Annotated in this window: 120 protein-coding genes and 6 pseudogenes; 68 read left to right on the top strand and 58 right to left on the bottom strand. The window is 62.0% G+C overall.

From position 1 onward, the window contains the following. Positions 1-375 precede the first annotated feature (375 nt). Entirely contained in the window at positions 376-549 is a 174-nt protein-coding gene (locus tag FJ417_RS33180) for a hypothetical protein (protein ID WP_181183269.1), read from the top strand. A 78-nt stretch (positions 550-627) separates the two neighbouring features. Continuing rightward, positions 628-1,986 (top strand): phospholipase D-like domain-containing protein, encoded by a 1,359-nt coding sequence (locus FJ417_RS21585; protein ID WP_140784834.1) that lies wholly within the window; start codon positions 628-630, stop codon positions 1,984-1,986. 309 nt (positions 1,987-2,295) lie between these two features. On the opposite strand, the gene FJ417_RS33825 is transcribed toward FJ417_RS21585, so the two are convergent. From FJ417_RS33825 to FJ417_RS33940, 3 genes are all read right to left on the bottom strand, one after another. Further along, positions 2,296-2,427, bottom strand: a complete 132-nt coding sequence (locus FJ417_RS33825; RefSeq protein WP_264296151.1) for a hypothetical protein — start codon at positions 2,425-2,427, stop codon at positions 2,296-2,298. Positions 2,428-2,510: 83 nt separating this feature from the next. Continuing rightward, positions 2,511-2,780, bottom strand: coding sequence for a hypothetical protein (locus FJ417_RS33945; protein WP_348639946.1), 270 nt, complete (start codon positions 2,778-2,780; stop codon positions 2,511-2,513). 29 nt (positions 2,781-2,809) lie between these two features. Further along, positions 2,810-2,998, bottom strand: coding sequence for a hypothetical protein (locus FJ417_RS33940; protein ID WP_348639945.1), 189 nt, complete (start codon positions 2,996-2,998; stop codon positions 2,810-2,812). A gap of 508 nt (positions 2,999-3,506) precedes the next feature. On the opposite strand from FJ417_RS33940, the gene FJ417_RS21570 reads away from it, so the two are divergent. Both FJ417_RS21570 and FJ417_RS21565 read left to right on the top strand, forming a co-directional pair. After that, a complete protein-coding gene (locus tag FJ417_RS21570; protein WP_140784832.1) occupies positions 3,507-3,692 on the top strand; it encodes a hypothetical protein in 186 nt (61 codons plus the stop codon). Positions 3,693-3,725: 33 nt separating this feature from the next. Beyond that, positions 3,726-3,929, top strand: coding sequence for a DUF3606 domain-containing protein (locus FJ417_RS21565; RefSeq protein ID WP_140784831.1), 204 nt, complete (start codon positions 3,726-3,728; stop codon positions 3,927-3,929). Between the two features lie 352 nt (positions 3,930-4,281). Here FJ417_RS21565 and FJ417_RS33820 read toward each other — a convergent pair. After that, positions 4,282-4,404, bottom strand: a pseudogene (locus FJ417_RS33820) (DUF6471 domain-containing protein); the annotation flags it as partial. Positions 4,405-4,635: 231 nt separating this feature from the next. Between FJ417_RS33820 and FJ417_RS21555 the strand changes: the two are divergent. Further along, complete coding sequence (locus FJ417_RS21555; protein ID WP_140784829.1) at positions 4,636-4,728, top strand: DUF3606 domain-containing protein; 93 nt, start codon at positions 4,636-4,638, stop codon at positions 4,726-4,728. Between the two features lie 309 nt (positions 4,729-5,037). Here the strand turns inward: FJ417_RS21555 and FJ417_RS21550 are convergent, their stop codons facing one another. Continuing rightward, complete coding sequence (locus tag FJ417_RS21550) at positions 5,038-5,262, bottom strand: hypothetical protein (RefSeq protein ID WP_140646297.1); 225 nt, start codon at positions 5,260-5,262, stop codon at positions 5,038-5,040. Positions 5,263-5,702: 440 nt separating this feature from the next. On the opposite strand from FJ417_RS21550, the gene FJ417_RS33590 reads away from it, so the two are divergent. Then, positions 5,703-6,053 (top strand): hypothetical protein, encoded by a 351-nt coding sequence (locus FJ417_RS33590; protein WP_246672458.1) that lies wholly within the window; start codon positions 5,703-5,705, stop codon positions 6,051-6,053. Between the two features lie 1,002 nt (positions 6,054-7,055). Here the strand turns inward: FJ417_RS33590 and FJ417_RS21540 are convergent. Further along, on the bottom strand, positions 7,056-7,514 hold the full coding sequence (locus tag FJ417_RS21540) for a hypothetical protein (RefSeq protein WP_140784828.1): 459 nt from the start codon (positions 7,512-7,514) through the stop codon (positions 7,056-7,058). A gap of 151 nt (positions 7,515-7,665) precedes the next feature. On the opposite strand from FJ417_RS21540, the gene FJ417_RS21535 reads away from it, so the two are divergent. Beyond that, entirely contained in the window at positions 7,666-8,418 is a 753-nt protein-coding gene (locus FJ417_RS21535; RefSeq protein ID WP_140784827.1) for a hypothetical protein, read from the top strand. A gap of 44 nt (positions 8,419-8,462) precedes the next feature. Then, on the top strand, positions 8,463-8,792 hold the full coding sequence (locus FJ417_RS21530) for a hypothetical protein (protein WP_140784826.1): 330 nt from the start codon (positions 8,463-8,465) through the stop codon (positions 8,790-8,792). Positions 8,793-8,794: 2 nt separating this feature from the next. Here the strand turns inward: FJ417_RS21530 and FJ417_RS21525 are convergent, their stop codons facing one another. The 3 genes and pseudogenes from FJ417_RS21525 to FJ417_RS33585 all read right to left on the bottom strand — a co-directional run. Continuing rightward, positions 8,795-9,388 (bottom strand): SOS response-associated peptidase, encoded by a 594-nt coding sequence (locus FJ417_RS21525; protein ID WP_140784825.1) that lies wholly within the window; start codon positions 9,386-9,388, stop codon positions 8,795-8,797. A 42-nt stretch (positions 9,389-9,430) separates the two neighbouring features. Then, on the bottom strand, positions 9,431-10,255 hold the full coding sequence (locus FJ417_RS21520) for a Ku protein (RefSeq protein ID WP_140784824.1): 825 nt from the start codon (positions 10,253-10,255) through the stop codon (positions 9,431-9,433). 246 nt (positions 10,256-10,501) lie between these two features. Next, a pseudogene (locus FJ417_RS33585) lies at positions 10,502-10,606 on the bottom strand (ATP-dependent DNA ligase); the annotation flags it as partial. A gap of 133 nt (positions 10,607-10,739) precedes the next feature. On the opposite strand from FJ417_RS33585, the gene FJ417_RS21510 reads away from it, so the two are divergent. Next, positions 10,740-10,925, top strand: coding sequence for a DUF3606 domain-containing protein (locus tag FJ417_RS21510; RefSeq protein ID WP_140784823.1), 186 nt, complete (start codon positions 10,740-10,742; stop codon positions 10,923-10,925). A gap of 176 nt (positions 10,926-11,101) precedes the next feature. Here FJ417_RS21510 and FJ417_RS21505 read toward each other — a convergent pair whose 3' ends face one another. Continuing rightward, positions 11,102-11,305: a KTSC domain-containing protein gene (locus FJ417_RS21505; RefSeq protein WP_140784822.1), complete on the bottom strand. Its 204-nt coding sequence runs from the start codon at positions 11,303-11,305 to the stop codon at positions 11,102-11,104. 711 nt (positions 11,306-12,016) lie between these two features. Here FJ417_RS21505 and FJ417_RS21500 point away from each other — a divergent pair. The 3 genes from FJ417_RS21500 (at position 12,017) to FJ417_RS21490 (ending at position 12,901) form a co-directional block, all read left to right on the top strand. Further along, a complete protein-coding gene (locus FJ417_RS21500; protein WP_140646303.1) occupies positions 12,017-12,208 on the top strand; it encodes a hypothetical protein in 192 nt (63 codons plus the stop codon). Between the two features lie 193 nt (positions 12,209-12,401). Beyond that, positions 12,402-12,587 (top strand): hypothetical protein, encoded by a 186-nt coding sequence (locus tag FJ417_RS21495; RefSeq protein WP_140646304.1) that lies wholly within the window; start codon positions 12,402-12,404, stop codon positions 12,585-12,587. Positions 12,588-12,706: 119 nt separating this feature from the next. Next, positions 12,707-12,901: a hypothetical protein gene (locus FJ417_RS21490; protein WP_140784821.1), complete on the top strand. Its 195-nt coding sequence runs from the start codon at positions 12,707-12,709 to the stop codon at positions 12,899-12,901. 69 nt (positions 12,902-12,970) lie between these two features. Here the strand turns inward: FJ417_RS21490 and FJ417_RS21485 are convergent, their stop codons facing one another. Further along, positions 12,971-13,348, bottom strand: a complete 378-nt coding sequence (locus FJ417_RS21485; protein ID WP_140711025.1) for a hypothetical protein — start codon at positions 13,346-13,348, stop codon at positions 12,971-12,973. Positions 13,349-13,415: 67 nt separating this feature from the next. After that, positions 13,416-13,628: pseudogene (locus FJ417_RS21480) on the bottom strand (transposase); the annotation flags it as partial. Positions 13,629-13,636: 8 nt separating this feature from the next. Here FJ417_RS21480 and FJ417_RS33580 point away from each other — a divergent pair. From FJ417_RS33580 to FJ417_RS21450, 5 genes and pseudogenes are all read left to right on the top strand, one after another. Further along, positions 13,637-13,877 (top strand): annotated as a pseudogene (locus FJ417_RS33580) (IS1 family transposase); the annotation flags it as partial. A 342-nt stretch (positions 13,878-14,219) separates the two neighbouring features. Then, positions 14,220-14,495 (top strand): hypothetical protein, encoded by a 276-nt coding sequence (locus FJ417_RS21475; RefSeq protein ID WP_140784820.1) that lies wholly within the window; start codon positions 14,220-14,222, stop codon positions 14,493-14,495. 374 nt (positions 14,496-14,869) lie between these two features. Then, complete coding sequence (locus tag FJ417_RS21470) at positions 14,870-15,178, top strand: hypothetical protein (RefSeq protein WP_226892165.1); 309 nt, start codon at positions 14,870-14,872, stop codon at positions 15,176-15,178. A gap of 1,031 nt (positions 15,179-16,209) precedes the next feature. Beyond that, a complete protein-coding gene (locus FJ417_RS21455) occupies positions 16,210-16,485 on the top strand; it encodes a hypothetical protein (RefSeq protein ID WP_140711024.1) in 276 nt (91 codons plus the stop codon). Between the two features lie 62 nt (positions 16,486-16,547). After that, entirely contained in the window at positions 16,548-17,498 is a 951-nt protein-coding gene (locus FJ417_RS21450; RefSeq protein WP_140784819.1) for an IS481 family transposase, read from the top strand. Between the two features lie 265 nt (positions 17,499-17,763). On the opposite strand, the gene FJ417_RS33170 is transcribed toward FJ417_RS21450, so the two are convergent. The 16 genes from FJ417_RS33170 to FJ417_RS21370 form a co-directional block, all read right to left on the bottom strand. Then, on the bottom strand, positions 17,764-18,147 hold the full coding sequence (locus tag FJ417_RS33170; protein WP_181183268.1) for a hypothetical protein: 384 nt from the start codon (positions 18,145-18,147) through the stop codon (positions 17,764-17,766). Positions 18,148-18,499: 352 nt separating this feature from the next. Continuing rightward, positions 18,500-19,267 (bottom strand): SDR family NAD(P)-dependent oxidoreductase, encoded by a 768-nt coding sequence (locus FJ417_RS21435; RefSeq protein WP_140784818.1) that lies wholly within the window; start codon positions 19,265-19,267, stop codon positions 18,500-18,502. Continuing rightward, a complete protein-coding gene (locus tag FJ417_RS21430) occupies positions 19,264-20,229 on the bottom strand; it encodes a sugar kinase (protein WP_140711023.1) in 966 nt (321 codons plus the stop codon). Before FJ417_RS21430 ends, FJ417_RS21435 begins: the two co-directional genes overlap by 4 nt. 21 nt (positions 20,230-20,250) lie before the next feature. Further along, positions 20,251-21,237, bottom strand: a complete 987-nt coding sequence (locus FJ417_RS21425) for an ABC transporter permease (protein ID WP_140711022.1) — start codon at positions 21,235-21,237, stop codon at positions 20,251-20,253. Continuing rightward, complete coding sequence (locus tag FJ417_RS21420; RefSeq protein ID WP_140646313.1) at positions 21,234-22,265, bottom strand: ABC transporter permease; 1,032 nt, start codon at positions 22,263-22,265, stop codon at positions 21,234-21,236. The genes FJ417_RS21425 and FJ417_RS21420 overlap by 4 nt, the downstream gene beginning before the upstream one ends. After that, entirely contained in the window at positions 22,262-23,401 is a 1,140-nt protein-coding gene (locus FJ417_RS21415; protein WP_348639944.1) for a sugar ABC transporter ATP-binding protein, read from the bottom strand. Before FJ417_RS21415 ends, FJ417_RS21420 begins: the two co-directional genes overlap by 4 nt. Further along, positions 23,398-23,787: an ATP-binding cassette domain-containing protein gene (locus FJ417_RS33575; protein ID WP_246687507.1), complete on the bottom strand. Its 390-nt coding sequence runs from the start codon at positions 23,785-23,787 to the stop codon at positions 23,398-23,400. Before FJ417_RS33575 ends, FJ417_RS21415 begins: the two co-directional genes overlap by 4 nt. 68 nt (positions 23,788-23,855) lie before the next feature. Then, on the bottom strand, positions 23,856-24,857 hold the full coding sequence (locus FJ417_RS21410) for a sugar ABC transporter substrate-binding protein (protein WP_210240661.1): 1,002 nt from the start codon (positions 24,855-24,857) through the stop codon (positions 23,856-23,858). Positions 24,858-24,919: 62 nt separating this feature from the next. Then, positions 24,920-25,579, bottom strand: a complete 660-nt coding sequence (locus FJ417_RS21405) for an L-fuculose-phosphate aldolase (protein WP_140784817.1) — start codon at positions 25,577-25,579, stop codon at positions 24,920-24,922. Between the two features lie 27 nt (positions 25,580-25,606). Continuing rightward, positions 25,607-26,383, bottom strand: a complete 777-nt coding sequence (locus FJ417_RS21400; RefSeq protein ID WP_140784816.1) for an SDR family oxidoreductase — start codon at positions 26,381-26,383, stop codon at positions 25,607-25,609. A gap of 202 nt (positions 26,384-26,585) precedes the next feature. Further along, positions 26,586-27,422, bottom strand: coding sequence for a GntR family transcriptional regulator (locus FJ417_RS21395; protein ID WP_140784815.1), 837 nt, complete (start codon positions 27,420-27,422; stop codon positions 26,586-26,588). A 90-nt stretch (positions 27,423-27,512) separates the two neighbouring features. Further along, the gene (locus tag FJ417_RS21390; RefSeq protein WP_140784814.1) at positions 27,513-28,757 is read right to left on the bottom strand and encodes an MFS transporter; all 1,245 of its coding nucleotides are present in this window, start codon (positions 28,755-28,757) and stop codon (positions 27,513-27,515) included. Then, positions 28,754-29,206 carry a MaoC family dehydratase gene (locus FJ417_RS21385; protein WP_140784813.1) on the bottom strand — a complete coding sequence of 151 codons (453 nt, stop codon included), beginning with the start codon at positions 29,204-29,206 and terminating at the stop codon, positions 28,754-28,756. The genes FJ417_RS21390 and FJ417_RS21385 overlap by 4 nt, the downstream gene beginning before the upstream one ends. 1 nt (position 29,207) lies before the next feature. Then, complete coding sequence (locus tag FJ417_RS21380; protein WP_140784812.1) at positions 29,208-29,642, bottom strand: zinc ribbon domain-containing protein; 435 nt, start codon at positions 29,640-29,642, stop codon at positions 29,208-29,210. Further along, positions 29,642-30,793 carry a thiolase family protein gene (locus FJ417_RS21375; protein ID WP_140784811.1) on the bottom strand — a complete coding sequence of 384 codons (1,152 nt, stop codon included), beginning with the start codon at positions 30,791-30,793 and terminating at the stop codon, positions 29,642-29,644. The genes FJ417_RS21380 and FJ417_RS21375 overlap by 1 nt, the downstream gene beginning before the upstream one ends. Next, on the bottom strand, positions 30,790-32,736 hold the full coding sequence (locus FJ417_RS21370) for an acetoacetate--CoA ligase (RefSeq protein WP_140784810.1): 1,947 nt from the start codon (positions 32,734-32,736) through the stop codon (positions 30,790-30,792). Before FJ417_RS21370 ends, FJ417_RS21375 begins: the two co-directional genes overlap by 4 nt. Positions 32,737-32,870: 134 nt before the next feature. On the opposite strand from FJ417_RS21370, the gene FJ417_RS21365 reads away from it, so the two are divergent. Next, the gene (locus FJ417_RS21365) at positions 32,871-34,046 is read left to right on the top strand and encodes an acetyl-CoA C-acetyltransferase (protein ID WP_140784809.1); all 1,176 of its coding nucleotides are present in this window, start codon (positions 32,871-32,873) and stop codon (positions 34,044-34,046) included. A gap of 251 nt (positions 34,047-34,297) precedes the next feature. On the opposite strand, the pseudogene FJ417_RS33375 reads toward FJ417_RS21365, so the two are convergent. From FJ417_RS33375 to FJ417_RS21350, 4 genes and pseudogenes are all read right to left on the bottom strand, one after another. Beyond that, positions 34,298-34,624 (bottom strand): annotated as a pseudogene (locus tag FJ417_RS33375) (tyrosine-type recombinase/integrase); the annotation flags it as partial. A gap of 96 nt (positions 34,625-34,720) precedes the next feature. After that, entirely contained in the window at positions 34,721-35,677 is a 957-nt protein-coding gene (locus FJ417_RS21360; RefSeq protein ID WP_246687506.1) for an alpha/beta hydrolase, read from the bottom strand. Between the two features lie 59 nt (positions 35,678-35,736). Beyond that, entirely contained in the window at positions 35,737-36,018 is a 282-nt protein-coding gene (locus FJ417_RS21355) for a hypothetical protein (protein ID WP_140646323.1), read from the bottom strand. 55 nt (positions 36,019-36,073) lie between these two features. Next, entirely contained in the window at positions 36,074-36,397 is a 324-nt protein-coding gene (locus FJ417_RS21350; protein WP_140711011.1) for a DUF768 domain-containing protein, read from the bottom strand. Between the two features lie 291 nt (positions 36,398-36,688). Here FJ417_RS21350 and FJ417_RS21345 point away from each other — a divergent pair, with 291 nt between their 5' ends. The 4 genes from FJ417_RS21345 (at position 36,689) to FJ417_RS21330 (ending at position 40,601) form a co-directional block, all read left to right on the top strand. Next, entirely contained in the window at positions 36,689-37,015 is a 327-nt protein-coding gene (locus FJ417_RS21345; protein WP_140711010.1) for a low affinity iron permease family protein, read from the top strand. 415 nt (positions 37,016-37,430) lie between these two features. Then, a complete protein-coding gene (locus FJ417_RS21340) occupies positions 37,431-37,640 on the top strand; it encodes a hypothetical protein (RefSeq protein WP_140784807.1) in 210 nt (69 codons plus the stop codon). A gap of 322 nt (positions 37,641-37,962) precedes the next feature. Further along, positions 37,963-40,077, top strand: coding sequence for a catalase (locus tag FJ417_RS21335; RefSeq protein ID WP_140784806.1), 2,115 nt, complete (start codon positions 37,963-37,965; stop codon positions 40,075-40,077). 260 nt (positions 40,078-40,337) lie between these two features. Continuing rightward, positions 40,338-40,601 (top strand): hypothetical protein, encoded by a 264-nt coding sequence (locus tag FJ417_RS21330; RefSeq protein WP_140784805.1) that lies wholly within the window; start codon positions 40,338-40,340, stop codon positions 40,599-40,601. A gap of 28 nt (positions 40,602-40,629) precedes the next feature. Here FJ417_RS21330 and FJ417_RS21325 read toward each other — a convergent pair whose 3' ends face one another. From FJ417_RS21325 to FJ417_RS21315, 3 genes are read right to left on the bottom strand one after another with little or no spacing between them, the layout of a single operon-like run. Next, on the bottom strand, positions 40,630-40,842 hold the full coding sequence (locus FJ417_RS21325) for a hypothetical protein (RefSeq protein ID WP_140784804.1): 213 nt from the start codon (positions 40,840-40,842) through the stop codon (positions 40,630-40,632). 49 nt (positions 40,843-40,891) lie between these two features. Then, positions 40,892-41,491, bottom strand: coding sequence for a hypothetical protein (locus FJ417_RS21320; protein ID WP_140784803.1), 600 nt, complete (start codon positions 41,489-41,491; stop codon positions 40,892-40,894). A gap of 14 nt (positions 41,492-41,505) precedes the next feature. After that, the gene (locus FJ417_RS21315; RefSeq protein WP_140646331.1) at positions 41,506-42,234 is read right to left on the bottom strand and encodes a DUF4142 domain-containing protein; all 729 of its coding nucleotides are present in this window, start codon (positions 42,232-42,234) and stop codon (positions 41,506-41,508) included. Between the two features lie 415 nt (positions 42,235-42,649). Between FJ417_RS21315 and FJ417_RS21310 the strand changes: the two genes are divergently transcribed. Both FJ417_RS21310 and FJ417_RS21305 read left to right on the top strand, forming a co-directional pair. Continuing rightward, positions 42,650-43,246 (top strand): isochorismatase family cysteine hydrolase, encoded by a 597-nt coding sequence (locus FJ417_RS21310; RefSeq protein ID WP_181166806.1) that lies wholly within the window; start codon positions 42,650-42,652, stop codon positions 43,244-43,246. Positions 43,247-43,624: 378 nt separating this feature from the next. Beyond that, complete coding sequence (locus FJ417_RS21305) at positions 43,625-44,542, top strand: hypothetical protein (protein WP_140784801.1); 918 nt, start codon at positions 43,625-43,627, stop codon at positions 44,540-44,542. 106 nt (positions 44,543-44,648) lie between these two features. On the opposite strand, the gene FJ417_RS21300 is transcribed toward FJ417_RS21305, so the two are convergent. From FJ417_RS21300 to FJ417_RS21290, 3 genes are all read right to left on the bottom strand, one after another. Beyond that, on the bottom strand, positions 44,649-45,659 hold the full coding sequence (locus FJ417_RS21300) for an HWE histidine kinase domain-containing protein (RefSeq protein ID WP_181166807.1): 1,011 nt from the start codon (positions 45,657-45,659) through the stop codon (positions 44,649-44,651). A 59-nt stretch (positions 45,660-45,718) separates the two neighbouring features. After that, positions 45,719-46,462: a Crp/Fnr family transcriptional regulator gene (locus FJ417_RS21295; protein WP_140654302.1), complete on the bottom strand. Its 744-nt coding sequence runs from the start codon at positions 46,460-46,462 to the stop codon at positions 45,719-45,721. A gap of 449 nt (positions 46,463-46,911) precedes the next feature. After that, positions 46,912-47,130 (bottom strand): hypothetical protein, encoded by a 219-nt coding sequence (locus tag FJ417_RS21290; RefSeq protein ID WP_140710575.1) that lies wholly within the window; start codon positions 47,128-47,130, stop codon positions 46,912-46,914. A gap of 369 nt (positions 47,131-47,499) precedes the next feature. On the opposite strand from FJ417_RS21290, the gene FJ417_RS21285 reads away from it, so the two are divergent. From FJ417_RS21285 to FJ417_RS21270, 4 genes are all read left to right on the top strand, one after another. Then, positions 47,500-47,715, top strand: a complete 216-nt coding sequence (locus FJ417_RS21285) for a hypothetical protein (protein ID WP_140784799.1) — start codon at positions 47,500-47,502, stop codon at positions 47,713-47,715. 216 nt (positions 47,716-47,931) lie between these two features. Next, a complete protein-coding gene (locus tag FJ417_RS21280; RefSeq protein ID WP_140784798.1) occupies positions 47,932-48,312 on the top strand; it encodes a response regulator in 381 nt (126 codons plus the stop codon). A 198-nt stretch (positions 48,313-48,510) separates the two neighbouring features. After that, positions 48,511-48,690 carry a hypothetical protein gene (locus FJ417_RS21275; protein WP_140784797.1) on the top strand — a complete coding sequence of 60 codons (180 nt, stop codon included), beginning with the start codon at positions 48,511-48,513 and terminating at the stop codon, positions 48,688-48,690. Positions 48,691-48,697: 7 nt separating this feature from the next. Beyond that, positions 48,698-48,952 (top strand): hypothetical protein, encoded by a 255-nt coding sequence (locus FJ417_RS21270; protein ID WP_140654187.1) that lies wholly within the window; start codon positions 48,698-48,700, stop codon positions 48,950-48,952. A 9-nt stretch (positions 48,953-48,961) separates the two neighbouring features. Here the strand turns inward: FJ417_RS21270 and FJ417_RS21265 are convergent, their stop codons facing one another. The 3 genes from FJ417_RS21265 to FJ417_RS21255 all read right to left on the bottom strand — a co-directional run bounded on the left by FJ417_RS21265 (position 48,962) and on the right by FJ417_RS21255 (position 50,402). After that, positions 48,962-49,285 (bottom strand): DUF982 domain-containing protein, encoded by a 324-nt coding sequence (locus FJ417_RS21265; RefSeq protein WP_246682873.1) that lies wholly within the window; start codon positions 49,283-49,285, stop codon positions 48,962-48,964. Positions 49,286-49,375: 90 nt separating this feature from the next. After that, positions 49,376-49,900, bottom strand: a complete 525-nt coding sequence (locus FJ417_RS21260) for a gamma-glutamylcyclotransferase family protein (RefSeq protein WP_246687505.1) — start codon at positions 49,898-49,900, stop codon at positions 49,376-49,378. Positions 49,901-50,090: 190 nt separating this feature from the next. Continuing rightward, positions 50,091-50,402 (bottom strand): hypothetical protein, encoded by a 312-nt coding sequence (locus tag FJ417_RS21255; RefSeq protein ID WP_140654189.1) that lies wholly within the window; start codon positions 50,400-50,402, stop codon positions 50,091-50,093. On the opposite strand from FJ417_RS21255, the gene FJ417_RS33935 reads away from it, so the two are divergent. Beyond that, on the top strand, positions 50,401-50,850 hold the full coding sequence (locus tag FJ417_RS33935; RefSeq protein WP_348639943.1) for a DUF2934 domain-containing protein: 450 nt from the start codon (positions 50,401-50,403) through the stop codon (positions 50,848-50,850). The genes FJ417_RS21255 and FJ417_RS33935 overlap by 2 nt on opposite strands. Positions 50,851-50,934: 84 nt before the next feature. On the opposite strand, the gene FJ417_RS21245 is transcribed toward FJ417_RS33935, so the two are convergent. Then, positions 50,935-51,537, bottom strand: coding sequence for a diguanylate cyclase (locus tag FJ417_RS21245; protein ID WP_140646340.1), 603 nt, complete (start codon positions 51,535-51,537; stop codon positions 50,935-50,937). 453 nt (positions 51,538-51,990) lie between these two features. Here FJ417_RS21245 and FJ417_RS21240 point away from each other — a divergent pair, with 453 nt between their 5' ends. Next, positions 51,991-52,566: a response regulator gene (locus FJ417_RS21240; RefSeq protein ID WP_226892159.1), complete on the top strand. Its 576-nt coding sequence runs from the start codon at positions 51,991-51,993 to the stop codon at positions 52,564-52,566. 52 nt (positions 52,567-52,618) lie between these two features. Here the strand turns inward: FJ417_RS21240 and FJ417_RS21235 are convergent, their stop codons facing one another. Continuing rightward, positions 52,619-53,050 carry a hypothetical protein gene (locus FJ417_RS21235; RefSeq protein WP_140784796.1) on the bottom strand — a complete coding sequence of 144 codons (432 nt, stop codon included), beginning with the start codon at positions 53,048-53,050 and terminating at the stop codon, positions 52,619-52,621. A gap of 334 nt (positions 53,051-53,384) precedes the next feature. On the opposite strand from FJ417_RS21235, the gene FJ417_RS21230 reads away from it, so the two are divergent. The 3 genes from FJ417_RS21230 to FJ417_RS21220 are packed head-to-tail and all read left to right on the top strand — an operon-like array spanning position 53,385 to position 58,375. Further along, entirely contained in the window at positions 53,385-54,440 is a 1,056-nt protein-coding gene (locus FJ417_RS21230; RefSeq protein ID WP_140646343.1) for a chemotaxis protein CheB, read from the top strand. Then, positions 54,394-57,966, top strand: coding sequence for a CheR family methyltransferase (locus FJ417_RS21225; protein WP_140784795.1), 3,573 nt, complete (start codon positions 54,394-54,396; stop codon positions 57,964-57,966). The genes FJ417_RS21230 and FJ417_RS21225 overlap by 47 nt, the downstream gene beginning before the upstream one ends. Positions 57,967-58,000: 34 nt before the next feature. Further along, a complete protein-coding gene (locus FJ417_RS21220) occupies positions 58,001-58,375 on the top strand; it encodes a response regulator (RefSeq protein ID WP_140646346.1) in 375 nt (124 codons plus the stop codon). A gap of 11 nt (positions 58,376-58,386) precedes the next feature. Here FJ417_RS21220 and FJ417_RS21215 read toward each other — a convergent pair whose 3' ends face one another. Further along, positions 58,387-58,767: a response regulator gene (locus FJ417_RS21215; protein WP_140784794.1), complete on the bottom strand. Its 381-nt coding sequence runs from the start codon at positions 58,765-58,767 to the stop codon at positions 58,387-58,389. A gap of 284 nt (positions 58,768-59,051) precedes the next feature. Next, entirely contained in the window at positions 59,052-59,543 is a 492-nt protein-coding gene (locus FJ417_RS33165) for a hypothetical protein (protein ID WP_181166809.1), read from the bottom strand. A gap of 210 nt (positions 59,544-59,753) precedes the next feature. Between FJ417_RS33165 and FJ417_RS21205 the strand changes: the two genes are divergently transcribed. Then, entirely contained in the window at positions 59,754-60,077 is a 324-nt protein-coding gene (locus tag FJ417_RS21205) for a hypothetical protein (RefSeq protein WP_140654202.1), read from the top strand. Between the two features lie 210 nt (positions 60,078-60,287). On the opposite strand, the gene FJ417_RS21200 is transcribed toward FJ417_RS21205, so the two are convergent. Further along, complete coding sequence (locus FJ417_RS21200; protein ID WP_140646352.1) at positions 60,288-60,494, bottom strand: hypothetical protein; 207 nt, start codon at positions 60,492-60,494, stop codon at positions 60,288-60,290. 162 nt (positions 60,495-60,656) lie between these two features. On the opposite strand from FJ417_RS21200, the gene FJ417_RS21195 reads away from it, so the two are divergent. The 3 genes from FJ417_RS21195 (at position 60,657) to FJ417_RS21185 (ending at position 62,997) form a co-directional block, all read left to right on the top strand. After that, positions 60,657-61,442 carry an SDR family NAD(P)-dependent oxidoreductase gene (locus FJ417_RS21195; RefSeq protein WP_140784793.1) on the top strand — a complete coding sequence of 262 codons (786 nt, stop codon included), beginning with the start codon at positions 60,657-60,659 and terminating at the stop codon, positions 61,440-61,442. 77 nt (positions 61,443-61,519) lie between these two features. Then, positions 61,520-62,698, top strand: coding sequence for a zinc-dependent alcohol dehydrogenase (locus FJ417_RS21190; protein ID WP_140784792.1), 1,179 nt, complete (start codon positions 61,520-61,522; stop codon positions 62,696-62,698). Between the two features lie 59 nt (positions 62,699-62,757). Then, on the top strand, positions 62,758-62,997 hold the full coding sequence (locus FJ417_RS21185; protein WP_140654208.1) for a hypothetical protein: 240 nt from the start codon (positions 62,758-62,760) through the stop codon (positions 62,995-62,997). 95 nt (positions 62,998-63,092) lie between these two features. Here FJ417_RS21185 and FJ417_RS21180 read toward each other — a convergent pair whose 3' ends face one another. Continuing rightward, a complete protein-coding gene (locus FJ417_RS21180) occupies positions 63,093-63,362 on the bottom strand; it encodes a hypothetical protein (RefSeq protein WP_140646358.1) in 270 nt (89 codons plus the stop codon). Positions 63,363-63,551: 189 nt separating this feature from the next. Here FJ417_RS21180 and FJ417_RS21175 point away from each other — a divergent pair, with 189 nt between their 5' ends. From FJ417_RS21175 to FJ417_RS21135, 9 genes are all read left to right on the top strand, one after another. After that, positions 63,552-64,658, top strand: a complete 1,107-nt coding sequence (locus FJ417_RS21175; protein WP_140710557.1) for an SDR family NAD(P)-dependent oxidoreductase — start codon at positions 63,552-63,554, stop codon at positions 64,656-64,658. Then, positions 64,655-65,728, top strand: coding sequence for an NAD-dependent epimerase/dehydratase family protein (locus FJ417_RS21170; protein ID WP_140710555.1), 1,074 nt, complete (start codon positions 64,655-64,657; stop codon positions 65,726-65,728). The genes FJ417_RS21175 and FJ417_RS21170 overlap by 4 nt, the downstream gene beginning before the upstream one ends. After that, complete coding sequence (locus tag FJ417_RS21165; protein WP_140784791.1) at positions 65,725-67,017, top strand: TIGR04295 family B12-binding domain-containing radical SAM protein; 1,293 nt, start codon at positions 65,725-65,727, stop codon at positions 67,015-67,017. Before FJ417_RS21170 ends, FJ417_RS21165 begins: the two co-directional genes overlap by 4 nt. Next, positions 67,002-68,102, top strand: a complete 1,101-nt coding sequence (locus FJ417_RS21160) for a glycosyltransferase family 4 protein (protein ID WP_140654214.1) — start codon at positions 67,002-67,004, stop codon at positions 68,100-68,102. Before FJ417_RS21165 ends, FJ417_RS21160 begins: the two co-directional genes overlap by 16 nt. 2 nt (positions 68,103-68,104) lie before the next feature. Then, positions 68,105-69,232 carry a glycosyltransferase gene (locus tag FJ417_RS21155; protein WP_140784790.1) on the top strand — a complete coding sequence of 376 codons (1,128 nt, stop codon included), beginning with the start codon at positions 68,105-68,107 and terminating at the stop codon, positions 69,230-69,232. After that, positions 69,229-70,323 carry a glycosyltransferase gene (locus FJ417_RS21150; RefSeq protein ID WP_140654218.1) on the top strand — a complete coding sequence of 365 codons (1,095 nt, stop codon included), beginning with the start codon at positions 69,229-69,231 and terminating at the stop codon, positions 70,321-70,323. Before FJ417_RS21155 ends, FJ417_RS21150 begins: the two co-directional genes overlap by 4 nt. Next, a complete protein-coding gene (locus FJ417_RS21145; RefSeq protein ID WP_140710545.1) occupies positions 70,320-71,429 on the top strand; it encodes a glycosyltransferase in 1,110 nt (369 codons plus the stop codon). The genes FJ417_RS21150 and FJ417_RS21145 overlap by 4 nt, the downstream gene beginning before the upstream one ends. A gap of 23 nt (positions 71,430-71,452) precedes the next feature. Then, positions 71,453-72,487 carry a UDP-glucuronic acid decarboxylase family protein gene (locus tag FJ417_RS21140; RefSeq protein ID WP_140784835.1) on the top strand — a complete coding sequence of 345 codons (1,035 nt, stop codon included), beginning with the start codon at positions 71,453-71,455 and terminating at the stop codon, positions 72,485-72,487. 78 nt (positions 72,488-72,565) lie between these two features. Then, positions 72,566-72,751 carry a hypothetical protein gene (locus FJ417_RS21135; protein ID WP_140646372.1) on the top strand — a complete coding sequence of 62 codons (186 nt, stop codon included), beginning with the start codon at positions 72,566-72,568 and terminating at the stop codon, positions 72,749-72,751. Here the strand turns inward: FJ417_RS21135 and FJ417_RS21130 are convergent, their stop codons facing one another. Next, a complete protein-coding gene (locus FJ417_RS21130; protein ID WP_140784789.1) occupies positions 72,752-74,500 on the bottom strand; it encodes a hypothetical protein in 1,749 nt (582 codons plus the stop codon). It abuts the gene before it with no gap. 173 nt (positions 74,501-74,673) lie between these two features. Between FJ417_RS21130 and FJ417_RS21125 the strand changes: the two genes are divergently transcribed. The 11 genes from FJ417_RS21125 (at position 74,674) to FJ417_RS21075 (ending at position 83,567) form a co-directional block, all read left to right on the top strand. Next, complete coding sequence (locus FJ417_RS21125; protein WP_140654226.1) at positions 74,674-75,777, top strand: inositol-3-phosphate synthase; 1,104 nt, start codon at positions 74,674-74,676, stop codon at positions 75,775-75,777. Then, positions 75,774-76,370: a histidine phosphatase family protein gene (locus FJ417_RS21120; protein ID WP_140646378.1), complete on the top strand. Its 597-nt coding sequence runs from the start codon at positions 75,774-75,776 to the stop codon at positions 76,368-76,370. The genes FJ417_RS21125 and FJ417_RS21120 overlap by 4 nt, the downstream gene beginning before the upstream one ends. 14 nt (positions 76,371-76,384) lie before the next feature. Next, positions 76,385-77,482, top strand: a complete 1,098-nt coding sequence (locus tag FJ417_RS21115) for a glycosyltransferase (protein WP_140784788.1) — start codon at positions 76,385-76,387, stop codon at positions 77,480-77,482. Beyond that, positions 77,482-78,285, top strand: coding sequence for a sugar phosphate nucleotidyltransferase (locus tag FJ417_RS21110; RefSeq protein WP_140784787.1), 804 nt, complete (start codon positions 77,482-77,484; stop codon positions 78,283-78,285). Before FJ417_RS21115 ends, FJ417_RS21110 begins: the two co-directional genes overlap by 1 nt. Positions 78,286-78,287: 2 nt before the next feature. Beyond that, positions 78,288-79,049, top strand: a complete 762-nt coding sequence (locus FJ417_RS21105; RefSeq protein WP_140784786.1) for a TIGR04290 family methyltransferase — start codon at positions 78,288-78,290, stop codon at positions 79,047-79,049. Continuing rightward, positions 79,042-79,977 (top strand): beta-xylosidase, encoded by a 936-nt coding sequence (locus FJ417_RS21100; RefSeq protein ID WP_140646389.1) that lies wholly within the window; start codon positions 79,042-79,044, stop codon positions 79,975-79,977. The genes FJ417_RS21105 and FJ417_RS21100 overlap by 8 nt, the downstream gene beginning before the upstream one ends. An 18-nt stretch (positions 79,978-79,995) precedes the next feature. After that, the gene (locus FJ417_RS21095; protein ID WP_140710535.1) at positions 79,996-81,057 is read left to right on the top strand and encodes a glycosyltransferase family 4 protein; all 1,062 of its coding nucleotides are present in this window, start codon (positions 79,996-79,998) and stop codon (positions 81,055-81,057) included. After that, on the top strand, positions 81,057-82,049 hold the full coding sequence (locus FJ417_RS21090; protein ID WP_140710533.1) for a GNAT family N-acetyltransferase: 993 nt from the start codon (positions 81,057-81,059) through the stop codon (positions 82,047-82,049). Before FJ417_RS21095 ends, FJ417_RS21090 begins: the two co-directional genes overlap by 1 nt. A 49-nt stretch (positions 82,050-82,098) precedes the next feature. Next, entirely contained in the window at positions 82,099-82,959 is an 861-nt protein-coding gene (locus tag FJ417_RS21085) for a class I SAM-dependent methyltransferase (protein ID WP_246677299.1), read from the top strand. Positions 82,960-83,018: 59 nt separating this feature from the next. Next, complete coding sequence (locus FJ417_RS21080; RefSeq protein ID WP_140710529.1) at positions 83,019-83,237, top strand: hypothetical protein; 219 nt, start codon at positions 83,019-83,021, stop codon at positions 83,235-83,237. 192 nt (positions 83,238-83,429) lie between these two features. After that, positions 83,430-83,567 (top strand): hypothetical protein, encoded by a 138-nt coding sequence (locus tag FJ417_RS21075; protein WP_319023005.1) that lies wholly within the window; start codon positions 83,430-83,432, stop codon positions 83,565-83,567. Positions 83,568-83,866: 299 nt separating this feature from the next. Here the strand turns inward: FJ417_RS21075 and FJ417_RS21070 are convergent, their stop codons facing one another. Together FJ417_RS21070 and FJ417_RS21065 are read right to left on the bottom strand one after the other, a co-directional pair. Beyond that, positions 83,867-84,448, bottom strand: a complete 582-nt coding sequence (locus FJ417_RS21070; RefSeq protein WP_226892156.1) for a sigma-70 family RNA polymerase sigma factor — start codon at positions 84,446-84,448, stop codon at positions 83,867-83,869. Positions 84,449-84,581: 133 nt separating this feature from the next. After that, a complete protein-coding gene (locus FJ417_RS21065; RefSeq protein ID WP_140784785.1) occupies positions 84,582-86,507 on the bottom strand; it encodes an APC family permease in 1,926 nt (641 codons plus the stop codon). A gap of 1,168 nt (positions 86,508-87,675) precedes the next feature. Between FJ417_RS21065 and FJ417_RS21055 the strand changes: the two genes are divergently transcribed. The 10 genes from FJ417_RS21055 (at position 87,676) to FJ417_RS21010 (ending at position 96,846) form a co-directional block, all read left to right on the top strand. Next, positions 87,676-88,398, top strand: a complete 723-nt coding sequence (locus FJ417_RS21055) for a heme-binding protein (protein WP_140784784.1) — start codon at positions 87,676-87,678, stop codon at positions 88,396-88,398. A 92-nt stretch (positions 88,399-88,490) separates the two neighbouring features. Continuing rightward, positions 88,491-90,269 (top strand): methanol/ethanol family PQQ-dependent dehydrogenase, encoded by a 1,779-nt coding sequence (locus tag FJ417_RS21050; protein ID WP_181175578.1) that lies wholly within the window; start codon positions 88,491-88,493, stop codon positions 90,267-90,269. Between the two features lie 46 nt (positions 90,270-90,315). Further along, on the top strand, positions 90,316-91,119 hold the full coding sequence (locus FJ417_RS21045) for a substrate-binding domain-containing protein (RefSeq protein ID WP_226892155.1): 804 nt from the start codon (positions 90,316-90,318) through the stop codon (positions 91,117-91,119). Further along, the gene (locus FJ417_RS21040; protein ID WP_140654249.1) at positions 91,116-91,649 is read left to right on the top strand and encodes a c-type cytochrome; all 534 of its coding nucleotides are present in this window, start codon (positions 91,116-91,118) and stop codon (positions 91,647-91,649) included. The genes FJ417_RS21045 and FJ417_RS21040 overlap by 4 nt, the downstream gene beginning before the upstream one ends. Next, a complete protein-coding gene (coxB, locus tag FJ417_RS21035; RefSeq protein WP_181166811.1) occupies positions 91,646-92,659 on the top strand; it encodes a cytochrome c oxidase subunit II in 1,014 nt (337 codons plus the stop codon). The genes FJ417_RS21040 and coxB overlap by 4 nt, the downstream gene beginning before the upstream one ends. Continuing rightward, positions 92,656-94,632, top strand: a complete 1,977-nt coding sequence (ctaD, locus tag FJ417_RS21030; RefSeq protein WP_140710523.1) for a cytochrome c oxidase subunit I — start codon at positions 92,656-92,658, stop codon at positions 94,630-94,632. Before coxB ends, ctaD begins: the two co-directional genes overlap by 4 nt. After that, the gene (locus FJ417_RS21025; protein ID WP_140710521.1) at positions 94,629-95,234 is read left to right on the top strand and encodes a cytochrome c oxidase subunit 3; all 606 of its coding nucleotides are present in this window, start codon (positions 94,629-94,631) and stop codon (positions 95,232-95,234) included. Before ctaD ends, FJ417_RS21025 begins: the two co-directional genes overlap by 4 nt. A gap of 1 nt (position 95,235) precedes the next feature. After that, entirely contained in the window at positions 95,236-95,577 is a 342-nt protein-coding gene (locus tag FJ417_RS21020) for a hypothetical protein (protein WP_140646416.1), read from the top strand. After that, positions 95,574-96,452, top strand: coding sequence for a cytochrome c oxidase assembly protein (locus FJ417_RS21015; protein WP_140784783.1), 879 nt, complete (start codon positions 95,574-95,576; stop codon positions 96,450-96,452). The genes FJ417_RS21020 and FJ417_RS21015 overlap by 4 nt, the downstream gene beginning before the upstream one ends. Then, positions 96,433-96,846 (top strand): c-type cytochrome, encoded by a 414-nt coding sequence (locus FJ417_RS21010; protein ID WP_140646420.1) that lies wholly within the window; start codon positions 96,433-96,435, stop codon positions 96,844-96,846. The genes FJ417_RS21015 and FJ417_RS21010 overlap by 20 nt, the downstream gene beginning before the upstream one ends. A 240-nt stretch (positions 96,847-97,086) precedes the next feature. On the opposite strand, the pseudogene FJ417_RS21005 reads toward FJ417_RS21010, so the two are convergent. The 8 genes and pseudogenes from FJ417_RS21005 to FJ417_RS20970 all read right to left on the bottom strand — a co-directional run bounded on the left by FJ417_RS21005 (position 97,087) and on the right by FJ417_RS20970 (position 102,043). After that, positions 97,087-97,596, bottom strand: a pseudogene (locus FJ417_RS21005) (DUF892 family protein). Between the two features lie 76 nt (positions 97,597-97,672). Then, positions 97,673-98,479, bottom strand: coding sequence for a hypothetical protein (locus FJ417_RS21000; RefSeq protein WP_246672470.1), 807 nt, complete (start codon positions 98,477-98,479; stop codon positions 97,673-97,675). A 56-nt stretch (positions 98,480-98,535) separates the two neighbouring features. Beyond that, positions 98,536-98,928 (bottom strand): phage holin family protein, encoded by a 393-nt coding sequence (locus FJ417_RS20995; RefSeq protein ID WP_140646422.1) that lies wholly within the window; start codon positions 98,926-98,928, stop codon positions 98,536-98,538. Continuing rightward, entirely contained in the window at positions 98,925-99,539 is a 615-nt protein-coding gene (locus tag FJ417_RS20990; RefSeq protein WP_140784782.1) for a hypothetical protein, read from the bottom strand. Before FJ417_RS20990 ends, FJ417_RS20995 begins: the two co-directional genes overlap by 4 nt. A 161-nt stretch (positions 99,540-99,700) precedes the next feature. Next, positions 99,701-100,030, bottom strand: coding sequence for a PRC-barrel domain-containing protein (locus tag FJ417_RS20985; protein ID WP_140646425.1), 330 nt, complete (start codon positions 100,028-100,030; stop codon positions 99,701-99,703). A 2-nt stretch (positions 100,031-100,032) separates the two neighbouring features. Beyond that, positions 100,033-100,392 carry a hypothetical protein gene (locus tag FJ417_RS20980; RefSeq protein ID WP_140646427.1) on the bottom strand — a complete coding sequence of 120 codons (360 nt, stop codon included), beginning with the start codon at positions 100,390-100,392 and terminating at the stop codon, positions 100,033-100,035. Further along, positions 100,392-101,612: a divalent metal cation transporter gene (locus FJ417_RS20975; protein ID WP_140646429.1), complete on the bottom strand. Its 1,221-nt coding sequence runs from the start codon at positions 101,610-101,612 to the stop codon at positions 100,392-100,394. Before FJ417_RS20975 ends, FJ417_RS20980 begins: the two co-directional genes overlap by 1 nt. Further along, the gene (locus FJ417_RS20970) at positions 101,609-102,043 is read right to left on the bottom strand and encodes a hypothetical protein (protein WP_140710513.1); all 435 of its coding nucleotides are present in this window, start codon (positions 102,041-102,043) and stop codon (positions 101,609-101,611) included. Before FJ417_RS20970 ends, FJ417_RS20975 begins: the two co-directional genes overlap by 4 nt. Positions 102,044-103,123: 1,080 nt before the next feature. Between FJ417_RS20970 and FJ417_RS20965 the strand changes: the two genes are divergently transcribed. Next, a complete protein-coding gene (locus FJ417_RS20965; protein WP_140646431.1) occupies positions 103,124-103,642 on the top strand; it encodes a ferritin-like domain-containing protein in 519 nt (172 codons plus the stop codon). Positions 103,643-104,300: the final 658 nt, after the last annotated feature.

Below are 104,300 nucleotides of genomic sequence, written 5' to 3'. Positions count from 1 at the left end.
ATGGTTGCGGTCCCCTTTTCGACGACGCGGACTACCCACTCAGTGCCGGCAGATTTCACCCGCACGTCGTCCGGTTCGCCGCCCACCATCCCATGCCACCGTGATACGAATTCAAGTCAGTACTGCTGACAACCAGCTATGGTGTGGATTTTGTCAATCCAACCCTTTTTAATGGTTGATATTCATATAGCTAATGACAACGAAAACACTCAATAAAATTGGAATTCGCGGCCTTTTACCAAGAAATAGACCATCTATAAGCCGCCACAATCAATGTTCTGGATCAGAGTTTTCAGTCATTTGGCCCAAACATCTCTGTTCTTTTATTACTGCTATGCGTTGACTTCGTAGCTCTTGATCACACCTGACGCGACTATGGCCAAGTCCATCAGGATCGCGACGGACATTACGCCGGTCCAATTTGACCATCGCTTTCAGGTGAGGGAAAAGCTCGTGTTGACGACCGCTTTGCGGCGCAAAGCGGCCATGTCTGTTGTCGGCCGCAAGCGGTCGGACCGCTTCCGCCGCTGCAGCATTCATGTGTGGTGAATTGCGCGGGCGCAAAGGATAGCGGCCCTCGTCCGCAGCTCGGAACCTCCCGTCGCACTCGAAGTTCTTGTGTTGCACATGGCCACCATCCACAGCGCGGGCGGCACGGGGTGTAAGGGTTTGACTCGGGAAAAGCCGACCGTACTCAGAGGAAAGATCGGTCGTTGGTTCAACGTACTTAAGTATGTTGCCATCGCGATTGTCGTGAGTTCGATCACTGTGATCGTGATGAACTTGATCCCCGATTCCCGGAGTATCCGCGCAATCGTTCCCCACCGTTTTGACGCAGCCGATCCTCAATTCGCGAGGAGCATGACCAGCTATTCCCAGGGACAAATGTTCGACGCCAACGCGGTGCAGACGCTGGTCAATGGCGATGAGATCTTTCCAGCAATGCTGGAAGCCATCCGCACTGCGCGTTCGACCATCAACATGGAAACCTACATCTATTGGTCGGGAAAGGTGGGCTACGAGTTCGCCGCGGCCTTGGCGGCGAAAGCCCGAGAAGGCGTCGAGGTTCGTGTGCTCGTCGACTGGGTCGGCAGTCTCCCCTTCGATGAAGAACTGATCCACATCATGACGAGTGCTGGAGTGCGGTTCCAGCGCTACCGGCCCATCTACTGGTATACCCTGGATCGCGTGAACAACCGAACGCATCGCAAACTGCTCATCGTCGACGGTCGGATAGCGTTCACCGGCGGTGTCGGCATTGCGGACAATTGGCTCGGAGACGCTCGCAATCCGACAGAGTGGCGTGACACGCACTACCGCATCGAGGGACGTGCCGCAGCCGCATTCCAGGCGGCATTCGCCGAAAACTGGCTGGAGACCGCGGGCGAGCCGTTGCAGGGCGAGAAGTTCTACCCGCCGCTCGCAGCTGCGGGGAACCTGAGCGCTCAACTTATCTTGTCTTCGCAACCAAATGGCTCCGAAGACATGGAGCTGATGATGTTGGCTGCGATGGCTGCTGCCAAGGATCACTTGCGGATCGGAATGGCTTATTTCGTTCCGGACGACATCGCCCTGCAGCAGATACTGGATGCCCGAAAAAGGAGCGTGATCGTCGATATCATCGTCCCCAACTCGCTGACGGATGTTCCTATCGTTCGAAAGGGCTCGCGCTACTTCTGGGGCGAATTACTCAAGGCGGGCGTGCGGATTTATGAGTTCCAGCCCACGATGTACCATCCTAAGCTGCTGATCGTCGACGACGTCTGGGCGAGCTTCGGTTCCGCCAACCTTGATGAGCGATCCCTTGGTCTTAACGATGAGGCCAATCTGAATATCTATGGCAAGGACTTTGGACAAACCCAAATCGATCTGTTCAACCGGGACCTAGCACGGTCTAAGCGGATCAGTCTCGAGGAATGGCAAGCCCGCCCCTGGACTGAAAGGGTGACGGATTGGATGGCTAGCCGACTGCATTCCCAGCTTTAGCACACGATCGCCGCCCGATCGGGTAAGACCGTCGGAAGGTGGTCGTCGGCTGGAGGCCAGGAGATGCGAAGGAATCTGGCGGGAGCGGTCGCTATCGGCTGATCGGGTGATGTCTGCTTTCGTTGAAGCTTGTTAGGTGCTTGTCGAGCGCTGCGGCAATGCTCTGTAGAAAGCTGATCCACTCAGACGGGAATGATCTGGGGATCACCTTCAAAGTCCATGCCGTGCGCCTCTTCACAAGCCACGTGCCGCCGAAGAGAAAAACACCGCGCATCGACAAGCCTTGTGAGGACTGGAGCGCCGCTCAGCCTACCGATTTGGACGGTCTTCCGCCATGACGTTGTAGAGCATGAGGAACGCCAACAGGCAGACGATACCGCCTAAGAGATCGGCCCCTGTCAGTTGGCAGAAATAGACGAAATCAAACGCTAGCACGGCCATCGCTCTATCCTCGGAAAACGCACTAGGATCGGAACCGTTAGACAAGCCTAATGTTCCGCTCCGAGGGAGCAGCGCCGGCACGCCTACGTTTCCTTGAAATCCTTCAGCGAGACGAGGCGCAGCATCTCCTCGCCCTTCAGGAATTTCACTCGTCCGACGAGCTCGGGCCGCAGCCACTCGGCCTTTTCCTTCGCCAGCCCCTTCGGCGGCGGCGCGCCGGTCAGGCCCTGCACCTGGTCCCAAAGCCGCTGCCGCCGGTCGAGCTTGAAGTTGAGGACAGCGGTCCCGACGTACCGGCCCTTGTCGGCCATCAGCACGCGCGCGGCTTGCCCAGGATCGCGCTGGTGGCCCATGATGTCTACCGTCTTCAGCTGGAAGCATTTCACCTTGTGCCAGTCAGTGGTCGGGCCGCTGCGGTAGCGGCTCCCCTTCCGCTTCGAAACCATGCCTTCGACGCAGGCCATGTCGACCAGGTGGAACACTGCGTCGCCAGGCCCGCCATCGCTTCGCTGAACTGGATGCGATTGCCGGCGGGGATCAAGGCCTGGAGGATATCGCGGCGCCTTTCCACCGGCTCGTTCCGGAGATCCTTGCCATTCAGATAGATAAGATCGAAGCGACCAGATAAATGTCCCGAGCTTTTCGGATGCTAACAGCTTTTTAGAGCGCTTGGAAATCGGCGAGGCCGGCGGCATTGATCTTGATCGTTTCGCCCTCAGGAATGAAGTTTTCGGCTCGGATCGCGGTCGCCGCGGCCGCCAACTCGGCAAATATGCCGGTCCAGTATAGTCCCTTTTGGTGAAAAGCCGGATGCCGTCGCGGTCCTTGAGAATCTGCGTTCGGTACCCGTCCTGCTTGACCTCATGAATCCAGTCGTCGCCCTTCGGAGGATCCCTGAAGAGCTTGGGCTTCATTGGATGGATAATGGGCAACCGTTCACCGTCGGCGCGCTCAAGCATCACAGCCCCAACTCTACGATTTCACTCAATAACGCGATGAAGTTTCAGTTCCATTAGCATTCGCTGGAACAAGTCTTCCCGAGAATCGGTTATAAGCCAGCATGGCCTTGGAGATATCCGATGGGGAAGAAGGCGATCCTAATTACCGAGAGCGTTTCGGAGGAGCGGCTGCTTGAGGCCGATTTTTACGCCCGGCGATGTGGGCTACCACGCGACGAAGTGCTTCAAATCATCGAAAGCGCCTACAGCGCGACGGGCTTCAAAAAGCAGGACAAATCTAAGCACCGCAAGCGTTCGAAACGGTAAATCGGAACGTTGGGCAATACGACATGATTCCTCCTGACCAGGAGAAGGCCATGGCAGACGACAAGAGCAAAGCGCGACTTCCGCGACGGCGATCGGGTTTCGGCCGAGGAAGACTATGAGGTTGAGCATTTCGCCCAGAAGGTCGGGTTGACGTCGCAGCAGGTGCGCGAGTTGATCCAGAAGCACGGCAACCAGCGCAAGACCCTGGAGCGCGAGGCGAAGGCCCTAAAGCTTTGACGCGAGACAACTCAAGGGCGTGAGAGCCCGCCCTGAGGAGACGGGCTCTCGCCGGAACGGTCGCTATCGTTCCGACACGGCGCGCTGTCTCGGCGGAAGCTGCGCCGTGCAAGAGCAATTTCAGAGGCGGCGGAATGTTCCATTGGCCACCGCTTGACGAGCCCCGCCACCGCCCCAGACTATTCGGATGAAGAACGATCCCGAGTGCCGCGCGGCGACGATTGAGGAGCACTGCGGTATTATGGCGCAAACGCCACGGGCGCGGCGACAGAACTAAACCCACATGCCACCGGGTGGCTAGCATGATCGGCGCGGTTTTCTTCGGCAACATATGGATGGCCTTTGTCTCTTTGAAGCCGTGTGCCTTCATACGCTCGGCCAGCTCGTCATATGTCAGATCGGCCCGCGTTAGTTCGACCTTCAGATGACGCGCCGCCCGTTCGGCCCATTCTTGTTCCGTAGTTGCGAATCCGATGGGGAAGAAAGCGATCCTTATTACCGAGAGCGTTTCGGAGGAGCGGCTGCTTGAGGCCGATTTTTACGCCCGGCGATGTGGGCTACCACGCGACGAAGTACTTCAAATCATCGAAAGCGTCTACAGAGCGACGGGCTTCAAAAAGCAGGACAGATCTAAGCACCGCACGCGTTCGAAACGGTAAATCGGAACATTTGCAATATACATGGTTCCTGCTGACCAGGAGAAGGCATGGCAGACTACAAGAGCAAGCGCGACTTCCGCGACCGCGATCGGGTTTCGGCCGAGGAAGACTATGAGGTTGCCCACGCCGCCTTAGGGTGATCCCCTAATTGCAATGAAGGGACCAGCCCACTCTGATGGAGAGTTCTGAAATGTGTTCGCAGACGGAACTTATGAGTTCCAGTGTGGGACGTTCGTCTCACGTCCAATACAGCTGACCAGCAAGGGGCAGCGATGCGCGGAACGACGCAGAATTTCCGTAGTTCTCGCACTGCCTGCCGCGCACGCCTTGCGCGGCAGGCTACTTCCCGGCTGCCCATCGGCATCGGTCGACGGGCCTTTGATTGGGCGGAAATTTACCATCCCTGGCGGCGGGTAGCCGTGCCAACGTCGGGAGGGATGGCCGTGCTCTCAGGTCAGCGTCGGTTCGCCCACCGTCATCTCGGTGAGAAAAGACGCGGCGATCAAGTCGTCCGCGTCGATGCGTAAGGAACCTTCTCCGCGCGCCATGATGGCCGCGACCTTCTGGAAGGTCTTGATCTCATGGTCGGTGATGCGGGCGTCCCGCATCCTGGCTTTGAGATCGGCGACACGCATTCCGAGCGAACGGGATGTTCCGATTTCTCGATTCGACATTTTGGTCAGTCCTCCTCCCCCCGCCCGTGCCTGTTTCGCCGCCGCCCGAATCCGCGGCCTGCCACAGTCTGATGTTTGCAGTTGAGGAGCATCAGCATGCCCGCTTATGAGAATCCGCTGATATTATGAATGAAGGATGAATGACACGCAGCTGTATTTCAGCCCTCGGCTGTTTCCCGTCCACAGCTCACCGTGAGTTGTTTGCCTACCGTGGCAACAATGGGGATGGAACATAAGCCACATCACCGGCTTAGTCCGTCGGGTAGCTCACCTCGCCAGAGGGTCGCGCTGCCTTCGGGCTGCCCACAGCCCGAGAGCCCGCTATCGTCCCTCAACGGTGGCGGGCTCAAATCGGAGCTTCTCCTATCAGCGGAACCTAATGTTCGCCTGCCGCTTATGGCGAGATGAGCACTCGCGGGATAAATTTCTTCGACAAATGGATGGCAGAGCATCTGCCGGATGCGGTGACCGACGACCCGGCCGCGATAAACGATCTAGCCGACCAGGCTATGGAAGCCGCGGACCGAGAGGGCATCGCGATAAGCGAAATCTATGAGGAAGTCGGCAGCGTCTTCGAAGTGATCGCGGCGGCGATGCAGCATCGCGATGGCAGCTTGCTCGAGGCAGATCCCGCCACCTTTGATCTCTTGGCAGACCGGTTGTCCCGAGAAGCAAACATCTCCAACGAGCAAGCCCACGATCTTATTGGGCGTTTCGGCACCGATTGGGAAATGCTGCTCAACGAAGCCCATTTTATGAAAGAGCTTGAAGGCCGGCTGGCGAAGGAATGACAAAGCGCGGGCAATTCGTTAGGGCTGCCGAAGCAGCAAGCGTCCACTGACACGAAGCGCTCTAACGAAATGCTCCAGGGGTGCTTAAGACTGGGCCGGATCAAGCGCGGTAGCGCATCAGAGTCACGTCGCAAGCGAAAGCGCGGATCGCACAGCGAGAAACAAGAGAGCAATGGTTTCCAAGGTAGCCAATAGCCTTGGTGTCAGAAATGCTTTAGCGTACCCTTCTGTACTAGTTTGCAAGGGATGGGATAATGCAAGTTGATCGTTTTCGAAAGATGCTTCGGGAGTTTTCGAGGCAGGCTAGAACCGGTCAGATAGCGACTAACACCATCACGGGCAATGCCGTCGCTAACATTGCCGACCAGTTAGAGCGCGACTTGGGAAACTCCATCGCAAATCGCCGGATAAAGAGCGACACCACAATATCGTTCGCTCCTGATATTTGTCCCTGTTGCGGTAAGTAACCCGAATGACGGGATGTATGTGGTATCTCCGTATCCCAAAATGCGGAGCACCCGGCGCCGACGGCGTGAACGTCACGCCGTCGAACGCGGCCGGTCCACGTAGGTTATGGTGTTACAGCGGGCCAGAATATAAAAGCCAACAACACCACGAATATCACCAAGGCTGCAACAGCGCCCCACATTAGAACATTTCGAGTGCCGCGCTGCTCTTCGTGTCGGGAAATATTGTTGGGCATTGTCGAATCCTGGTGACGTCGGTTTCATCAGCAACGCTAGCTTCATATGCTGGTTCCGAGGCCTTCAGCGAATTGGCCTCATGAGCCAAGCGCTCCGCTTCCGCTCGCGACAGCCCGATAAGCAAACTGTCGTAGCGGAGTGCGGGCAAATCCGTCGACCGGTCATATACCAGCCACTCATCGGCTGGATCACACATTGTCTCGAACCTCATCGCCGCGCTCCCATGCGTTAGGGTGTCCTAATCTTCGCTTGCCACCGTTGTTCCAACCTCAACCTGGAAAGTCGCTGTCCAAGCCGTTCATCGAGGCAGCGACAGGATTTCGAGGCGAACTGGTCCACCTCGATTACAACTTGTGCAAAAAAGCGCCCGCTCCACAGAACTGAACAGCGCGGCCTTGCCATAGCGTTTGATGAGCGCCTCGGGTTTCACCGATGCATGATGCGAGCAGTTTTTGCACCAGGCCCGAAGCGTGTGCCAGCTTCGGAGATCGCCAAGCGCCACATCGAGACCGGCGTGGATGCTACCGTCCACTATCGCCTCAAGAGGAACGGTTGGCTCGCCAGGCGTGAGCAGCTTCTCCATTGCGTGATCGGCGTTTCGGTGAATGAGCAGCATTCCCGGCCGACGCCGAATTGCCGCCTGCCATCCGGCCTGCGACACGACGAAATCCGGTGATCGCGATATGGTTTCGATAAGGGCGACCTCGTCGCGATCCCACACCTCGATTCGGAAATTGTCCTCTGCTGTTTTCCCCATAGCTCCGCAGCCGGACGCTTGGGCGACCGCCTATTCCTCCGAAGTGCTGATCCCCTTTGAATAGAGAACAAATTCCTAGCCGGTCAATGGCAGCTTGACAGTTTTGTTCCTATTTTGTTCACTTCTTGCATGATAGCCACAGGAGGCAGGAATGCCGCTTCGACTGGTGATTGAGAATGCAACCTGGGAAGAGTTGTGCCGCGACGTCGCGGCCGCGGAGGCTGTTTTCGCCCGCTCGGGAATTTCATACGAAGATGCTGTCAACGGGATGCTGGCAGCCGATCCCTGGATGAAAGAGAAACTTCCTGACTTTCCAGAGCCCAGCAAGAAACAGGAGACGGCAGCCAGCGTCTGGTACGAGGCCGAACGCGCCGCTTGCCAAGCTTGCTGTGCGGGATGGTCCGAAGACAAGGTCGTTCGCCCGCACCGGGTTTTGGGGATCGGTCCAGGTGAACCGAGGGTGAAGACGGCGAACCTTGCTACATGGCCGGACAGGCAGAGGCGATACCGGGAGATCATCGAGCGCTTGGAGACGGCCATCGGACCCGACCGGCAACTCGATATCGATACCTGTTACGTGATGGGCTGGATCGATGGGCCGTGCACACCCGAAGAAGCGGCCGAAATGGAGCTCCCCTGTCTCACGGGCAACCTGGCACAGATTTTGGAGATCACGAAAAAATCCCTTCCCAAATGGACGATCGAAGTCGACCACGAACCATGCGATGCTCGCATCATCGAGCCGGATCGCGACAGGGATGAGCACGACGATTTGAGCGTGGCTGCGTGGCGTTGCTCAGATGGCTATCAACACATGGAGAAGCCTCCTGCCAACGCGGCAATTGCACTTACACTCGCGGCAATGCGCCTGCAGGCTGACAGTTTTCTGTCCCCGGCATGGTGAGACGAAATCGCAGTATTCCGCCGCCAACGGTCATCGATCGCGAGATGCCGCACCAGGTCGCCCTGCCCGACGACATCTGCACAGCATACAACTTCACGCTGATCCGACGGTTTCTCGAGGAGCAAGGGCTATCATGCCGGACGCGATCGGTGATTGCGATCTGGGAAGACGGCAAGCAGGAGCAATGGCGACTGCACTGTTTCGCAGATCGCGATGCCGCCGCCGCCTTCCTTGACCACTTCGGCGGGTTCATGTTCGATCCCAAGCATGACCGTGAGAATGGCCGAGCACGTGGCGCCTGGCGCCGCAACGGCATCTATCAGCGGATCTTCGCGATTGGACCGCTCAATGTGCCGGAAATCCTGCGGAACTGAACTCAGGCGCGCTCTGGCCGCACCGTTTCAACGGATAATGATCCCGCCGGCAAGGGTCGCAACAACTCGCTTTCCGGTCTCGACAGATCGAGCCAGCCTCTCCAATTCTCAGGCCGAAGAACGACCACCTGCCGATTGTGATACGGCGCGACATCCGGCCCAGGATCGGTCGTCAACATCGTGAAGGTGGGCGGCTTGTTGCCGGCCGCCTCACGCCAGAGCCCGGCAATGGTTAGGAATGGAGCACCGTTCAACGTGAAGCGGTGTTTGGCTTTTGGATATTTCGTGCCCGTGAACTCGAAGAACGCCGATGCCGGCACGAGGCAGCGTTTGCTGTCAGCAAAACGACGCCCTTCGGACCGGAAGTTGAACACCGGCCCTCCCTTCGGGCCGGCCGGCGGAAAACCAAACGTCATCGACGCAAGTTCAACGCCGTCCCCGGCAGCACGCATGATCGGCGCCGGATCGTTGATGCGAATGTCGTCAGCTTGGGGAAGATCAAGCTCGGTTTGAGGGGTCGGGATATTCAGCGCCAACGATTCCATCATCCGGCAATATTCTGCCCAGGCGACGTGCTGCTCGTAGTCGTTGCACATGGAGTTTCCCGCGGAAACGACGAAGATGATCTTGGGAAGCTACTAGGCCGATTTTCGTGCAGGCTTCGACTTTGGCGCCGGCCTAATGCCCTCCTTGGCGAGGCTCTTCTTCAGTACGGCGGCGAGGTCGACAACATTCTCCTCGGGTTTCGGTGCCGGCTTGGGCGGCTTCTTGCCCTTGCGCTTGGCGTCGATCATTGCGATCAACGCATCCTCATAGGTATCTTCGAACTTCGATGGGTCGAACTTAGTCACCTTCTTGTCGATCAGGAGCCCGGCAATTTCGAGCAAATCCTTGTCGTACTTCGGGCTCTTCAGATCGTCGAAGACGCTGTTTTCCGAAATCATCTCGTTATGCGTGCGCAGTTCGGTCAGCAGCATTCCCTTGCCGAATGGCTGAATAATCACCTCCCTGCCGCGCTGGTAGAGGACAACGCAGGATCGCGCCGCGACCCGCTTCTTGACCATGGCTTCACGCAGCACCGAAAACGCCTCCACAGCGGCGCCGTCGGCCGGAATGACATAATAGGGCTTTTCCAGATAGCGCGTGTCGATCTCGTCAATCGAAACGAACCCTTCAACATCGAGCGTGTGCTGCGACGTGAGCTTCAGTTTCTTGATTTCGTCCGGCTCGATTTCGAGAAACTCGCCCTTCTCCACCTCATAGCCTTTGATCTGGTCTTCCGCGGGAACCACGTCGCCTGTCTGCTCGTCGACATAGGCGCTCTTGACGGGAAGTCCGTCCTCGCGGCTCAGGATCTTGAAATGGACCTTGCCGGCCTCGGTGGTCGCCCCGACCAGCTTGACCCCGCAAGTCACCGATCCGACCTTGAGGAATCCTTTCCATACCGCGCGTGGTGCCGCCATTTGGTCAACTCATGATTTGTGGAACATCCTGACGGGGGAAACTTGGCCTCGCCACAATGGTTCCGCGTCGGCTCAAAGACGCGCAGATGCAAGAAGATGCCCGTCGTCGGAAGGAAATGCAGCGACGGGCATCTGGCCTGAGCCAACGGCGGCGAGAGGGGAACGCGTCCGCCTGGAACACAGGCCGGCAGGGCCAAACTTGTTCCCAGGTGAGCCGTGGTCCGCACTCCAATCCTCTCTGAGCTACTGAGAGCGGTAGCCGTCGAACTTGAGCTCGTGCATCCAGCCATCGCCTTCTGGCGGCTTGTCCACGAGCGTCGGCATCAACGGCGGTATGAACGTCAGACGCACCGAGGTTACCCCGACGCCATTTCGAATTTGATTCAATATGGCATGGCCGTTTCCGTTCCATTAGCGATTGATGAAAAGCCGCCCGGAACATTCGCCGGCACAGGATGTTTCCTGTTCACCAGGAGGAACATCAATGGCAGACGACAAGAGCAAGCGCGATTTTCGCGAACGCGATCGGCTTTCGGGCGACGAGGACTACGAGGTTCGCTATTTTGCCAAGCAGCACCGGATCAGCCCAGAGCAGGTTCGTGATCTCATCAAAGAGCACGGCAACGACCGAAAGGCTTTGGGGCGCGAGGCAAGGAAGCTTCGAGGATGACAAGGCTGTCCGAGTTCGGCCCTCCGAAAGCGGTGACGGTGCACTGCCCGCCGGGCGCAAAGGACGATTCAGACTTCTATCAATGCGAGATGTGCGGCCAAGTCCGATCTCAAAGACATGCGACAGGTCATGTGGCACCAGTTGTAAGAAGAGCACGAGCCGCTTGAACTAGACAGCTAGTCCGGAATGCGGCGATAGCGGAAGTGATTGCGAATGTGGTCGTTGAAAAATCGGCCTTTGACAAACGCCGACCGGAACGCGGCGTAAGTCTCCGGAGGCACCCGCTCGAAGTCGTAGCGCTTGCCGCTTGCCACGAACCAAACGGAGAGAATCCTGGTAGAAGGATCGTACTCGGTTTTCTTGATCGAGGTGGATGGCATGGCGCCCCACGCTGGTTTGCTAGTCGCAAACGATCGGAACGCAGCTTTTGTTTCAGAAACACGGATCTGTAACACCTCTCTGAAGGCGACTGCGACTTACGATTCGGAGACGGGCATATTCACCCTGGAAAGGAATGTGGCGCGAACAGTCTGGTAGGCAGGCAAACGGCCCTTGCCGCTTCATGAGGTCAGGCGGCGCAAGATGCGGCCTGATCGCAAGATTAATACCGGCGATTCCGAAGAGCCGGTGAACGATGCACTAGGAGCGTGGCGAAGTCGCCACCCCTGGCCAACGAAGCGGGGCGGGCTACTTTTTCAGCAAGAGCGCTTCGCGAACCAGCGACGGCAGATTGCCCACGCCGAGCAACGGCACGTCGGATAACTCCAAGGGCCGGTACAGCCCCGCCGAATGCACTGGCGCGCGTAAGGAGAGGATCCGAGGCAATCCAGACATCAAGCATGTCGCACGTGTTCTGCGGAGCGCCAGAACCTTACCATGCGGATGCATATGCGCCGCTTCACGCGCCTGACCAACGGCTTCTCAAAGGGCGATTATCTGGTTGAAAACCCAAAGCGAAATAGGAATATAATCAGCACGGGCCGGCAAGCTATCTCTTGGTATGAAAACGTACAATCGAATCAGCTTGAACAACCGATCTCGACGGAATTATAAAAATCGACGTTACCCTTGCTCTCTGGGGAGGCACTGCGATGGATAACGTGGTTCTATTCCGCAGCCCGGCCGCGCGGGTCGAACTGGCGGAAGTCTCTGGCGAATGGCTCGTCCGCGTCATCGAAAACGACCAAGAACTCACCCGATCATTTGAAGTGGAAGAATATGCGCTATCCTACGCGGAAGGACAGCGCATGCGCCTAGGTCTGAATAACGTCACACGGTCTTAACAACGAAAAAGTCCCGGCGCTGAGGGGTCGGCGCCGGAGCTTTTGGGGCATGCAAGCCGCATCAGCATGACCTTGCGTTAGCTTGCGCTAAGTGAAATGGGAATATGGTCCTCGACAGGCCGCACAGCCAAAACTTTCGACTGGATTGGAACCTTCCTGGCTAACGGGAGATCCGATTCGGGGACGAAATCTCATGGCACAAAAGGCTAGCGGCGAAGCCATCCGCTCGATGATCCGAGACGAGCAAAACCGCCGCGCATTACACAAGCTTTTAGGGCTGGAAATCGATCCGGTGTTGCCGCTTAACTTCGTCTCGCTACTCAAGGCTCTTGAGGAAGCGGAGGAAGGCGAAGGGGATGACGACGACTCGACGCATTAGTGGCATCGTTGGCCCGCTCCTCGCTCATGCAACGGTGAGACTCGCGAAATAGGTCGTGTAGGGATATAAATCGCTCATTCGCGGGGGATGGTTTTCGCCCCGCCATCTATGAGGGGACAATGGCGAAACGCGGCCTATCTCCATTCGATGCCGACATCTTGCGGACGGCCTTCCATAAGGCCGTGAAGGACGAGAGCACGCCGGAGAGCAAGTGGCGAGAATTGGCCGCGCAGCTGATTGCTACATATACCGGCTCATCGACTGTCGATCCCGACTTGGTGGAATGGATAGTGCAAAGCGAAAGTCGCCAGTAGGCGGCCGACGCTGTACCGGCATGACCTTACGTTAGCTTGCGCTCATATCGCGAACGAAGGGTGATTGCCTTAGCCCTTGGCCTTGTCGCGCTTCCGGCGCGCCAGTTCCTTTATCTGCTCGTTGGTGAGCTTGGGCGCGTGGGCGATCTTATTGACGGCAGCCTCAAAGGCTTCGTCGGATTGGTCGGTGCCGAGTTCGCGCGCAGCCTCCTCGAATTTCTCTTTTTGGGTTTTTTCTTTCATGATCCCTAATGCTTCGATGGCATCAGCCCTTTGATTTTTTCCAGCTTTTGAATGAACTCCGACAGATCGTCGGCGTTGTCGAATTGGTAGTGACCCGACACGGTTTCCATATCGAAAACGGTTGGTTTTAACGTCGGCTGAGCCGGCGGGGGGCGGGGTCTGCGGGAATGGGTCCCAAGCTGGCGATTGGTTTTTGTTTTCCATGACTTTACCCTTATCAACTTCGGGGTCAGGCTTGCCTGCACCCTCATCGGTTTCGGGCGATTCTAGAGTGCGTCACGACATCATGCGAGGCGAATTCCTGGCCAACGCGGCGATACATGCCAGCCTCGTCCGTCATCAACGCGCTTTCCTTGGCGATGTTGGCGCGGACAATCGGCATGATCGTGCCAATGCGGGCGGTATCAACGTGGAAGGAACGGGCGCGCCCACCACGCTCTACCAGCGTGACAAAGGTATTCTTGTGAGAGCCGCCGCCGGGCTTCACACCTCTCAAAGAAGGTGGAAGCCCACGTCAACGCGGTAGCGCTGCACTTCATGTATTACAACTTTGTTCGCATCCACGCCTCACTACCGCATGACGTCGGCAATGGCCGCTGGTGTGACTGACAAGCTTTGGGAGATTGGCGATATCGTCGCGCTAATCGAGGCTAAGGAAGTCGAGAAGACGACAACTCGGTGTCCTTACAAAAAGCGCGTTGCCGAAATAGGAACTGAGAGCCGCAACCATTAACATGGCTGGGTGGTTGGGCATGTAGTGGTCCCGGTTGCATCTTCGCTCATCGGGAAAAGCCGGAGTGAGGGTATGCCGGAGGCGCCTTCGGCTCTTCCTTTTTTTAAGGGAGTGACTGATGGAACGCGATCCCCTTACCGTCATCGGTAACCAGGAAGTCCGCGCGCAAGTGGCGAGCTACATCCATTCTTTCTGGTGCCGACGGATTGGCCAGAGGAGATTGATGCGCTTTTGAAGAGCCTGCACTGATCGCCGTCAAATTTCAAACTGACCCACTACCCAATCTCGGGAGAAACAAAGTTGCGCTGAGAGCGTTGGAGCTTGTTCACGGGCCAGAGCAGCATGACCAGATACTATTTCCACGTTGACAACGGCACCTTCGTCCCCGACCCTGAAGGGGTCGATCTCCCGGATTTAGACGCGGCGCGGCAGGAAGCAGTGCGCACTGCTGGCGAGATGATAAACGACAGCAAGCAGTGTTTCTGGGAGCATATGACGCCTTGGATCATGAATGTGACGGATGATGAGAATCATCTCCTGTTCACGCTTCAGTTCGCGGCGAAAGTGCCTTCAGGCGATGCGCTCTACATCCCGCGCATGGAGGCTGAGCGCGACTAGGGTTGAGCCCGACAAAGAAGCCCGCCGGCCAAAGCCAGCGGCAGAGTTACTGGAGTAGGGTTCGCTAAGTGGAAAGATGCGCGACAGGCTGGTCGGGGGACAGCGGAAAGCAGCGCGAACTCGGCAGCGAAACCGGTGGAAAGACATAAAAACTTATGTCAATGCAATTATGCTAATTTAGCTTCCGATTAGCCGACTCTCCCCTACGAGTCGGTTAGGCCCGGCGGTTTAACCCACGCACCCCAACGCGGAACTGTCGGGCCGCTAGCTTGGGGCGGCGTCCAGGCTTTGCGCCGCCAGGAAGGCAACGAATGAGCAGGCAGCGAGAATATTAGCGAAGGCTTGACGAACCCAGCCGTCGCACACTCAAGGGCATGGCGAAGGGTAACATCAACATTGGCGACGAGGTCGCGATCATGGCGACGGTGCGCCGGCGAGTCACCCGAGGATCGCGTCAGCGTCGCAATCCCTGGCTACAACCAGCCGCATTCGATCCTCGACCGGACATCGAAGGTCAGCAAGGGTCGGCCGATCGAGCTGGTGGCGATGTCACGCATGTCGATGGGGCAAAGGTCACCGTGAACCTCGGCATTCGTGTCACCGTCGATGCCGAAATAGTCACTCTGAAGACGCGCTATGTGCCTCCGAAGCGGAAGGCGCCGCTCATCGACAAGGCGTCCTAAAAGAAAACCCGCCGGCCGGAACCTGGGGGATTATGCAGTTCGCCTGATCGGTGATAGATCAAGCCGGCTCAGGCGGAGGCACAGACGGTCCGGCAACGATAACGGAAAGTTTGCCCTTGCGAACGAGGACGGGCTTCTCGTAGGTCTTCTTCGCTGAAAACTCCCCCAAGGTTGAAGATCCCTCAAACGCGGTGAAAATGACCGGCGCCACCGCTGGTTGTCAAGACAAGAAAGCCCGCCGGCCAAAGCCAGCGGGCAGTTACTGGAGTAGCCTGGGCGCGCAAACTGGCAACGTGCGCGGCAGGCTACTCAGCAACAGCGCAAAACCCGAGTAGTTCCCTCGACACCTGTGTCTTGCTCCGTCAGTCGTAATATCCGTCGGACGAACGTCTTATCCGCCAACTCATAAGTCCCGAAGGCGAAACATCTTCCGCAGATCTTCATTAGGAGGTGCTGGCGAGCATAGTCCCTTCGTCGCCAGGTCATGGATGCCCGCCACTACCTGCGATGATGGTGGGCATCCATCATTCAAAAGGTGCCGGATTGCCGCTTCCTCAAGAACTTGAAGACGAATATCTCACCTTTGAATGCCCACGATGCGAACGCGCGATCGTTCGAAAAGGCATATGGTTCAAGACCATTTCCTCATTCAAATGCCTGTCCTGCAAGGCGGCGGTGAGGCTTGGATACGCCGAGAAGCTACACCTCTTCGAGAAGCACAGGCATCTGATAGCGACCCGACAAACCGATGATGTAAAAGCCTCGCCGGCCGGAGCCGACGGGCGCTAAAATGCGGTGTCGTCAGCCTGGCGGCAGGACGACTACAACAGACGCCGTTGCAACGACTGCGGAAAGCTTGCCCTAGCGCACCAGCATGGGCTTCTCGCAGGCCTTCTTCATGGGAATTCCCCCGGTTTCGGTTGATCCCTCAAACACCATGACACTGTCCCCTGGCCTTCTTTGGTTGCCAAGCTGGGAGAAACAAAGTTGCCCCGCAACAGTTTGGGCCTGTCCAACAAGGGCAAAGCATCATGACAACCTATTATTTCCACGTCGACAACGGCGAATTCATCCCCGACGGAGATGGTGTCGATCTCCCGGATCTGGACGCGGCGCGGCAAGAAGCCGTGCGTGCTGCGGGCGAGATGATAAACGAGAGCAAGCGCTCTTTCTGGGAGGGTATGACGCCTTGGATCATGAATATGACGGACGATGAAAATCATCTCCTGTTTACGCTTCAGTTCGCGGCGAAAGTGCCTTCAGGAAACGCGCTCTACATCCCGCAAACGGAGGCTGACCACGCCTAGACTATGTGTTTCATCCCGACCTTTAATGGTGCATTATTTTCCTTGGAGTGGAAGGAGGCACTATGGGCCAGGTTCTGCATGGGCGCGCCACGACGACAGAGGCAATCCGTCGAGCAATACAAAATAGTCAAGAGAGCCTGAGGAAGCTGTCCAAGCGCTACGGGATCGACCCGAAGACGGTTGCCAAGTGGAAGGGGCGCACTTCGGTCGCCGATCTGCCGACTGGACCCAAAGACCCGAAGTCGACGGTGCTGTCGATCGAGGAAGAGGCCGTCATCGTCGCTTTCCGCAAGCATACGCTGCTACCGTTGGATGACTGTCTCTACGCGCTCCAGCCGACGATCCCGAACCTGACGCGTTCGTCATTGCATCGCTGCCTGCAGCGTCATGGCATTTCGAGGCTGCCTGATGTCGAAGGCGACAAACAGCCCAAGAAGAGGTTCAAGGCCTATCCGATCGGCTACTTCCATGTCGACATTGCCGAGGTGCAAACCGCCGAGGGCAAGCTCTATCTGTTCGTGGCCATAGATCGCACCTGCAAGTTCGCCTATGTCGAGCTGCACAAGCGGGCAACAAAAATGATCGCAGCCGACTTCCTGCGCCACCTCATCGAGGCGGTCCCCTACCAGATCCACACGATCCTCACCGACAACGGCGTCCAGTTCAAAAATCGCGAGCAAGATCGCACCGCCATGGAGCACATTTTCGGGCGCACCTGCCGCGACAACGGCACCGAGCATCGCACGACCAAGGTGAAGCATCCCTGGACCAACGGGCAGGTCGAGAGAATGAACCGAACCATCAAGGAAGCCACCGTCAAGCGCTTCCATTACGACGACCATGACCAACTTCGGCAGCACCTTGCCGACTTCATGGCAGCTTACAATTTTGCCCGGCGACTGAAGACCCTCAAGGGCCTCACGCCCTATGAGTTCATCTGCAATATCTGGACAAAAGAGCCTGAGCGATTCAGACTCAATCCAATCCATCAAATGCCGGGACTAAACACTTAGGCCACCGCCCGACAAAAAACCCGCCGGCCGGAGCCGGGGTTGGAGGTAGGTTTGAAATGACCAGGAGCCATCCTGGCAATTCTCAAGTGGCAGGTGTCAAAGGTTCCGTCAAGGGACGCGGCGCCGAGCCAAGCGGTGCGCTCAAATATCAAATGAAAAAGCCCGCCGGCCAGGGCCAGCGGGCAAAGGTTGGCTATGGTCTCGACCCACCAAAGGGACGAACCAACACAATACGCGCAGCGGGCGGCGAGCGCTTTCACAAATGTTAAGGCACTGCTTGCTTCAGTTGACGCTGTTCCAACTGGTCAATCCGCTCAGTCAGGCGTTTGATGTAATCGGATAGGGTGTAGGTATTCCCGAATCGCTTGCCGGTTCCGCTCGCAAGGCCAGCCTCGCGCTTGCTCGTGAACTCCTCAACGTAGCCGTGCCGTCCGACGATGACACCACGGACGAACCGGACAACTTCCGCCCGCCATGCCCATGCTGTGACGGCCGCATGATCGTGATCGAGGTGTTCGAACGATGGAGGCAGCCGCGCGAACCGCCACACGGTTCCCGGTCGACCGGGAGCAGCACGCCATGTCCCGGCATGGAATGGTTCAGCCTTCAGCTGCGGGCACTCAGCCTCCGGCAGCGGATCGACACACATCTATGGTGATGATCGACTCCGACAGAGCCGCGCCCGGCCGCCCACCGTCCCGACAACACCGCGCGGAGGCGCAACGAAGCGGTCTGTCCGTATTCACCCCAGAGTTCCCCGGTCGCGCCATTGCCGACATCTGCCAAAATCCGAAATCCCCATAGCCATCACCTGTGGCCCACGGGTTCCTTCCTCGGGGACTTTCGTACGCTTGCCGGCGCCCGAAACTCTTCACGGAAGCGGAAGGTCCGGTTAGGGGATGGTTGAGGTAAACTACGAAGCCGATGTTCCAGCCCGCATAGTCTCGACGGCTTCGGAGCGAAGCGGATATGGCGACCGCGCGGGCCAACTCAGCGAGCGGTCAGTGATAGTAAATGCCGCCGTCGACGTTGAGCGCCTGGCCAGTGACAAAGGCCGAGAGATCGGAGGCGAAGAACAGCGCCGGGCCTATGATATCCTCCGGCGCGCCGAGGCGCTTCAGCGCGGCGACGTCCTCCCAGTGGCGGATGGCGGCTTCGCTGCCCAGATTGTTCTTGCCCATTTCGGTCAGGATGATGCCGGGGCAGATCGCGTTGACGGTGACCCCGTCCATGCCGACCTCCTGCGCCAGCACGCGGGTGAGCGTTATCACCACCGCCTTGGTCGCGGCGTAGTGGCCCTGCGTCGGCACGCCCTGCCGGCCGGCGATCGACGCGATGTTGATCACCCTGCCCGACTTCCTGGCGCGCATATGCGGCAGCACCGCCTGGCACATCATCAGCACGCCCTTGGCGTTGACGTCGAAATGCGCGCCCCAATTGGCCTCGTCGAGATCCTGCAGCAGGCTGGGCTTGAGGATACCGGCATTGTTGACCAGCACGTCGATGCTTCCGGCAGCCTTGAGCAGCGCCTGCGCGGTGGCTTCGATGTCCTTCTTCTTGCTGACGTCCATCGTGTAGACATAGGCCTTGCGGCTGGCCGCCTCGATCTCGCCTTTGGTCACGTCGAGCTCGGCCGCCTGCGATTGCAGATCGGTGATGGCAACGTCGAAGCCCGCTTCGGCGAGCCCCTTTGCGAGCGCCCTGCCGATGCCACGGCTGGCGCCGGTGACGAGAGCCGTCTTGCCCTTGGCCTCAGGAAGAATGGTCATGCTGCTTCCACCTTTGATGTCTTGACCGGAAGCGAGTTCATCGCCGCGATCGTGTCGTCGAACGAAACGAGTTTGCCGTCGGAGCCGAGCCCCATCGCCACCTTGGCGGCGACGGCGCTGGCAAAGCGTGCGGACTGCCTCAGGTCCCAGCCCTTGACGATGCCGACGATGATGCCGGCGGTGAAGGAGTCGCCGCAGCCCGTGGTGTCGAACAGCTCGACCTCGAAGGCCGGCAGATGGAAATCGTCGCGATGCTCGGGCGAGACATAGACGCCGCCGGCACCGAGCGTGAGGATGCAGTTCTTCACGCCCCTCGCCTTGAAGAAGGCAGCGACGCGGGCCGGATCGCGGTCATGCGCCATCTCACCGGCCTCGTCGATGCTGGGCACGAAATAGTCGATGTAGGGCAGGCACGGCTCGACCAGCTTCCAGGTCTCCGGCGTCGCCTGGATGAGATCGAAAGTGGTGACGCGGCCAAGCTCCTTGGCGCGCTTCAAGAGCCTGACGGTCGGCTCGCCATCAAAGCGCTTCAGCAGGCCGGTGCCGCCGACATGGACGACGGTGGCGTCGAGCGCCGCGTCGAGATCGGCATCGGCGACCTCGAACAGGGTGGCGGTGCCGGGAACATGCAAGGCTGGCCGCTCGCCGTTCGGCCGCACCGGCAGGATGGTGGATGACGTCTGAACGCTGCCGTCACGGCGCACAAGGCTCGTCTCCAGCCCATATTTCTGAAGTTTGGCCAGGAACCAGTCGCCCATGTCGTCGGTGCCGAGCGTGGTGACCGCCCGGGTCTTCAGGCCGAGGATGGCGCAGTCCATCCCGGTCGCGCCGGCCGTGCCGGCGACAGTCATGCGGATTTCCTCAATATAGTCGGCGCGGCCGCCTTCGGGGATGCGCGAGACCGGCCGTCCCAGGATGTCGAGGACGTAGAAGCCGATCGAGCTGACGTCGAATTGTGGCATGGCTGACTGGACCTTTCGAACTCAATGGGCGGCGCGGCGCAGGCCGAAGCTTGCGGCCAGCACCAGGAAGACGAGCACGCCGATGCCGACCTGCTGCCAGTAGAAATTCCAGCCGACGAGCAGCAGCCCGTTCTTGACGATGGCGAGCAGCAGCACGCCGAGCAGCGTGCCGATCACCGAGGGCTTGCGCTCGCGGCTGAGCGTCGTGCCGATGAAGGTGGCGCCGATCGCGTCGAGCAGGAAAGCGTTGCCCGACAGCGGCACGTAGGACTTCACCGTCGCGGACAACAATATACCTGTGATGCCGGCAAGCAGCGCGCACAGCACATGCACCATCGACAATTCGCGCGGCACGCGGATGCCGGAATACCAGGCGACGCCGGGCTGGGCGCCCATGGCCTGGACATAGCGGCCGAAGACCGCGCGATGCAGCAGGAGATGGACCGCGACCGCCAGGACGATCAGCACGATGACCGGCGTCGGTATTCCGAACATAGCGGTGCGGGCAATGGCGTTGAATTGGTCTGCTGCATAGCCGCTTGTTAGATAGATCGGCTGGCCACCGCTGGTGGCGAGCTGCTGCGTGCTCTGCCCGATGAAGAGCACGCCGAGCGTCGCCAGGAAGGGGCTGATGTTGAGCCTGGTGATGAGGATCGCATTCAGCAGGCCGACGATCAGCGCGGCGCCGAGCCCGCCCGCGACGCCGACCGCGCCGCTGTAGCCGGCGGCCAGCAGCATGACGAAGATCATGCTTGCCATGTCGACGGACACGCCGACCGAAAGGTCGATGCCGCCCGACGAGATGACGATGGTCAGCCCCAGCGCCACGATCGCCAGCATGACGACGTTGTTGACCAGCACGTTGAAGAGATTGGCCGGCGTCAGGAAGGTCGGGCTCGCCACCGAAAAGAAGATGACGATGGCCGCGAAGGCAATGAGCACGCTGTATTTGGCGAGGAAGCCGCGCAGGCTCGCCTTGGCTGCGTTCTCGTTGGCCGAGACGCTCATCGCGAACCCTCCGAACCGCGGGCAAAGGATGTGATCGCCACCACCAGCAGGATCAGCGCGCCCTGCACCCCGTTGACCCAATAGCTGGAGACGTTGAGCAGTTGGAAGCCGTTGGCCAGAAGGCCGATGAACAGCACGCTGAGCAGCGTGCCGCCCATGGTCGGCACGAAGCGGCGGGAAAAGACCGTGCCGAGCAATGCCGCCGCCAGCACTGACAGGAGCAGCTCGCCGGAACCGGGTGTGCTGGCCGACAGGCGAGAGACGGTGAGGATGCTCGCTACAGCAGCACAGAAGCCGCTGAGGATGTACGTGAAGGAGACGTAGAACGGGACGCCGATACCGGCCGCCCGCGCTGCCTCGGGATGACCGCCGACAGCGTAGAGCCTGAGCCCGAATGCCGTGCCGTGGACGACTGCGATCATGATAGCGGAGAAGACGATCAGCGCCCAGGCAAGCGCCGAGATGCCGAGGAAGCTTCCCGAAACCAGCACGCCGAGCAGCGGCGAGGATGCGCCGACGACCGTGTTCTGGGTGAGCGTGAGTTCCATGCCGGCCGCGACATTGAGCACGGCAAGCGTCGCAAGCAGGGGAAGGATGCCGAGGCCGACCACGGCAAGGGCGTTCAACGCGCCGACCGCCATGCCGACGGCGATGGCCGCGAGCACCGAAAGAAAGTCGCCATAGCCCATCGACAAAAGTGTCGCGTAGACGGCGGCGCAGAGCCCCATATTGGCGGCGATCGACAGGTCGATGCCGCCTTCGGTGACATCGGAGCCGCCGCCGATGATGACGGCCGTCATGCCATAGGCGAGCACGCCTAGGATCGCCGACTGCTCGACGACATTGATCAGGTTGAAGGTCGAGGTGAAGCCCGGCGCGAAGATGACGAAATAGGCCATGATCGCGGCGAAGGCGGCGATCGCGCCAAGCCGCACGACCAGCGCGCCGAAGCGCCGGCCCGCGCTTTTGACGGCGGCTTGCTTTTCATCGGACGCGCCGACTTCGGTGTGGAGAACAGTCGCGCTCATGCGGCCACTCCACCGGTGATCGAGCGCGCACCGGACGAAGCGGCGAGCAGCGCGTCGCTGTTCATCGAAGGACCGGAGAAGCTGCCGGCGAGCCTGCCGCGATAGACGACCAGAACGCGGTCGCAGACGCCGACCAGTTCGAGCAGGTCGGAGGACAGAAGCAGGATCGCCGCGCCCTCTCCCGCCAATCGGTTCAACAGATTGTAGATCTCGACCTTGGCGCCGACATCGACGGCGACTGTCGGCTCGTCCAGCACATAGACGCGCGACTGGCAGCTCAGCCATTTGGCCAAAGCCACCTTCTGCTGGTTGCCGCCAGAGAGCTCGCGCACCAGCGCGTCGCGATGCGGCGTCTTGATCGACAGTTCCTTGATCAGGCCGTCGACCGCCTTGTTCTCCAAGCCGCGGCTGACCATGCCGCTCCTGGAGTAGCGGCGCAGGCTGGCCAAAGAAATATTCTCGCGCACCGACAGGCCAAGCGCCACTCCATGCGCGCGGCGATCTTCCGGCAGCATCGCAATGCCGTCGCGCACCGCCTTGACCGGCATCGACAACGCAAGCTCCCTACCCTCGACCTTGACCTGGCCGCCATCGGCGGTCTTGAGGCCGAACAGACACTGGACGATTTCCTTGGCGCCGGAGCCGAGCAGGCCGGTGAGGCCGACGATCTCGCCGGCGCGCACGTTGAAGCCGATATTCTCGAAGCTGCCGCCGAGGCGGAGGGAGGAAACCTCCAGAACCGGGGCGCCTAGAGTGACCGAGCGCTTCGGGAACATCTCGCCGACATCGCGGGCGATCATCATCGAGATGATCTCGTCGATCGACGTCTGGCGCGGATCGACCGTGCCGACATCGGTACCGTTGCGCATCACGGTGACGCGGTCGCAGAGCTTCTCGATCTCCTGCATGTAGTGGGAAATGAAGACCACGGCGATGCCGTCGTCGCGCAGCCGGCGCAGCACGTCGAACAGGCTGTCGACCTCGCGTTTGACCAATGCCGCGGTCGGCTCGTCGAGCACCAGCACCGACGCTTTCTGAGCCAGCGCGCGGGTGATCTGCACGACCTTCTGCTGCGCGGTCGTCAGGTCTTTCACAAGAGTTCCCGCTGGCAATTCCATGCCGAAGAAGCGCTTCAACAGGTCCGCGGCCCTGCGCTCCAGGCGCGGCGGCTGACGAACGGGCCGAGGCCGATTTCGTGGCCGAGGAAGACAGCTTCGCCGACGGTCGCGGTCGGCACCAAAAGCCTGTCTTGGTGGATGAAATGCACGCCGAGCTTTTCGACCGAAGCCGGCGTCAGCGTGCTGACGGTCTCGCCGTTGATGAGGATGGTGCCGCTGTCCGGCTTGATGATGCCGGCCAGCACCTTGATGATAGTCGACTTGCCGGCACCGTTCTGGCCGACAAGGCCGAGGATCGAGCCGCGCGCGATCTCGAGGTTGGCGTTTTCCAGCGCGCGAACCGGTCCGAACCGCTTCGATATGCCCGTCATCGATACAGCAATGTCACGCTTTGCTGTCTGCATGGCCGTCAATCCTGGTTGGATATGACGGGCAGCCACAGTCGTTGGGCTGCCCGTCGTTTCGTTCCGTCCTATTTAACGCCAGCCTTCTCGGCGGCGTCGAGGAACGGCTTTCCTTTTTCGGCGGCGTTTTCCTTGTTGATCAGCACCGAAGGCACGAAAGTGAAGGGCGGCACCTTCTGGCCAGCCAAGTATTTGGCGACGTTGTCGACCGAGGTCTTGCCGATCTCATAGGGCTGTTGCGCTGCCACGGCGCCGGCGGACGACTTCGGATCCATCACCATCTTGATGACTTCCGGGCTGCCGTCGATGCCATAGGTCTTGACTTCGTTGCGGCCGGCGGCTTCGACCGCCTGCGTGGCGCCGATCTGCGGCACGTCCCAGCAAGCCCAGACCGCGCCGATCGAGCCCTTCTCGGGCGACTTGGTCAGCATGTCGGTGACGTTGGAATAGGCGCTCTGCACCGTATTGGGGATAACGTCGCGCAGCTCGGGCTCGACGATCTTCACATCCGGGAACGAGGTCAGCACATATTTCAGCTGGTCGTAGCGGATCTTGCAGACCGGCACGCTGTAGAAGCCGTTGAAGACCAGCACATTGCCTTTGCCGCCCATGTCGGCGACCATCTGCAAGGCGATCTCGGCGCCGATATTGTAATTGTTGGAGGTGGTGTTGTTGATGGCGTGCGGGGTGGCGGTATCGACCGTGAACAGCGGGATGCCGGCATCGCGGATCTTCTGCAGCCACGGGTTCAGCACTTCGAGATTGCCGAGCTGCTCGATGATGGCATCGGGCTTCTGCGCGATCAGCGTCTGCAGTTGCGCGATCTGCTGCTGGTCCTTGCGACCGGCGTCGAGCGCGATGACTTCGCCGCCGAGCTCCTTGACGCGGTCCTGGATGCCTTTGAAGGCCATCAGGTCCCAATAATGGTCCGTGCCGATGGCCGAGACGCCGATGCGCTTGCCCTTGAGCGACAGCTCCTCGGCGGTTGCGCCCGAGACGGCGGCAAGGCTGCAAGCCGCCGCCAACGCCAGGGCGAGTGCCTTGACGAGGCCTTTCATGGATCTGGTCATTTCATTTCCTCCCTTCTTGATCGCTCCGGGCCTTCCGGAGGATTCTGCCTGATGGCCGCCGCTCAGGCAGCGGCCTCCTCGTCGCGCAGACCGTAGCTCGCCATGCGCTTGATGACGTTTTCGATCTCCTCGTCGGACAGCACCGGCGGCTCTCCGATCTGCAGGGCGCCGTGATACTGGCGCGCCAACGTCTCGACCTCGACGGCAAGCCACATGGCCTGAGCGAGGCTCGATCCGACAGCAATCATGCCGTGCTGGGCAAGCAGGCAGGCCTTGCGGTCGCGCAGCGCCTCCACCGCATACGCCGAAAGCTCTGCCGTGCCGAAGGTGGCGTAGGGCGCGCAGCGTATGTCGCTGCCGCCGGCGACCGCGACCATATAGTGGATCGCCGGTATCTTCCTGCCCATGATGGCGATCGTGGTGCAGTAGGTCGGATGGGCGTGAACGACGGCGTTGACCTCCGGCCGCGCCTTCATGATGTCGAGATGGAAGCGCCATTCGCTGGACGGCGGCAGGCGCCCGTCGACCTCGCCGTTCCACCCCATGAAGACGATGTCCTCCGGCTGCAGCGTGTCATAGGGCGTGCTGGTCGGCGAGATCAACATGCCCTCGCCATGGCGCCGGCTGATGTTGCCGGATGTGCCCTGGTTGATGCCCAGCGCGTTCATCTGGATGCAGGCATCGATGATGGCCTGGCGCGCCTCTAGATCCGAAACGGTCATGCGATATACCAATCCTTGCGAGGCCAATTACCAGGCCGTGTAACCGCCATCGATCGACAGGATCGCGCCGGTGACGTAGCTCGAGGCCGGTGAGGCCAGGAACAGGATCGCCGAGGCGATCTCCTTCGGCGTACCCAGCCGGCCCATCGGCGTCATGTCGATCCAGGTGTTGAAGAGCTCGGGACGCTCGCGCATCTTCAGCGTCATCTCGGTGCCGACATAGCCCGGCGCCAGCGCGTTGACGCGCACGCCCGATTTCGCCCACTCGACCGCGAGCGCCTTGGTCATCATGTGCACGGCGCCCTTGCTCACCATGTAGGACGGCGCCGTCTGCGGGCGGTTGATGATCAGGCCCGACATCGAGCCGAGATTGACGATGGAACCCTTGTTGCGGTCGACCATCGAGCGGCCGAAGGCGCGCGAGGCCCAGTAGACGCCGTTGACGTTGACATCCATCACCAGGCGCCATTCCTCGTCCGGCGTGTCGAGCGCGGTGTTGAGGCGCGCGATGCCGGCGCTGTTGACCAGGATATCGACCTTTCCGAAGTCAGCTACGACCTTGGCAGCCATCGCCTCGACGGCTTCCGGATTGGTGACGTCGAGCACGCGGCCATCGACGCTTACGATACCGGCGGACTCGAGCGCCTCGGCGCCGGCCTTCAGCCCATCCGCATTCATGTCGAGCAGGACGATATTCGCGCCGCAAGTTCCGAGCGCCTTAGCGGCCTCCAAGCCGATGCCGCTGGCGCCGCCGGTGACGACGGCGACCTCGCCCGTCAGGTCGAATTGCGACCGGTAATCCATGCACGTCCTCCATCAGGACAGGCTCGAGCGCGGGCAACATTTCGCCCTCGCCGCCGAGGCAGCGCCGCAAGCCGACCGGTCCTGATAATGCCTCCGGGGTCAGGCTCCTCCCGACCCCATGGCGAGCACGTTACAGAAGCTTCCGGGGTCCGTCAATCTGGTTATAACCAGAAAACAGCAATCTTTTTTGAATGATCCATGATCAGGTGCGGTCGACGCCATTCACCGTCGCCGAAGGCTGCTCGACCGCCATGTGGATGCGAGCCACGGAGGAGTTGTAGAAGGCCTCATAATATTCGAGCGCGGCGCCGTCGGCGTCATAAGCGATCGACTCGATCTCGATCAGCGGCGTGTTGGCGGCGACGCCCATCTCATCGGCCTCTTCCTTGGTGGGCAGGGCGGCGCGCAGCCAGCGGTCGGCGCGCTTCACGGTCAGGCCGAAGACGGCGCGGATGGTGCCGAAGATCGACTGGTTTTCCGACAGGATGTTCTCCAGGCCCGGTACCCGATGTCCCGGCAGGCTGATGCGCGTCATGGTGATCGGCGCGCCGTCGGTCATGTAGACGCGGCTGATGCGGACCACGCTGCCATTGGCGGGAATGCCGAAAACCTTCGACTCCTTCTCGTTCGGCGGGCAGCGGTAGATCTCCAGCGTGCGGGTCGAGACCTTGTGGCCTTTGGCGGTCAGGTCGTCGAACACACCGAGATTGGCGGTCATGAAGTCGACATGCTCGCGGGGTGCCGCGACGAACATGCCCTTGCGCGGCATCTTGATGATGCGCCCTTCGTTGGAAAGCGAGCCGATCGCAGCGCGCACGACAGGGCGCGAGACGCCGAAGAAATCGCAAAGCGCCTGTTCGGAGGGAATGCGCGAATTGGCGGCCAGCAGGCCGGTGTTGATCGCTTCCTCGACCTGGTTGCGCAACTGCACCCAGAGGGGTGCGGCCTCGTCGCGGTTGAGCTTGACCTTGGAGCCGATCGAGCGGAAAGCCTCGGCCGCCTCGGCATCTTCCTGGTCGTAACGAGGACGCCCGCGCATTCTGGTTGCTTGTTCCATCATCGGTCTTCAGGCTGCGGGCAAACCGCCCGGTATGAATGTTTGCCGCGATTCAACGCGCAGCAGCGGCTCCTAACGGAGCCCGCCAGCCATTTTCTCGCTCTCCGGCAAGTTTCGCAACCATAGCATCGCGGCTGCTCCCAGCAGCGGTCCGGGAACCAACAGCAGGAAGGCCCAGCGCCAGCCGCCCATGAAGTCGGCGAAGCGCGGCGTCAGCCAGATGGCGAGCACCGTCAGCGCGAAACCGGCGCCCAGTTGCACCGAGAGCGCTGTGCCGACGAAGCGGCGGTCGGCAAGCTCGGTGACGGCGGCGGAAAACTGCGCCGAATCGCCGATCACCGAAACGCCCCAGACGATAGCCACCAGCATGAACAGCCAGAGCGGACCGGTGAAAAGGAAGCCCATCAGCAATGCGCAGCCGCCCGACACGATCATCATGCCGGCGGTGGTCGCCGTGCGGCCGACGCGGTCCGAAAGATAGCCGCCGAGCAGGCAGCCGAGAATGCCGGACGCGACGACGAAGAAGGTCGAGAGCGAAGCGGCAGCCGCCGTGCCGATCGCCTGCGCGTCGAAGGCCGCCCGCGTATAGGCAAGCAGCCATGCCCACATGGCGTAGAGCTCCCACATGTGACCGAGATAGCCGAGATTGGCGAGCAGCAACGGCTTTTCGCGAAACACCTGGCCGATGCGCGAGGGCTCGAAGATAGCCTTGCCGAAGGGATAAGGGCCTTCCTTGGCGAACAGTAGGAACAGCAGCGCGCCTGCCGCCGTCGCCACGCTGGCGGCGGCGACCACCGGCCGCCAGTCGAGCGCGGTCGAGACGGCGCGGAAGAGATGCGGCAGCGCCGAGCCGATGGTGAGCGCGCCGATGACCGCGCCGAGCGCAAGGCCCCGGTCGCGGGTGAACCAGGTGGCGACCAGCTTCAGTGCCGGCGGATAGACGCCTGCGAGTGCCACACCGGTGACAATGCGGGCGGCAATCACGCCGCCCGGCCCAAGATGAAGCAGCAGGCTTGCGTTGGCGAGCGCGGCCACCAGCGCCGCCACTGCCATCAGGCGGCCGAGCCGCACAAGGTCCGGCAGATTGACCAGGCTCGCCGCCAGCGCGCCGATGACGAAGCCGAGTTGGACACCGTTGGTGAGCCAGGCCTCGGCACTCGCGCCCAGCGCCAGCTCCCGCTTCAGTTCGGGAAGGATCGCGGTGGCCGAAAACCAGGTGGTCAGCGACAGGACGACCGCCAGGCAAAGCAGCGACAGCACCCGCCAGCGCTCGCTGTCGGCCGCCATGCCAAGCCGGCCATCGCCGACCGTGCTCATGCGCCTTGCAGCGGTACAGTGAAGACCGTCGCCGAGCCGGTGAGGCAGAGCTCGCCCTGGCCGTTGCGCACGCTGGTCTCGATCTTGCAGATCGGCTTGTCGGGGCGCACTTCCTTGACCTCCACGCGTCCGGTGATCTCCTCATCAACGCCGACGGCCTTGACGAACTTCCAGGCCACTTCGAGGAACACGGTTCCGGGCCCGGGCAGATCCTCGGCGACCAGCGCGTTGAGGATGCCGGAGGTAACGCCGCCCTGGACGATCAGCTTGCCGAACACCGACTTCTCGGCCAGCGCGCGATCGTAATGCAGCGGATTGCGGTCGCCGGTGATGTCGGTGAAGGCCTCGATGTCGCTCATCTTCGTGCGGCGCGTGCGCTCGGCGAAGGCGCCAACCTGCGGGCGGCCCTTCACGACACCCACCCAACCGTCTTTGGTCTCGGTGCTCATTTCAGCTTCTCCTCTGCTCGGGTTCGACTGGTTTGAAGGCCGGCAGGACGCGGCCACCGATGGCTATGGGCGCAAGCCGGAGCATGGCCCCGACCTGTAGCGGCCGTGTGCCGGGCAGGATGAAGCTCAGTATCGTCGGGCCTTCGGCCAACTCGACCAGGCCGACCACGTAGGGTGCCGCCGGCAGCCAGCCGGGATGCCCTGGCTTGTGCACTTCCGAAAAGGATTTCAGCCGTCCCCTGCCCGATGCGTCCTTCCAAACCAGACGCCCGCTCCAGCAATGCGGGCAGATCGGGCGCGGATAGAAGACAGCCTTGCCGCAATCCTCGCAGTGCTGGATGGTCAGCCGGCCTTCGGCGGCGGCATCCCAGAACGGCTTGGTCAGCGCGGTGATCGTCGGGCCGGCGGTCTTGAGCGTGTTCAAATCGACAGACATCAGGCGGCTCCCAGCACGAGCGCTGTGGCTTCGCTCATCGTCGCGCCATTGCCGGTGACCAGCGCGAGCCCGGCCTCGCCGATCTGGCGTTCGCCCGCCTCGCCGCGCAGCTGGCGCGCCGCCTCGACAACATGGGTCATGCCGCCGGCGAGATCGGGCTGGCCGAAGCCAAGCTGGCCGCCATGCGTGTTCAGCGGCTTGTCACCCTTGTGGGAAAGGTCGTGGTCGCCGAGCCACGCGCCGAACTGGCCCGGCCCGCAGAGGCCGGCATCCTCGATCGTCGTCGCGACCATGTTCGTGTAGCAATCATAGAGCGACAGAAGATGCATCTCGTCGGCATGCGTGCCGGACTGCGCGAAGGCCCGCGCCATGGCGCCCTTCAGCGGACCGGAGGTCAGGCTCGGCGCCTGGCTCACGGCGCGATGCGTGACCTTCTCGCCGGCGCCGAACAGATGCACGGGCAGCTTGCGCAACGACCGCGCGCGCTTGGCAGACGTGACGACGACCGCTTCACCGCCGGCGACCGGCATGACGATTTCGAGAAGATGCAGCGGCGAGGCGATCATCGGCGAGGCCAGCACCGCTTCCACATCGGCAGGCTTGCCGAAGAAGATCGCGTCCGGATTGAGCTGCGCGTTGGCTCGAGCCGCCGCGGCGATCATGGCGAAATCCCGCGCCGTCGAGCCGTATTCCGCCATATGCGCCTGCATCAGCAGCGCGTAGGAGATGTTGGCGCCCGAGGCGCCGAAGGGCACGTCGAACTCGCGGATCGGATTGCGATTGGGCGAGCGGGGTGCTGCCTCCTCTCGGTTGTTGGCGAGCACGCACAGCACCGTCTCGCACATGCCGGCCTCGATCGCGGCCGCCGCGCGCCAGACCATGCCGGCGCCGGACGCGCCGCCGAGATCGACGACATTGGCCATGTTCGGCGCCAACCCCAGATACTCTGCGATGGTTGCCGGGACATGCTGCGGCGTCTCGCCAACCTGCGGCCCGACCAGCAGCCCGTCGATCGCGCCCGGCTCCAAGCCCGCATCGAGCACCGCCAGGCGCGAAACCTCGGCGATCATCTCCAGCGTCGTCACGCCGCGGGTCAGACGTTGCGGCTTCAGTTCGCCGATGCCGACGATTGATCCTTTTGATCGGCTCATGCCGCCTCGCTGCGGTGGAGCATACGGTATTCCTCGAGGCATGCGGGATTGGCGAGCGAAGCCATGTTCTTCACCGGCTTGCCTTCGAGCGTCGTGCGAGCGGCGCCCTCGACGCGCTTGCCGTTCAGCGTATAAGGCACGGCCTGCACCGCGTGGATGCGATGCGGAACGTGACGCGGCGACGCGCCATCGCGGATCGCGCGGCGGATCTGAGCGGCAAGCTTGGGCGTCAGCGCGTAACCGTCGTTGAGCTTCACGCAGAGCACGATTTCTTCGTCGCCCTCGACCGGCGCCCCAAAGACTAGGCAATCCTCGATCTCGGCGAAGTTCTCGCAGGCCGCGTAGATCTCGGCGGTGCCAATGCGCACGCCGCCGGGCTTCAGCGTCGTGTCGGAGCGGCCGTGGATGATCCCCGAGCCATAAGCCGTTATTTCGGCGACGTCGCCATGCGTCCAGATCTCGCGGCGGACGGCGAAGTAGGTGGCGTGATAGCGCGCGTCGCCGTCCTTGCCCCAGAAGGTCAGCGGCATGGACGGGAATGGCTCGGTGCAGACGAGATCGCCCTGCCGGCCGATGATCGGCGCGTTGCGCTCGTCCATCACCCCGACCGCGAGGCCGAGCCCTTTCACGGTCAACTCGCCACGCCGCACAGGATGTATCGGCGATCCGAGCAGAAAGCAGCCGATGATCTCGGTGCCGCCGGAGATGGAGGCGAAGATCATATCGCGCTTCACATGCTCGTAGACCCAGTCGAACTGTCCGGGCGAAACCGGCGCGCCGGCCGACAGCAGAGACCGCAGCGACAAGAGGTTGTGCAATCGTCCAGGCGCGTAATTTTCAACGGCGAGTGTCGCGAGATACTTCGGACTGGTGCCGAAATGCGTAACGTTGGCGCGCTCCGCCATTGTCCAGAGCGGACTGGGATCGAGGCCAGCGGGCGATTCCAGGATCGGCGCGCCGTCATAGAGCACTACCGTCGCCCCGCAGCCAAGGCCTGAGATCAGCCAGTGATACATCATCCAGGCGGTGTTGGTGTACCAGCTCATGACGTCGCCCGGACGGACGTCCCCGTGCAGCAGGTGCTCCTTCTGGTGCTGGAGCAGAACGCCGCCAGTACGATGGACGATCGCCTTCGGCGCGCCAGTCGTGCCGGAGGTGTAGAGCACATAGGCCGGATGGTCGAAGGGCACACGCTCGAAGGTCAGCGGGCCGTCGCCGCCGAAATCGTCGAACGCAACGCAATCTGCCGCGCAGTCCGGCCTGAGGCCGGGTTCGCCGGTCAGCACCAGCGTCGTCACCGTCGGCATCGCGGCGACGATCTCGGCCAATCTGCCGGAGATGTCGTGCTCCTTGCCCGCATAGCGATAGCGAGGTGCTGCGAACAGCACCTTGACGCCGATCTGGCCAAGACGGTCGGCGATCGCGGTGGCGCCGAAATCCGGCGAGCAGGACGACCAGACGGCGCCGACGGAAAGCGTCGCCAGCAATGCGACGAGACCTTCAACGCGATTGGGCAGGATGCCGCCGACACAATCGCCCTTGGCGATACCGGCCGCGCGCAGGCCGTCGGCCATTCTAGCCACGAGCCGGCGCAATTCGGCAAGCGTGACGGTCCGGAAATGGCCGCTCTCGTCGGCCTCGATCACTGCGACCCTCTCGCCGTCGCCACACAGCAGGTTTTCGGCAAGATTGAGCGATGCCCCCGGCAGGAAGCGGCTCCCGGTCATCGGCGCATTGTCGTCGCGCAGGAAGGCGATCGCGCCGGACTCGCCGATGACCTCGGCGAAATCCCACACCGCGCGCCAGAACGCGCCAGGATCGCCGACCGACCAGCGATGCAGCGTCTCGTAGTCGCGCGGGTCGAAGCCGTTGGCTATCGAAAAGCGCGCAAGGTTGGACGATTGGAACGCGGCCGGCGCCGGCGTCCAAAGCACGGATGACATGGATTTCCTCCCGCAACGCAGGCCCGGCTCGACACCGCAGCCTTGCCTGCCGATGCGTTTCAGATTATTGGTTATAACCAGAATGTCAAGCTGCGATCGCGACCACGTGGACAGCGCTGGCGGAGGAGCAGACTATGGATGCCGTGCATATCGTTGCCGCGAAGCGGACTCCCATCGGCAAGCTGAACGGCGCGTTCGCCAGCCTTTCGGCGGCGGAGCTGGGGGCGCAGCTTATCCAGGCGATGCTGACGGCAACGCAGCTCGCGCCCGATGCCGTCAGCGAAGTGATCATGGGCCAGGTGCTGACCGGCGGCGCCGGGCAGAATCCGGCGCGACAGGCCGCGCTCAAGGCAGGCCTGCCGGTCAGCGTCCCCGCCATGACGGTCAACAAAGTCTGCGGCGCCGGCCAGAAGTCGATCCATCTCGCCGCGCAGGCCATTCGCTGCGGCGACGCCGATTGCGTGATCGCCGGCGGGCAGGATTCGATGACCTCGGCGCCGCATTTCATTCACGGCGCCCGCGCCGGCATCCGCATGGGCGACCGGACCGTCAAGGATTCGATGATCACCGACGGGCTGTGGGACGCCTTCCATCAGGTGCATATGGGCGTAACCGCCGAAGCGCTGGCGCAGCGCTACCAGATCACCCGCGAGGAACAGGACCGCTTCGCGCTGCGCTCGCAGGAGAAGGCGGACGCCGCCATCCGGGCTGGCAGGTTCGACGACGAGATTGCGCGGGTGTCGATCAAGGCCAGGCAAGGTGACCTTGTCGTCGAGCGTGACGAGCATCCCAATCCTTCCATCACCATGGAAGGCCTCCGCCGGCTGAGACCGGTCTTCGATGCGGCGGGAACGATCACGGCAGGCAGCTCGTCAGGCCTCAACGACGGGGCAGCGGCGGTGCTGGTGATGTCGGAGACGCGGATGAAGGAACTCGGCCTGACCCCCCTCGCCCGCATCGCGTCTTATGCTTGCGCCGGTGTCGAACCGATGGACATGGGCCTCGGACCGGTGGCGGCCTCGCGCCGCGCGCTCGACAAGGCCGGCTGGCGGGCGTCCGACCTCGACGTGATGGAGATCAACGAGGCCTTCGCCGCGCAGGCCATCGCGGTCAATCGTGAGATGGGCTGGGACGAGGACATTATCAACATTAACGGCGGCGCCATCGCGCTTGGACATCCGCTGGCCGGCTCCGGCTGCCGCATCGTGGTGACGCTACTGCACGAGATGGTCCGCCGCGACGCGAAAAAAGGATTGGCATCGCTCTGCATCGGCGGCGGACAAGGAGTGGCAATCTGCCTGGAGCGGTGAACCTGACACTCTGAGCAGTAATTGCCTGAGGGAATTGGGCAATGGGCTTGGCCACGACAGCTTTTGGTCAACGATAGAGCGCAAGAGTACGGCCAACATAGGCGTTGCCGCCGAAGCTCGTTGCCACATGCAGGGCAGCTTTCCCGGGGTGATCGCCCGAAACCTGCACCTCCGCTTCCCACCCGACGACAAGCAACGTAGTCTCGGGAGCTGAAACGGTCATCCGCGCTGCGACGGATGACCGCCCAGCGTCAGATTTCGGTCCGCTCTGCCAAGAGCAGTGCGTCCTCCACGTCGACGCCAAGATATCGGACAGTATTCTCAATCTTTGAGTGGCCGAGTGCGATCTGGATGGTGCGGATATTGCCCGTCGCCTTGTAGATCATCGAAGCCTTCGCGCCGAAGCGAATGAGTGCCGTACTCCTCTGGACGCAGACCGATCGTAGTCACCAATTCGTCACGAGACGGGCGTACTGCCTTGTCCTCATGTGGTGTGCGAGATCGACCCGGCTCGGGAAAGCATCGTCCTCGACCGTGCCACCACGCCGTTCCAGCCAATCCAGCAGGCTTGCTCTCGAGGTCCTGCCTCAAGCCATCCGGGATTTATGCGCTGGCCTGCTGCAGCCACCCGGTTCCTGACCGGATGGCTCGTCGCAAGGCGACGCGGACGTGTCTTAGGAACCGGAGACTTGAATAGGGGCCCCAGAGACCGGGTCGGCAACGCTCGCGAGAGCGGCAACCTTGTCGATCATTGCTAGAACCGCCTGCGGCTTGCTTTGATGCACCATATGTCCGGCATCCCGGACGATATCGACCAACGAGTGGTCTATCTCGGCGTGCAGCCGTAGCGCCTCGGCCTTGGCATCAAACAGCTGATCACCTGCGCCGGCAATTATCCCGACAGGAATGCCGATGTCGGCATATCGACGATTGGGGAACAGAGCCGACGCCAGCATCAGGAAGGATTCCGCAGAGATGGACCGCAGTTGCGAGGGGCGGCTCGCCAGCCCGCTTGTCGTTGCCGCGAAAAGGGTCGCGACCCTTGCCGGGTGGAATATCTTCTCCATCGCCCAGCGCCAGTTCAGCCTGACCAGCGAAGGCAGTATGGCGTGACGCAATACCGTCCCGATCAGCGGGACCGCCGGCAGCGCGGAGATGGCTAGCGCCAGCCTTGGCGGCGGATAGTGATAGCCAGCGACAACGACAACACCGGCGACGAATCGGGTGTGCCGACGTGCCATCTCGAGCGCCACGGCGGCTCCCCATGAATGCCCGACAACCACATAGCGCTCGACGCCGAGTTTTTCGGCCGCGGCCTGGATGAGATCGGCCTGGGCGCCGGCGGTCCAAAATCTGCCCACCGGGCGTGGGCTCAGGCCGAAACCGGGTCTGTCAAAGGCAAGCACACGATACTTGGCAGCGGCTTTGTCGAAGATGCCGCTTGTCGTGAAGTCCTCCGCCGAAGCGCCGTTGCCGTGCAGGAGCAGCAACGGTTGCCCGTCTCCCGCTTCCAGGAAATGCAGCTTGGTTCCGCGGAGGTGGATGAAACGCCCGAGCGGGCGTCCGGCCAATGCCCGTCTCGCGAGAAGATTGTTGTAGAGCGCCAGCCCAGCCGTTGCCGCTGAAAGCAACAGGAGCAGGTTCCGCTTGGACCTTGTTGTCACGAGAGCAGTCGCGTCGCTGCTCGCGATCAGGCCGACCCTTTCTGAGGCAGCTCGGTCTCTTCCTCGACCTGATCCCGCAGCGCCTGTCGTCCGGACTTTCGATCTTCAGCCCCAGGCGAGCGCTTTTGCCGTTCCAACTCGCGATCCACCGTCTTGCGCGATCCTTCCGCGGGGTCTTGCTCCGGCAATGTCTCTGTTTGCCGCTTCGCCTGATTATTGCTTGATTCCGACCCGACAGGATCGCTCTTTCCAGGGGACTTCATCATCGTATGCGTCTCTGTTCGTCGGAAGGGCTGCATGGCTGCCATGGACAAATCGGTGCCAAACCCTTGGCATCAGCCTTTGTTCCGCCGCTGCTGACCCTCACCGCAGGCCCTCGGCGTCGTCCGGCGCCTCGTGGTTGGGATCGGCAGCTTCCAAGGCATCGATAACCGGTGCCAGTGAATTCTCCTCATCGGAATTCGAGTCGGTCTTCGCATTTTCCGCGCCGGTTTTATCAAGCGCGCTTTGGATGGCTTCTTCGATGTTGCCGACCTCCTGCTCCCGCACTTCGCGACCGTAGCCGGCGGCGTCGGCGTCCTGCTCGAACTGCTGCGCCAGCATCGGAACGCTGACCGCGGTATCGGCGAGCAAATTACCGACATTCTCTTCCAGCCAGCTGCGCAGGAATTCCTTCGTCGCATTCATGGAGCATCTCCTCGCAGCGAGGATAACCGGACCGTGGCACTGAGGTTCCCGCTAATCCGAAACCGCGAGGAACGAACGGATCGATGGACGGTTGGGAACCCGAACATCCCGCGAAATTCCATGACTCGACGATGAACACGGTCAGCTTCTTCCTGGGTCGCCTGGAGACCGTGCGCCCAACGGACTTAACAAGTAAGCCTCCCCTGGCTTGGCGACGCGTGGGGAGGCACTACACCTCCCGCCGCCAGCCGCTTTTGCGGGAACCCGCATTGCCCTCAGCCGTTCGCACGCATGGCGACATTGCAGCTTCGAGAAGCGCTGACCAAGGTCGGCACGTTGACGTCCCGGCCAGCGGCATTTTTGATTCTGGGCGGTTATACTGTTTGTTGGCTTGTCCTTGAACGGGAAACGCTTGACTGGCACGGCGCGGCGACGCTGATCACGTGGGCAATGACGCTGCTTATCCAAAGGGCCGAGCATCGCGACACTCAAGCCCTCCAAGCGAAACTCGATGAGCTGATCAAGGCGAACGATGACGCTCGCAACGAGATCGCCGAAGTGGACGACAAAGAGCCGGAAGAAATCGAGGAAATGCGAGGCTCCGGCGAACGAAGCTGACAAACCGTCGAGCCGCGCGGGCACCCTGCCGAGCCCGCCCCCCCGGGCCGAAAGCAATTTCATCAACAAGATCAACGGTTGCAGTGGGCCCGGAGGGTGCTAAAGAAAATCAACGGGTTAGCGGATGGTTAGCCAACCCATACCCTTCGTATGATCTCGTATGGTCCGGCGAACTAAGGTAGCCGCTGTCGGCTCCTTGCCTGCCCGGAAGCTCAATTGTTCGTTCGATTTGGAGGATCTTATGAACGATCGGATGTTCGACAGCCCTGTTTTCGTAAAAAGTGGAAACAGCCTCATCAAGGCGAATTGCTGGCGAGAGGTTTTGGGCCTCGTCGAGGGCGGAACGTCGTCGGCGGGAACCTTTTTTTCCCCAATGGGTTAATCTGCTGTCGTTAACTTATGTTAGGAAGAGGCAGTGGCACGGAAGGTTGATGAAGTGCTCAGTCCGGAAGAGTTGTCTTCCGACACCACAAAAGTGGAGCGCGAAATAGCCGTGGCTTTGGATGCGTTGGCACACCAAGAAGCGCCTTCTCGAATGCTGGAACTGGCGCGAAAGCTGGACGCTGCGATCACGTTGCGTGCGCGCAAAGCCCGTCCGAATCGACGGCCAGTGACGACGTTCTGATCGCGCCGCCTCCGGAACAATCATGGCCGGAATTGTTCGCCTGTGAAACCTTCCATGGGCAATCGGATGAAGAGCTAATTCAAAGGCCGAGTTCCTGCAGCGCTGGTGGCGCCGAAATCTCTTACCTGGCACCGAGAGAGGGTGCCGGCTCGCGCATCCTCTCGGACAACCCGGGCCGTCCCCAAGCCAGCGGAGCAGAGGAAGGATCGGACGCTGTTCCAAGCTAGCTCACGCCACGGCATGCCTCGCTAAACCGGCTGGAACATTCGCCCATATTGCTCGTTCGGCAACATCATTTCAGCGAGCACAAGGGACACCGACAATGCCGAAGAAAGCTTCCCCGGCCGACGCTACGACCGTGGCTGAGATTCATGACCAGGAACTTGTCCGCGGCAATGGCGGCGAACTGCATCAGGTGGCCGAAGGCGAGGTCGAGGTGCAGACGACGGCGCTTGGTACGCCGATCGCGGATGACCACAACACGTTGAAGATCGGCGAACGTGGTCCCACGCTGATCGAGGATTTTCATTTCCGCGAAAAGATCTTCCACTTCGATCATGAGCGCATCCCCGAACGCGTGGTCCACGCGCGTGGCTACGGCGCCCATGGCTTCTTCGAGACGTATGAGTCACTCGCCCAGTATACGAAAGCCGATATCTTCCAGCGGGCCGGCGAAAAGACACCAGCCTTCGTTCGTTTCTCGACCGTCGCCGGCAGCAAAGGGTCTTTTGATCTGGCGCGGGATGTCCGGGGCTTCGCCGTGAAGCTCTACACCAAGGAGGGGAACTGGGATCTGGTCGGCAACAACATCCCGGTCTTCTTCATCCAGGATGCGGTCAGGTTTCCGGATATGGTCCATGCCGTGAAAGAGGAACCAGACAGGGCGTTCCCGCAGGCCCAATCCGCGCACGACAATTTCTGGGATTTTATCTCGCTGACTCCGGAATCGATGCACATGATCATGTGGATCATGTCCGACCGCGCCATTCCGCGGTCCTTCCGGTTCATGCAGGGCTTTGGCGTGCACACGTTCCGTCTGGTTAACGCCAAGGATGAATCGACCTTCGTGAAATTCATCTGGAAGCCGAAACTCGGCATGCAGTCGGTGGTCTGGAACGAGGCCGTGAAGATCAACGGCGCCGATCCCGATTTTCACCGTCGCGACCTCTGGAACGCCATCCGGTCCGGCGATTTTCCGGAATGGGAGCTCTGCGTGCAGCTCTTCGACCAGGATTTCGCCGAGAGTTTCGACTTCGATATCCTCGATCCGACCAAGATCATTCCAGAGGAGGTCATCGAGCCGCTGCCGGTCGGCCGCCTTGTTCTCGATCGCATGCCGGAGAATTTCTTCGCAGAAACCGAGCAGGTCGCCTTCATGACGCAGAACGTGCCGCCGGGCATCGATTTTTCCAACGATCCCCTGCTGCAGGGACGCAACTTCTCCTACCTCGATACGCAGCTCAAGCGTCTGGGCAGCCCCAACTTCACCCACCTTCCCATCAACGCGCCGAAATGCCCGTTCCATCATTTCCAGCAGGACGGCCACATGGCGATGCGCAACCCGGCTGGCCGCGCCAACTATCAGCCGAATTCCTGGGGCGAGGGGCCGCGCGAGGCGCCTGAGCGGGGCTTCCGCTCCTTTGCCGATGCGGAGGAGGGACAGAAGGTCCGGCTGCGGGCGGAGAGCTTCGCCGATCACTACAGCCAGGCCCGGCAATTCTTCCTCAGTCAGACCGAGCCTGAGCAGCGTCACATCGCGATGGCTTTGACGTTCGAACTGAGCAAGGTCGAGACGCCAGTCGTCCGCGAGCGAATGATCTCCCATCTGCTCAACATCGACGAGACGCTGGCGGTCACTGTCGCCGACAAGCTCGGCATCAAGACGATGCCTCCCGCGGCCGATGCCGCCGTGCCGACTCGCGATGATCTCGAGCCGTCACCCGCACTCAGTATCATCAATAACGGGCCGGACAGCTTCAAGGGCCGTAAGATGGGCGTGCTCGTCAGCGACGGCATCGATTCCGTCCTTCTGCAAGCGGTGCGGGATGCGGCGCACGCGGAGGGCGCCAAGGTGGAAATCGTGGCGCGCAAGGTGGGGGGTGTCGAGGCCGGGGATGGCAGCTGGATCGAAGCCAACCACATGATCGACGGCGGACCGTCGGTTCTCTTCGACGCGGTCGTGCTGCTCGTATCTGAGGAAGGCGCCGAGATGCTGTCCAGAGATGCTGCCGCAAAGGACTTCGTGTCTGACGCCTTCGCCCATCTGAAGTTCATCGGCTTCGTCGCGGAGGCCGGACCTCTGCTGGCAAGCGCCGGGGTAGCGACCGATGCGGACGAGGGGCTCATCGAGCTCAATGGCGGCGGTTCCGCGCGCTCGTTCGTCGAGGCTTGCCGCAGGTTGCGGCTATGGGCGAGGGAAGGTGCCGTGAAACTCTGACGTGTTCATCCGACCAATAGAAATACAGGACTTTGCCGGAACATTTCGAGCGCATGCCGGTTCGAGAGAAGATCGCCCTCCCTCCAGCGATCCGGGGTCCCATCAAGGCCCATGAGGGCCCGTTGCCGCATGCAGCATCGGGCCCTTCTTCGTCTGCGGATATTCGGTTGCGGCGAATCTCGCGAAACCGGGCGCGGCGGGAACAAGCGGGATGTCTTCCGGGTTCTTTCGAGAGAGGAAACCGTCGACAGGAGGCCGCAATGAGCGAGGCTATGACGACCTCAAATCACGAAGTGATCCGAGCATGGATCGAGGCGCGCGAGGGCAGGCCAGCCATCGTCGCGGCGCCGGGGAAGGCCGCGATGCTGCGGGTCGATTTCGGCGGAGGCGATGAAGATCTGAAGCCGATCGAATGGGAAGATTTCTTCAAAGTGCTGGACGACAACAACTTAATGTTCGTTCACCAGGACATGACCTCGGAGGGCAGCACCAGCCGCTTCAACAAATTCGTCCCGCGAGAGTAGCGATCCGGGAAGTGACGGACTTCGACAATTACTGAACTCCCGGCATTTTGCTGGCGTCCTGGAGATTCTTCGTGATGCCGGCGGCTGGCGAGGTATCCTGCGGCGCATTCCCGCCTTGGTTTTGTTCTGGTGTGCGTTTGACGGGCGCTGTTTGCCAGCCGGTGCCGACATAGACGAAGGCCGAGTAACAGAGCGCCATGATCATAATCAGCAGCAGCAGCGGCAAAAGCACCCGTTTCATGCCGAACTCCTGACGGGCTTTGCTGTTGCACCGCAGGCACCGACGACGCTCATGCTTCCCGCCGTCGCGCAGCCTCGCGCTCGACATCTTCAGCCGAATAATCGCCAGCAGCCGGGTCGAACGCTGCCCATCCGCCCGCCTGGTATTCACTACGGCGGTCGGCGATGTTGACTGACGCGGAGCTGCGGAGAACTTCCCGGGCTTCCGAGGCGAGGTCGTCCTCGACGCGAGCCGTCACCAGCGTGCCGCCGCGGCGGACGCCTTCGGCATAGACATGCGCGTCTTCCTCCGGCACGCCCGCATCCGTCAGGCTGCCGATGATGCCGCCGGCGGCGCCGCCCACAATCGCTCCGGCGACGGCGCCCGCGGCTGTTGCCGCCAGCCAGCCCGCCGCGACCACCGGCCCGACTCCCGGTATCGCCATGGCGCCCAGGCCTGTTGCCAGGCCGCCAGCGCCACCCACGACCGCGCCGATGCCGGCGCCGCTTGCGGCATCCTCGGAGGCTGGGGAATGCGTGTTCTGGTACCAGCCGCGGGCATTGTTGGCCATGATGCTGATGTCGGATGACGGGACGCCGATGGACTCCAGCGCGCCCACGGCGTCAGCGGCGTCGTCATACTCGTCAAACAGAGCGGTGATCGTTTGCATGTCGGTTCTCCTGTTTATTGTTGGCTGGCAAAGACGTTGCCCTGATAGTCGAGCGCAACGGCGGTGCCCTTGCCGTCCTTCGTCGCCTGACCGCGCCAGATGCCCTGTTCGTCCTTGGCGAGCGCCGAGACGTCCCCGTAGCCGGCATCCTCGATGCGCTTCTTCGCCTGCGCTTCGGTGAAGCTGTTCGCGCCGGGGACAGGAGCGGATGGTTTGGGCGTCGATGCCGATTTAACCGCCGGCATGCCCGCGCTGCCGCCGGCGATCTTCTCGATCATGTCCTGATGCATCTTCAGCGTCGGCAGCGTCTCCGCCGCGAAAGATTTGAGGGCGGGATTGTCTCCATCCTTGGCGTACGCCTCGAACAGGCCGACTGCGTCTGCATGCGCTTTGCGCTGCATCTCTACGTAAGGCTGGTCCAGTGAGGCCGTCGTGCTCTGCAATCGTTCCAGATCGCTCTTATGCTTGGCATCGGATTGCGCCGGTACCTGCAACTTCTGCTCGCCGGCGATCTTCTGCAGCTTGGCGTTCGCCGCGCCGTGATCGGTGATCATCCGCTTGGCGAAATTCTTGATCTGCTGATCCTTCGCGTTGTCCTGCGCGATTTTGCTCGAATCCACTTCGAACATCCCGCCGATGGCTGCCTTGTTGACGAAGGTCTGCGCGTCGTCGGCCGCGAAGGCCGGAAAGGCAAGCATCAACGCAGCGGCCGCCGATGGGATAAAGAATGTCCGCGTGCTCATGGGGCAAGGCTCCTTTGGTCTTGGTGGCACCGAACAACCGTTCTTGCCCTTTGTTCCCCAGGCGCCTCATTCCAGGCTCTGAAAATAGCCCGGCCGCGGCCGGGCGGATCGTGAGTTGGATCCGTTTGGTGTCGAAGTGGCTTGGACGGCAAGTTAGATGCTTCAGCCAACCCGTTGGGCTCTGCCTCCGCGAGCTGGAGGGCGCGGCGTGGGTTTGTACCCTCCATGATCTCGCGCCTTCTCGAACGCGAACGGTGCGCGGCCATGGCCAAGGCGCACGCGAGGGAATTCGAACGCATCAAGATGTATCGTTCGCACGCGCAATACGCGTCTTAGCCTGTCGCATCAAAGAGTCCAGCCCGACGCGGGATTTCGACACGCGAACTGCTTCTCGCGATTTCGAACGCGCCGCGATTTGAAGGCAAAATACTTTGGCAGCGCTCTCACCGATCTCGGAGAAAGCCGTCCATATCTCCGTAAACATGCAGCAGATGTCACGCCGCTGGGGCCTTGGGCGGTCGAATGGCTGCCTGCCACAAGTTCACAGGCTGGTGCGCAAGCGACCGGAAGCCACGATCTTCACCAGGTTCATCCCGGCGTGGAATCCGGGCAAAGGCCATGGTCAGTGGAATATGAGCCTCTGGCGGAGATGACGATCGCAAGGGCCGGCAAGGAGATGGTCGAACTTCTGCCCGAGCTTGCCATCCACATCCCGCCGGCGTGCCTGTTCGATAAACCGATCTATTCACCGTGGCTGAGCGGCGAACTTGCTCGCGTGCTTCAGTCCGAAGGCGTCGAGGAGGTCATCGTCAGCGGCGGCGAGGCCGACATGTGCGTTCTGGCGAACTTGCTCGGCTCTGTCGATCTCGACTATCGAACGATCTTGGCGGAGGACGCCATTTGCAGCACGTCCGATGAAGCCTATGAAAACATCCTGAAGCTCTTCACCAAGCGCTACTCCCACCATGTCGAGGTGGCGCCGGTAGACGCTATTCTTGGATACTGGCATTAGCCGCCTTGAGCGATGTTGGTACGGCCATTTTGACTGTCCTGATTGCTGAGTTCTCCGGGAATATCTAGGCAAAACCTCAGTTCGACCGGCGATGGCGCATGTCGCGTCCCCATGCGCCATCTCAGGCCTCAATTGTCTGATCGAGGCCCGCCCGCTCCCCTTTGCGGGCGGGCTTTGCCCGCTGAAGCCCCCAGCTTTGGATCAAGTCGGCGCTTCATCCGTCGAAAGGAACGAAAGCCAAATCCGGGAATTAGGTACAAGCATCTGAACATGATTTCCAGGAGGAAGAAATGGGACGAGGTATTCTGCTCTGGCTGCTCGGCGTTCCAATCCCGATCATCATTCTTTTGATGCTTTTCGCGCGTTAGGAGCCCGACGATGACCAATGCATTTTCCGGGGTCGATGAACCGGCCGCAATCGAAACGTCGAGCTCCGCGGTCAGTTGGGGTCCCATTGTGGCCGGCGCTTTTGCGGCCTCAACCTTTACAGTCGTCCTGATGCTCGTAGGGTCCGGGCTTGGCCTGACCATGATGTCGCCCTGGGGCAGCGCCTCCCTGACGACATTTGCGGTCTCGACCGCGATCTGGCTTGTCATCGTGCAATGGCTCTCATCCGCGCTGGGAGGCTATATTGCCGGGCGGCTTCGCACCAAATGGGTCAACGTCCACACCGACGAGGTGTATTTCCGTGATACGGCGCATGGCTTCCTCGCTTGGGCCTTGGCTACCTTGCTGGTGGCGACCGTCCTTGGTTCGGCGATCTCGGGGATTGTCGGCGCAGGCACCCAGGCCGCGACCGGCTTGTTGAGCGGCGCCGCCACCGGCGCGGCTTCGCGGGCCTCGGCGCAGTCGCCATCCGCCAATGACTTGGCCGGATACTTCGTCGACTCGTTGTTCCGGCCGGCCGACAACGCAGCCGCTGCCGCGCCTCCCGCGGCTGGCGCGCCCCAGAACAACGCGGACACCACGGCCCAGGCATCACGCATACTGGCGGTCGGCGCCGCGAACGGGGAAATGAGCGCGGACGACAAGGCTTATCTCGCCCGCCTGGTAGCATCGCGCACGGGTCTTCCACAGGCTGATGCGCTGAAGCGGGTCGACGACGTCTTGGCGCGGATCGAGGATGCCAAGAACAAGGCCAAGACGGCCGCCGATAAGGCTCGCAAGGCAAGCGCCACGACCGCGCTGATCGGAGCTTTGTCTCTGGTAATCGGCGCCTTCATCGCGGCCGTCGCCGGAGTGCTTGGTGGCCGCCAGAGAGATGAGGACGAGGCCCGCTTTTTGCGAAACGGCTGACGGATATCGCCGGGCCTGGAGCATTCCAGGAAAGTGTGAGCGGCTTTCCTCTCGGAATTGTTTTGAAACAAAGAATAGAAGGGCAATTCAGCCGCCGCCCGTGGTGCTACTGGCTGCCGATGGCCTCAAGCGGGATGACAGCCATGAAATTGAGACCGCTCGGAGCGATCCGCAAATCCACCGTCGCTCCGAGCTCGTAAGGCAAGGTGTGCTCCAGCACCTCCAGGCCGAAGCCGCGCCGCTCAGCGGGGCTGAAATCATGGGGACTGCTTTCTGTCCATGTGAAGCGGAGCGTGTCTTCTTCCAGCTGCCATTCGATGTCGATGCGGCCCGCGCGACTTGAAAGTGCTCCGTACTTCAGGGCATTCGTCGCCAGCTCGTGAATGGCCAGCCCCATTGTCTCGGCGGCCTTGGGCGCCAGAGCGACGGACGGACCTTTGATCATCAGGTTCTCGTCTTCCCGGCCACCTGCGGCGCGCAATTCTTCCGCGACGATCGACGCCAGATTGATGCCGATGGACGGGCGCCGCGTGATGGCTGCCTGCACACGGGCGAAAGCGTTGATGCGACCCTCCAGATGAGCCGCCGCCTCGTCCAGCGATTCGCTCTTTTCCATCGTACGCCGCACGATCGAACGGATGACCGCCAGCGTGTTGCGCGCATGATGCTGCAATTCAGCGAAGCGCGCCTGCTGCCGTTCCTCGGCTTCCCGCTGACGCGTGATGTCCTGGCCGACGCCACCGATATGGGCGACCTTTCCCGCTTCATCGCGCATCGGAAAATCGGCATCGCGCAGCCAGCGTATCTCGTTGTCGGCCGGCCGGCATATGCGGTATTCGAAGGTCGCGCGTTCGCCCTCGCGAATGCGCTCGATCTGGCCCAGCACATACTCGCGATCTTCGGGCACGATAAGCTCGATCCAGGTGGCGAAGTGGTTGCCGGCCAAGGCCTGTTCACGGCTCATCCCGTAAATGGCATCGAAGGCGGGCGTCAGGTATTCCCACTGCAGCGTCTCGGCGTTGCGGATCCACAATACGTCCGAGGCGGCCTCTCCGAAATCCTGCAGGTTCTCCTCGCCGTCACGCAGTCGGGCCTCGGCACGCGCATGCTCGCGCATGGCCGCGTTGACATTGGCCAGACCGCGTTCAAGCGGCTTGTCGGGCGGGCCCTTCGACATCACTCCTCATTAGCATCGAGATGCCTGCCTTCGCGATCGAGATGCAAATAGTTGGGATTGAAAAGCGCGACGTCCTGCAATGCCTGGAGATTGGGAATGGTGAGCGTCCTGTCCTTCAGCACAATGAGGTTCGAAGCGCGCAACTCCTGCAGCGTACGATTGACGTGAACCGTCGACATACCCAGCGTCTCGCCCAACTCCGTCTGCGTCAACGGGAATTCGCAACTGCTATTGCTTGTGCAGCCGGCAGCCTCCAGCCGGATGAACAACTCGCATAACAGATGCGCCATCCGCTCGAGCGCATCGCGCTGGCCGAGGTTGACCGTCCACTCGCGCTGGATGGCCGCCGCGACGAGCAATTCCCACCACAGTGCCTGAGTGATGCGCGGGTGCCGGATCATCATCTCGTCGAAAGCGGCGCGTGAAATTTCCGAGACTACGACCGGCGTGATGGCACCGATCGAGTGGTCCATTTCCTTGAGGATGAAGACGTTGAGATCGCACAGATCGCCGGGGAGGAAAAACGCAATGATCTGCCGGCGTCCGTCTTCGAGGGTCTTATAGCGGTAGGCCCAGCCCTCGTTGATCAGGTTGATGAATTCAGGTTTCTCGCCTTCATGGATAATGTCTTCTCGGGCGGAGAAGCGCCGGACACGTTGCGCCGCGATTTTGACCAGCATCTCCTTGTCGGCATGCGAAAGCCGCGTGAATTTCTCGAGCTTGCGGATCAGAGGTCGCCTCATCCTTATCCTCTTGTCCCGTGGTACACAGAATGATCCGGCGGCGACCTTACCTATGTTAATGTCCAGCATGGGCGCGGCGACTCGCCGTCGGGGGAGGCAGGCCAATGGATTAGAAGGTCGCCGGTGCTCGCGTGCTCGAGATGGAAGACAAGTATTTTTCTGGGCCAGGATATCACCAAAGCGCTCGCTGCGCTCGGTCTGGCTGTCATCGGTCCTGTCGCGACCAACTATGAAGCGATGGAAGCCTGCCATGATCGCGTCGACGCCGCCGTCCTCCCTCTGGACCTCGCCACCGTCGACTTTGCCGGCGGCTGCCGCTGGTTTTCGCCACCGGCTACGACGCGAAAGTCGCAGACCTGAGAAGCCTTACGATCCTATGGAACTGGCGCGTCACATACCGGAAATGACACGCCAGCCATTGCCGGCACCGCTGAAGGTTCGTCGCCGGATCAGATGCCCATCAAGTCGAAGCTCACGACATGGCCGTGCTTTACGGCCGATCGCGCGATCATGTTGCTCAATTGCGGGCTCTCGACCGAGCAATCCGGCATGACCGTCAAGATGGCACGCGTGGCCGCGGCCACGGACACCGGCGAGCGGTTCGAGGAACGCGTTTCCATGTAATGTTCGATGAGTTCGTTGAGCCGCACAGGATGATATTTGATCACGCCGCAACCTCCCTTAGCCGCGCTTTTGCTGTCTTGCAGTTGATAATTGCGCCCGGCCTCGCGGCCACGCATTAACCCATGAGAGGAAGGCGGAAATTCTTTGGAAGCTTCGGCGCGGCAAGGGTCCGATCAGGAGAAAGGGCCCGCCTCGCCTTGGGGGTAGAGTTAGGCGGGCCCTCCGGCTCTCTTTGGCTGCCGCCGTTTTGTCAAGCCAGGGCTGAGATTTATCCGAACCGGGAAAGAGTCGCTTTAACCTGCGTTATGTCGGGCACCGGCGCCGAGCGCAGATATCTTCAGCGTCACCGGCGGACCCGGTCGAAAGCCCGGGATCGCCCGCGATGCGTCCAGCCGAACAATAAGAAGGATAAAATGATCTCCGCTCCCAACGGCTCTGGTTTTTGCGATATCACGGCTGTAGCGCGTGAGCTCTCGCTGTCCGATCTGGCGGTGCCGATCGAGGACATCGTCCGGTCGCTTTACGAAAATCTCCACGAGGGCGAACCCTGCCCCCCGGCGTTGATCGAGGCCTTCAAGCAGGCGTTGCAGAACCCGGCACGCGAGGAAACCGACGCAAATGGTATCTGAAGATGCGCTGCCATTGAGATTTCGCGACGCTGAGCCATATTCCTTTCCGCTCCGACATGCGTCGACCAGTAATATCGTCATGCCAATATTGGAGCGGGAGGCTGGATTGCGGAAAGATGGCAAAGGGAGTCATCCGCCGCGTCAATTTGGCGGTCGCCAGGGGCAGCAAGAAGCGCTCCTAAGGGTGACACGGTGTTTGGAGGAGCACTGGCTGTGATGGGAGGATCTGATCTCGGCGGCCGCACTGTGCTGGTCGTGGAGGACGAATATTACATCGCCCTCGAGGCGGCGCGCGCGTTGCGCTGCGCCGGCGCCGAGGTCATCGGGCCATGTCCATCCGATCGGGCTGCAAGGGCTGAACTCGAAGAGCGGCGCCCCCATGCGGTTCTACTCGATATCAACCTCGGGCCCGGGCCGTCATTCAGCCTGGCCGATTCCCTCAAGGATATCCGTATCCCGTTCGTTTTCATCACCGGCTACGATCAGGAGGTGATCCCCGACCGGTTCGACGACATCGAGCGGCTGCAGAAGCCGGTGCAGCTCCGGCAAATCGTCGGCGCCATTTCCAAGGCGCTGGGAGACGCTCAAACGCAATAGCAGCCTGTTGCCGTTTTGCATGGCTGCCTAAGGTCGACAGCGGCTTTGGAGGGACGGCGACGGGTGCGCGCCTAGCGCTACCATGCGGGATTTACAAAGCGGGTTCGTGAGCGGCAACGCGGGGTGTCTGCCACTCTCATCGCCAGAGCTCTGACGAATGCAGCGGCGCCTGCATCGCAACCATGCCTGGATGGTGCGTTGGAGCTGATGATCGCCTGGCAGAGCGAATTTTTGTCGACAGGCGTCCTGGTGCTGTTGGCTATCTGGCTGAGAGCAAGCCAGTACATGCGCCACATGCGAAACGGGGTACTGACAGCCGGGGCACCACCGTTCGCCGTGATCGCCTGTCTGCCTGATGACTACGGGCTTATCGACTGAGTGGAACATGCGGCTTGCTTCGCTGTTCGGCGCTATGGATGAATTTCGCTCGCATAGCATTCAATTGTACCTGGAAGACCTTCTCCGGACACGCATGCGCGCGGAGCGTCTGATGGATGAAACCGGCTCGGCCATTGCCCAGGCCCAAATTCTGCTGCAGCAATCCCGCGTGCTGCTGGACAGGATCGAGAGAGACAGAAGCCTTTATCCGCTCTGGCGAAATGCTCAAGGCGCCGGGAGAGGGGCTCGCAGGCGAAAATAGCGGCCGACCTTAAGTCTGGTCGCCAAGGAAAATCCTTGCGTCTTTTGCGGCGGCGACGAAGGCCTGGCGTGCCACGCGTGGAGGCTTTCCGTCCCGCAACACCGACAAACATGCCCTGATTGCATGATGTCGCGCGCTGGAGTCCGGTTGCGGCCAAGTATGCAGAAGGATGTCGGCAGCATCCAGCACAGTGACCACCACCCGATCACGATCGACCCTGCCGGGCTGCACGATAACCGGTTTGCGAAAACGTTTGATGCGTTCTGTGCGCATGATCGTTTTGCCGCTGACGATTTCGCACAAAAAGAAGCGCGTAATTGCCGCCGCAATCAACAACCTATGTTAACGCAGTGCCGTCATTCATGGGGCAATGTTGATTTGGCCTTTGTGCCCTCACCTAGGCTGGGCCCGGCCCCGCATGTGTCACGGACAACATCGCGGGCCGGGCTTTGCCGGGTCCTCCCGGATGAAACGCCGATCCTCGTAGCGGTCGAGCAATCCGGATTGGATCGGATCGGCAAGGCTGCGAGACTTCATGTAGACATGTGCCAGCGTGCTTGACCCGTCCGCGACAGGATCGATCTCGATCAGAATGCGAAAGTTCCCCGGTTTGCCGATTGACTCAATGCTATCGAGCTTCGCCAGAACGCATTCATCGACGATATAAAGCTCGCCGCTGACATGAAGGCCGCTCCCGGGCTCATTGAACATCATCGGGGCGAAGCGTGGCCCTGCGATCAGCATCGGATATCGCTGTTTGGTACGGCACGGGCCGATAAATCGCGCGCCCGACAGGCCTTCATCGTGGAGCGGAAAGCCTCTTTTCAAAGTGCCGAACACGAACACGTTCTCGGCCAATGGTCGGCTGGACATCTCAATCGACGGGCTTTGACTGGCGGCGAAGCCTGTCGCGTTGGTCGAGATGCACCCGTTGGTTGTCTCCAGCAAGTAGCGAAGGCGGCCCAACGGCCGCCGCCCGTTCTCGCAGGTACTCGCGTGACGCTGCTTTGTTCATAGTATCGATTCGCGGGCGGCTCCGGACGGTTCCAGAGCCTCACAATCCGCCGCCGGATCGTCGGCGGCGGCAGTCCCTGAACTTAGAAGTCATGGCTATGTTCCGCGACGACCGCGGCGCAGTTCATTCCTTCACGTAGGCGCCGGACTGACGACCACTCCTCGGCGCCTTGGCGTCCTTGGAATGCTCCGCGACAGAGGGACCGGCCCCTGAACTCTTTTGCGTGGCCGGGCTGGGCGTGGTCTGGCGCGGCGGATTGCGGCCCTCCGACTGATGGGTCCTGTCCTCGACCTCGCCCTGTCGTCTGGTGAGACCCATGCCTTCGCGAGGCTTTTCATTCTCGGCAGCTTCCTGCGAAAATTGGTCGGCAGGATCCGGATCGCTATTAGCGGGATATTTTGTGGCGCCCGTCTCGCGGCGGTTCTGATTGTTCATGGCTGATCTCCATTTCTCATGGAGAAGTAACAATGGCGCGAAGGCGACGTTCCCGATCCAGCACGATACATGGCACCCAAGTTTTGACCGGACGGAACAAACGTCCAGGCAATCAATTAGACGCGGGCAGCGCCACCGGAGGAGCGAAAGGAGGCTCGTCATGGACGGGGAAGAACGCATTAGGCAACGCGCCCATGAAATCGGGGAGCGTGAAGGCCGCCCCGAGGGCCGCCAGCAGGAACACTGGGATCAAGCCGGCCAGGAGACGAGCCGGAAGGTTCGGAAGTCGAGCGCGGCCCGGTGGCGCCCGATCCCGCAGTTGGCGTCGGCTCCGACCCTGCCGCCAACGGGCCGGGCGGCTGAAGCACCTCGGCCTGCGGATGCGTCGTATCCTAAATGCACTTGGCATTCTGGTGATCGTTCTGGTCGCGCTATGGGTCTGGTTTGACCAAAACGGCGGACGCCCGCGCGGTGGCGCCCAGCAGCCATCGCCGCACGCTATCGACCAGAATGGCTGAGAGGATAGCTAACCTCACCGCGTCGCGGTGTCGCCGGGCTCATGCCGTCTGGCCTTGGCAGGCACCAGCCGGCCTGAGTTGGCGCGCAAACCTCTGAAGAACTCCTCCACATAGGGCAGCAGTTCGAACAGCACGATGACGATCATCACGGCGGCAATATATGTCACCGGCAGTTGCTGTTCTTTCCAGGTTAGATCGAGGCGAGCCTTTTCCGTTCCGGCGCCGAACAGAGCCAGGAATTGGTCCCAATGCAGCGCCACCACGATGACCAGACCCATCAGCGGGATCATTTCCAGGAAGCTGTGCACATGCTGCTCGATCGGGCTCACCGTGCGCGCGGTGGTCGCATAGCGAACGTCCCACAGCGCCGTCGCTTCGTGGACGAAGAAGGTGACGATCATCACGGCGATCACCAAGGCATTCACCTCCAGGAACATTGCCGCAAGCAGCGGGATTCCGACCTCGGCGAACATCAGCAAATGAATGAGCGATTCCTTCGCACCGGTCGTCGATTCGATGTGGGTGGCGCGATGGCAGAGCCAGTCGGCAAAGCCCGCAATCAGCCAGACCGGCAAGACGAAATACATTAGGATGAGCACCATCGGATCAGCTAGCACCGCGTGTCTCCCTATTCTCCGCGTCGCGCTCGAGCTTTGCAGCCTCGCGATCGAGCACGTTCGGCTCGTTGCCGTATTTCAGCATCAGCGCCAACACCACCCCGCTTGGAATTCTCGCTCTTTCCGGAAGGTCGCGGACGCATTCGGCATTTCGACCCCGTTGTCGTCCCTGGGAGCTTCGCCGTGCGACGTCATAGTCATGGTTCCCGGCCGACCTCACGCCGAACCGCAGGCCGGCGGAATGGTTCCATGCCTGTCGGATCCCGATCGAAGTGCGCGCAGTGAACGGCTGGAACGGTTCACACGTCGCCGCGTTCTACCAATTGGGTTCCCTGCGATCTCGTGGATATAAGCGCCGGGTATCGACCCGGCATGCCCCGCGACTGAGGTCTCACCACAATGAGAATATGAACTAAGGAGCTTCGTGTGCGAAACCTCAGGGGACTTCACCTCTTGATCGCGGAAGACGAGTGGCTGGTGGCCAGCGATCTGGCGACTTTCTTCGCTGACATGGGCGCTATCATCCTCGGACCGGCAGCGACAGTGGAGCAGGCCGGGCGACATGCAAAGGCGGCGGACGCAGCGATTCTGGATATCAATCTGCATGGCCGCCACGTTTTCCCGGTAGCGGATGAATTGATGCGGCGCAACGTGCCTTTCGTCTTCTTCAGCGGGTATGACGAGATCGCCATCCCCGAGCGTTTGCGTTTCGCGAGCAGCCTGAGCAAGTCGTCAAACCGTGCTGTCGTGGTCGATGCGCTGTTCCAGCCGGAGCCCTCTGCAGAGCCATTGACCTTCGCGCAGCCGGCGACCGCGGCGGAGGACGTCGTAGCGCTGCTCCCCAAACTCCGGCTCACCGCGCGTCTGCTGCTGGACGATGCCGGCGCTTCCGACCGCCTTGTCGAGCACACTTTGGAACAGGCGCTTGAAGATATCGACAAAAGGCCCGAAGGGTCGTCGATCGCCGACTGGCTGAACACCATCATGCGCAGGATGGCGCGGCTGCGCGGAGCTTGTCTGCTGCACTGATCTCAGACAGCCGAGCCGCCGGCGACCTGCGTTCGCCGGGCGACCAGCATTCTCAATGCGTCAGGCGGCTTCTGAGCCAGCCGAGAATCCGGTTGCCTTGTATGATCCGGCGGACCCGCGCGGCAGCCCAGCTGGCTTGCATCGTCGCGCCGGCATGGCAGCTGCACACGACGTCATGCAATTGCCAATCGGACAATTCGAAAAAGCGCTTCGCCTCGCCGTAGGTGTCGGACTGCAAGCCGGCCGCGCGCAGCAACGGATCATCGAACGCAACCGCGAGCGGCGATCCGTCCGCGCGCACGCGTTCGCGAACCTCGGGATCGACATATTCGGTGCCCGTTAGCGCGGACAGGCACCGAAGGGGATTGCGGTCCAGCAGTTCCGCCCACCGCTCGATCCGCTGCGTTCTCGTTGCAAGCGGAATCAATCCAAGCCGGTCGACGACTGCCACCGATTGAAGTTCATATGAGGTCTGATGCTTCATTGCTGTCTCCTGTGGTTTGAGGCCGATATCTGCACTGCGCGGCAGACCTGCCGGGCCGGAAGCCCGCGCCTGCGAGGGACAGGCGCGGGCCGATCAGGGTGTTGCCCACCGATCTTCGACAAACGCCTGGCGTGGCGTCTGAAGCGAACCCGAACTGCCAGTCCTCCGCTATGTTCCAGCCATCCTCGCGATGATGAGCCTGGGCCGGCAGCGAATGGAACTTCGTGCAGATTGCATGGTTGAACATCTGACCAGTCGTTTGAACCGCTGAACCGCGGTGGCGCCATCACTGCATCGAAGCGGTTCTCAGCCAAGCTTGGAGGCTTGTTGGCGAATGGCCCGTTCCAAAGGCCCATCGAACAACCACAATATCATCGTCATCGGGGCGTCGGCCGGCGGGATCGAGCCGCTGAAGCGGATTGTCAACGACCTGCCCGCCGATCTGCCGGCCGCCACGTTCGTCGTGGTGCATATCGGCCAGGTCAGCTACCTGCCGGAGATCCTAGACCGCGCGGGCACGCTCGAAACGCAGCCGGCCAGGAACGGTGAAGAGTTCAGGACTGGCTGCATCTATGTGGCGCCACCCGGCTTCCACCTTCTCCTTCACGATGGCCATATGATGCTGCGGCGCGGCCCGCGCGAGAACCTTGCCCGGCCGGCCATCGACCCCTTGTTCCGCTCGGCGGCGCTGAGCTACGGTGCGAGTGTCATCGGGGTTCTGCTTTCGGGTTCGCTTTCCGACGGCACCGCCGGGTTAAGGGCCATCAAGTCCGTCGGCGGGCTGGCTGTCGTCCAGCACCCCAAGGACACGCTGGTGCCGGGGATGATTGAAAGCGCGCTGCGCTATGTCGACGTCGACCACTGCCTGCCCGCTGCCGAGCTCGGCCCTTTGCTGGCAAAGCTTGCGGTCGAGCCGCCCGGAGAATCCTTTCCTCCCCCGCCTGTGGTTAGATTGGAAGCGGCCATTGCCGCGCAGGAGCATTCGACGATGCAAGAAGCGGATCGACTTGGCGAATTGTCAGTGTTTACATGCCCGGAATGTCACGGGCCGTTGTGGGAGATCGAAGACGGTGACATGCTGCGCTATCGGTGTCATACCGGGCATGCCTTCACCACCGACGCGGTGATGGAGGTGCAGGCGGTGGAGGCCGACGATATCCTGTGGAGCCTGCTCCGCTCGCATCAGCAGCGGGCGGCGTTTGCCAAGCGAATGGCAGAGCGGGAGCGGGCGAAGCTCCGCTCCGAACTCGCCGCCGAAATGGGCAGGCGGGCGAAGGAATATGAGGCGGATGCCGCTGTGATCGAACGCATCCTCGAAAGCAGGCGGGTTCAGGTAAGGGGCAATGGCGAAGTCAGCGCGGAAGGCAAGTACTCACAAGGCAAGGGTTAGTTCGCGCGACGATGAAAAACAGCCGGCGTCCTTCCCCATTGTCGGCATCGGCGCATCGGCGGGTGGGATCGCGGCATTGCGGAGCTTTTTTCCCGAGGTGCCCGCCGACAGCGGCTTCGCCTACGTGGTCATCCAGCATCTCGACGCCGAGCATGAAAGTGCACTTGCCAGCATCCTCCAGCGCTCAACCGCGATCGCAACGCAAACAGTTGCCGAAAGCGTAGAGATCAAAGCCGATAACATCTATGTGATCCCGCCAGGTGTTTCGGTGAGGATTGAAGAGCGGCGCTTTCACTTGGTCAAGATCGCGGCCGAGCGCGACAAACGGGCGCCGATCGATGATTTCTTCACCTCGCTTGCGCAGGAGCAGGCCGAGAACGCCGCCGGAATCATTCTTTCCGGAACCGGCAGCGACGGCACCGTCGGCCTGAGGGCTATCAAGGAGCGCGGCGGACTGACCCTTGCGCAGGAGAGCGCCGAATATGACGGGATGATGCGCAGCGCCGTCCAGAGCGGCCTGGTCGACATGGTGCTTCCCGCGGAGGAGATGGCCGGCAAGCTGGTCAGCTATTTCACTCACGCGAGCCGCACCGAAACCGAGCGGGATCGACGCAAGCGCGAAGTGACCGAACAGCTTTCGCGCATCGTCGCCCTGCTTCGCTCGCGCACAGGCCATGATTTCAGCGGCTATAAGGACAACACCATTTTGCGGCGCATCCAGCGCCGCATGCAGGTGCTGCAGATCGACGATCCTACCGTCTTCTATGAGCGGCTACGCGAGGACCCGCAGCAGGTCGATCTTTTGTTCCAGGACCTGTTGATCGGCGTCACCAGCTTCTTCCGGGACCCGCAGGCTTTCGAAGCTCTCGAACGTGTGGTCATTCCCCGGCTGCTCGAGAGCCGCAAGCCTGGCGAGACGATCAGGGTATGGGTGCCGGGCTGCGCCACCGGCGAGGAAGCCTATTCGATCGCCATGCTCTTGAAGGAAAACGCGCCGCGCGGCGCCGCCTCGCCCAACTTACAGATCTTCGCCACCGACATCGACGAGCGCGCGCTGGAAGTGGCGCGCGCCGGTCGCTACTCGGCGACGATCGCGCCGGACGTTGCGCCGAAGCGGCTGAAGGAGTTCTTCTCGCGCGAGGACGGTACGTACCGCATTTCCGCCGACTTGCGGGAGATCTGCCTTTTTTCGGCGCACAATCTCTTGCGAGATCCGCCCTTTTCCAAGCTCGACCTGATCGCGTGCCGCAACCTTTTGATCTATATGGGCCCGGAACTGCAGGAAAAGATCGTCCCGATCTTTCACTACGCATTGCGCAACAACGGCTATCTCCTTCTCGGTTCCTCGGAGAACGTCACGCGCCATCCACAGCTGTTCTCGACGGTAGATAAGACAAACCGCATCTTCCAGAGGCGCAACGGGGCCACCACACATCGGTTGCCGGAATTCCCGCTCGCTGCCGCGGCGAGATCGACGGATCCAAGTGCGCGCCGGCGGGTAACGACCGAAACCCTGCAGGAAATCGCGGAGCGTTTGCTCGTCGAGCGCTATTCGCCGGCATATGTGATCGTGAATGCTGCCGGCGAAATGATGCACAGCTCAGGCGGCACGGGCAAATATCTGGAGCTCGCTTCCGGCGCCCCCAGCCACAGCGTCTTTTCCATGGCGCGTCGCGGGTTGCGCATGGATCTGAGGGCCGCGCTCCACAAGGCCGTAAGCACCGGACAGGTGGCAGTCCAGAATAAGATCAGCATCGGCACCAATGGCGGGCGTCAGACGATCAGCCTGGCTGTACAGCCGCTGCCGGGCGATGGTTCTTCCGACCCCCTCTATATGCTGGTCTTCCGGGATGTCGGCGGGATCAAGCCTGAAGCCGAGGACGACGCCATCCACATAACCGACGATGTTGAAAGCGCCAATGTCAGCCAGCTCGAAAGGGAGCTGAGGGAAACCAAGGAGCGTCTGCAGATCACGACGGAGGAACTCGAATCCTCCAACGAGGAGCTGAAATCCTCGAACGAGGAGCTTTCCTCGATCAACGAGGAGTTGCAGTCGTCCAACGAGGAACTGGAGACCTCGAAAGAGGAGCTCCAGTCGATCAACGAGGAGTTGCACACCGTCAATGCCGAGCTCAGTCTGCGCGTCGACGAGCTCACCCGCGCCAACAACGATGTGGCGAACCTGCTCGAAAGCACGCAGATCGCCACCGTCTTCCTCGACCGCGACCTCTGCATCAAGAACTTCACACCGACCGCGCGCGACCTGTTCCGGCTGGTGGAAAGCGATGTCGGACGGCCGCTGGCGCATGTCCGTCCACGCTTCCCGGCCGACGGCCTGCAGGCCGACATGGAACAGGTGCTGCAAAGGCTTGGCACGATCGAGCGGCAGATCGAGGGCATAGACAACGGCAAGAGCTATATCATGAGGGTGCTGCCCTACCGGACAGTCGACAACATCATAGCGGGCGTCGTCGTCACCTTCGTCGACATTACCCAGATCACGCAGGCCGAGAAAACGATCGGCGCACTCTCGCACGACCTGCGCAACCGCGTCGAAAGCCTCGGAACCCTGCTCGACCTCGTGCCGATCGGCATCTTCATCGCCGAGGATGACGCTGGCGTGCAGATCCGCGCCAACCGGCGCGCGGCGGAGCTGTTGGGTCGGCCCGCTGCCGGCACCAAGCTGATATCCGTGCCCGCAATCCTGCCGCTGACGCTCAATGGAACCAAGGTAGGCACCGACGACCAGCCACTGCTCAAGACAATGCGCACCGGCAGGGCAATTCCCGGCTATGAAGCGAGGGTCCAGCATGAAGACGGCACCGCAATCGACGTCATGATGTCGGCCAACCCGCTGTTCGACGAAAAGGGCAAGGTCCGCGGCGCCATCGCGGCGCTGGTCGACATATCCAGCCACAAGGAGGCCGAGCGCAGCCAGGAAAGGCTGCTGCACGAATTGCAGCACCGCGTGAAGAATATCCTGGCCACGATCACCGCGCTGACATCTCGCATGGTTCGCACATCCAGTTCGATGGGCGATTTTTCCACGTCCTTCCAGCAGCGGCTGCAGGCAATGGGTCGAACGCACGACGTGCTGTCTTCCTACAACTGGACAGATGCCGATCTCGAGCAGTTGCTGCGGGCAGTGCTGTCGCCTTACAGCAGCAAGCTGCGCCAGAATATCATCATCCTGGGAAGCCCTTTGCAGCTTGGCGCGAGCGCGGCCGCGACACTCGGCATGGTGTTCTTCGAGCTTGCCAGCAATGCCGCGAAATACGGGGCCCTATCGACAGAGGACGGTCGCGTCGAAGTAGCCTGGAACACCGACAAACCGGGCATTCTGTCGATCCGCTGGAGGGAAATCGACGGACCTGTCGTCGAAGAGCCGCCAAGGCGGAATTTCGGAACGAGCTTCATCCAGCAGAGTTTGGAGTACGAGCTGGGAGGGAAGGTCGATCTAAGGTTCGAACGCTCCGGACTTGAATGCGACATAGAAATTCCACTGGCGTCAGGCAAAGGTCGCTGACATTTGCCGCTGAGCGATGAGGAGTGGACACAACATGCTCCTGTCCGGCCTGAATGTCCTCGTGGTCGAGGACGTATTTATGCTTGCGGAGGATCTCACCGACCGGTTGACGCAAGCAGGATGCACAGTGATCGGCCCGGCACCTACGGTCAGACAGGCGCTTGCACAAATCGATGGTGTTGCCCTGGACGGAGCCGTGCTGGATGTGAACCTTCGGGGGGAGCAAAGCTTTCCGCTGGCCGAGCATCTCACGCTCGGCCGTGTCCCTTTCATTTTCCTTACCGGCTATGACAGCGTCACCGTCTTTCCCGACCAGTTTCGCGACAAGCCCAAGCTGTCGAAGCCGGTCGATTACAACCTGTTGATTGAAGCGGTGTCGCGGTTCCGCAAGAGCGATGCGCCGGACTGAGAAAGCCTGGCCTACGACGTGGTGCGATCGCCTATCAACCGGCTCGCAAGTTCGACCAGATGCCGGATCGGCGCAGGCTTCGGCAGAAAAGGCGCGCCATGGAAGACAGCGGACTGGAACGCCGGATCGTAGCCCGAATGGACGACGAAAGGCACACCCGCTTCCTTGAGGCGAGCGGCGGCGGTACCCCGTTGGCCGTCGAGCAATTGGATGTCGATGATGGCCAGATCGGGGCGGTTGTCGTCCAGCCATGTCGCGGCTGCCCGTTCCGAGGCCACGCACGCCACCTCGAAGCCGAGCGCCCTTAAGCCATCCGCCACGTCGCAAGCGATCAAATATTCGTCTTCAATGATCAGTGCCAAGGGCGCTTGCATAACGATCTCCTCAGACACGCTTACCTCCTCCTGGCACACGGCTTGATGTACTCCGCCGGCCAGGGAAGCGCACAATATTTCGCCCGCAAACGGCTGCGCGGCTGCCGATAGGATTCGGGCCGGCTTGGTCCAAGCCTGCGTCCTCGCCCCGGCTAAGTTGGATCACGTCGAGGTCTGACAAGGCCGCGCGGGCCTCGAACAGTCGAAGGAATTGCGACCTCAGCCCATCGCCCCTTGCGGCGGCAATCGCGTGCAAGGGCATAAAGAGATTTATAGTCCGATCCTTCACAGACTTGCCTCCATCACAACGCCGCGGCCGCCTTTTCCCGCTTTGCCTCATCGATAGCGATGGACAAGATTACATCGCCGTCGCCGCCCCGAACCGCCCAGCCCTCCCGCCGAGGTTCGGCAGCCGGATCGTCGAGCAGATCGATCGCCGAGCGCAGCGCTTCATCATGTACAGCTTCGACGTTGGGCAATTCCACCCCATCAAGCCGCCTCAAACTGCCACCCTGGCGATATTCGAATGTATAGAGATCCTGGCCCACGTCGATTGGCCTCTCGTCGGCGGGCCGGACGGCATCCACGGTGCCGTCCTGGCTGCCTTGCGCAGATCGGCCGCCGAATGCCGCGCACTGAACCATCAACTCTTTGGCGCGATCGACAAGCGCGGCATCGCCAGGCAAGCGGTCGGAGACAACCATGGTGACAGCGATGTTTTCCCCGTCCTCGCCGAGAAATTCGACCGTCACGTGTCCAGTACCGGCATGTATCGCTGTGTCGAGAACTTGCATTCCTGCCTCTTCGTCTCCGCGTCGGGGATACAAAGCTCCCCTGCTCCCGAAAGTTCCGCCCCAGTTCAAGAATCGACTTAGATAGCCGCGCCTGACATCTCCAAAGCGCTCGCGATGAACTCGAAGGCGGCTCCCTGATCGATATCCATCCTAAAGGCCCGGTTGGAACAGCGGGGCCGGAAGCAGGTTTGGAAACAAAGGAGGCGCCGAATGTCACCTAACCAACGCACACCCGCCGAGGCCCGCGGCGAAATCCAGGCCGGCAGGACGCAGGACAAGACCCCCGGGTTCGACCCTGCGGCGGCGCCGCAGGAGACGGATGCCGAGGCCGGCGATGTCCCGACTTCCGCCAAGCCGGCCGGGCCGCGCAAACCGAGCTTCACCAACCAGACAAGCTTTGCCAACGCGATGCGGCCGCCAGAGAACGCGCCCGGCCTGCAACCGCGCAGGAATGGCCCGGTGCTGGTGATCGTGGCGCTGGTTGTACTGGCCGCGGTTGTGTTTCTGCTCGCCGCGGTCTTCCGCCAGGTATGAAAGGAACATCATTCCCCGTCCCAGGTTGGATGGCGCAAGGAGGTAATTGCGATGCCGCGCTTGAGACGTTTGTTTCGTCATCTGTGGCGCTGGAAAGCACAGCCAACAACACACCCCTCTCCAGCCGACGCCATTGTGCGGGTGCTGCGCGAAGCGACGTTCGGGGTGACAGAGCCCCCGCCGGCTAGTGTCTCCGGGATCGAGCCGGAGTCACTTCTCGTCAAAGATATGCTCGTGGATGATGCCGAGGATCTGCAGCTTGACCGTTTCCCGCGCTTCGGGCTTCACGAAGGGCATCAGCAGATCGACCGTTTCCTCCACCCGCCGCGGCAGGTCGGCGCTCGGATCGCTCAGATAGCTTCCATGAGCATATAGGTTCTCGGTCAGCTTTTTGCTCAGGTCGGAAAAGAGTCCCATGCCATTGCTCCTTGCTGATCCAACAGCCTGAGCGCCCACGCGGTTCCCTCGGCCGACCGCATAGCAATCGGCCGCGCGCAAATCCTCCTTGCCCGAAATCCTACCCGCCCGAGGAACATTCGGTCCAACCGGATGTTCGGCCGAACCACTCAGGAGGATCGGATGGGAAACAGGAAACTGGCGGTCGTCACCGGCGCCTCGAGCGGCATCGGCAAGGCGCTCGCGAAACTCTGCGCCAAGGACGGCTACGATCTAGCCATTGTCGCCGATGAGCCGGCCATCGAGCAGGCCGCCGAGGCGCTCCAGTCGCATGGCGTCTCGGTCGACGCAGTGGAGGCCGACCTTGCAAGCGAGGACGGCGCCGACAAATTGATCGCCAAGATCGGCGATCGCGACATCGATCTTCTCTTCCTCAATGCAGGGCGCGGCCTGGGCCGAGGCTTTGTCGACCAGGACTGGAGCCAGGCACGCCGCGTCATCGACACCAACATCACCGGCACCGTCTACCTCGCACATAAGCTCGGCCGCAAAATGGTGGAGCGCGGTCGCGGCCGGATCCTGTTCACCGGCTCCATTGCCGGCTTCATGCCGGGTACGTTCCAGGCGGTCTACAACGGCACCAAGGCTTTCATCGATTCCTTTGCCATCGCGATGCGCCACGAGTTGAAAGACAGCGGCGTGAGCGTGACCGTGCTGATGCCGGGGGCCACGCAGACGCGCTTCTTCGAGCGTGCCGACATGATGGACACCGAGGTCGCAACGCAGGAGAAGGACAACCCCGCGGATGTGGCGAAAGACGGCTACGATGCCTTGATGGCAGGCGAAGAACAGGTCGTCAGCGGCTGGAAGAACAAGATGCAGGTCGCCGCCGCCCATGTCACGCCGGCCGGCTCGCTGGCCGAACAGCACCGCGAGATGGCCGAGCCGGGTTCGGCGAAAGAGGGCTGAAAATGATCCGGGGACATTCCCGCTCAGCGTCAGTTCCGCCGCATCGCTAGGACCCACAATTCATAGGAACAATCCCAATGAAAGCCCTGACATGGCATGGCAAAGGCGACATTCGTTGCGATCAGGTCGCCGATCCGGCGATCGAGAACGACCGCGATATCATCATTAAGGTCACCTGCTGCGCCATATGCGGTTCGGACCTGCATCTGATGGACGGCTACATGCCGACGATGAAATCGGGCGACGTGCTGGGCCACGAGACCATGGGCGAAGTGGTGGAGGTCGGCCGCGCCCATACGAAGTTCAAGAAGGGCGATCGCGTCGTCGTGCCCTTCAACATCTCGTGCGGAGAATGCTGGTTCTGCCAGAACGGCCTGTTCTCGCTCTGCGACCGGTCGAACCCCAGCGCCGAGCAGGCTGCCAAGGTCATGGGCCAGTCGCCCGCGGGCCTGTTCGGCTATTCGCATCTGGTCGGCGGCTACTGGGGAGGACAGGCCGAGTATCTGCGCGTTCCCTTCGCCGATGTCGGCCCCATCAAGGTGCCCGACGGCATCGATGACGAGCAGGTGCTATTCCTCTCCGATATCTTTCCGACCGGCTACATGGCGGCCGAGAATGCCGGCATCCAGGAAGGCGACACTGTCGCCATTTGGGGTTGTGGACCGGTCGGCCAGTTTGCCATCCAGAGCGCGTGGATGCTCGGCGCAGGCCGCGTCATCGCCATCGACAAGGTGCCGGAACGGCTCGCCATGGCGCGCGACTACGGCAAGGCGGAAACGCTCGATTTCAGCAATTCCGATATTTACGATGCCCTGATGGCCATGACCGGCGGGCGCGGGCCGGACAGTTGCATCGACTGCGTCGGCACCGAGGCCGATGCAACCGCAACGACCGATTCCATGCTCGATAAGGCCAAGGCCACCGTCTATCTCGGCACCGACCGGCCGCATGTGCTGCGCGAGGTGATCTATTGCTGCCGCAAGGGCGGCACCATCTCGGTGCCCGGTGTCTATATCGGCCTGGTCGATCACATTCCCTTCGGTGCGGCGATGAACAAGGGGCTGACATTCCGCATGGGCCAGACCCACACCCAGCGCTATCTCGAGCCGCTCCTTCAAAAGGTCGAGAGCGGCGAGATCGACCCGTCCTTCGTCATCACCCACCGCGCCGGCCTCGAAGACGGACCCGGCCTCTACAAGACATTCCGCGACAAGCAGGACGGCTGCATCAAAGTGGTGATGCGCCCGCACGGCTGATAGCGCCGATAGCGAATGATAGGCTTTGCATATCTCTGACTGAACCAGGAAGGTTCGAAATGGCTCAAGCGAAAGATACGTCCAAGCCTCCAGTGAAGTCGCCCGACCGCGGAGGTCTTCCACATCCGCGTCGCGATGCGCAGGGCAGCGATGCAGGCGCGAAGCCGATCGCTCCGAAGACCGCAGGCGCCCCGGAGCCATCGTCCTCGCCGCTCGATAACCGTGTTGCCAGCCGCAATGCCGGCCGGCGCCGCGAGGCCGGGCCGACACCCAGGCCGACGGACAAGCCGCTCGATTGAGCGGGACGAACAAATGCGGCAGCCTGACCGTCTGTCGCGGCGCCGTTGCAGGGTCTCCTCTCCCTTCAACGGCGCCATGACACTACCCTTGGCCGTCAGCTCTTCCGGCTGCGCTCGACGAATTTGTTGAAGCGGCTCGTTCCGCCGCCAGCTTCATCCTGATGCAGGAAGGCGAGATCGTTCTCGTCGAAGATGCGGAAGAATTCGTCCCATTCGATCGGTTCGAGCGTGTCTTCGGGCTCCCCGAAATCGATGCGCAGAATGCCGCCCTTGCCTTTCGTGCGAACGACAGCCGGCTGGCCATTCCGTTCTTCTACCCACTTCCGGATTTCGTCGTGGTTGGTGGTCGTCTTGGCCTCGGACATGGACTTTCCTTTCTGCAGCGGGGACCGATGAGCGGTCCTAACAGCAGCCAACAGGCAATGTTCCAGATGGTGGAACGGCTCTCTGACAAAGCTGCGGCACCTCCTGAGACGGGAACTTTGTTGAAGCAGGGAACAAACCTTTTGCCGCGCAGTTCGGGGCGCCGAAGCCAAATCCGCAAGGGAGTCATCGTGAAACGTGTATTGGTTACGGGAGGTTGCGGCTTCATCGGCCGCCACGTCGCCCAGGAACTCACCGACCATGGCTATCAGGTGCGCCTGCTCGACGCGCTTGTCGAACAGGTGCACGGCGCCGAAGCCATCAACCTCCCTACGGGGGCCGAACTGATCAAGGGGGACGTGCGCGACCGCGACGCTGTCGCTGAGGCGGTTTCAGACGTCGATGCCGTGATCCATCTGGCGGCCGAGGTTGGCGTCGGCCAGTCCATGTACGAGATCGCCCGCTATGTCGGCACGAACGATCTCGGCACGGCGGTGCTGCTCGAGGCACTCATCAAGAAGCCGGTCGAACGGATCGTCGTGGCGTCCTCCATGAGCATCTATGGTGAAGGCCTCTATCAGACTCCGGACGGCGAGCGGATCGACAATGCGCGCCGCAAGCCTGCCGATATAAGGGAGGGCCGCTGGGATTTGCTGTCGGCGACCGGCCAAACACTGTCGCCTCTTCCGACGGACGAGGAGAAGCGGCCCGATCTCGCCTCGATCTACGCGCTGACCAAGTATGCGCAGGAACGCGCGGTGCTGATCTTCGGCCAGGCCTACGGCGTCGATGCCGTTGCACTGCGCCTGTTCAACGTGTTCGGCGCCGGACAGGCGCTTGCCAATCCCTACACCGGCGTTCTCGCCAACTTCGCCTCGCGCCTTGCCAACGGCAAGCGGCCGACGATCTTCGAGGACGGCGAGCAGAAGCGCGATTTCGTTCATGTGCGCGATGTCGCCACCGCGTTCCGGCTGGCGCTGGAGCAGCGCCAGGCCGCCGGCCATGCCATCAACATCGGCAGCGGCCACGCCTATTCGATCAGGGACGTGGCCCGTCTTCTTGCCAAGGCTATGGGCATCCCAAAGCGGCCGCCCGAAATCCTCACCAAGGCGCGCTCCGGCGATATCCGCAACTGCTTCGCCGACATCGCCAAGGCCCGGGAACTGCTGGGCTTTGAGCCGAAGCGTCGGCTGGAAGATTCGCTCGGCGAATTCGCGGCATGGGTCCGCAACAGCGTCGTTATCGACCGGGGCGCGGACATGCGGCGCGAGCTGGAAGAGCGGGGATTGGTCTCATGACCCAGAGCCACCGCCATCCGCGCAAGGCACCGATAGCCGTCATTGGCGGCAGCGGCTTCATCGGCTCCAACCTGGCCGACAGCCTGCTATCCGATGGCGAGGCCGTGCTTGTCGTCGACAATCTCAGCCGCCCGGGCGTCGAGCAGAATCTCGACTGGCTGGCGCAAAAGCACGGCGACCGGCTGAGCGCCGAAACAGTCGACATACGCGATGCCAGCGCACTGGCGGCGGCGCTGGCGCCGGCAAAGGCGATCTTTCACCTCGCCGCCCAGACCGCCGTGACGACCAGCCTGGTCGATCCCGCGCAGGATTTCGACATCAACCTCAAAGGCACGTTCAACGTGCTGGAGACCGCTCGCAGCACCGGCGTCCCGGTAGTCTTCGCCAGCACCAACAAGGTCTATGGCAGCCTGCCCCAGATCGCGGTGCGGCAAGCCGACGATCACTGCGAGCCGCTTGACGAGAAGGTACGTGCGAGCGGGGTCGATGAGAAGGTGGGCCTTGATTTCTGCACGCCCTATGGCTGCTCGAAGGGCGCGGCCGATCAGTATGTGCTCGACTATTCCAAATCCTACGGACTCCCGACAGCGGTGCTGCGCATGAGCTGCATCTACGGGCCGCGCCAGTTTGGCACCGAGGATCAGGGCTGGGTCGCGCATTTTCTACTCAGCGTCTTGTCCGGCCGGCCGATTACCGTTTACGGCGACGGCAGGCAGGTGCGCGACATCCTGCATGTGTCCGATGCCGTAGCCGCCTATCGCGGCGTGTTGGCCAGGATTGAGGACCTCAAGGGCCAGGCGTTCAACCTGGGCGGCGGCCCGAGCAATGCGGTCAGCCTGCGCGTGCTGCTGGCGGAGATAGCCGAGATGACGGGCAGCGACGTCGCGCTTCGCCACGACCGCGAGCGCGTTGGCGACCAACCATTCTTCGTCGCCGACACGCGCAAGCTGCAAGCCGCGATCGGCTGGCAGGCGCGTGTCCCATGGCGCGAAGGCGTCTGCGATCTCGCCAGCTGGCTGGTGCGACATCGGCTCCAGTCGCGCCCGGAAGCCACGAGGTACGTCGCATGAAAGTCGCCTTGGTCAATCCGTTCTGGACGTATGAGCACAGCATCTATTTCGGCTGCCGGCAGCCGCATCTGCCGCTGGAGCTCGGCTATTCGAAGGCAATGCTGGAAGCGGATGGTCACGACGTCATGATGCTGGACGGGCAATTGCAGGTCCTCGACAACGCGGCGCTGGCAGAGCAGGTGGCGTCATTCGCGCCGGACATGACCGTGGTCACCACCGCGCCGACCTATCTGTTCTGGCGCTGCGCGCCGCCTGAACTGCGCGTGCCGGGGGAATTCCTCAGCCATCTCGCCGGACGCGGCGGACGAACCGTGGCGGTCGGACCGCATGGCTCGGCGACGCCTGCACCGACCCTACGCAAGCTCGGCGTCGATGTCGTCGTGCGCGGTGAATGTGAGGACGTCGTGACGGAGCTTGCACGGCAGAGCGACTGGAGCAAGATTGCGCATACGGCCCGGCTCCAAAACGACCTTCCAGTGTGCAATGGCGGCGTGCATGCCAGCCCGTTCGTCGATCATGCTGCGCTCGCCTGGCCGTCCGACTGGATCGCCGCGCATGGCCACCACCACCACAGGTTCGATGCCCATCAGAAGGGCGCCGGCGCCGAGGTGGAAGCGTCGCGCGGCTGCCCCTATAATTGCAGCTTCTGCGCCAAGATCGATTTCCGCGATGCATATCGGCGCAGGAAGCACGACGCCGTTGTGGCCGAGATCGACGGTTTGATCACTCAAGGGGTCGGCTATATCTATTTCATCGACGAGATCTTCCTGCCGCAGAAGGCGCTGCTGGAGGCCTTGGTCGAACGCGACGTCCAGTTCGGCGTTCAGACACGTATCGACCTCTGGAAGCCGGAACTGCTCGAACTGCTTGGCGCGGCCGGCTGCGTCTCGATCGAGGCCGGTCTTGAAAGCCTGACCGTCGAAGGCCGCGCGATGCTCGCCAAGCGCTGTCGGCTCGACACAGAGGATCTGGCTGCGCTTCTGGTTGACGCCCGCCGTCATGTGCCTTTCGTCCAGGCCAATCTGATTGGCGTGGTCGAGGACGACCCGACGCTGGTGGACTATTGGCGCAAGCACCTCATCGATCACGGCGTCTGGGCGAACGAGCCCGTGCCGCTCTATCCCTATCCGAGCTCTCCCAGCTACCGCGAATTGTGGGGCGAACCCGACGACCTCGCCTGGGAGCGCGCCCATGAGCACTACCTCGCCTCCTTCCGATCCTTCAGCGACATCCAGGACCAGCGGCCGCATGCGCTGGCTGAGTTGGAGTCCTCATGCTGCAATCACTGACCCATCGTCCGCGGCGCATCCTTATGACGACTGACGCCGTCGGCGGAGTCTGGCGCTATTCGCTCGATCTGGCGCGAGAGCTGGTGGCCAGCGGCGACAGCATCGTGCTTGCCGGGCTGGGACCCGAGCCTTCCCCCGAACAGGCTCGGGAAGCGCGGTCCATCGCCGCGCTGGTTTGGCTGAAATGCCCGCCGGACTGGATGACGCGCGACACGAAAGATCTCGACCGGTTGCCTGGCGAATTGCAGGAGCTTGCGTCGGACTATGCAATCAATCTCGTACACCTCAATGCGCCGGCGCAGGCAGCCGGTCTCGAGCTGACTTGTCCGATCGTCGCGGTATCCCATTCCTGCGTGGTCACATGGCTGCATGCAGTGCGGGCGCAAATGCCCGAGGGCGATTGGGCGTGGCAACGAGAGCGCAACCGCGCCGGATTCGACCGCGCCGAAGCCATTGTCGCGCCGAGCCGAAGCCATGCCGCCATGCTCGGAGCCTGCTACGGTCCGATCGCGGGCTTGAGCGTCGTCCACAATGGTGCGCTCCCCGGCCCGGCAAGCGCGCATCGTGAGTCCTTCGTTCTCGCTGCCGCCCGCTGGTGGGATGAGGGCAAAAACGGATTGGCGCTCGATGCCGCGGCTGCCTTGTGTGGCCCTCCCGTTTTCGCCGCAGGCGAAACTGAAGGTCCGGATGGACAGCGCCTGTTCTTCGATCATTGCATCTCGCTTGGCTCGATCAGCCATTGCGAGGTTCGGCAATTGATGGCGCGGGCCAGCATGTTTGTCTCGCCGTCCATCTACGAGCCTTTCGGGCTGGCCGCCCTGGAGGCAGCCTCTGCGGGCACCCCCTTGGTGTTGGCGGACATCGCGACCTACCGCGAGATCTGGGACGGAGCAGCGACGTTCTTCGACGCGCGCGATCCCCACGCGCTTGCCGGCTGCATCGCCAGGCTCTCGCGTGACGAAAGCTTGCGACGCCAGTTCGGTCAGCGCGCCGCCCGACGGGCGCGCAAATTCTCGCTCAGCGCCCAGACGGCGCGGATGCGAGAGGTCTACGATCGGGCGGCGACGGCCATGGCAGGGCTTTGACCATGCGCTTCGTGTTCTACACCCATTCCGCCGTTTCCGACTGGAATCACGGCAACGCGCATTTCCAGCGCGGCATCATGCGCGAGCTCGTCGCGCGCGGACATGAGGCGGTCGCGCTGGAACCCGCCGACGGCTGGAGCCGATCGAATCTGCTTGCCGAGCAAGGCCCTTTCGCCGTCGAGCGCTTCCGCAAGGATTTCCCGGAGCTGATGGCGCTGAGCTATGGCCCCGGCTTCGCGCACGAAGCCTGGCTCGCCGGCGCGGATGTCGTGATCGTCCACGAATGGACGGACAAGGATCTTGTCGCGCGCATCGGACAGGCGCGAGCCTATGGCAATTTCACGCTCCTGTTCCACGACACCCATCACCGCGCCGTATCGGCGATGCAGGCGATAGCGGCACTTCAGCTCGAGCATTACGACGGGGTGCTGGTCTTCGGCGAGGTGCTGCGCGAGAGCTATCTTCGCGCCGGCTGGGGCAAACGGGTCTTCACCTGGCATGAGGCGGCGGACGACCGGCTGTTCAAGCCGTGCCCGGATGTCGACCCCGTCTCCGACCTCGTCTGGATCGGCAATTGGGGCGACGACGAACGCAGCGCCGAGATCGCCGAGTTCCTGATCGAGCCGGCGAGCGCTCTCGCGCTGTCGGGAACCGTGCACGGCGTGCGCTATCCGACCGATGCCCGAGCCGCGCTTGCCGAGGCAGGGCTGCGCTATGATGGCTGGATTGCCAATGCCGACGTGCCGAAGAGCTTCGCCCGGCATCGCGTCACCATGCACATCCCCCGCCGACCTTATCGGGAGAGCCTGCCCGGCATTCCGACCATACGCATGTTCGAGGCGATGGCCTGCGGCATTCCGCTGGTCTCGGCGCCATGGTCGGATGTCGAAGGACTGTTCCGCGCCGGCAAGGATTTCCTCTTCGCCCGGAACGGCGCCGAGATGCAAGGTCACCTTCGCGACGTGCTGAACGACAGCCAGCGTGCGGAGGCGCTCGCCGCGTCCGGCCGGGAAACCATCCTTGCGCGCCACACATGCCGGCACCGCGTCGACGAGTTGTTCGACATTCTCGCCGCATGCGGCAATCGCGAGGTCGCTGAAATCAAACCTGCAAGGGAGGCCGTCGCATGAAGATCGCCTTTTACGGATCGAGCCTTCTGTCGTCCTACTGGAACGGCGCGGCCACCTATTATCGGGGCTTGCTCAAGGCGTTGTCGAAGCGCGGCTATGACATCGTCTTCTATGAGCCCGATGTCTACGATCGCCAGAAGCATCGCGATATCAAGGCGCCGGACTGGTGCAGCGTCGTCGTCTACGAGCCGACAGCGCATGCGCTGATGCAGGTCGCCTCTTGCGCCGCGCAGGCAGACGTCGTGGTCAAGGCAAGCGGCGTCGGCTTCGAGGACGAGGCGCTACTGCATGCGGTTCTCGACAACGCTCGCCCGGATGCGCTGACCGTGTTCTGGGACGTCGACGCGCCGGCGACCTTAAGCGAGTTGCGCAATCATGCCGAACACCCCCTGCATGAGACCTTGAAGAGGATCGGCCTTGTTCTGACCTATGGCGGCGGCGATCCCGTGGTTTGGGATTATCGCGCGCTCGGCGCCGCGGAATGCGTGCCGATCTATAACGCGCTCGATCCCGAGACACATCATCCGGTCGCCGCAAATCCGGGCTTTGCCTGTGACCTCGCTTTCCTCGGCAATCGGCTGCCCGACCGCGAGGCGCGCGTCGACGCCTTCTTCTTCGACCCGGCCCGTGTGCTTGGCAGCCAACGCTTCCTGCTTGGTGGATCCGGCTGGGGCGACAAGCCCTTGCCGGCGAACGTTTCGTGGCTCGGCCATGTCGGTACGCGCGATCACAACGCCTTCAACGTCACGCCGAAGGCGGTGCTCAACATCAGCCGCGACAGCATGGCGGCCAACGGGTTTTCGCCCGCGACACGCGTCTTCGAAGCGGCGGGCGCGGGTGCATGCCTAATCACCGATGCCTGGCTCGGCGTCGAGTTGTTCCTGACCCCTGGCGAAGAGATCCTGGTCGCGCGGGACGGTGCCGACGTCGCCGAGATCGTGCGCACGCTGACGCCGACACGGGCGAAGGCGATCGGCGCCGCAGCGCTGCGGCGCGTTCTGGCCGAGCATACCTACACGCTGAGAGCCCGGCTGGTGGACGACATCTTCAAGGCGCATTTCGAGCGCCGGGCAATGGAGGCCGCGGAATGACGAAACCGCTCGACATCGTTTTCCTCGGACTTTCGTTATCCTCATCCTGGGGCAACGGCCACGCGACGACTTTCCGGGGGCTGCTGCGCGCGCTCAACGAGCTCGGCCATCGCGTCACCTTCCTCGAACGCGACGTGCCCTGGTACGCGCATCACCGGGACCTGCGCGACCCCGATTTCTGCGACTTGCGCTACTACCAGACGGTCTCAGAGCTGCGCCGCAATCACCGGCAGGAGTTGCAGCGGGCCGACGCGGTGGTGATAGGCTCCTTCGTGCCGGAAGGCAGGGCCATCATCGACGACCTCGCTTCGCTGTGCACTGGACAGTTCTGCTTTTACGACATCGACACGCCAGTGACGCTGGCGCGGGTTGCCGAGGACGATTGCGATTACCTTGCCCGCAGGCAGATCCCCTATTTCGACGTCTACTTCTCCTTCACCGGCGGACCGACGTTGCAGCGCCTCAGATCGGAGTTCGGCGCCCTCCGAACGGAGCCGCTCTACTGCTCGGTCGATCCAAAGCGACACCATCGCACCAGAGACGCGATCGAATGGGATCTCGGCTATCTTGGAACCTACAGCGCCGACCGGCAGCTCGCCCTCGAAACGCTGCTGCTGGAGCCGGCGCGGTGCCTGCCGGACCGCCGCTTCGTCGTCGCCGGCTCGCAATATCCATTCGACATCGCCTGGCCGGACAACGTCCAGCGGATCGAGCACCTGCCGCCCGCCGAACATGCCGCCTTCTACAGCCGCCAGCGTTACACATTGAACCTTACGCGGGCGTCAATGATCGCGGCAGGATGGTCGCCCAGCGTGCGGCTCTTCGAGGCCGCCGCCTGCGGCACACCGATCATCAGCGACCGCTGGCCCGGTCTCGACAGCTTCTTCCCCGAATCGACGATCGAGACCGCAGCCAGTGCCGGCGACGTGCAGGAAATCCTCACAGCCAAATCGGAGCGGGCCAGACTCGATATGGCCCGCTCGGCACGCGAGGCGGTGCTTGCAAGCCACACCGGCGGCGCTCGGGCGCGTGAATTCGTTCTGACTTTGACTCAGTCAGTCCATACGCGCGCGGCGATCGATCTGAACGTGGAAAGTGCAGCATGAATAGCAGACAGGAGACTTTGCAGATGCGGCGATCAAGAAGGGTTCAGCAGACACGGACGGCGCTTGTCGCCGGCGGTGCCGGTTTCCTCGGTTCGCATTTGTGCGAGGCCCTGCTTCACGACGGGTATCGCGTCATATGCGTCGACAACTTTCTTACGGGCCGAATGGAGAATGTCAGCTCGCTAATCGGCCAAGCCCGGTTCCGGCTGATCGAGCAGGACGTTTGCGTCCCGCTGGAACTCGGCGAGGCTGTCGACCGCGTTTTCAACCTGGCCTGCGCGGCATCGCCGCCCCGCTACCAGGCCGATCCGGTCCACACAACGCGCACCTGTGTGATCGGAACGCTCAATCTGCTCGAGCTCGCGGCAAGCAACGGCGCCCGCTTCCTGCAGGCATCGACCAGCGAAGTCTACGGCGATCCAGAACAGCACCCACAGCGCGAGGACTATGTCGGCCACGTCAACTGCACAGGACCGCGCGCCTGTTATGATGAGGGCAAGCGCACCGCGGAGACGCTCTGCTTCGATTATCTGCGGGCCGAGATGGCCGATATTCGCGTCGCCCGCATCTTCAACACCTATGGTCCCAGAATGGACCCAGCCGACGGCCGCATCGTGTCCAACCTGGTCATGCAAGCGATCGAGAAACGGCCGCTGACGATATTCGGCGATGGCCGGCAAACCCGCTCATTCTGCTATGTCAGCGACATGATCGGAGGATTGCAACGCCTTATGGATGTCGATCCCAATCCGCGACAGCCGGTCAATCTGGGCAATCCCGGCGAGTTTTCGATCCTCGAATTGGCAAGGCTGGTTCGGGAACTGACCGGCAGCAGATCACCCGTGAAATTCCTGCCCTTGCCGCAGGACGACCCGCGCCGCCGGCGGCCCGACATAGGCCGCGCAAGAGCGCTTCTCGGCTGGTCACCGAAGGTGCCTCTCAGGCAAGGCCTACTGCAAACCATCGCCTTTTTCTCGAGGCTCGACGACCTTGCGATGGAGGCCATCGTACCGGTCAACAGGACTGAGGCCGGAAAAGCTCAGAACCTTCAGCTCTGAGGCGGTGGCTTCCTTCACCGTAGCGGAACAACCGACCGGGATTGCGGTTGGACCTGACAACCGTCATGGAGAAGAACTGTGCAGCCGAAGCGACCAATCAAGGACATCGATCAGATGGCGGCGGCCGAAACCGCCGCGTTCCTGCGGCGAGCCTCCATCACCTATCTCGAATGTTGCGTCAGCCTGATGATGACACATCTGCGGCGCGAGGAAGTGGCCACAATTCTGGAGGAGGAAGCGGACATGCTGCGCAGGCTGGACTGATCAGGTCCTCGCGCGCTCGATAAAACGCGAAAGCCTGGTTTCGTAGCGGTCGGCGGCGCGCGTGGCTCTTATCCGCTCATCGCCGTGTGTCGACTGTCGGGCCATCGTCCACAGCCCAAGCTGGAAGGCGAGATAGCAGGGCTCCATGTAGTCCACCAAGGAATGATCGACGGCACGCGACATTTCTGCCTCAACGCCTTGGATGAGCCGCGAAAGCTCGGCGTCGGAAAGCTCATATTCCACCGTCGCGCCTGCAATGTCCCACGTTATGTCCTGACAGCCGACAATGTCGTGCGAGCGGCAATGGTCGACGGCGTCCGTCTTGAGCAGGGTTCCCTCCGGCCGAACCAGAAATTCCCACGGGTGCAGGCGTCCGTCGATCTCGATCCTCCGCAGGAAGGAATGTGAGGAGTGGCGGGCGAACCAACCCTTTAATGCTTGGGCCGGCTCTTCCCCCAAGGCTTCCCTGCAGTTTTGCGTGGCCATGTCTGCAAGCCTCTCCAGCGACGCGCCGGCCTCTTCCGTCTGCAACTCGGCAGCGCGCCAGCCGAGATAGCGTCCAAGCCATTCGACCAGCAGGTCCCTGGCCAGCTCTGTCCGATCCAGCCTGTCCGCGTCTGTCCAACGCTCGATCAGGAAGCCGTGGCAGAGTCCGGCAGGCTGCGTTCCAAAACCGGCCCTGTGCACCGACCTTGCCGTGTGCAGCTTGTGCTGCCCGGTCCGGCCGAGACCGGCGAACTTGACCAACCAACGCTCCGTGCCCGCCAGTGCCAGGAATTTTCGCCGCTCAAATCCGGCAAACACCGGAGGCCAATGCTCCGGCGCCGTGGAAATATGCTTGCGCCATTCGCCGCCGGAAATGTCGCTGAGTTCGACATCGGCCTTGCCGAGGAGGTTCGCCACCCATCGGCGAAGGTTCGGCGCGACGCATCCATCGAAGGCCGCTTCGAAGTCCGCGACATGGCGCGAGCAGTGACTCCAAATAGCCTGCATGTCTGCCGAAGCTTGCACGCCCGGCCCGCCGCGGTGGCTTGGGAACAGATGAATGCGCTCCCGGTCGATGTCCTGCCGGCGCAGCCAGGCAACGACAGCATGAAAGGAACTGCCGGAGAGGCCCGGACCTTCATCAACGATGGCAAATTTGGCAAGAGGTCTGTCGCGCCAAGAGCCGAGGAGTTCGGGCGCGGCGCAAATGTGCCGGGAAAACGGATGGCCGATCGGTCGCACGCTAACAGGCGGCGGCGCATGCAGGGCGGCGGCGACCATCGCCGCCAAGCCGAGACCAATGCTGCGGATGCCGATGACGCATGTGTTTGCGTCGAGTCCCGACTGCAGCGCTGCAAGCAGATAGGTTTCCGGATATAGCGCATAAAGCGCGTAGCCTTCGGCCGGGCCGGTGGTTATTTCGTTGCCACAGTCCATACCGGCAAGCTTCGCAAGCAGCGACGCATCGAGCACTCCATGCCGGACAAATCCTTGTTGCCAGGATCGCAGCACTTCCTCCGACAACTCGACGAGAATTTCCGACCCCAGCTTCTGTCTCGAGGAATTCCAATCGCCGCCCTTGATGTCGAATTCCGCATCGGCAAGGCCTTGTATAAGTTCGGAAGCGCCGACGAAAAGATCGACCAGGGCAGCGTGGCGCTCGATGCCCGCGGGCAGATCGCCGATCGCTCTCGCGGCGGCCAACACAGCTTCCCTGAGCTGTTGTGCGCTGTGCGCTCGCTTGTGGTCGCCGAAGACGATCATGCGGCTCCTACCCGGCTGTCTGCCGCCAACGCGAACCGCGTCTCTTTTGATCCGCAACCCAGCCCAGCAATTTTCGGACGCCGGGCAATTTTTCGCGGCGCCACGGAACATTCGAGGCCGCTCCCGGTTCGGCGGCGAGGAACTTACCTCCAACCAAAAGGGGCAGCGGTTTCGTGACATCGAAGAAAGTTCGTATCGGCATCGTCGGCGTGGGCAATTGCGCGTCATCTCTTGTGCAAGGTCTCTCCTACTATCGCCACGTCAACGGCAACGAGCCGATCCCCGGGCTGATGCATGCCGACCTCGGCGGCTATCATGTCGACGACATTGAGGTCGTCTGCGCCTTCGATGTCGCGAAAAACAAGGTTGGACGCGATGTGGCGGAAGCGATCTACACCGCGCCCAACAACACCTTTCGTTTTGCTGATGTCGCGCCGACCGGGGTTCGTGTGGAGCGCGGTCCAACACTCGACGGCATCGGCAAATATCTCCGAGAGGAGATCGAAGAGTCGGATGAACCGGCCGCAGACGTAACCACCCGGCTCCGGGGGAGCGGGGTCGAGGTGCTGATATCCTATCTTCCGGTCGGCTCCGAACAGGCGACGCGCTTCTATGCCGAATGCGCGCTTGAGGCCGGCTGCGCTTTCGTCAATTGCATCCCTGTCTTCATCGCCTCGCGGCCGGAATGGCGCAAGCGCTTCGAGGAACGTGGCCTTCCCCTGGTCGGCGACGACATCAAGAGCCAGGTCGGTGCAACCATCGTGCATCGGCTGCTCGCCAATCTCTTCCGTGAGCGCGGCGTGCGCATCGATCGCACCTATCAGCTCAACTTCGGCGGCAACACCGACTTCCTCAACATGCTCGAGCGCGAGCGGCTGGAATCGAAGAAGATCTCGAAGACGCAGTCCGTCACCAGCCAGATCGACGTCCCGCTTGAGGCCGGCAACATCCATGTCGGACCCAGTGACCATGTCCCGTGGCTGACCGATCGCAAATGGGCCTATATCCGTGTCGAAGGCACTACTTTTGGAGGCGTGCCGCTCAATGCCGAGCTCAAGCTGGAGGTCTGGGATTCGCCCAACTCGGCCGGCGTCGTCATCGACGCCCTCCGCTGCGCAAAGCTCGCCCTCGACCGCGGCATCGCCGGCGCGCTCACAGGCCCCAGCAGCTACTTCATGAAGTCGCCGCCGGAGCAGTTCACCGACGCGGAAGCGCGCCTGCGCACGCTCGCCTTCATCGCCGGTAACGACAAGCCTATGCTGGACGCCGCCGAATGACCACGACGTTCTTTCTCATCCGCCACGCGGCGCATGATCATGTTGGCTCATACCTGGCCGGGCGGCTCGAAGGCGTTCGCCTCGGCGAAGCCGGCCAGGCGCAGGCACTGCACCTCGCGCGGCGACTGACGCGAGAGCCGCTCGCGGCGATCTTGAGCAGTCCGCGCGAGCGCACGCTGGAAACAGCGAAGCCGATCGCCATCGCTTGCGAGATTGAGAAGATCGCGATCTGCAAGGAACTCGACGAGATCGACTTCGGCGAGTGGTCCGGCAAGACATTCGAAGAACTGAGCGGCGATGCAAGCTGGCGGCTTTGGAACGACCAGCGCCAGAGCGCCCGCACGCCGAGCGGCGAGACCATGCTGGATGTGCAGCACAGGATGGTCGGCCTGATGGACGCGCTGCGCGAGAATGGACAGGGTCAGTGCATCGCGCTTGTCAGTCATGCCGATGTGATCAAGGCGGCTGTCTGCGCGATCCTCGGCCTGCAGCTTGGCGACTGCTTTCGCTTCGATATCGCGCCGGCCTCCATCACAACAGTCGTCCACGGCGACTGGGGCTCCAAACTGATCCGTTTGAATGAAGTTGCCTGAGGGAGTGGTCGCCCATGCGCATGGTCATATTCGGTCTGACCGTTACATCGTCATGGGGCAATGGGCATGCCACGCTCTGGCGGGGACTGATTAGCGCGCTAGCACCGCTTGGCTGGTCGATTAGCTTCTTCGAGCGCAATACACCGTACTATGCCGGCGCCAGGGACATCGACCGGTTGAGCGGCGGCGGTGTCGTTCTTTACCCGGATTGGGAAGATATCCGCCAAGAGGCCGAGGCCGCGATACGGCAGGCCGACGTCGTCATCGTCACCTCCTATTGTCCAGATGCCGTGGAGGCCTCGCGGCTCGCCAACGACCGCTGTCGCGGCCTGAAAGTATTCTATGACCTTGATACACCGATGACGCTGGCGAGCATCGAGCGAGGTGACTATCCGGCCTATTTCGAGCCGGAAGGATTGCGCGATTTCGATCTGGTCCTCAGCTATACAGGAGGGCCGGCGATCGATGCGCTGAAGCGCATTCTCGGCGCGCGCCACGTCCTGCCGCTCTACGGCCATGTCGACCCCGACCGTCACCAGCCAGCGCAGCCAAGGCCCGAGTTCGAGGGCGACCTATCCTATCTCGGGACCTACGCCGAGGATCGGCAGGCAGGCGTCGAAATACTGCTTGTCGCTGCCGCCGCCCGGCTTCCAAACCGACGTTTCATCATCGGCGGGGCGCAATACCCGCAGGACTTCCCCTGGAGCGGCAACATGTATTTCGTCCGGCACCTGCCGCCCGCCGATCACCCTGCCTTCTTTTCCTCCTCGCGCCTGACGCTGAACGTCACCCGTGAAGCGATGGCGCGAAAGGGCTGGTGCCCATCTGGGCGTCTGTTCGAAGCAGCCGCATGCGGCGCCGCGATCATCTCCGACGACTGGGCCGGCCTGGACAGCTTCTTCACGCCCGGCAGCGAGATTCTGTTGGCACACACTACCGACGATGTCGTCGCCGCGCTTGGCCTGTCGGACAGCGAAATCGAGGCGCTTGGCCGCCGCGCCCGTGAACGCGTTCTCGACGAGCACACGTCCGCGCACCGCGCCGCCGAACTCGATCGCATCTTGAACGCCGCCGTGTCCACGGCAGGTGGAGCAATGGAGGAAGTCGTCTGATGTTGGGCATCGTGCCTGCCGCAGGTCGCGGCAGCCGCATTCAACCGCTGGGTTTTTCCAAGGAACTGCTGCCGGTCGGCAGCCGACTGGATGGCCAGACCGAACGCCCTTGCGCGGTGAGCGAATATCTGGTGCGGCGGATGGTCCGTAACGGCGTCGACCGCATCTGCTTCATCATCGGTTCCGGCAAGTCGGACATCCTCGAATACTACGCCGCCGGCTATGACGACGCCGCGGCGATCTTCGTGGCGCAGCCTTCTCCGGTTGGACTGTGCGACGCGATCTTCCGCGCGACACCGCTTGTGACGCCGGAAGAAACGGTCCTGATCGGCCTGCCGGACACGATCTGGTTTCCTGAAGACGGCTTCTGCCACCTGGCCGACGACCAGCTTTCTTTCCTGATGTTTCCGGTCGATCGCCCCGACCTGTTCGACGCCGTCGTCCTCGATCGGAACGGGCGGGTCGAGCAGATCCAGGTCAAGCAAGCTGACGCAGCGACAAACTGGGTCTGGGGCGCCTTCAAGATGCCGGGTCGTATCTTCCTTCAACTGGCGGCACTGTGGCGCCAGCGCGACGGCGTGGACGAGTATTTGGGCACTCTGGTCAACGCCTATCTCGCCGGCGGAGGCGAGGCTTACGGCGTCAAGGCCGGGACGGCTTATGTCGATGTCGGTACTTTCAACGGCTATCGCACGGCACTCAGGCTGCTGGAAAACAACGGCGCCGCGGAAGACGAAGTCCCGCCGATGTTCGCCCGGCAAGACCGCTCGCCTGTGCCACTCCTCCCAAGCGAAGGAGCTTAGTCATGCCCCATTCCAGCACGGAGATACGCCGCCGCATCGACGCATTGGGGCCCTGGTTTCACAATATGGAGCTCGCGGGCGTGGAGACCGCTCCCGATCATTTCCTCGGCAACTACCCGCTGATCAAATGGCGCAAATTCGCGGATGCCATTCCGACTGATCTTTCGGGCAAGTCGGTGCTCGATATCGGCTGCAACGCCGGCTTCTACTCGATCGAAATGAAGAAACGCGGCGCCGCTCGCGTGCTCGGAATCGACTTCGACCAAGCCTATCTCGCCCAGGCCCGCTTCGCCGCCGAGATCGCCGACTGCGAGATAGAGTTCCGAGAATTGTCCGTCTACGATGTCGGGGCGCTCGGCGAACGCTTCGACATCGTGCTGTTCATGGGCGTGCTTTACCACCTGCGCCACCCGTTGCTGGCGCTCGACCTGATCCGAGCGCATGTCGCGGGCGACCTGATAATCTTCCAGTCGATGCAGCGCGGCAGCGGCAAAGTCTTACCGCTCGAACAGAACTACCATTTCTGGACGCGCGATCTGTTCGACCAGCCAGAATTTCCAAAGCTGCATTTCATCGAGCATCGTTACGCCGACGACCCGACCAATTGGTGGATCCCGAACCGCGCCTGCACCGAAGCGATGCTGCGCAGCGCTGGTTTCGACATCCTGCTGCATCCGGAAGACGAGGTCTATTTCTGCCGCGCGTCCGACGACCCGACAGGCAGCGGCGCCGTCTATCCTTCGAAAGGAGAGACCGATGATTGAAGCCGCCATGATCTGGAACGAGCCCAACAATAAATCGCATTGGGACCCAGAGCTCGACCCCGACTGGAGCCGTTTTGCCACGATGGCGATCATGGCTGCCGATGCGATAGGCCGCGAGAACCCGGCAATCACCAAGGTCCTCGGCGGCATTTCCCCGATCGATGCTGGCTTCATGACGCGCATGAAGGAGTTCGGCGTGCTTGACCACGTCGATGCCGCCGCAGTGCATGGCTTCCCGCTCGACTGGAACCTCTGGCAGATCCACGAGTGGCCTCACAAGCTCGGTGAGATTGCTACAGTCGCCGATATTCCGGTCTGGGTCAGCGAAGTCGGTGTGTCTACCTTCGGCGCCGAGGAGGTGCAAGTTTGGGGCTTGCGCCGGACGGCGGACCTTTTGCTCAGCCTCGCGCCACGCGTGCAGTGGTACAGCCTCTATGATCTGCCGCGTTCCTGGGAGGCGACGACGCGCCATCGGGAAGCGGAAGGCTCGTCCTATTACAGGCACTTCTACATGGGCCTGCTGCGCGAGGACGGCACGCCCAAGCCGGCGCTCGAGGAGTTCGCGCGCCACACTCCGCAAATGGGCCTAGTGCAGTGGTTCCACTATGAGGACCATCGGCTGGATGATGCCGTTGCCTGGATGCACCGTCTGGGCGTTACGCATCTGCGCACAGGCCTATCCTGGGCCGACAGTTTTCGGCCGAATGCGCAGGGCTGGTTCGATCGTCAGATGGAAGCGCTTGCCGATTTCAACGTCACGGTCACCTTCTGCTTCACGCCGCAACATCGCGGTCTGCAGCCCCATCACACCAGCCCGCCCCAAGTGCCGGAGGAATTCGCCGAGTTCTGCGCGGCGATGATCCGCCGCTACGCTCCGGCGATCAGCGATGACATGGCACCAACGCTACGTGTGTCGGCAGCATGGTGAGTTCCGGCTCGATCGGCTATGACACTGACCGTCCTCAACGTCGCCTACCCCCTCGCGCCCGTCGGGCCGGATGCGGTCGGCGGCGCCGAGCAGGTGCTGTCGGCGCTGGACCGGGGGCTGGTTGAGAAAGGCCACCGGTCGGTTGTCGTCGCCTGCCATGGGTCAAAGACGGCTGGCGTCCTGGTGGAAACACCGGCCGAAGCAGGCGTGCTCGACAAGGCGGCGAAGGACCGGGCCCAGCAGGCGCATCGCGATGCGATCACGGCCGCCCGGGCGCGCTGGCACATCGACGTTGTTCATCTCCACGGGATCGACTTCGATGCCTATCTGCCTTCCGAGGGCCCAACCCTGGTGACGTTGCACTTGCCGCTCGGCTGGTATTCGTCCGAGGTGCTTGCCCCGCCACGCGAGGACCTGTGGCTGCACGCGGTCTCGTGGGCGCAGCACAGGACGGCGCCGGCAGGGTCGAGACTTGCGAAGCCTATTCCAAACGGCGTTGATATCAAGGCGCTGAACCAGCCCCGATCGCGGCGCAATTTCGCGCTGGTGCTCAGCCGCATCTGTCCCGAAAAGGCCATCCATCTCGCGATAGAGGCGGCCAAGCGCGCCGGCATTCCCCTGGCGATCGCCGGCCAGGTCTATCCCTACGAGACCCATCTGCGCTATTTCGCCGACGAAGTGCACCCTCGGCTCGATCGGCAGCGGCGTTTCCTCGGGCCACTCGGCTTTTGTGCCAAGCGGCGCCTGCTCAACGCCGCCCGCTGCCTGGTCGTTCCCAGCCTTGCCGCCGAAACAAGCTCGCTTGTCGCGATGGAGGCGCTTGCCTGCGGCACGCCGGTCGTCGCTTTCCCGAACGGCGCCCTTCCCGATGTCATCGAGCATGGCAGGACCGGATTCCTGGTCAATGACGTCGAGGAAATGGCGAAGGCCATTGTCGCATCCGGAGCCTTGGACGACGAGGCATGCCGGGCCGAGGCGCGCCGCCGCTTCTCGCTTGAGCGCATGATCACATCCTACATGGATGCTTACGAAGCGCTGGCGAAGCTTGGCACCCGTCGCGCTTTGCTGGGAACCGGCTGATGGGCAGTCTGCGCACCGAGATCATTCGCGCCCCCGGGACGTTCGAGGACCTGGAGCCGTGCTGGTGGCAGCTCTGGGGGCAAAGCATCTCGGCCACACCGTTCCAATCTCCTGCCTGGCTCATCCCCTGGTGGCGTACATTCGCGCCGGGCGATCTCACGGCAATTGCCGTGTGGAGCGGAGACGATCTCGCCGGGCTGGCGCCGCTCTATATCGAAAGGCATAATTGCGGTCAGCGCCTGCTCCCCATCGGGATTTCGCTGAGCGACTATCTCGACATTTTATGCGCGCCGGAACTGCAGGCGGAGGCTGAGGCCGCCATAGCCGAGGCGGCGCTGTCGTTGGAATGGTCGCAGTGGATCCTGCCCGACCTCTCGGCCGATGCCATATCGCTGAGCCTTGAACTGCCGAATGCCGAAGAGCGCAGATCGATGGCCCACGCGGCCTGTCCTGTGCTGTCGCTCGATGGCGATCGGACTCTGGCCCGCTCGGTTCCGGCGAGACGAAGGCGTCAGTTGCGCCGTGCCGAGAGAGCTGCCAGGCGAAGAGGAGCCGTCATTGTCAGCCGCGGCGAGTCCGATCCGCAGACATTTCTCGACAGGCTCATCCGACTGCATGGCGCGCGCTGGACTGGCCATGGCGGTGGCGTGCTATCCGACACGGCTGTGGAATTTCATCGCAGGGCCCTGCCGCGGCTTGCCGATAACGGCCTGGCGCGATGCTTGACGATCCAGATCGACGATCTCGTCATCGGTGCCTATTACGGTTTTCATCACCGCGACCGGGCCTATGCGTACCTTGGCGGTTTCGATCCGGCCTATGCCGACGAAAGCCCCGGCGCGATTCTGATCGGGCATGCCATCACCGGAGCCGCCAGCGAGGGCGCGCTGGAGTTCGATTTCCTACGCGGCAGAGAAGGTTACAAATATGGCTGGGGCGCGAAGGACCGCTGGACGGCGCAGAAGGTGTGGACCAGGAGCGCGTCGCCGTGAACATCGCGAAGCAATCAGGCGCGATTGCCAGGCGCTGCTCGAGGATTGCATGACGGACAGCCTTTCCGTTGACAACGCGCTGGGCAGATTGGCCGTTTATATTGACAAGACCACCAGCGCGGCGCAACTGGCGGATATCGCGCTGGATATGCGTCCAAGCCATGCTCCCCGGCGATGCTGGCTGGAAGAGATCGCCACGATGCTTCGTGGCAAGGCGGATGCCTTCGACAAGGTCCGAAGAGCGGCTGCCTGCGTGTCGCATGACCGGCCGGATAGCGAACCGACCGCCATGACTGTCAAACGGCTGGCCGGCAGCTTCGATCGGGCGGCCGCCATATCTCCCGCGGCCAGCGTCCAATTGTCCTCGCTTGGCGACGAGCACAGGCTTTCGACTACGACCGCCGAGATTGTCTCATGGCTGGAACAGCAGGGTTTCCTTGGTGCCCATAAGCACATACTGGACATCGGCTGCGGCATCGGGCGTCTCGGACATGCGCTCGGCACCCAGGCAGGATATGTCGTCGGCATCGATATCTCGTCGCGGATGATCGAAATCGCGCGCCGGCGATGCGCCGGCCTTGTCAATGTGGAATTTCGCCTGACCTCGGGCCTTGATCTCGGTGATTTCGCCGATGCAAGCTTTGACGGCGTGCTGGCCCTGGACAGTTTTCCTTACCTTGTGCTCGCCGGGGTTGCCGAGCGGCATTTCAGCGAGATCGCGCGCGTCCTGCGACGGGGAGGAATGGCAGCGATCCTCAACTATTCCTATCGGACATCGCCGGGCATCGATTCCCGCGACATCAGCCGTCTTTCTCATGTATGCGGCATGGACGTTGCGGTCGACGGTGAAATGCCGTTCGGCAGTTGGGACGGCATGGTCTTCCTCGTCCGCCGTGCCGGCGGAACATAACGCACCGGCGGCAGTTCGGTCACCGAACAGTTCCACGCCTGCAGAACAGGGAGAAGGAAATGGCATCCGGCGGTAAGAAGCAGATGGGCCGCGGCAGCCAGGGCAAGGGTTCCGGAAGCGGAGCGAAGGCGACGCTTGCAAAGGACGTGGTCGGCGAGAACGACGTGCTGTCCAACCGGGACAAGAAGCAGCACACCGAGCAACGCGGTCTCGACGGCAACCGGATTACGTCCGATCAGTATCAGGATCACGCGGCGAACCGCCTTCCCGAGGATTGAGCTGATGTTCCCAGATCACCTCTTGCCGCGAAATCCGGTGACAACGGACCGGAAATCCCACAGCCTGCGGCAAGCGCCTTGCAAAGGCTGGTCGGCTATGCCCCTGTGAGATTTGAAGGGGCCTCTATTTGTTAAGAGAATGCGATGTCTCACAGGAGTCAGCGCGATCTTTGCGCCCAGTTGATCCTGAGCTTGGACCAGGAGATCGCATCACTGTTGAATGCTATCGAGCGGGAAGAGGTCCCTGACCGGCTGACAAGGCTTGCGCTCGAACTGCAGAAGGCGCTGATCGAAAAGCGCAAAGGCGACATGACGGGTGAGCGCGGTTGAAGACGTCACCGGCAAGGATGCAGCATTACTCGGAGACGGGCAGGTATCAATATCGCCCGCTGTCGCGTGATCGGTGGAACCTTAACATAAGTGAATCGTTGTAGCCGTTTGGGGGGTCATCCCGATGGCTGGCAGAACTCCGGAAGTGGACGAACTCGCTCGGCGGCTGGTCGCAAAGACGGGCATCACCGAAGCGCAAGCGCTCGAACTTGTTGCTCTGCTCGGCCTGAATTGGGCCTCGTTGATGAGAGAGGCGAAAGTCATGAGAGCAGCTCAGCGCCTGTAGGATTTGGCCGCGCTTAGCGCCTTGCGCCCTCAGCATCCCAATGGTTGTCCGAAAATTGACCTCGTGGCTCGATCAGCACTTGCGGCGAGGTTTCCCCAAGGAACTCCAGAACGCCGGCACGGGCGCGGTTGAGACGGCTTTTGACGGTGCCGACAGCGCAGCCGCATATTTGCGCGGTTTCTTCGTAGCTTACGCCCAGTACGCCGATCAGCATCAAAACCTCACGCTGATGGGAAGGCAGCTTCTGGATGGCTTGATGCACTTCCCTGCTTTGCACGGACCAGTCCTGGGACGGTTCTGAAGTCGGACGGCTGGAGGCGCAGTCGAGCAGCCCGGGCGCCTCCCTCGCCGCCGCTTTGATACGCGTGTAGTGCGTGTTGCGCATGATGGTGAAGAGCCAGGACTTCAGGCGCGTGCCGGGCTCGAATTTGTCCAGATTGCCAAGCCCCTTGGCCAACGTTTCCTGCACAAGATCGTCGGCATCGTCAGGCACGCGACAGAAGGTTCGGGCAAAAGCCCGTAAGGCAGGAATGAGATCGACGATGGAGATCTCCTCGGTGCTGGGGCTCGGCAGATTATGCTCTCTGGATGACAATGTTCCGGCCCCAGCAAGTAGGAATTACGAGGTGCAGACCAGAGAGAATGTTTGAAAAAAAGGAACGTTCCTGTTTTCCATCGCTCGGCCAAAACTTTTGGCGACGTGGCGTGATCGAAGGGAGCGGCAACATTCAATGGGCCCCCTCGATCCTCGGTTCTTCGATATACCAGGGCATTGAAATGATCACGATGTCCGACCCGCCGAACTCGAGCAGTTTGGCGTGCAATCGGCGAGCGCGATGCGTATGCAGGATATATTGCCACCAATTGGGCGGCACGACCTCTGGGAGCAGCACTGCAATGGGACGGCCATCGAACTCTCCGCGCAACGTCCTGATCTCCTTCAGTAACGGCTCGTACATCAGCCGGTAGTCGGCATTGAGGAGAAGAAGACGCGGCGGGCGCAGGCCCGCCGCTCTCGCCGGCGCTTCCACATCCTGCGACCACCTTCCGCGAATTGCGCGCTCTTCATCGCTCTCTTCGCCCGACAGCCGCGCCACATGGACGGCGATGACATCTCCGGACAGGTGAAAGGCAAAGCTGAGCGCCTTGTCCGCCATCCTGTTCCATTGCTGGGTCACGACAAGAACGACAGCGGGCTCGGTGCTGCTCAAATCGACTTTGCCGGGCTCGCGCAGACTTGCCTCGAGCTGGTCGTAATAGCGCCGCACCAGCCGCAGGAGGAGGATCACCACCGGGATGACGATCACCGTGATCCAGGCCCCTTCCCTGAATTTGGCGACGACAATCACGATGAGCGCCAGCGCGGTGACTATGCCGCCGAACGCGTTGATCGCCAGATGCATGTGGTTGCCCGTCCGGTTCGTGTCCTTGGTTGTGCGAAGCGCCCTTACCCAGTGCATCACCATCCCGGTCTGCGACAGCGTGAAGGTCAGAAAGGCGCCGATGGCGAAGAGCGGGATCAGATGGTCGGTGATGCCGCCGAACACGATCAGCAGCAGTCCGGTCGACAAGGCGAGATAAAGGATGCCGATCGAGAAAACGAGCCGCCGGCCAACCATGGCGAAGGGTTTGGGAAGGTACCCGTCTTCCGCCACCATGCGGCAAAGGCGGGGGAAATCGACGAAGCTTGTATTGGCCGAAAGCGCCAGCACGCAAAGCAGGCTACCGATGGCGACGTAGTAGAAGACACCGTCGCCAACGACGGCATGCGCAAGCTGCGACAGCACGCTCTGATAGCCGTCCTTCTCCTGATCCATCGCGCCGATACGGTAGTGTGCCGACAGGAAACCGATGCCGCCGAGCAGCAGCCCAAGGATCAGACAGATCGCCGCCAGCGTGCGCCGGCCGTGCCTGACAGCCGGATCCTTGAAAGCGGTCATGCCGTTGCTGACCGCCTCCACGCCGGTCATCGCCGTGCAGCCGCTGGCAAAGGCGTGCATCAAGAGGAGCAGGCTTACGGTTTCGAACGGCTGCTGCAGGGGCGGCGGTGGAATTGCCGGCACCGGTTGACCGCCGGAGGCGACCGTCTTCGCGACGCCGATCGCCAGGATCGCCAGGAAGCTCGCGACGAACAGATAGGTCGGCAAGGCAAACAGCCGGCCGGCATCGAGCGTGCCGCGCAGATTGACGACGGTCACCAAAAGCAGGATCCCGAGGCAGATCCAAAGCGTGTAGGCATGCAGCGAAGGCAGCGCCGACACCAGTGCGCCGACGCCGGCAGAGATGCCTACGGCGACATTGAGCACGTAGTCGACCATCAGCGCGGCGGCGGCAAGCAGGCTGGCGTTGCGGCCAAGATTTTGGCGCGAGACGATATAAGCGCCCCCATTGCTGGGGTAAGCGGCGATAGTCTGGCGGTAAGAAAGATAAAGGACCGCGAGCAAACCGACTATGGCGCCCATGATGGGACCGATATAGCCCAGACCCGCCGCGCCGAGCGGGATCAGGATCGTGAGCGCCGCTTCCGGACCGTAGGCCGACGAACCCAGCCCATCGAGGCCCATGGCTGGCACGCCTTCGAAAACACCGATCTTGCGCTGCGACTGTTCCTGATTGGCCAGCCGGCGACCGAGAATCCAGCCCAGTATCGACATGTTGTGTGTCCCGGGAAACTCCTCCCGAATAGCGCGGAAAGAAGAATGTTCCTCGACTGCGACTTCCGACCCGGAGTGCAGGCGGGAATGCGCCGGTCGCTATAAATCACCAGTTCCCGTTGCTGGAGAGCGACCGAGCTCCCGATAGCGGCTCTTGTTGCCGCCCGTAACGGGACGTGACATTCGACCGTCCGTTGTATTTGCTGCAGATCGCGTCGCCTTGGACCGCAGCACGGCACGCGGTCACATACAGTGGCAAGTCCTTACGAGGAAAAACACGCCCACTCCATATGGGATAACGACGAGTGCGAGGGCAATCCAATAGCCCGGCTGCGCCATTGCCGCGAAATCTGAACGAAGCTGTTCCATTGCCATCGAACAACGCGCGCCTCATCGTTGTTCCAAGCGGGGCTCAAGACGGCAGTCCTGGGGCATGACGCCTTCTGAATTTGCCGGCAATAGAACATGTTCTTGAGCTTCCAGTTCGAGGCAGGACCAAAAGCAGTGGAGACGTTTGGTGGCTTCTATAACGCCAGAACAGGTAACGCGGCCCGTGTCCGGTTGACCTGTCCTCCGGTGCGGCTTGGAGCAAAATGTGATTTGAGCGAAGCGAGTGTTCGCGCGTTTGAGCGTGGTGGCCGTCCACCCGCCGGAAAGCTGCTTGCCATGCGCCAGGCATTCCAAGCCGCCGGCATCGTGTTTTTCGGACGGGATAGCTCCGGCAAGCCTGTCCTTCGATTGCAAAGCCCGGCTCGTGTTCCGGTCACCAATCTTACTGATGGCGAGGCTGGGATAATCGGCAACAGCGCAACGCAGCCACTCTCGCCATCTCGATCGGCGTGCCGAGCGGTTCGGGGAATTCGCGTGGCAGACAGAGTAAAGACAGTTTTGTAACCCTGCCGCGGTCGCAAAAACGGCCAAGCCCTGCCCCAATGCCATGATCCGACCTGGCGCCGACACGTCTGATGCGGCCACTGATCCATACTGAATCGGTTGCTCGACGTCCTTCCACGCCAGCGGACTTGGTCGGCTACAAACGCCTTTCATGAAGGAGGAACAAAGCTGCCTGTTGCCAGTTTGAATAGCCTCAACAGAGTGCTTCGAGGCCATGGCTCATCGTCGGTTTTCGTCACTGGGTCTGGGTTTCCTGGTCTTGGCGTTTGGCTCGATGCAGCAAGGCACTGCTCAGGCCCAGGCGCCCTGCTCGGCCGATCACGATAAGCTGCTCTCGGCGTTGAAGGCTAATGTCAAGGCAAGTGGCGGCCCCGCGAATGGCGGCTTCGAGAACAATGAATGGGCAGCGATAGTCGCCCGCGACGGTACCGTCTGTGCCGTTGCCTTCAGTGGACCTACCGCCGATGCGCAGTGGCCGGGCAGCCGGCTGATCGCGGCCGAGAAAGCCAATACGGCCAACGGGCTCAGCCTGGCCAACATGGCGCTGTCGACAGCCAATCTCTATGCCGGGGTGCAGCCGGGCGGGCCGCTGTTCGGTCTCCTGGCCACCAGCCCCGTCAACCAGGCAGCAGCCTATGCCGGTGACCCCAAGACTTTCGGCAGCGCCAACGACCCGCTTATTGGCAAGTCGATCGGGGGCGTCGTCGTGTTTGGCGGGGGACTGGCTCTTTACGACGGCAAGACAATCGTCGGGGCGCTCGGCATCAGCGGCGATTCCTCCTGTGCCGACCACAATGTCGCCTGGCGCGTTCGCGCCGCTCTCGGCCTCGACAAGGTTCCGGCGGGCGTCAATCCCAATCGCAAGGACGCCATCATCTACGATCTTGATCCCGGGGGGAAAAGTGCCTCCGGCTGGGGTCATCCGCTTTGTGCCGGTCGCGAGGCCGATATTGCGGCGGAAATCGGTTCCGGCGTCGGAGGTTCGACGCCGAAATGAAGCAAGCAACCGAAACTGCAACATTCTGCGGTGATGCCGCGTATTCCGACCGCCCGGCCGTATCTCAAAAACGTTTTGGCGTTCTTACAGCCATGCTGCTGGTCTGCGCCCCCTTGCTGACAGCCGCTTCGGAAGCTCCCCCATCGCCGGCGATATCTCCGCCTCCGGCGGCCGCGCCGCCTGATGACGGGCAATGGACGATGCCCGCCAAGAACTACGCCTCGACCCGTTATAGCGAACTCGCGGAAATCAACGAGGGTAACGTCAAGAACCTGCAGGTCGCCTTCACCTTTTCGACCGGGGTGAACAAAGGCCAGGAAGCAGCGCCGCTGGTGGTCGGCAGCACCATGTATATCGTGAGCCCGTTTCCCAACATCGTCTACGCGCTCGACCTTTCCAAGCCCGGCGCGCCGATGAAATGGAAATACGAGCCCAATCCTGAGCCAGCCGCTCAAGGGGTTGCCTGCTGCGACGTCGTCAACCGCGGCGCGGCTTTCGCGGACGGGCGCCTCTTCTTCAACACGCTCGACGGCCACACCATCGCGCTCGATGCGGACAGCGGCCAGCCGCTCTGGAACGCCCATATCGGCAACATCAATATCGGCGAAACCATCACCATGGCGCCGCTTGTGGTGAAAGGCAAAGTGCTGGTCGGCAATTCCGGCGGCGAGATGGGCGTTCGCGGCTGGGTCAAGGCGTTGGACGCCGGCGACGGTCACGTCGTCTGGACGGCCTATGGCACCGGGCCGGACAAGGACGTGCTGATCGGACCGGACTTCAAGCCCCACTACGATATGGACAAGGGCAAGGACCTCGGCGTCACCTCATGGCCGCCCGAGGCCTGGAAGATCGGCGGCGGCAATATGTGGGGCTGGATTTCCTACGATCCGGACCTCAACCTGATCTTCCACGGCACTGGCAATCCCGGCCCCTGGAATCCGGATCTGCGGCCCGGCGACAACAAGTGGACATCGGGAATTTTCGCCCGCGATCCCGATACCGGAGCGGCGAAATGGTTCTATCAATGGAGTCCACACGACCTGCACGATTATGACGGCATCAACGAGCAGGTCCTGCTCAACATGAACTGGCAGGGCAAGCCGCGCAAGGTGCTGGTCCGTCCGGAACGCAACGGCTACCTTTATGTCCTTGATCGCACCACCGGCGAGGTCCTGTCTGCAAAACCTTATGGTCCCGTCAATTCCAGCAAGGGCGTCGACCTTAAGACCGGCCGGCTGATCGAAAACCCTGACAAGCAGACCGGCACCGGCAAAGTCGTCCGCGACATCTGCCCGACCGCGTCGGGCCTCAAGGATTGGCAACCTTCCGCCTTCTCGCCGAAAACCGGCCTGCTCTATATCCCGCACAACAATTTGTGCATGGACGAAGAAGGCGTCGAGGTGAACTACATCGCCGGCACGCCTTATGTGGGGATGAACGTGCGCATGATCCCCGGGCCGGGCGGCAATCGCGGCGCTTTCACCGCCTGGGATATCGCGGCTGAGAAACCCGCCTGGAGCCTCAAGGAGAACTTCCCGGTATGGAGCGGCGCGGTCGTGACCGCCGGCGACGTGGTCTTCTATGGAACGATGGAAGGCTGGTTCAAGGCAGTGAGCGCAAAGACCGGCGACCTGCTTTGGCAATTCAAGACTTCGTCCGGCATCATAGGCCAACCCATCACCTATCGCGGCCCAGACGGCCACCAATATGTCGCCGTCTTATCCGGCGTCGGCGGCTGGGCGGGCGCCATCGTGTCGGGCGACCTCGACCCGCGCGATGCCAGCGCCGCGCTCGGTTTCGTCAATGCAATGAAGGACCTGAAGAACGCGACCACGGCGGGAGGCACGCTCTATGTGTTCCGGCTGCCCTGATGCGTTCGGCTTGATCCACGGCGTGGCACGGAAGGCGTTCCCACGAATGGCGCTCGGCACCGTCGCACTCGCCTTGCTGCTCTTGCCGGCGACGGCCGGCGTTCGTGAGCTCAGGGTCTGCGCCGACCCGAACAACCTGCCCTTTTCCAATGCGGCCGGACAAGGATTCGAGAACAGGATCGCCGAAATCATCGCCGCCGATCTCGGCGCGAAGCTGACCTACACCTGGTGGGCGCAGCGCCGCGGCTTCGTGCGCAACACGCTGAAGGCGGGTCTCTGCGATCTCGTGCCCGGTACGCCGGCCAATCTCGAAATGCTGCGCACCACGAGGCCCTACTACCGCTCCTCCTATGTCTTCGTGACTCGCCAGGACGACCCCGACGTCGCCTCCTTCAACGACCCGCGGCTGCGCGACTTGCGCATCGGCGTTCAGCTCATCGGCGACGACGGCGCCAACTCGCCTCCTGTCCAGGCGCTTGGCCGCCGCGGCATCATTGGGCATCTAATCGGCTACCCCGTCTATGGCGACTACTCCGCTCCCAATCCTCCGGCGCGTATCGTCGAAGCAGTGGCGAGCGGCGATATCGACCTCGCGGTGGTCTGGGGTCCGCTCGCCGGCTATTTCGCCCAGAAGCAGAAGGTGCCGCTCCGGATCACGCCGGTTACGCCTCGCATCGACGGGCCGCAATTGCCGCTGATGTATGACATCTCGATGGGCGTTCGGCGCGAGGACGATGCGCTGCGCAGCGATGTGAACAGCGCGCTTGCCAGACACAAAGCCGAGATCGACGCGGTTCTGACGCAATATGGAGTGCCTCGTCTCGACGTGGCCGGGAGCCCGGTGCGATGAGATCGACCGCCGCCATGCTTCTCTTGGCGATTTTAGCGCTGGCGGCCTGCCAGCGCGAGGAGCGGGACACACGGCCGCAGTCGGCGCTCGGCTCCGGCGAGCAGCCGACACCGGTGACGACTCTGGAACCCGGCGGGCAGCGGCCCTCTCCCACAGACAACAAGGCGGCGAGCTTCGAGGCCAATGCCTTCCATCTGAGCGAAGGCAAGCGCCTGTTCGGCTGGTTCAACTGCTCAGGATGCCATGCCAATGGCGGCGGCGGCATGGGCCCTGCGCTGATGGACGAAAAGTGGATCTATGGCAGCTCGATGGAAAGCATTCACGCCACGATCCGCGACGGTCGTCCGAACGGCATGCCGAGCTTTCGCGACAAGATCCCTGACGACCAGATCTGGGAGCTCGCAGCTTTTGTTCGCTCGCTGAGCGGCAACGCACCCTCCTCCGCCGCGCCTTCCCGAAATGACGATATGATGGTGCATCCGTCGGAAAACCGCATGCCGGACGCCGCCACGCTGGGGAAGTCGCCGTGAAACGCTTCGCCTCGATTGCGTTCGCCACGGCAATCGCCCTGCTTCTTCAGGGATGCGCAGGCTGGCAATCGGCGCTCGACCCGAAGGGCCCGGCGGCGAGCGAACTGGCATGGCTGATCTGGTTCTTCACCGGGCTTTGCGCGGTGGTGTGGGTGCTGGTGATGATCGCTCTTGCCGCGCCGCTGATGATGCGGCCGCGGGACCGGTTGGAGCCGCTTGTGCTTGACGCCGGCGCGGACAATCGGAAGCTGCGCGTGGTGACGGCCGCCGTCGGGCTGACCGCCGTCATCCTGATCGGGCTCACTCTGCTGAGCTTCTTCGCCAACAGGACGCTCGCCGCGATCGGCTCGGACGCCGCGCTGACCATTCGCGTCACCGGCCATCAATGGTGGTGGGAGGTGCGCTATGAGGACGCCACACCGAGCCGCATCCTGACGACGGCGAACGAGATCCACATTCCCGCCGGCGAACCGGTTCGGCTTCTCCTCACCTCGACCGATGTTATCCATTCCTTCTGGGTCCCGAGCCTTTCCGGCAAGCTCGACCTCATTCCCGGTCACATGAACGTGCTCGACATCAAGGCGGATAAGCCCGGCGTCTATCGCGGCCAATGCGCCGAGTTCTGCGGCGCGCAGCACGCCAATATGGGTACCTTCATTATCGCCGAGCCGCGGGCAAAGTTCGACGCCTGGTGGAACGACCAGTTGCAGCCGGCCGCTGGCCCGGCGAGCGACGAGGCAAAGACCGGCGAAGACCTCTTTCTCAAGCGGCCCTGCGTGATGTGCCATAGGATCGGGGGCACCCCCGCCGGAGGAACGGTCGCTCCCGACCTGACGCATATAGGCAGCCGGCAAACGCTTGCGGCCGGAACATTGACGATGAGCCGCGGCAATCTCGCCGCCTGGATAGCCGATCCGCAAGGCATCAAGCCGGGTTCTCACATGCCGGTTGTCGATCTGAGCGGCGACGAGCTCAACGCCATCGTCGCTTATCTCGAGGGGCTGAAATGAGCAGCGCGGATCTCACCAGCGAACGCGATCTGCCGCCCGAGCGCGAGGTGTCCGCCAAAGGCGATCTTGCACCCGAGCGTGATGGGCCGCGCGACACCGGCTTGGATGATGCCAGCCTGCATCGCTGGCTGGCGCGGACATGGCGCACGCCCCCCGGCATCATCGGTGCGCTCTCGAGCGTCGATCACAAGGTGATCGCACGGCGCTACCTCATCACCGCCTTCCTTTTTCTGTGCTTGGGTGGGCTTAACGCCGTCGCCATGCGCGTCCAGCTCTCGGGCCCGCAGCGCGGGCTCATCGGCCCGGATCTCTACAACCAGCTTTTCACGATGCATGGCGTCACCATGATGTTCCTGTTCGCCGTGCCCATCGTGCAGGCGACCGGTATTTATCTGGTGCCGTTGATGGTCGGCACCCGCAACATTGCCTTTCCGCGCCTCACCGCGTTCAGCTACTGGGTCTATGTCTCGGGGGGTATCTTCGCCTGGGTATCCTTCGCCCTCTCGATGGCGCCCGATGTCGGCTGGTTCGCCTATGTGCCGCTGTCCGGGCCGGAATACAGTCCCGGCAAGCGCGCCGATGTATGGGCGCAGATGATCACCTATACCGAAGTGTCCTCGCTGTCGGTCGCCGTCGCCACCATCGTGACGGTGCTGAAGCAGCGCGCGCCCGGCATGTCGCTGGACAAGATACCGCTTTACGTCTGGGCGTTGCTGGTCACTTCCTTCGTCATCGTCTTCGCCATGCCGGCGGTGATGATCACGTCGACCTTCCTCATTCTCGACCGGCTCGTCGGCACGCACATCTTCAACCAGGCGGAGGGCGGCGATGCGCTGCTGTTCCAGCATCTGTTTTGGTTCTTTGGGCATCCGGAGGTCTACATCATCTTCCTGCCGGCGACCGGCATGGTCTCCTCCATCATTCCAGCCTTCGCGCGGCGCCCGGCGTTCGGTCATTTGGGGCTGGTGCTGTCGCTGATCGCTGTCGGTTTCCTGTCGTTCGGCCTTTGGGTCCACCACATGTTCGCGACGGGACTGCCGAAGCTCGGCGCCAGCTTCTTCACCGCATCCAGCATGATGATCGCCATCCCCAACGGCGTGCAGATCTTCTGCTGGCTGGCGACATTGTGGGACGGCAGACCGGTGATCCGCACCCCGCTGCTGTTCGTCTTCGGCTTCTTCTTCATCTTCGTCATTGGTGGCCTCACCGGCGTCATGCTCGCCTCGGTGCCGCTCGACCTGCAGGTGCACGACACCTATTTCGTCGTCGCCCACTTCCACTACGTGCTGATCGGCGGCTCGGTCTTCCCGCTGCTGGCCGCAGCCTATTTCTGGTTCCCCAAGATCACCGGCCGCATGATGAGCGAGCGCCTTGGGCGCTGGCACTTCTGGCTGGCCCTGATCGGCTTCAACGCCGCTTTCTTCCCGATGCATATCGTCGGCCTGTGGGGCATGCCACGCAGGGTCTACACTTATCCAGCCGAGCTTGACTGGGGCAACATCAATCTTTTCATCACCGCCGGCGCGGTGCTGTTCTTCCTGAGCTTCGTGCTGTTCACCTTCAATCTCGTGCATGGCGCATTGCGCGGCGCGCCCGCCGGCGACAATCCATGGGACGCCGGCACGCTCGAATGGGCAACCTCCTCTCCGCCACCCAGCTACAATTTCGCGCGCATTCCGGTCGTGACAAATGTCGAGCCGCTGTGGGCCGAACGCGAGGCGCTCCCGGTCGCGACCGGGCTTCGCGTCGACGTGCGCGAGTTGGTCATCTCGACGGTGGCGGAAGCCCATCCAGACATCCGCGAGAAATCGGCGACGCCGTCGATCTGGCCGCTGCTGGCTGCGATCGCGGTCGGCGGCACCTTCCTTTATTCGATCTTCACGCCCTGGGCCATCGTCTGGGGCGTGGGCCCGATCGCCATCACCCTGATCGGCTGGTTCTGGCCCAAGGACGATCCGGAGGACGAGGAATGAACCAGCGTCCCGCCGCAGATCTTTCCGGCCTCCCGACCTTTGGACATGGTCCGGGCAGTCCCACCTGGTGGGGCACGCTTGGCTTCATGGCGCTGGAAGGGACGGGCTTTGCACTGGCGGCCGGCGCTTACCTCTATCTGGCGACCTTGTGGCCCAACTGGCGTCTGAGCGCTCCGGAACCCAACCACTGGCCGGGAACGATCGTGACGCTGCTTCTCATCGTCAGCCTGGTGCCGAACCACATGCTCAACCGCTACGCCAAGGAATGCGCGATCGGGCCGGTGCGGATCGGCATGGTGGTGATGTCGTTGCTCGGCATTGCGCCACTCATTGTGCGCTGGTTCGAGTTTCCGGCACTGAATATTTATTGGGACACGAACGCCTATGGCTCGATGCTGTGGGTGCTGCTTGGTCTCCACACCACGCATCTCATCACCGACGTCGGCGACACGATCGTTCTGACGGTGCTGATGTTCACGCACCATGGCTATAACGGCCGGCGCTTCGGCGATGTCGGCGACAATGTTTTCTACTGGGACTTCGTGGTCCTCACCTGGATCCCGATCTACCTGCTCATCTACTGGCTGCCGAGGTGGGGCTGACATGCGTGCGCTGCGGCTAGGCACCTCCTGGGGTGGTTTGTTGTCGGGGCCTTTGGCCTGGGCAATCTCGACGCAGCTGAACTACGCGCTTGTGCACTGGCAGTGCAATCGTCAGGTGCAGGTCGTGCTCCCGGCGGCGCTGTTGCTCGCCGTGTTTTCGCTGCTCGGCGGCGCGCTGTCATGGCGGGCGAAGCGGCAGGGCGGCGCCGCGTTCAAGCCGGAGCGCACGCGCAGCACCGAACGTTTCGTCGCCGATCTCGGCATGCTCGCGGCTCTGTTGTTTGCCCTCGTCATCGTCATGCAGGGCAGCGCGGCGCTTATCCTCGACGAGTGCCTGCGATGAGCTTCGATGCGTTCTTCTCGACCTCGATATGCTACGGCGCCGGCGCGCCCGAGGCCGGATGGACGTTGGCGTTTCCTATTGCGCTTCCCTTGGCTGCAATCGCGCTCATCTATGGGATCGGCGCAGGCCGGCTGTGGCGCCGCAGCGGCCGAGGCCGACCCGAGCGGCTTCGCCAGGCTCTTTTGTTCGCCGCCGGCTGGGGCGTGTTGACGGGAGCGCTGGTGAGCCCGATCCATGCGCTCGGCGAGCGGGTGTTTTCAGCCCACATGATCGAGCATGAGTTGCTGATGGCCGTGGCGGCGCCGCTTCTTGTCGCCGCCTGCCCGAGCGCGGCCTTGATGTGGGCGTTGCCGGCCAAACTTCGGCGGGGGACAGGAAAACTCACCCATGGCAAGATGCTCCAGGCGGTCTGGGCGTTCGCCGCTCGCCCGCTCTACGCGACGATCCTTCACGGGATAGCGATCTGGATCTGGCATATTCCAGCGCTGTTCGAGGCAGCGCTACAGCAGGGCGTGCTGCATTATGCGCAACATGCGAGCTTCCTCGGCACTGCCTTGCTGTTCTGGTCGGTGCTTCTGCCGCGCTCTGGCCGACAGCAAACCTATGGTAGCTCCATCATGCATCTTTTCTTCACGTCGCTGCATACCGGCCTGCTCGGCGTCCTGCTGCTGGTATCGCCCAAACTCTGGTATCCGGAGAATGCCTCCGGCGCCGCGCTCTGGGGTCTGAGTCCCATCGAGGACCAGCAGCTCGCCGGGCTGGTGATGTGGGTTCCGGCCGGGCTCATCTATGGCGGAGCGGCCTTGCTGATCGCCGGCCTTTGGATAAGCAACAGCGGAACCAGGGAGGCAACGCATGCGCTCCGACCTGGCTAGGCTTATCGGCGGCGCCCTGGCCATGAGCCTGCTGCTCGCCGCGGTCGGCCTGGCGGCCTTATGGACCGACCGGCGCGATCGCGTCCGGCACGAGTCGGATGTCGCGACTGGCGGCGTGGGCGCACGCGCCATTCCGATCATGACCGCGAATGGCTGTTCCGGCTGCCATACGATTCCCGGCGTGCCGGGAGCGCAAGGCCAGGTCGGGCCGCGCCTCGACGGCAGCCTCGCCGGCCGCGTCTATATCGGCGGGGTGCTGGCGAACAATCCGGAGAATCTGATCCGCTGGATCCGCTCGGCAAGGGAAATCAACCCGCACACCGCCATGCCATCGATGAGGATTACCGACCAGCAGGCGCGCGATATCGCGGCCTATCTATACGGGCTGAGATGATCAGCAAGGGAACCGAGATCGCAAGCCGCGTGCAAGATCACCGCGGTTCCAGGATGAGAATGACGAATAGGCAGACAGGCAGGCCGCTCGTCCGCGGTTCCGCCCGGAATTGGGTCAAAACAAGAAGATGAGGCGGTTCGCCGTTTCCGTGAAACAGTGAAATGCTCCACCTCCTTGTTTTGACGCAATTCCGGGCGGAAAACCGCTCAGACTTTTCCTGGAATTGATCTAACCGCCGTCTCAGCGCTTGGCGCTGTCGCTATCTGCGTCCGCACGCGTCAGGAACGTCTGGGTGACCTGCGGAAGGTGGTCCTTCAGCCACTCGGCCATGGCTTCCTCTTCGCGCAGGTTCTATTTGCACACGCGGGCAATCTCGGCTTCGCCCACGGCATTGGCCGCGGCGATGAGGATCGTATAGGACGCGATTTCCATATGCTCGAATGTGTAACTCGCCAGAGAGCCTTTCATCACTTCGTCACCGGCGAAGACGGCGCTGATCGACTGCGCGGTGGCGGTCAGCTTGCCGCCTGCGTCCTTCAGCATGGACGATCCTTCGTCGAGGCCATCCAGGCAGGTCTTCAGCCGTCTGGCCTGCTCTTTCGTTTCTTCCAGATGGCTACGGATTCGCTCGTTGAGTTCGGGGTAATTGTCTATCCGACTCAATTGGCCCGACAGCATCGTCTCGGCCTGTTCCTCCATTGCGTGAGCGTCCCTCAACCATTGAACAAGCCATTCGCGCGATTCAGCCATTGCGGTGTCTCCATCAGTTTGACGCCGCCCGAACCGAGGGTGGCCCGCATTGTTCCTTGAACGTGATGAAAAGCGTCTACGATTTCCGGGACGAGGACGGGTCGGAACCGGAGAGTTTCTCCCGCATCGATTTGTCGGTCTTGTCGGCCGCGGCTTTGACAACGCCGCCGGCCTTGTCGGCCAGCGTGCCCTCGCTCGAGGCCTGACGTCCGGCTTCGTCGCTCGCCGTCTGGTAGGCTTCGGCCGCGACTTGCTTTGCAGTGTCGAGGCCTTCTTTCAAAGTGTCTTCGGCACTGTCCCGAAGCCTCTCGCGATAGGCACCCAATCGCTCATCCTCGACCTCGGTGTGGGGCAGCATGGCGCCGATCGCAGCTCCGACGGCGAGGCCGATGGCGGCTGCTGCGAGAGGCTGGTCCTGAAGCAGACCATGCGCCGATCGGCTGGCGCTCGTCGCCATATCGGCCGCAGCCGCCGCCGAGCTCGCCAGTGTGTCGGCTGCGCTGCTTGCCAGGTTCGACACCGTGCCGGCTGCTTCGCTTGCCATTCCCGAAACAGTTTCGGCCGCTCCGCTGGCGGCTTCGGCAACAGAGCCTGCCGCATCCGACGCGCTCGAAGCCATTCCAGCGCCGAATGCGCCATGATCGAGGCCAGGACCGCGCCGCGTCACACCATTGGTACCAGCCGGGGTGGCGGAGGCGCCGCTGCCCAACATCAGCCAGGCCAGGCCCGCGCCGATCACGGTCAGCGGCAACGGATTGTCCCGTACCTGGGCCTTCAGGTTGTGAAGCATGTCGGAGCCCGCGCCGCCTCTGAAAAGCCCGGTGAACTCGTCGAAGAGCTGCCCGGGGGTCATCTTGTCGCGAATGGAGTCGGCGGTCGCCACCACCCTTGCGCGTGTGGCTTCCGCCTCGCGTTCGAGCTCGGCTGCGGATCTCTCGGTCATCTCGCTTGTTCCTTGATCACGTTCACGTCACGCTTGAGCTGTTCCTGTGTGCGGTCCGGCGCGAGCTCGGAAGGCGCCATGCTCGCCATGCCGGTCCGCAACAGGATGACGCCGAGCACGGCAACGACCACGCCGACGAGCAAAGCGGACCACCCGGCGCCCAGACCAAGGCGAGCCAGGGCGATGACGAGTGCCTGCAACAAAACCAGCAGCGCGGCGAGCAGACATATCGCGCCGCCCAGCACCTCCACGGCGCCTGCGCCGGCCTTGGTCGCGTTCTCCGATATCTCCGCTCTTAGGAGCCTCGCCTCCGTTTGCACGAGCGTGCTCACCTGCTGCGCCAGATCGGCGACCAATGTGCCGAGACTTGGATTGTCCTCAGTGCTCATTTCTTCAGCTCCGCTGCCTTCCCGGGTATGCCGCCATCGGAACCCCAATTTGCTGGAGCGTTATGCCGGCGCGCGCTCGTTCCCATGCCGGTTTGTCGGGGGTGATCGGGCGTTGCCGCGCCCTGCGTCGGGCGGCGCGTGCCGGGCGGCGAAGCCTTCATGAAGCGGCCAAGTGCCAATCCCGCCAGAACCGAACCGGCAAGAAGCGCCCCAGGATTCTGGCGACCAAAAGACTGGACGTCTTCCAGCACCTGTCCGAACGGCTTCTCTTTCAACGAGGAGGACAGCCGCTCGAGCCCGCTTGCGGCCTCCTGCATGAACTTCGAGGCCGCAGTCTGGTCGCTGTTAGCCAAGTGATTGCTCGCGGCGCGCAGGGCGCCGCCGAAAGCCGAAAGGCTCGATCCGATATCGCGCTGCGTCTGCTCGGCCTTTTCGGAGACGGCCTGCTGGGCTTCGGCGGCATACGCTCCAGCCCTGCGGGCAACCTCGTCGCGGGCATCGTGGAAAGCTTCGCCGGCGCTCTGCGCTTCTTGCCGGATCCGGTCGGAAATGTCGTCCTTCGCTTTGGCAAAGTCGGCGGACTGGGGGTCCCGATCATCCTCGCGCTGCATGGTGCCTCCTAGTGAAAGCCGAGGAAGGAAAGCACTGCGAGCACAACGACGATCAGACCAATGAGATAGATGACACTGTTCATGATGCAGCCTCCTCGATGCAGTCCGAACTTCCCGCCGGCTGCGATGTTCCCCTGGACGAGCGGCTTTTTAGCAAATTCTCATTTGCTCTCGGGCTTTGCCCTCAAAGCGGCAAGCTCCTGGTCCGGGCAAAGCAGCCGGGGGCGTGTCGGATCGGAAATATCGATCTTGTCCCAGGGAATGCGATAAAGGCCCTCATGGCGCCTCAGCGCGAAGAAGTCGAGCAATGCAGCGCCGATAGTCGAAGCGGACAAGCGCTCGAACGCGGCGAAGATGCCGACATGAAATTCGGTGGCGACGAGATCGTCGCCGTCCCGCTCGGCGACGATCTCTTCGATATAGCCGATGCTCTTGCCGCGCTCGGAGAATACGGGCCTGCCGGCAAGATGCTCGAGATTTACAGTCGCCATCCTCAGGCTCCCGGGATTCGGCCGACGACATGTTCGCGCAGCCAGTCCTGCCAGGCGAAGATCTTGGTGCGTCGCACGTCGATGTCGAATTCGATGTCGACACCGATGTCGCGCACCTTGTGCCACGCGATCCGGTGCGGCCGTGCCTGGCGCTTGCCGCCAAGCTTTGCCGCGAGCCGCGCGGTCCATCGGCCGGGCCGCGCGCCAAGCCGACGTGCCAGCGCGATCGAGCCAAGCTCGATCGCAATGAGCCTGGGCGGCTTACCCGGCCTCAGCTCGGCGACCAGGCCATCAACCTTGCCGATCTTGACCTGCTCGCGATCGACGACCTGTTTGTCCAGGATATCGCGCAGCAGCTGCATCACGTGCCTCCGAATATCTGCAGCGGAATCGTCACGAGCGCCAGCACGAAGCCGAGCGCGATGACGAAAATCACGGCCGCGTTCGAGATGACGCCGTTGCGATGCTTGCCTACATAGCGGTCGTCGTTCAGCAGGAAGAGGAACGGCACAACCGTCAGCGGGAGGCTGGCCGCTGTCAGCGCCATCGAGAAGATAGTGAGCTTCAACGGGTCTAGACCGAGCGCTATCGGGACCGCGGCGAGGAAGAGCGTCAATGTGTAGATGAGGCTGAATCCGGGATCGTCGCGCGGCTTCAGATCCTCGCCCCAGGTCCAGCCGAATCCCTGCGCGACGAGATAGGCCTGCTGCAAGGCCACTTCGAGCGCAGCGCCGAAGCAGGCGATGGCCAGCGACGCGACGAAAAGGACGAAGCCCCAGAAGCCGAACATCGGAATCAACATCAACGGAAGCTGGTTGTAGTCTTCCACTTCGGTAACGCCATGAGCACCAAGAACCAGCGCCGCCACGATCAGAACGCCCACCGAGATCGTGCCGCCGAAACTCATACCGAGCCCGGCTATCGCCCGATTGGCGCCGAGATAGCTCTTGTCCCACTGATCTTCGATCGCGCCAGAGGAATAGAACATGAAAAGGTAAGGCGATATCGAGGCGCCGAGAATGCTGACGGCCATGAACCAGTATTTTGCCGTGTCGTGCTGCGGCAGGCTGGGCACGGCCCCCACCGCCACCTCTTTCCATTCGGGGCGGAGCATCACGGCTGCGACGACGAAGCAGAGCGTTACCAGACCAAGCATCGACACCCCCTTCTCGATGAGCCCGAATGTGCCTTTCCACAACAGCAGCCAAGCCACGAAAGCGACCGGCAAGGCCCACCATTGAAAGCTGATCCCCGTGGCAAGCTCGGCGGCGATAGCCACCCCGCCGATCTCGGCGGAAAGCACCAGGAAGTTGACCAGCAGGGTGGCAAGGAGCGGCCAGATGAACGCATTGAAGCCGAACCGTTCGCGGATGCCGTCGGCAATGGTGTGATGGCTGACCGCGGCGAAGCGACCGGCCATCTCGACCAGGAAGATGATGCAGATGGTACCGAGCACCACCGCCCAGATGAGCCGGAAACCGAACAGTGCGCCGGCCTGCGCCGCCGTCGCCATCGATCCGACCTCCAGGAAGCCGCCGACGCTGGTGACGACACCAAGCGAAATCTCCAGCAGCTTCTTCATCGTTTCGGCGAGAAATAGTTTCGATAGGCTGTTGCGAGATCGCCTTGCGCGGCCCGAAGCTCCTGTTGCGCCTGACCGACCTGCGCATCCTGTCCGGCCTCGACCGCGTCCTTGGCCCGCCTTGCCGCATTCGACAGCCGGCTAACAGCGGCCGCCAACGCATCTCGCTTTCCCCGGTCGGACGGAGACGCCGATTCCACTTGCCGGCCAGCGTCGGCGAGTGTCTCGGCAAAGGACTGCAATGCTGAGGACGCATAATGGGACGGCGCTGCGCCGGAGAGCCAGGCGTCGCTCACCAGCACTGCCGCCTGTGCCGTCGAGGCCGCAAGCTTCGATTGCTGGTCAACGGTTTCAGACGAGGAACAAGAGGCAAGCGCCAGCGCCAGCAGGGGCAGGAAGGCCCGGCTCGGCCGGGCAACGGTGCGCAACATCTTCCCCTCGCTGCAATCGCTTCAAATCCCGAAGATAAAGCCGCAGCCACGCGAAAGTTCCTCCGTGTTCGGGATTTGCGGCATCGAGGCTGGCCGGTTCCATGTCCGACTGAGCTCGCAATGTTTCAGCTTTATCGGGACGATCGTGAACGCGACATAGCCAAGACATGGCTTGAGCGCGCCAGAGCCCGCGCAATCTCGCTCACTTAACAGAAAAGCGTCACCGGCAGGCAGGGCGGTGCTGCGTTCGGTCGATGGCCGGCAGCGTAGTTGCGGGAGGATCCAGCCTTCCGTCATGTGGAATATCTGGCGAACGAGTCCGGCCTGGAGAGGCCGGCATTGCGTGGCGATACTGCTTCGTGGGACCAGCAGCTCGACCGTGCTCGCGACCGCTCATTGCGACACGATGGCGATGCGCGACTATGGCGAGCTGGAAAATCTCGCCACCGTCCTGACGCTTTGACAGGGGCGTTGCGCGGCTCCCTGGCCGAAGCCGACCTGATCCCGCTGGCGCTAACTGTCGGACTTCGCTTTGTCAGCCCTGGCCGATGGCTTTTGCCGGCCGAGTTCGCGATCCACAGCCTTGCGTGAACCTTCCGCGGGATCTTCTTGCGGCAAGCGCCCGTGCGTCTCGGGCTCAACGGCTTCCAGCGCATCGGCGCCAGCGAACTCTCCTCATCGGGATTCGCTCGGCGGCTCTGTCGAGCACGCGTTGGAGCGTTCATGGAGCACCTCCTCGCATCGACTTAACCGGGCCGTGACGCCGATGTTCCCACAAACTCGAAGCACGAGGAACGAACGGACGGATGGAAGGTTGCAGCTCCAAGACCCGGCGAGGCATTCCATGACTTCCGACACGACAGCGCTTCACGGCAGCAGGACGGCCCGAATCAGGCAACACTCCTTTTCCAGCCGCCCACCATCTCCATCAACGGCGTGATTGATAGCGAGACGGTCAGCTTGTTCGGTTGTCTGGAACGCGATGTTTCAACACGACGGTCTTGTCGGAACTTCAGGTCCCCGGGCGGATTAGGAAAGAGCGCTGCAGGCGCACGATCGCAACCGCAAAGGAGCGTAAAAATGCCGAAGAAAGCTTCGTCCGCGACCTCGAAGGGCTTGGAAAGCCTCTTCCTGGACGGACTCAAAGACATCTACTATGCGGAAAAGAAAATCTTGAAGGTATTGCCAAAGCTGGCGAAAGCAGCACAGTCCGAAAAGATAAGCGCTGCCTTCGAAAAGCACCTCAAGGAAACTGAAGCCCAGGTCGATCGCCTGGAGCAAGTCTTCGACATACTCGGCAAGCCGGCCCGGGGCAAGACCTGCCCGGCCATTGATGGAATCATCGAGGAGGGCTCGGAAATCCTCGAGGAGTACAAGGACGAACCGGCGCTCGACGCGGGTCTGGTGGGCGCCGCACAAGCGGTCGAGCATTACGAAATCGCGCGCTACGGTACGCTGATTGCATGGGCCGAGGAGCTCAGACTCAAGGATGCTCTCCCGCTGCTCCGTCAGACCTTAAAAGAAGAGTCCGACACCGACGAGGCGCTCAACGCTCTCGGCGAGAACGATGCCAATCGACGTGCTCTGCAGGCGGCCTAGCGCCACGACGGAGTTGCAGCGGTCCTGCCGGCCACAGGACCGCTCACGCGAAAGACTGACTGGCTGCCCTCCCGCCCGCGGATGGTCACGAAACGCTTGCCCGTAGCTTGCGTCAAAGCAAGAGTCGTTGTCAGCTAAGGCTGGTTCGTCGAACATTGGGAACTGCGGTCGCTTTGAAGTGAGCCGCTGTTCGCGAGGAACGGGGTCGAGATCGGCGAGGCCGAGTCGCTGGTCGACCTACGTGATCGCCGAGGAACACGATGAAGAAGACCTGAAAGAAACCGACCATGCTTCAGGTCGCCGCGGGTTTCGAGATCTCGCGATAACTGCCCGCAGAAATCCGCCCAAGAAGTAGTCTGCAAGTCTGCATGTCCCTTTCAACGGAGGCATGCAATTCCTGCCATAAAACGGCGCTGTCGAGGGCGCGCTCGCGAACGGCTGCGCTATCGCCGAGCTACACCACCTGCGGGGGACACGACCCGCGTTTTTGTGGGCCAAAATCACGAAGCTTCGCGTGTCGTTCCCTATGCTTCCGCGAGCAACCAGCGAGGTACCACCGAAAGTCTCCATCGCCTCGCCCTCTAGGAAGTGTGGACAGTTATCTGAGCCATAATATGGTTGCGGCTAGGGTTACGATTGCAAGGTAGTGTCTTGCAGT

Source organism: Mesorhizobium sp. B3-1-7 (assembly GCF_006439385.1).
In the GTDB taxonomy this organism is placed as follows: Bacteria; Pseudomonadota; Alphaproteobacteria; order Rhizobiales; family Rhizobiaceae; genus Mesorhizobium.
The sequence above is the reverse complement of the archived record's forward strand: the minus strand, read 5'-3'. Positions and strand labels throughout refer to the sequence as shown.

Bases quoted from the DNA above. Each gene is read 5' to 3' on its own strand.
- FJ417_RS33180 (WP_181183269.1), top strand. From the start codon at position 376: ATGGCCAAGTCCATCAGGATCGCGACGGACATTACGCCGGTCCAATTT.
- FJ417_RS21585 (WP_140784834.1), top strand. From the start codon at position 628: ATGGCCACCATCCACAGCGCGGGCGGCACGGGGTGTAAGGGTTTGACT.
- FJ417_RS33825 (WP_264296151.1), bottom strand. From the start codon at position 2,427: ATGGCCGTGCTAGCGTTTGATTTCGTCTATTTCTGCCAACTGACAGGG.
- FJ417_RS33945 (WP_348639946.1), bottom strand. From the start codon at position 2,780: ATGGGCCACCAGCGCGATCCTGGGCAAGCCGCGCGCGTGCTGATGGCC.
- FJ417_RS21570 (WP_140784832.1), top strand. From the start codon at position 3,507: ATGGGGAAGAAGGCGATCCTAATTACCGAGAGCGTTTCGGAGGAGCGG.
- FJ417_RS21555 (WP_140784829.1), top strand. From the start codon at position 4,636: ATGGCAGACTACAAGAGCAAGCGCGACTTCCGCGACCGCGATCGGGTT.
- FJ417_RS21550 (WP_140646297.1), bottom strand. From the start codon at position 5,262: ATGTCGAATCGAGAAATCGGAACATCCCGTTCGCTCGGAATGCGTGTC.
- FJ417_RS33590 (WP_246672458.1), top strand. From the start codon at position 5,703: ATGGCAGAGCATCTGCCGGATGCGGTGACCGACGACCCGGCCGCGATA.
- FJ417_RS21540 (WP_140784828.1), bottom strand. From the start codon at position 7,514: ATGGGGAAAACAGCAGAGGACAATTTCCGAATCGAGGTGTGGGATCGC.
- FJ417_RS21535 (WP_140784827.1), top strand. From the start codon at position 7,666: ATGCCGCTTCGACTGGTGATTGAGAATGCAACCTGGGAAGAGTTGTGC.
- FJ417_RS21530 (WP_140784826.1), top strand. From the start codon at position 8,463: ATGCCGCACCAGGTCGCCCTGCCCGACGACATCTGCACAGCATACAAC.
- FJ417_RS21525 (WP_140784825.1), bottom strand. From the start codon at position 9,388: ATGTGCAACGACTACGAGCAGCACGTCGCCTGGGCAGAATATTGCCGG.
- FJ417_RS21520 (WP_140784824.1), bottom strand. From the start codon at position 10,255: ATGGCGGCACCACGCGCGGTATGGAAAGGATTCCTCAAGGTCGGATCG.
- FJ417_RS21510 (WP_140784823.1), top strand. From the start codon at position 10,740: ATGGCAGACGACAAGAGCAAGCGCGATTTTCGCGAACGCGATCGGCTT.
- FJ417_RS21505 (WP_140784822.1), bottom strand. From the start codon at position 11,305: ATGCCATCCACCTCGATCAAGAAAACCGAGTACGATCCTTCTACCAGG.
- FJ417_RS21500 (WP_140646303.1), top strand. From the start codon at position 12,017: ATGGATAACGTGGTTCTATTCCGCAGCCCGGCCGCGCGGGTCGAACTG.
- FJ417_RS21495 (WP_140646304.1), top strand. From the start codon at position 12,402: ATGGCACAAAAGGCTAGCGGCGAAGCCATCCGCTCGATGATCCGAGAC.
- FJ417_RS21490 (WP_140784821.1), top strand. From the start codon at position 12,707: ATGGCGAAACGCGGCCTATCTCCATTCGATGCCGACATCTTGCGGACG.
- FJ417_RS21485 (WP_140711025.1), bottom strand. From the start codon at position 13,348: ATGGAAAACAAAAACCAATCGCCAGCTTGGGACCCATTCCCGCAGACC.
- FJ417_RS21475 (WP_140784820.1), top strand. From the start codon at position 14,220: ATGACCAGATACTATTTCCACGTTGACAACGGCACCTTCGTCCCCGAC.
- FJ417_RS21470 (WP_226892165.1), top strand. From the start codon at position 14,870: ATGGCGAAGGGTAACATCAACATTGGCGACGAGGTCGCGATCATGGCG.
- FJ417_RS21455 (WP_140711024.1), top strand. From the start codon at position 16,210: ATGACAACCTATTATTTCCACGTCGACAACGGCGAATTCATCCCCGAC.
- FJ417_RS21450 (WP_140784819.1), top strand. From the start codon at position 16,548: ATGGGCCAGGTTCTGCATGGGCGCGCCACGACGACAGAGGCAATCCGT.
- FJ417_RS33170 (WP_181183268.1), bottom strand. From the start codon at position 18,147: ATGTGTGTCGATCCGCTGCCGGAGGCTGAGTGCCCGCAGCTGAAGGCT.
- FJ417_RS21435 (WP_140784818.1), bottom strand. From the start codon at position 19,267: ATGACCATTCTTCCTGAGGCCAAGGGCAAGACGGCTCTCGTCACCGGC.
- FJ417_RS21430 (WP_140711023.1), bottom strand. From the start codon at position 20,229: ATGCCACAATTCGACGTCAGCTCGATCGGCTTCTACGTCCTCGACATC.
- FJ417_RS21425 (WP_140711022.1), bottom strand. From the start codon at position 21,237: ATGAGCGTCTCGGCCAACGAGAACGCAGCCAAGGCGAGCCTGCGCGGC.
- FJ417_RS21420 (WP_140646313.1), bottom strand. From the start codon at position 22,265: ATGAGCGCGACTGTTCTCCACACCGAAGTCGGCGCGTCCGATGAAAAG.
- FJ417_RS33575 (WP_246687507.1), bottom strand. From the start codon at position 23,787: ATGCAGACAGCAAAGCGTGACATTGCTGTATCGATGACGGGCATATCG.
- FJ417_RS21410 (WP_210240661.1), bottom strand. From the start codon at position 24,857: ATGACCAGATCCATGAAAGGCCTCGTCAAGGCACTCGCCCTGGCGTTG.
- FJ417_RS21405 (WP_140784817.1), bottom strand. From the start codon at position 25,579: ATGACCGTTTCGGATCTAGAGGCGCGCCAGGCCATCATCGATGCCTGC.
- FJ417_RS21400 (WP_140784816.1), bottom strand. From the start codon at position 26,383: ATGGATTACCGGTCGCAATTCGACCTGACGGGCGAGGTCGCCGTCGTC.
- FJ417_RS21395 (WP_140784815.1), bottom strand. From the start codon at position 27,422: ATGCGCGGGCGTCCTCGTTACGACCAGGAAGATGCCGAGGCGGCCGAG.
- FJ417_RS21390 (WP_140784814.1), bottom strand. From the start codon at position 28,757: ATGAGCACGGTCGGCGATGGCCGGCTTGGCATGGCGGCCGACAGCGAG.
- FJ417_RS21385 (WP_140784813.1), bottom strand. From the start codon at position 29,206: ATGAGCACCGAGACCAAAGACGGTTGGGTGGGTGTCGTGAAGGGCCGC.
- FJ417_RS21380 (WP_140784812.1), bottom strand. From the start codon at position 29,642: ATGTCTGTCGATTTGAACACGCTCAAGACCGCCGGCCCGACGATCACC.
- FJ417_RS21375 (WP_140784811.1), bottom strand. From the start codon at position 30,793: ATGAGCCGATCAAAAGGATCAATCGTCGGCATCGGCGAACTGAAGCCG.
- FJ417_RS21370 (WP_140784810.1), bottom strand. From the start codon at position 32,736: ATGTCATCCGTGCTTTGGACGCCGGCGCCGGCCGCGTTCCAATCGTCC.
- FJ417_RS21365 (WP_140784809.1), top strand. From the start codon at position 32,871: ATGGATGCCGTGCATATCGTTGCCGCGAAGCGGACTCCCATCGGCAAG.
- FJ417_RS21355 (WP_140646323.1), bottom strand. From the start codon at position 36,018: ATGGCAGCCATGCAGCCCTTCCGACGAACAGAGACGCATACGATGATG.
- FJ417_RS21350 (WP_140711011.1), bottom strand. From the start codon at position 36,397: ATGAATGCGACGAAGGAATTCCTGCGCAGCTGGCTGGAAGAGAATGTC.
- FJ417_RS21345 (WP_140711010.1), top strand. From the start codon at position 36,689: ATGGCGACATTGCAGCTTCGAGAAGCGCTGACCAAGGTCGGCACGTTG.
- FJ417_RS21335 (WP_140784806.1), top strand. From the start codon at position 37,963: ATGCCGAAGAAAGCTTCCCCGGCCGACGCTACGACCGTGGCTGAGATT.
- FJ417_RS21330 (WP_140784805.1), top strand. From the start codon at position 40,338: ATGAGCGAGGCTATGACGACCTCAAATCACGAAGTGATCCGAGCATGG.
- FJ417_RS21325 (WP_140784804.1), bottom strand. From the start codon at position 40,842: ATGAAACGGGTGCTTTTGCCGCTGCTGCTGCTGATTATGATCATGGCG.
- FJ417_RS21320 (WP_140784803.1), bottom strand. From the start codon at position 41,491: ATGCAAACGATCACCGCTCTGTTTGACGAGTATGACGACGCCGCTGAC.
- FJ417_RS21315 (WP_140646331.1), bottom strand. From the start codon at position 42,234: ATGAGCACGCGGACATTCTTTATCCCATCGGCGGCCGCTGCGTTGATG.
- FJ417_RS21305 (WP_140784801.1), top strand. From the start codon at position 43,625: ATGACCAATGCATTTTCCGGGGTCGATGAACCGGCCGCAATCGAAACG.
- FJ417_RS21300 (WP_181166807.1), bottom strand. From the start codon at position 45,659: ATGCGCGAGCATGCGCGTGCCGAGGCCCGACTGCGTGACGGCGAGGAG.
- FJ417_RS21295 (WP_140654302.1), bottom strand. From the start codon at position 46,462: ATGAGGCGACCTCTGATCCGCAAGCTCGAGAAATTCACGCGGCTTTCG.
- FJ417_RS21285 (WP_140784799.1), top strand. From the start codon at position 47,500: ATGATCTCCGCTCCCAACGGCTCTGGTTTTTGCGATATCACGGCTGTA.
- FJ417_RS21280 (WP_140784798.1), top strand. From the start codon at position 47,932: ATGGGAGGATCTGATCTCGGCGGCCGCACTGTGCTGGTCGTGGAGGAC.
- FJ417_RS21270 (WP_140654187.1), top strand. From the start codon at position 48,698: ATGCGGCTTGCTTCGCTGTTCGGCGCTATGGATGAATTTCGCTCGCAT.
- FJ417_RS33935 (WP_348639943.1), top strand. From the start codon at position 50,401: ATGGCTGATCTCCATTTCTCATGGAGAAGTAACAATGGCGCGAAGGCG.
- FJ417_RS21255 (WP_140654189.1), bottom strand. From the start codon at position 50,402: ATGAACAATCAGAACCGCCGCGAGACGGGCGCCACAAAATATCCCGCT.
- FJ417_RS21235 (WP_140784796.1), bottom strand. From the start codon at position 53,050: ATGAAGCATCAGACCTCATATGAACTTCAATCGGTGGCAGTCGTCGAC.
- FJ417_RS21230 (WP_140646343.1), top strand. From the start codon at position 53,385: ATGGCCCGTTCCAAAGGCCCATCGAACAACCACAATATCATCGTCATC.
- FJ417_RS21225 (WP_140784795.1), top strand. From the start codon at position 54,394: ATGGCGAAGTCAGCGCGGAAGGCAAGTACTCACAAGGCAAGGGTTAGT.
- FJ417_RS21220 (WP_140646346.1), top strand. From the start codon at position 58,001: ATGCTCCTGTCCGGCCTGAATGTCCTCGTGGTCGAGGACGTATTTATG.
- FJ417_RS33165 (WP_181166809.1), bottom strand. From the start codon at position 59,543: ATGCAAGTTCTCGACACAGCGATACATGCCGGTACTGGACACGTGACG.
- FJ417_RS21205 (WP_140654202.1), top strand. From the start codon at position 59,754: ATGTCACCTAACCAACGCACACCCGCCGAGGCCCGCGGCGAAATCCAG.
- FJ417_RS21200 (WP_140646352.1), bottom strand. From the start codon at position 60,494: ATGGGACTCTTTTCCGACCTGAGCAAAAAGCTGACCGAGAACCTATAT.
- FJ417_RS21195 (WP_140784793.1), top strand. From the start codon at position 60,657: ATGGGAAACAGGAAACTGGCGGTCGTCACCGGCGCCTCGAGCGGCATC.
- FJ417_RS21190 (WP_140784792.1), top strand. From the start codon at position 61,520: ATGAAAGCCCTGACATGGCATGGCAAAGGCGACATTCGTTGCGATCAG.
- FJ417_RS21185 (WP_140654208.1), top strand. From the start codon at position 62,758: ATGGCTCAAGCGAAAGATACGTCCAAGCCTCCAGTGAAGTCGCCCGAC.
- FJ417_RS21180 (WP_140646358.1), bottom strand. From the start codon at position 63,362: ATGTCCGAGGCCAAGACGACCACCAACCACGACGAAATCCGGAAGTGG.
- FJ417_RS21170 (WP_140710555.1), top strand. From the start codon at position 64,655: ATGACCCAGAGCCACCGCCATCCGCGCAAGGCACCGATAGCCGTCATT.
- FJ417_RS21165 (WP_140784791.1), top strand. From the start codon at position 65,725: ATGAAAGTCGCCTTGGTCAATCCGTTCTGGACGTATGAGCACAGCATC.
- FJ417_RS21160 (WP_140654214.1), top strand. From the start codon at position 67,002: ATGCTGCAATCACTGACCCATCGTCCGCGGCGCATCCTTATGACGACT.
- FJ417_RS21155 (WP_140784790.1), top strand. From the start codon at position 68,105: ATGCGCTTCGTGTTCTACACCCATTCCGCCGTTTCCGACTGGAATCAC.
- FJ417_RS21150 (WP_140654218.1), top strand. From the start codon at position 69,229: ATGAAGATCGCCTTTTACGGATCGAGCCTTCTGTCGTCCTACTGGAAC.
- FJ417_RS21145 (WP_140710545.1), top strand. From the start codon at position 70,320: ATGACGAAACCGCTCGACATCGTTTTCCTCGGACTTTCGTTATCCTCA.
- FJ417_RS21140 (WP_140784835.1), top strand. From the start codon at position 71,453: ATGCGGCGATCAAGAAGGGTTCAGCAGACACGGACGGCGCTTGTCGCC.
- FJ417_RS21130 (WP_140784789.1), bottom strand. From the start codon at position 74,500: ATGATCGTCTTCGGCGACCACAAGCGAGCGCACAGCGCACAACAGCTC.
- FJ417_RS21120 (WP_140646378.1), top strand. From the start codon at position 75,774: ATGACCACGACGTTCTTTCTCATCCGCCACGCGGCGCATGATCATGTT.
- FJ417_RS21115 (WP_140784788.1), top strand. From the start codon at position 76,385: ATGCGCATGGTCATATTCGGTCTGACCGTTACATCGTCATGGGGCAAT.
- FJ417_RS21110 (WP_140784787.1), top strand. From the start codon at position 77,482: ATGTTGGGCATCGTGCCTGCCGCAGGTCGCGGCAGCCGCATTCAACCG.
- FJ417_RS21105 (WP_140784786.1), top strand. From the start codon at position 78,288: ATGCCCCATTCCAGCACGGAGATACGCCGCCGCATCGACGCATTGGGG.
- FJ417_RS21100 (WP_140646389.1), top strand. From the start codon at position 79,042: ATGATTGAAGCCGCCATGATCTGGAACGAGCCCAACAATAAATCGCAT.
- FJ417_RS21095 (WP_140710535.1), top strand. From the start codon at position 79,996: ATGACACTGACCGTCCTCAACGTCGCCTACCCCCTCGCGCCCGTCGGG.
- FJ417_RS21090 (WP_140710533.1), top strand. From the start codon at position 81,057: ATGGGCAGTCTGCGCACCGAGATCATTCGCGCCCCCGGGACGTTCGAG.
- FJ417_RS21085 (WP_246677299.1), top strand. From the start codon at position 82,099: ATGACGGACAGCCTTTCCGTTGACAACGCGCTGGGCAGATTGGCCGTT.
- FJ417_RS21080 (WP_140710529.1), top strand. From the start codon at position 83,019: ATGGCATCCGGCGGTAAGAAGCAGATGGGCCGCGGCAGCCAGGGCAAG.
- FJ417_RS21065 (WP_140784785.1), bottom strand. From the start codon at position 86,507: ATGTCGATACTGGGCTGGATTCTCGGTCGCCGGCTGGCCAATCAGGAA.
- FJ417_RS21055 (WP_140784784.1), top strand. From the start codon at position 87,676: ATGCAGCAAGGCACTGCTCAGGCCCAGGCGCCCTGCTCGGCCGATCAC.
- FJ417_RS21050 (WP_181175578.1), top strand. From the start codon at position 88,491: ATGCTGCTGGTCTGCGCCCCCTTGCTGACAGCCGCTTCGGAAGCTCCC.
- FJ417_RS21045 (WP_226892155.1), top strand. From the start codon at position 90,316: ATGGCGCTCGGCACCGTCGCACTCGCCTTGCTGCTCTTGCCGGCGACG.
- FJ417_RS21040 (WP_140654249.1), top strand. From the start codon at position 91,116: ATGAGATCGACCGCCGCCATGCTTCTCTTGGCGATTTTAGCGCTGGCG.
- ctaD (WP_140710523.1), top strand. From the start codon at position 92,656: ATGAGCAGCGCGGATCTCACCAGCGAACGCGATCTGCCGCCCGAGCGC.
- FJ417_RS21025 (WP_140710521.1), top strand. From the start codon at position 94,629: ATGAACCAGCGTCCCGCCGCAGATCTTTCCGGCCTCCCGACCTTTGGA.
- FJ417_RS21020 (WP_140646416.1), top strand. From the start codon at position 95,236: ATGCGTGCGCTGCGGCTAGGCACCTCCTGGGGTGGTTTGTTGTCGGGG.
- FJ417_RS21015 (WP_140784783.1), top strand. From the start codon at position 95,574: ATGAGCTTCGATGCGTTCTTCTCGACCTCGATATGCTACGGCGCCGGC.
- FJ417_RS21010 (WP_140646420.1), top strand. From the start codon at position 96,433: ATGCGCTCCGACCTGGCTAGGCTTATCGGCGGCGCCCTGGCCATGAGC.
- FJ417_RS20995 (WP_140646422.1), bottom strand. From the start codon at position 98,928: ATGAGCACTGAGGACAATCCAAGTCTCGGCACATTGGTCGCCGATCTG.
- FJ417_RS20990 (WP_140784782.1), bottom strand. From the start codon at position 99,539: ATGCAGCGCGAGGATGATCGGGACCCCCAGTCCGCCGACTTTGCCAAA.
- FJ417_RS20985 (WP_140646425.1), bottom strand. From the start codon at position 100,030: ATGGCGACTGTAAATCTCGAGCATCTTGCCGGCAGGCCCGTATTCTCC.
- FJ417_RS20980 (WP_140646427.1), bottom strand. From the start codon at position 100,392: ATGCAGCTGCTGCGCGATATCCTGGACAAACAGGTCGTCGATCGCGAG.
- FJ417_RS20975 (WP_140646429.1), bottom strand. From the start codon at position 101,612: ATGAAGAAGCTGCTGGAGATTTCGCTTGGTGTCGTCACCAGCGTCGGC.
- FJ417_RS20970 (WP_140710513.1), bottom strand. From the start codon at position 102,043: ATGTTGCGCACCGTTGCCCGGCCGAGCCGGGCCTTCCTGCCCCTGCTG.
- FJ417_RS20965 (WP_140646431.1), top strand. From the start codon at position 103,124: ATGCCGAAGAAAGCTTCGTCCGCGACCTCGAAGGGCTTGGAAAGCCTC.